The organism is Streptomyces sp. BA2, assembly GCF_009769735.1.
Taxonomy (GTDB): domain Bacteria; phylum Actinomycetota; class Actinomycetes; order Streptomycetales; family Streptomycetaceae; genus Streptomyces.
Genome location: NZ_WSRO01000002.1, coordinates 1,767,157 through 1,880,396, shown reverse-complemented (window position 1 = coordinate 1,880,396; position 113,240 = coordinate 1,767,157). Strand labels below are relative to the sequence as shown.

The 113,240-nt window shown below is 70.6% G+C and carries 107 protein-coding genes, 3 rRNA genes and 1 riboswitch (1 of these 111 running past the window's edge); of the genes, 65 read left to right on the top strand and 45 right to left on the bottom strand.

The window, feature by feature from the left end; all coding sequences use genetic code 11:
- The 13 genes from E5671_RS11060 to E5671_RS11000 form a co-directional block, all read left to right on the top strand.
- Window positions 1-629, top strand: a 16S ribosomal RNA gene (locus tag E5671_RS11060) (it extends 897 nt beyond the left edge of the window).
- A gap of 309 nt (window positions 630-938) precedes the next feature.
- Window positions 939-4,061, top strand: a 23S ribosomal RNA gene (locus E5671_RS11055).
- A 91-nt stretch (window positions 4,062-4,152) separates the two neighbouring features.
- A 5S ribosomal RNA gene (rrf, locus tag E5671_RS11050) occupies window positions 4,153-4,269 on the top strand.
- Together the 16S, 23S and 5S rRNA genes form the textbook arrangement of a ribosomal RNA operon.
- 161 nt (window positions 4,270-4,430) lie before the next feature.
- Window positions 4,431-5,039 carry a CDP-alcohol phosphatidyltransferase family protein gene (locus E5671_RS11045; protein ID WP_160503671.1) on the top strand — a complete coding sequence of 203 codons (609 nt, stop codon included), beginning with the start codon at window positions 4,431-4,433 and terminating at the stop codon, window positions 5,037-5,039.
- Window positions 5,040-5,152: 113 nt separating this feature from the next.
- On the top strand, window positions 5,153-7,648 hold the full coding sequence (locus E5671_RS11040) for a mannose-1-phosphate guanyltransferase (RefSeq protein WP_160510118.1): 2,496 nt from the start codon (window positions 5,153-5,155) through the stop codon (window positions 7,646-7,648).
- A gap of 89 nt (window positions 7,649-7,737) precedes the next feature.
- Window positions 7,738-8,637 carry a DUF881 domain-containing protein gene (locus E5671_RS11035; protein WP_160503670.1) on the top strand — a complete coding sequence of 300 codons (900 nt, stop codon included), beginning with the start codon at window positions 7,738-7,740 and terminating at the stop codon, window positions 8,635-8,637.
- Window positions 8,634-8,966: a small basic family protein gene (locus E5671_RS11030; protein ID WP_030794354.1), complete on the top strand. Its 333-nt coding sequence runs from the start codon at window positions 8,634-8,636 to the stop codon at window positions 8,964-8,966. The genes E5671_RS11035 and E5671_RS11030 overlap by 4 nt, the downstream gene beginning before the upstream one ends.
- A gap of 5 nt (window positions 8,967-8,971) precedes the next feature.
- Window positions 8,972-9,838, top strand: coding sequence for a DUF881 domain-containing protein (locus tag E5671_RS11025; RefSeq protein ID WP_160510117.1), 867 nt, complete (start codon window positions 8,972-8,974; stop codon window positions 9,836-9,838).
- 82 nt (window positions 9,839-9,920) lie between these two features.
- Complete coding sequence (locus tag E5671_RS11020) at window positions 9,921-10,889, top strand: FHA domain-containing protein (protein WP_160510116.1); 969 nt, start codon at window positions 9,921-9,923, stop codon at window positions 10,887-10,889.
- A 16-nt stretch (window positions 10,890-10,905) separates the two neighbouring features.
- Complete coding sequence (ftsR, locus tag E5671_RS11015) at window positions 10,906-11,649, top strand: transcriptional regulator FtsR (protein ID WP_160503669.1); 744 nt, start codon at window positions 10,906-10,908, stop codon at window positions 11,647-11,649.
- 53 nt (window positions 11,650-11,702) lie between these two features.
- Complete coding sequence (locus E5671_RS11010) at window positions 11,703-12,176, top strand: bifunctional nuclease family protein (RefSeq protein WP_006123076.1); 474 nt, start codon at window positions 11,703-11,705, stop codon at window positions 12,174-12,176.
- A 193-nt stretch (window positions 12,177-12,369) separates the two neighbouring features.
- On the top strand, window positions 12,370-13,005 hold the full coding sequence (locus E5671_RS11005; RefSeq protein WP_160503668.1) for a MerR family transcriptional regulator: 636 nt from the start codon (window positions 12,370-12,372) through the stop codon (window positions 13,003-13,005).
- Window positions 13,006-13,054: 49 nt separating this feature from the next.
- Window positions 13,055-14,464, top strand: a complete 1,410-nt coding sequence (locus E5671_RS11000; RefSeq protein WP_160503667.1) for a DNA polymerase IV — start codon at window positions 13,055-13,057, stop codon at window positions 14,462-14,464.
- A gap of 100 nt (window positions 14,465-14,564) precedes the next feature.
- Here the strand turns inward: E5671_RS11000 and E5671_RS10995 are convergent, their stop codons facing one another.
- Window positions 14,565-14,945, bottom strand: coding sequence for a PRC-barrel domain-containing protein (locus E5671_RS10995; RefSeq protein WP_160503666.1), 381 nt, complete (start codon window positions 14,943-14,945; stop codon window positions 14,565-14,567).
- A gap of 143 nt (window positions 14,946-15,088) precedes the next feature.
- Window positions 15,089-15,186: riboswitch (glycine riboswitch) on the top strand.
- A gap of 197 nt (window positions 15,187-15,383) precedes the next feature.
- Between E5671_RS10995 and gcvP the strand changes: the two genes are divergently transcribed.
- Window positions 15,384-18,269, top strand: coding sequence for an aminomethyl-transferring glycine dehydrogenase (gene gcvP, locus E5671_RS10990; protein WP_160503665.1), 2,886 nt, complete (start codon window positions 15,384-15,386; stop codon window positions 18,267-18,269).
- Between the two features lie 107 nt (window positions 18,270-18,376).
- On the opposite strand, the gene E5671_RS10985 is transcribed toward gcvP, so the two are convergent.
- A complete protein-coding gene (locus tag E5671_RS10985) occupies window positions 18,377-18,583 on the bottom strand; it encodes a DUF5999 family protein (protein ID WP_160510115.1) in 207 nt (68 codons plus the stop codon).
- A gap of 303 nt (window positions 18,584-18,886) precedes the next feature.
- A complete protein-coding gene (locus E5671_RS10980) occupies window positions 18,887-19,471 on the bottom strand; it encodes a hypothetical protein (protein WP_160503664.1) in 585 nt (194 codons plus the stop codon).
- 483 nt (window positions 19,472-19,954) lie between these two features.
- Between E5671_RS10980 and E5671_RS10975 the strand changes: the two genes are divergently transcribed.
- Window positions 19,955-21,472, top strand: a complete 1,518-nt coding sequence (locus E5671_RS10975) for a glutamate--cysteine ligase (RefSeq protein ID WP_160503663.1) — start codon at window positions 19,955-19,957, stop codon at window positions 21,470-21,472.
- A gap of 17 nt (window positions 21,473-21,489) precedes the next feature.
- Here E5671_RS10975 and E5671_RS10970 read toward each other — a convergent pair whose 3' ends face one another.
- Window positions 21,490-23,262 carry a substrate-binding and VWA domain-containing protein gene (locus tag E5671_RS10970; protein ID WP_160503662.1) on the bottom strand — a complete coding sequence of 591 codons (1,773 nt, stop codon included), beginning with the start codon at window positions 23,260-23,262 and terminating at the stop codon, window positions 21,490-21,492.
- A 166-nt stretch (window positions 23,263-23,428) separates the two neighbouring features.
- Between E5671_RS10970 and E5671_RS10965 the strand changes: the two genes are divergently transcribed.
- Window positions 23,429-24,229 (top strand): CPBP family glutamic-type intramembrane protease, encoded by an 801-nt coding sequence (locus E5671_RS10965; RefSeq protein ID WP_160503661.1) that lies wholly within the window; start codon window positions 23,429-23,431, stop codon window positions 24,227-24,229.
- Window positions 24,230-24,297: 68 nt separating this feature from the next.
- On the opposite strand, the gene E5671_RS10960 is transcribed toward E5671_RS10965, so the two are convergent.
- Window positions 24,298-25,119 carry a PhzF family phenazine biosynthesis protein gene (locus E5671_RS10960; RefSeq protein ID WP_160503660.1) on the bottom strand — a complete coding sequence of 274 codons (822 nt, stop codon included), beginning with the start codon at window positions 25,117-25,119 and terminating at the stop codon, window positions 24,298-24,300.
- A gap of 193 nt (window positions 25,120-25,312) precedes the next feature.
- Between E5671_RS10960 and E5671_RS10955 the strand changes: the two genes are divergently transcribed.
- Both E5671_RS10955 and E5671_RS10950 read left to right on the top strand, forming a co-directional pair.
- Window positions 25,313-25,678 carry a hypothetical protein gene (locus E5671_RS10955; protein WP_160503659.1) on the top strand — a complete coding sequence of 122 codons (366 nt, stop codon included), beginning with the start codon at window positions 25,313-25,315 and terminating at the stop codon, window positions 25,676-25,678.
- A 364-nt stretch (window positions 25,679-26,042) separates the two neighbouring features.
- The gene (locus tag E5671_RS10950) at window positions 26,043-26,663 is read left to right on the top strand and encodes a PadR family transcriptional regulator (RefSeq protein WP_160503658.1); all 621 of its coding nucleotides are present in this window, start codon (window positions 26,043-26,045) and stop codon (window positions 26,661-26,663) included.
- Between the two features lie 90 nt (window positions 26,664-26,753).
- Here the strand turns inward: E5671_RS10950 and E5671_RS10945 are convergent, their stop codons facing one another.
- Entirely contained in the window at window positions 26,754-27,182 is a 429-nt protein-coding gene (locus tag E5671_RS10945; RefSeq protein ID WP_160503657.1) for a type II toxin-antitoxin system Rv0910 family toxin, read from the bottom strand.
- Between the two features lie 306 nt (window positions 27,183-27,488).
- Between E5671_RS10945 and E5671_RS10940 the strand changes: the two genes are divergently transcribed.
- On the top strand, window positions 27,489-28,304 hold the full coding sequence (locus tag E5671_RS10940) for a putative protein N(5)-glutamine methyltransferase (protein ID WP_160503656.1): 816 nt from the start codon (window positions 27,489-27,491) through the stop codon (window positions 28,302-28,304).
- A 44-nt stretch (window positions 28,305-28,348) separates the two neighbouring features.
- On the opposite strand, the gene E5671_RS45360 is transcribed toward E5671_RS10940, so the two are convergent.
- Window positions 28,349-28,537: a hypothetical protein gene (locus E5671_RS45360; protein WP_202121078.1), complete on the bottom strand. Its 189-nt coding sequence runs from the start codon at window positions 28,535-28,537 to the stop codon at window positions 28,349-28,351.
- Between the two features lie 197 nt (window positions 28,538-28,734).
- Between E5671_RS45360 and E5671_RS10935 the strand changes: the two genes are divergently transcribed.
- From E5671_RS10935 to E5671_RS10925, 3 genes are all read left to right on the top strand, one after another.
- Window positions 28,735-29,400, top strand: coding sequence for a Clp protease N-terminal domain-containing protein (locus tag E5671_RS10935; protein ID WP_336605731.1), 666 nt, complete (start codon window positions 28,735-28,737; stop codon window positions 29,398-29,400).
- Between the two features lie 52 nt (window positions 29,401-29,452).
- Entirely contained in the window at window positions 29,453-30,469 is a 1,017-nt protein-coding gene (locus E5671_RS10930) for an EamA family transporter (protein WP_443032595.1), read from the top strand.
- 162 nt (window positions 30,470-30,631) lie between these two features.
- Window positions 30,632-31,582 (top strand): EamA family transporter, encoded by a 951-nt coding sequence (locus E5671_RS10925; RefSeq protein WP_160510114.1) that lies wholly within the window; start codon window positions 30,632-30,634, stop codon window positions 31,580-31,582.
- 336 nt (window positions 31,583-31,918) lie between these two features.
- Here E5671_RS10925 and E5671_RS10920 read toward each other — a convergent pair whose 3' ends face one another.
- Window positions 31,919-32,554, bottom strand: a complete 636-nt coding sequence (locus E5671_RS10920) for an FMN-binding negative transcriptional regulator (RefSeq protein ID WP_160503653.1) — start codon at window positions 32,552-32,554, stop codon at window positions 31,919-31,921.
- The gene (locus tag E5671_RS10915) at window positions 32,554-33,270 is read right to left on the bottom strand and encodes a pyridoxamine 5'-phosphate oxidase family protein (protein ID WP_160503652.1); all 717 of its coding nucleotides are present in this window, start codon (window positions 33,268-33,270) and stop codon (window positions 32,554-32,556) included. The genes E5671_RS10920 and E5671_RS10915 overlap by 1 nt, the downstream gene beginning before the upstream one ends.
- Window positions 33,271-33,305: 35 nt before the next feature.
- On the opposite strand from E5671_RS10915, the gene E5671_RS10910 reads away from it, so the two are divergent.
- Window positions 33,306-34,637 (top strand): aminotransferase class I/II-fold pyridoxal phosphate-dependent enzyme, encoded by a 1,332-nt coding sequence (locus E5671_RS10910; protein WP_160503651.1) that lies wholly within the window; start codon window positions 33,306-33,308, stop codon window positions 34,635-34,637.
- Here E5671_RS10910 and E5671_RS10905 read toward each other — a convergent pair.
- Entirely contained in the window at window positions 34,628-35,611 is a 984-nt protein-coding gene (locus tag E5671_RS10905) for a DMT family transporter (RefSeq protein ID WP_160503650.1), read from the bottom strand. The genes E5671_RS10910 and E5671_RS10905 overlap by 10 nt on opposite strands.
- A 74-nt stretch (window positions 35,612-35,685) precedes the next feature.
- On the opposite strand from E5671_RS10905, the gene E5671_RS10900 reads away from it, so the two are divergent.
- Window positions 35,686-36,588: a LysR family transcriptional regulator gene (locus E5671_RS10900; RefSeq protein ID WP_160503649.1), complete on the top strand. Its 903-nt coding sequence runs from the start codon at window positions 35,686-35,688 to the stop codon at window positions 36,586-36,588.
- A 44-nt stretch (window positions 36,589-36,632) separates the two neighbouring features.
- Here the strand turns inward: E5671_RS10900 and E5671_RS10895 are convergent, their stop codons facing one another.
- The gene (locus E5671_RS10895; RefSeq protein ID WP_160503648.1) at window positions 36,633-37,112 is read right to left on the bottom strand and encodes a pyridoxamine 5'-phosphate oxidase family protein; all 480 of its coding nucleotides are present in this window, start codon (window positions 37,110-37,112) and stop codon (window positions 36,633-36,635) included.
- 185 nt (window positions 37,113-37,297) lie between these two features.
- On the opposite strand from E5671_RS10895, the gene E5671_RS10890 reads away from it, so the two are divergent.
- Window positions 37,298-37,939, top strand: a complete 642-nt coding sequence (locus E5671_RS10890) for a cysteine hydrolase (RefSeq protein WP_160503647.1) — start codon at window positions 37,298-37,300, stop codon at window positions 37,937-37,939.
- 10 nt (window positions 37,940-37,949) lie between these two features.
- Here the strand turns inward: E5671_RS10890 and E5671_RS10885 are convergent, their stop codons facing one another.
- Entirely contained in the window at window positions 37,950-38,408 is a 459-nt protein-coding gene (locus tag E5671_RS10885) for a Rieske (2Fe-2S) protein (RefSeq protein WP_160503646.1), read from the bottom strand.
- Between the two features lie 90 nt (window positions 38,409-38,498).
- Between E5671_RS10885 and E5671_RS10880 the strand changes: the two genes are divergently transcribed.
- The 7 genes from E5671_RS10880 (at window position 38,499) to E5671_RS10850 (ending at window position 44,518) form a co-directional block, all read left to right on the top strand.
- Entirely contained in the window at window positions 38,499-39,302 is an 804-nt protein-coding gene (locus tag E5671_RS10880; RefSeq protein ID WP_160503645.1) for a HipA family kinase, read from the top strand.
- Window positions 39,299-39,700: a DUF3037 domain-containing protein gene (locus E5671_RS10875; protein ID WP_160503644.1), complete on the top strand. Its 402-nt coding sequence runs from the start codon at window positions 39,299-39,301 to the stop codon at window positions 39,698-39,700. The genes E5671_RS10880 and E5671_RS10875 overlap by 4 nt, the downstream gene beginning before the upstream one ends.
- Window positions 39,701-39,835: 135 nt before the next feature.
- The gene (gene fabG / locus E5671_RS10870; protein WP_160503643.1) at window positions 39,836-40,597 is read left to right on the top strand and encodes a 3-oxoacyl-ACP reductase FabG; all 762 of its coding nucleotides are present in this window, start codon (window positions 39,836-39,838) and stop codon (window positions 40,595-40,597) included.
- 22 nt (window positions 40,598-40,619) lie between these two features.
- Window positions 40,620-41,375: an SDR family oxidoreductase gene (locus tag E5671_RS10865; protein ID WP_160503642.1), complete on the top strand. Its 756-nt coding sequence runs from the start codon at window positions 40,620-40,622 to the stop codon at window positions 41,373-41,375.
- A gap of 164 nt (window positions 41,376-41,539) precedes the next feature.
- Window positions 41,540-43,150, top strand: a complete 1,611-nt coding sequence (locus E5671_RS10860; protein ID WP_443032784.1) for an ABC transporter substrate-binding protein — start codon at window positions 41,540-41,542, stop codon at window positions 43,148-43,150.
- A 93-nt stretch (window positions 43,151-43,243) separates the two neighbouring features.
- Window positions 43,244-43,927 carry a uracil-DNA glycosylase gene (gene ung, locus E5671_RS10855; protein WP_160503641.1) on the top strand — a complete coding sequence of 228 codons (684 nt, stop codon included), beginning with the start codon at window positions 43,244-43,246 and terminating at the stop codon, window positions 43,925-43,927.
- A gap of 102 nt (window positions 43,928-44,029) precedes the next feature.
- A complete protein-coding gene (locus tag E5671_RS10850; RefSeq protein ID WP_160503640.1) occupies window positions 44,030-44,518 on the top strand; it encodes a tetratricopeptide repeat protein in 489 nt (162 codons plus the stop codon).
- 31 nt (window positions 44,519-44,549) lie between these two features.
- Here the strand turns inward: E5671_RS10850 and E5671_RS10845 are convergent, their stop codons facing one another.
- Window positions 44,550-45,005: a hypothetical protein gene (locus E5671_RS10845; RefSeq protein ID WP_160503639.1), complete on the bottom strand. Its 456-nt coding sequence runs from the start codon at window positions 45,003-45,005 to the stop codon at window positions 44,550-44,552.
- Window positions 45,006-45,255: 250 nt separating this feature from the next.
- Between E5671_RS10845 and E5671_RS10840 the strand changes: the two genes are divergently transcribed.
- On the top strand, window positions 45,256-46,161 hold the full coding sequence (locus E5671_RS10840; RefSeq protein WP_160510112.1) for a Gfo/Idh/MocA family oxidoreductase: 906 nt from the start codon (window positions 45,256-45,258) through the stop codon (window positions 46,159-46,161).
- Here the strand turns inward: E5671_RS10840 and lnt are convergent.
- A complete protein-coding gene (gene lnt, locus E5671_RS10835; RefSeq protein WP_160503638.1) occupies window positions 46,085-47,797 on the bottom strand; it encodes an apolipoprotein N-acyltransferase in 1,713 nt (570 codons plus the stop codon). The two genes, E5671_RS10840 and lnt, sit on opposite strands and share 77 nt — an antisense overlap.
- Before the next feature lie 91 nt (window positions 47,798-47,888).
- Window positions 47,889-48,404, bottom strand: coding sequence for a nuclear transport factor 2 family protein (locus tag E5671_RS10830; RefSeq protein ID WP_160503637.1), 516 nt, complete (start codon window positions 48,402-48,404; stop codon window positions 47,889-47,891).
- Between the two features lie 156 nt (window positions 48,405-48,560).
- Here E5671_RS10830 and E5671_RS46180 point away from each other — a divergent pair, with 156 nt between their 5' ends.
- Both E5671_RS46180 and E5671_RS10825 read left to right on the top strand, forming a co-directional pair.
- Complete coding sequence (locus E5671_RS46180) at window positions 48,561-48,701, top strand: hypothetical protein (RefSeq protein ID WP_237330154.1); 141 nt, start codon at window positions 48,561-48,563, stop codon at window positions 48,699-48,701.
- Window positions 48,702-48,709: 8 nt separating this feature from the next.
- Complete coding sequence (locus E5671_RS10825; protein ID WP_160503636.1) at window positions 48,710-49,315, top strand: HAD-IA family hydrolase; 606 nt, start codon at window positions 48,710-48,712, stop codon at window positions 49,313-49,315.
- Here E5671_RS10825 and E5671_RS10820 read toward each other — a convergent pair.
- Window positions 49,312-49,443, bottom strand: a complete 132-nt coding sequence (locus E5671_RS10820; protein WP_443032593.1) for a hypothetical protein — start codon at window positions 49,441-49,443, stop codon at window positions 49,312-49,314. The two genes, E5671_RS10825 and E5671_RS10820, sit on opposite strands and share 4 nt — an antisense overlap.
- 297 nt (window positions 49,444-49,740) lie before the next feature.
- On the opposite strand from E5671_RS10820, the gene E5671_RS10815 reads away from it, so the two are divergent.
- The gene (locus E5671_RS10815) at window positions 49,741-50,583 is read left to right on the top strand and encodes a mechanosensitive ion channel family protein (RefSeq protein ID WP_160503634.1); all 843 of its coding nucleotides are present in this window, start codon (window positions 49,741-49,743) and stop codon (window positions 50,581-50,583) included.
- A gap of 38 nt (window positions 50,584-50,621) precedes the next feature.
- Here the strand turns inward: E5671_RS10815 and E5671_RS10810 are convergent, their stop codons facing one another.
- From E5671_RS10810 to E5671_RS10755, 12 genes are all read right to left on the bottom strand, one after another.
- A complete protein-coding gene (locus E5671_RS10810) occupies window positions 50,622-50,936 on the bottom strand; it encodes a DUF6401 family natural product biosynthesis protein (RefSeq protein WP_160503633.1) in 315 nt (104 codons plus the stop codon).
- Between the two features lie 90 nt (window positions 50,937-51,026).
- Complete coding sequence (locus E5671_RS10805) at window positions 51,027-51,902, bottom strand: undecaprenyl-diphosphate phosphatase (RefSeq protein WP_160503632.1); 876 nt, start codon at window positions 51,900-51,902, stop codon at window positions 51,027-51,029.
- Window positions 51,903-52,087: 185 nt separating this feature from the next.
- On the bottom strand, window positions 52,088-53,695 hold the full coding sequence (locus E5671_RS10800) for an ABC transporter substrate-binding protein (protein ID WP_160503631.1): 1,608 nt from the start codon (window positions 53,693-53,695) through the stop codon (window positions 52,088-52,090).
- 183 nt (window positions 53,696-53,878) lie between these two features.
- Window positions 53,879-55,306 (bottom strand): serine hydrolase domain-containing protein, encoded by a 1,428-nt coding sequence (locus E5671_RS10795; protein ID WP_160503630.1) that lies wholly within the window; start codon window positions 55,304-55,306, stop codon window positions 53,879-53,881.
- 165 nt (window positions 55,307-55,471) lie between these two features.
- Window positions 55,472-57,136 (bottom strand): PucR family transcriptional regulator, encoded by a 1,665-nt coding sequence (locus tag E5671_RS10790; protein ID WP_336605730.1) that lies wholly within the window; start codon window positions 57,134-57,136, stop codon window positions 55,472-55,474.
- 69 nt (window positions 57,137-57,205) lie between these two features.
- Window positions 57,206-58,051: a GNAT family N-acetyltransferase gene (locus E5671_RS10785; protein WP_160503628.1), complete on the bottom strand. Its 846-nt coding sequence runs from the start codon at window positions 58,049-58,051 to the stop codon at window positions 57,206-57,208.
- A 1-nt stretch (window position 58,052) separates the two neighbouring features.
- Window positions 58,053-61,499: a serine hydrolase gene (locus E5671_RS10780; RefSeq protein ID WP_160503627.1), complete on the bottom strand. Its 3,447-nt coding sequence runs from the start codon at window positions 61,497-61,499 to the stop codon at window positions 58,053-58,055.
- Window positions 61,500-61,541: 42 nt separating this feature from the next.
- Window positions 61,542-62,594 (bottom strand): dipeptidase, encoded by a 1,053-nt coding sequence (locus tag E5671_RS10775; RefSeq protein ID WP_160503626.1) that lies wholly within the window; start codon window positions 62,592-62,594, stop codon window positions 61,542-61,544.
- Window positions 62,591-63,607: an ATP-binding cassette domain-containing protein gene (locus tag E5671_RS10770; protein ID WP_160503625.1), complete on the bottom strand. Its 1,017-nt coding sequence runs from the start codon at window positions 63,605-63,607 to the stop codon at window positions 62,591-62,593. Before E5671_RS10770 ends, E5671_RS10775 begins: the two co-directional genes overlap by 4 nt.
- Window positions 63,604-65,589, bottom strand: coding sequence for a dipeptide/oligopeptide/nickel ABC transporter permease/ATP-binding protein (locus E5671_RS10765; protein ID WP_160503624.1), 1,986 nt, complete (start codon window positions 65,587-65,589; stop codon window positions 63,604-63,606). Before E5671_RS10765 ends, E5671_RS10770 begins: the two co-directional genes overlap by 4 nt.
- A gap of 3 nt (window positions 65,590-65,592) precedes the next feature.
- On the bottom strand, window positions 65,593-66,546 hold the full coding sequence (locus tag E5671_RS10760; RefSeq protein ID WP_336605729.1) for an ABC transporter permease: 954 nt from the start codon (window positions 66,544-66,546) through the stop codon (window positions 65,593-65,595).
- Window positions 66,547-66,780: 234 nt separating this feature from the next.
- A complete protein-coding gene (locus tag E5671_RS10755; protein WP_160503622.1) occupies window positions 66,781-67,242 on the bottom strand; it encodes a winged helix-turn-helix transcriptional regulator in 462 nt (153 codons plus the stop codon).
- Between the two features lie 159 nt (window positions 67,243-67,401).
- On the opposite strand from E5671_RS10755, the gene E5671_RS10750 reads away from it, so the two are divergent.
- Entirely contained in the window at window positions 67,402-68,571 is a 1,170-nt protein-coding gene (locus tag E5671_RS10750) for a thiolase family protein (protein ID WP_160503621.1), read from the top strand.
- Between the two features lie 7 nt (window positions 68,572-68,578).
- On the opposite strand, the gene E5671_RS10745 is transcribed toward E5671_RS10750, so the two are convergent.
- Complete coding sequence (locus tag E5671_RS10745) at window positions 68,579-69,283, bottom strand: TVP38/TMEM64 family protein (RefSeq protein ID WP_160503620.1); 705 nt, start codon at window positions 69,281-69,283, stop codon at window positions 68,579-68,581.
- Window positions 69,284-69,361: 78 nt separating this feature from the next.
- Between E5671_RS10745 and E5671_RS10740 the strand changes: the two genes are divergently transcribed.
- The 3 genes from E5671_RS10740 to E5671_RS10730 all read left to right on the top strand — a co-directional run bounded on the left by E5671_RS10740 (window position 69,362) and on the right by E5671_RS10730 (window position 72,473).
- The gene (locus E5671_RS10740; protein ID WP_160503619.1) at window positions 69,362-70,060 is read left to right on the top strand and encodes a DNA alkylation repair protein; all 699 of its coding nucleotides are present in this window, start codon (window positions 69,362-69,364) and stop codon (window positions 70,058-70,060) included.
- Between the two features lie 318 nt (window positions 70,061-70,378).
- The gene (gene tuf / locus E5671_RS10735; protein ID WP_160503618.1) at window positions 70,379-71,548 is read left to right on the top strand and encodes an elongation factor Tu; all 1,170 of its coding nucleotides are present in this window, start codon (window positions 70,379-70,381) and stop codon (window positions 71,546-71,548) included.
- 91 nt (window positions 71,549-71,639) lie between these two features.
- Window positions 71,640-72,473 (top strand): spermidine synthase, encoded by an 834-nt coding sequence (locus E5671_RS10730; protein ID WP_160510111.1) that lies wholly within the window; start codon window positions 71,640-71,642, stop codon window positions 72,471-72,473.
- Here the strand turns inward: E5671_RS10730 and E5671_RS10725 are convergent.
- The 4 genes from E5671_RS10725 to E5671_RS10710 all read right to left on the bottom strand — a co-directional run bounded on the left by E5671_RS10725 (window position 72,435) and on the right by E5671_RS10710 (window position 77,105).
- Window positions 72,435-73,766 (bottom strand): MFS transporter, encoded by a 1,332-nt coding sequence (locus tag E5671_RS10725; RefSeq protein ID WP_160510110.1) that lies wholly within the window; start codon window positions 73,764-73,766, stop codon window positions 72,435-72,437. The two genes, E5671_RS10730 and E5671_RS10725, sit on opposite strands and share 39 nt — an antisense overlap.
- A gap of 84 nt (window positions 73,767-73,850) precedes the next feature.
- Window positions 73,851-74,888, bottom strand: coding sequence for a hypothetical protein (locus E5671_RS10720; RefSeq protein WP_160503617.1), 1,038 nt, complete (start codon window positions 74,886-74,888; stop codon window positions 73,851-73,853).
- Between the two features lie 100 nt (window positions 74,889-74,988).
- Window positions 74,989-76,047 carry a hypothetical protein gene (locus E5671_RS10715; protein ID WP_160503616.1) on the bottom strand — a complete coding sequence of 353 codons (1,059 nt, stop codon included), beginning with the start codon at window positions 76,045-76,047 and terminating at the stop codon, window positions 74,989-74,991.
- An 80-nt stretch (window positions 76,048-76,127) separates the two neighbouring features.
- Window positions 76,128-77,105, bottom strand: a complete 978-nt coding sequence (locus tag E5671_RS10710; RefSeq protein WP_160503615.1) for a hypothetical protein — start codon at window positions 77,103-77,105, stop codon at window positions 76,128-76,130.
- A gap of 96 nt (window positions 77,106-77,201) precedes the next feature.
- On the opposite strand from E5671_RS10710, the gene E5671_RS10705 reads away from it, so the two are divergent.
- From E5671_RS10705 to E5671_RS10695, 3 genes are all read left to right on the top strand, one after another.
- Entirely contained in the window at window positions 77,202-77,639 is a 438-nt protein-coding gene (locus tag E5671_RS10705) for a DUF4442 domain-containing protein (RefSeq protein ID WP_160510109.1), read from the top strand.
- Window positions 77,640-77,845: 206 nt separating this feature from the next.
- Window positions 77,846-79,492, top strand: a complete 1,647-nt coding sequence (locus tag E5671_RS10700; RefSeq protein WP_237330153.1) for a carboxylesterase/lipase family protein — start codon at window positions 77,846-77,848, stop codon at window positions 79,490-79,492.
- Window positions 79,493-79,574: 82 nt separating this feature from the next.
- Complete coding sequence (locus tag E5671_RS10695) at window positions 79,575-80,246, top strand: DedA family protein (protein ID WP_160503614.1); 672 nt, start codon at window positions 79,575-79,577, stop codon at window positions 80,244-80,246.
- Window positions 80,247-80,248: 2 nt separating this feature from the next.
- Here the strand turns inward: E5671_RS10695 and E5671_RS10690 are convergent, their stop codons facing one another.
- Window positions 80,249-80,779 (bottom strand): gamma carbonic anhydrase family protein, encoded by a 531-nt coding sequence (locus tag E5671_RS10690; RefSeq protein ID WP_160503613.1) that lies wholly within the window; start codon window positions 80,777-80,779, stop codon window positions 80,249-80,251.
- A 133-nt stretch (window positions 80,780-80,912) separates the two neighbouring features.
- Here E5671_RS10690 and E5671_RS10685 point away from each other — a divergent pair, with 133 nt between their 5' ends.
- Window positions 80,913-81,650, top strand: a complete 738-nt coding sequence (locus E5671_RS10685; protein ID WP_160503612.1) for a DapH/DapD/GlmU-related protein — start codon at window positions 80,913-80,915, stop codon at window positions 81,648-81,650.
- Window positions 81,651-81,722: 72 nt separating this feature from the next.
- Here the strand turns inward: E5671_RS10685 and E5671_RS10680 are convergent, their stop codons facing one another.
- A complete protein-coding gene (locus E5671_RS10680) occupies window positions 81,723-82,586 on the bottom strand; it encodes a DMT family transporter (protein ID WP_160503611.1) in 864 nt (287 codons plus the stop codon).
- Window positions 82,587-82,680: 94 nt separating this feature from the next.
- Between E5671_RS10680 and E5671_RS10675 the strand changes: the two genes are divergently transcribed.
- Window positions 82,681-83,265, top strand: coding sequence for a cupin domain-containing protein (locus tag E5671_RS10675; RefSeq protein ID WP_160503610.1), 585 nt, complete (start codon window positions 82,681-82,683; stop codon window positions 83,263-83,265).
- Between the two features lie 28 nt (window positions 83,266-83,293).
- A complete protein-coding gene (locus E5671_RS10670) occupies window positions 83,294-83,854 on the top strand; it encodes a YbaK/EbsC family protein (RefSeq protein WP_160503609.1) in 561 nt (186 codons plus the stop codon).
- A gap of 35 nt (window positions 83,855-83,889) precedes the next feature.
- Here the strand turns inward: E5671_RS10670 and E5671_RS10665 are convergent, their stop codons facing one another.
- The 3 genes from E5671_RS10665 to E5671_RS10655 form a co-directional block, all read right to left on the bottom strand.
- Window positions 83,890-85,107 carry a CaiB/BaiF CoA transferase family protein gene (locus E5671_RS10665; RefSeq protein WP_160503608.1) on the bottom strand — a complete coding sequence of 406 codons (1,218 nt, stop codon included), beginning with the start codon at window positions 85,105-85,107 and terminating at the stop codon, window positions 83,890-83,892.
- Between the two features lie 57 nt (window positions 85,108-85,164).
- Entirely contained in the window at window positions 85,165-86,703 is a 1,539-nt protein-coding gene (locus tag E5671_RS10660; protein ID WP_160503607.1) for a sensor histidine kinase, read from the bottom strand.
- A 78-nt stretch (window positions 86,704-86,781) separates the two neighbouring features.
- Window positions 86,782-87,438, bottom strand: a complete 657-nt coding sequence (locus E5671_RS10655) for a response regulator (RefSeq protein WP_160503606.1) — start codon at window positions 87,436-87,438, stop codon at window positions 86,782-86,784.
- Between the two features lie 184 nt (window positions 87,439-87,622).
- On the opposite strand from E5671_RS10655, the gene E5671_RS10650 reads away from it, so the two are divergent.
- The 9 genes from E5671_RS10650 to E5671_RS10610 all read left to right on the top strand — a co-directional run bounded on the left by E5671_RS10650 (window position 87,623) and on the right by E5671_RS10610 (window position 95,133).
- Window positions 87,623-87,904, top strand: a complete 282-nt coding sequence (locus tag E5671_RS10650) for a hypothetical protein (RefSeq protein ID WP_160503605.1) — start codon at window positions 87,623-87,625, stop codon at window positions 87,902-87,904.
- Window positions 87,905-87,946: 42 nt separating this feature from the next.
- Window positions 87,947-88,711 carry a GNAT family N-acetyltransferase gene (locus E5671_RS10645; RefSeq protein ID WP_160503604.1) on the top strand — a complete coding sequence of 255 codons (765 nt, stop codon included), beginning with the start codon at window positions 87,947-87,949 and terminating at the stop codon, window positions 88,709-88,711.
- Window positions 88,708-89,499 carry a lysophospholipid acyltransferase family protein gene (locus E5671_RS10640; RefSeq protein ID WP_160503603.1) on the top strand — a complete coding sequence of 264 codons (792 nt, stop codon included), beginning with the start codon at window positions 88,708-88,710 and terminating at the stop codon, window positions 89,497-89,499. Before E5671_RS10645 ends, E5671_RS10640 begins: the two co-directional genes overlap by 4 nt.
- Window positions 89,500-89,623: 124 nt before the next feature.
- Window positions 89,624-89,839 carry a hypothetical protein gene (locus tag E5671_RS10635; protein ID WP_160503602.1) on the top strand — a complete coding sequence of 72 codons (216 nt, stop codon included), beginning with the start codon at window positions 89,624-89,626 and terminating at the stop codon, window positions 89,837-89,839.
- A complete protein-coding gene (locus tag E5671_RS10630) occupies window positions 89,836-92,139 on the top strand; it encodes a heavy metal translocating P-type ATPase (RefSeq protein WP_160503601.1) in 2,304 nt (767 codons plus the stop codon). Before E5671_RS10635 ends, E5671_RS10630 begins: the two co-directional genes overlap by 4 nt.
- Window positions 92,136-92,678, top strand: coding sequence for a copper chaperone PCu(A)C (locus tag E5671_RS10625; protein WP_160503600.1), 543 nt, complete (start codon window positions 92,136-92,138; stop codon window positions 92,676-92,678). Before E5671_RS10630 ends, E5671_RS10625 begins: the two co-directional genes overlap by 4 nt.
- A gap of 6 nt (window positions 92,679-92,684) precedes the next feature.
- The gene (locus tag E5671_RS10620; protein ID WP_160503599.1) at window positions 92,685-93,482 is read left to right on the top strand and encodes a DJ-1/PfpI family protein; all 798 of its coding nucleotides are present in this window, start codon (window positions 92,685-92,687) and stop codon (window positions 93,480-93,482) included.
- A gap of 150 nt (window positions 93,483-93,632) precedes the next feature.
- Window positions 93,633-94,331 (top strand): hypothetical protein, encoded by a 699-nt coding sequence (locus E5671_RS10615; RefSeq protein WP_160503598.1) that lies wholly within the window; start codon window positions 93,633-93,635, stop codon window positions 94,329-94,331.
- Between the two features lie 208 nt (window positions 94,332-94,539).
- Window positions 94,540-95,133, top strand: a complete 594-nt coding sequence (locus E5671_RS10610; RefSeq protein ID WP_160503597.1) for a sigma-70 family RNA polymerase sigma factor — start codon at window positions 94,540-94,542, stop codon at window positions 95,131-95,133.
- Window positions 95,134-95,244: 111 nt separating this feature from the next.
- On the opposite strand, the gene E5671_RS10605 is transcribed toward E5671_RS10610, so the two are convergent.
- A complete protein-coding gene (locus E5671_RS10605; protein WP_160503596.1) occupies window positions 95,245-96,108 on the bottom strand; it encodes a GbsR/MarR family transcriptional regulator in 864 nt (287 codons plus the stop codon).
- Window positions 96,109-96,342: 234 nt separating this feature from the next.
- Between E5671_RS10605 and E5671_RS10600 the strand changes: the two genes are divergently transcribed.
- Together E5671_RS10600 and E5671_RS10595 are read left to right on the top strand one after the other, a co-directional pair.
- Window positions 96,343-97,224 carry an ABC transporter ATP-binding protein gene (locus E5671_RS10600; RefSeq protein WP_160510107.1) on the top strand — a complete coding sequence of 294 codons (882 nt, stop codon included), beginning with the start codon at window positions 96,343-96,345 and terminating at the stop codon, window positions 97,222-97,224.
- The gene (locus E5671_RS10595; RefSeq protein ID WP_160503595.1) at window positions 97,221-98,069 is read left to right on the top strand and encodes an ABC transporter permease; all 849 of its coding nucleotides are present in this window, start codon (window positions 97,221-97,223) and stop codon (window positions 98,067-98,069) included. Before E5671_RS10600 ends, E5671_RS10595 begins: the two co-directional genes overlap by 4 nt.
- A 186-nt stretch (window positions 98,070-98,255) precedes the next feature.
- Here the strand turns inward: E5671_RS10595 and E5671_RS10590 are convergent, their stop codons facing one another.
- The 3 genes from E5671_RS10590 to E5671_RS10580 form a co-directional block, all read right to left on the bottom strand.
- Window positions 98,256-98,660, bottom strand: coding sequence for a CoA-binding protein (locus E5671_RS10590; protein WP_160503594.1), 405 nt, complete (start codon window positions 98,658-98,660; stop codon window positions 98,256-98,258).
- Window positions 98,661-98,739: 79 nt separating this feature from the next.
- Window positions 98,740-99,315, bottom strand: coding sequence for a TerD family protein (locus tag E5671_RS10585; RefSeq protein WP_160503593.1), 576 nt, complete (start codon window positions 99,313-99,315; stop codon window positions 98,740-98,742).
- A gap of 252 nt (window positions 99,316-99,567) precedes the next feature.
- Window positions 99,568-100,023 carry a tellurite resistance TerB family protein gene (locus E5671_RS10580; RefSeq protein WP_160503592.1) on the bottom strand — a complete coding sequence of 152 codons (456 nt, stop codon included), beginning with the start codon at window positions 100,021-100,023 and terminating at the stop codon, window positions 99,568-99,570.
- Between the two features lie 91 nt (window positions 100,024-100,114).
- Here E5671_RS10580 and E5671_RS10575 point away from each other — a divergent pair, with 91 nt between their 5' ends.
- Window positions 100,115-100,774, top strand: coding sequence for a transcriptional regulator (locus tag E5671_RS10575; RefSeq protein ID WP_160503591.1), 660 nt, complete (start codon window positions 100,115-100,117; stop codon window positions 100,772-100,774).
- A gap of 64 nt (window positions 100,775-100,838) precedes the next feature.
- Here E5671_RS10575 and E5671_RS10570 read toward each other — a convergent pair whose 3' ends face one another.
- The gene (locus tag E5671_RS10570; RefSeq protein ID WP_160503590.1) at window positions 100,839-101,483 is read right to left on the bottom strand and encodes a TetR/AcrR family transcriptional regulator; all 645 of its coding nucleotides are present in this window, start codon (window positions 101,481-101,483) and stop codon (window positions 100,839-100,841) included.
- A 125-nt stretch (window positions 101,484-101,608) separates the two neighbouring features.
- Here E5671_RS10570 and E5671_RS10565 point away from each other — a divergent pair, with 125 nt between their 5' ends.
- Window positions 101,609-103,057 carry an APC family permease gene (locus E5671_RS10565; RefSeq protein ID WP_336605728.1) on the top strand — a complete coding sequence of 483 codons (1,449 nt, stop codon included), beginning with the start codon at window positions 101,609-101,611 and terminating at the stop codon, window positions 103,055-103,057.
- Entirely contained in the window at window positions 103,054-104,721 is a 1,668-nt protein-coding gene (locus E5671_RS10560; protein ID WP_336605727.1) for an amidohydrolase, read from the top strand. The genes E5671_RS10565 and E5671_RS10560 overlap by 4 nt, the downstream gene beginning before the upstream one ends.
- Here E5671_RS10560 and E5671_RS10555 read toward each other — a convergent pair.
- Window positions 104,696-105,376, bottom strand: coding sequence for a 4'-phosphopantetheinyl transferase superfamily protein (locus tag E5671_RS10555; protein ID WP_160510104.1), 681 nt, complete (start codon window positions 105,374-105,376; stop codon window positions 104,696-104,698). The genes E5671_RS10560 and E5671_RS10555 overlap by 26 nt on opposite strands.
- 100 nt (window positions 105,377-105,476) lie before the next feature.
- On the opposite strand from E5671_RS10555, the gene E5671_RS10550 reads away from it, so the two are divergent.
- From E5671_RS10550 to E5671_RS10535, 4 genes are all read left to right on the top strand, one after another.
- Complete coding sequence (locus tag E5671_RS10550) at window positions 105,477-106,103, top strand: YigZ family protein (RefSeq protein ID WP_160503589.1); 627 nt, start codon at window positions 105,477-105,479, stop codon at window positions 106,101-106,103.
- 77 nt (window positions 106,104-106,180) lie between these two features.
- Window positions 106,181-108,538 (top strand): FHA domain-containing protein, encoded by a 2,358-nt coding sequence (locus E5671_RS10545; protein WP_160503588.1) that lies wholly within the window; start codon window positions 106,181-106,183, stop codon window positions 108,536-108,538.
- A gap of 35 nt (window positions 108,539-108,573) precedes the next feature.
- Window positions 108,574-109,488, top strand: a complete 915-nt coding sequence (locus tag E5671_RS47395; protein ID WP_336605726.1) for a hypothetical protein — start codon at window positions 108,574-108,576, stop codon at window positions 109,486-109,488.
- Window positions 109,488-110,510, top strand: a complete 1,023-nt coding sequence (locus tag E5671_RS10535; protein WP_160503587.1) for a serine/threonine-protein kinase — start codon at window positions 109,488-109,490, stop codon at window positions 110,508-110,510. Before E5671_RS47395 ends, E5671_RS10535 begins: the two co-directional genes overlap by 1 nt.
- On the opposite strand, the gene E5671_RS10530 is transcribed toward E5671_RS10535, so the two are convergent.
- A complete protein-coding gene (locus E5671_RS10530; RefSeq protein ID WP_160503586.1) occupies window positions 110,499-111,809 on the bottom strand; it encodes a streptophobe family protein in 1,311 nt (436 codons plus the stop codon). The two genes, E5671_RS10535 and E5671_RS10530, sit on opposite strands and share 12 nt — an antisense overlap.
- Window positions 111,810-111,989: 180 nt before the next feature.
- On the opposite strand from E5671_RS10530, the gene E5671_RS46175 reads away from it, so the two are divergent.
- Entirely contained in the window at window positions 111,990-113,177 is a 1,188-nt protein-coding gene (locus tag E5671_RS46175) for a DUF6777 domain-containing protein (protein WP_336605725.1), read from the top strand.
- The last annotated feature ends 63 nt before the right edge of the window (window positions 113,178-113,240 follow it).

Here is a 113,240-nt window from a genome sequence, read left to right as displayed (position 1 = left end):
CGGGGGCCCGCACAAGCAGCGGAGCATGTGGCTTAATTCGACGCAACGCGAAGAACCTTACCAAGGCTTGACATCGCCCGGAAAGCCGTAGAGATACGGCCCCCCTTGTGGTCGGGTGACAGGTGGTGCATGGCTGTCGTCAGCTCGTGTCGTGAGATGTTGGGTTAAGTCCCGCAACGAGCGCAACCCTTGTTCTGTGTTGCCAGCATGCCCTTCGGGGTGATGGGGACTCACAGGAGACTGCCGGGGTCAACTCGGAGGAAGGTGGGGACGACGTCAAGTCATCATGCCCCTTATGTCTTGGGCTGCACACGTGCTACAATGGCAGGTACAATGAGCTGCGAAGCCGCGAGGCGGAGCGAATCTCAAAAAGCCTGTCTCAGTTCGGATTGGGGTCTGCAACTCGACCCCATGAAGTCGGAGTTGCTAGTAATCGCAGATCAGCATTGCTGCGGTGAATACGTTCCCGGGCCTTGTACACACCGCCCGTCACGTCACGAAAGTCGGTAACACCCGAAGCCGGTGGCCCAACCCCTTGTGGGAGGGAGCTGTCGAAGGTGGGACTGGCGATTGGGACGAAGTCGTAACAAGGTAGCCGTACCGGAAGGTGCGGCTGGATCACCTCCTTTCTAAGGAGCACTTCTTACCAACTCCGGTTGGTCAGAGGCCAGTTCATCAGCGAACGTCTGATGCTGGTTGCTCATGGGTGGAACGTTGACTATTCGGCACAGTTGGCCAACTCGGGCCGCAAGTACTGTCCTTCGGGGCGTGGAACGCGGAATGGGTGGGATGACTGGGCCGGGCACGCTGTTGGGTATCTGAAGGTATGGCCGTATGGCTGCCTTCAAGTGCCGACCCCGGTGTACTCGCTGGTTTCCAGTGGGGTGGCGGGTGGTTGGTCGTTGTTTGAGAACTGCACAGTGGACGCGAGCATCTGTGGCCAAGTTTTTAAGGGCGCACGGTGGATGCCTTGGCACCAGGAACCGATGAAGGACGTGGGAGGCCACGATAGTCCCCGGGGAGTCGTCAACCAGGCTTTGATCCGGGGGTTTCCGAATGGGGAAACCCGGCAGTCGTCATGGGCTGTCACCCGCTGCTGAACACATAGGCAGTGTGGAGGGAACGCGGGGAAGTGAAACATCTCAGTACCTGCAGGAAGAGAAAACAACCGTGATTCCGGGAGTAGTGGCGAGCGAAACCGGATGAGGCCAAACCGTATACGTGTGAGACCCGGCAGGGGTTGCGTGTGCGGGGTTGTGGGATCTCTCTTTCACAGTCTGCCGGCTGTGAGACGAGTCAGAAACCGTTGATGTAGGCGAAGGACATGCGAAAGGTCCGGCGTAGAGGGTAAGACCCCCGTAGTCGAAACATCAACGGCTCGTTTGAGAGACACCCAAGTAGCACGGGGCCCGAGAAATCCCGTGTGAATCTGGCGGGACCACCCGTTAAGCCTAAATATTCCCTGGTGACCGATAGCGGATAGTACCGTGAGGGAATGGTGAAAAGTACCGCGGGAGCGGAGTGAAATAGTACCTGAAACCGTGTGCCTACAAGCCGTGGGAGCGTCGCGTGCAGCACTTGTGCTGTACGTCGTGACTGCGTGCCTTTTGAAGAATGAGCCTGCGAGTTTGCGGTGCGTTGCGAGGTTAACCCGTGTGGGGAAGCCGTAGCGAAAGCGAGTCCGAATAGGGCGATTCAGTAGCGCGCTCAAGACCCGAAGCGGAGTGATCTAGCCATGGGCAGGTTGAAGCGGCTGTAAGAGGTCGTGGAGGACCGAACCCACCAGGGTTGAAAACCTGGGGGATGACCTGTGGTTAGGGGTGAAAGGCCAATCAAACTCCGTGATAGCTGGTTCTCCCCGAAATGCATTTAGGTGCAGCGTCGTGTGTTTCTTGCCGGAGGTAGAGCACTGGATAGGCGATGGGCCCTACCGGGTTACTGACCTTAGCCAAACTCCGAATGCCGGTAAGTGAGAGCACGGCAGTGAGACTGTGGGGGATAAGCTCCATGGTCGAGAGGGAAACAGCCCAGAGCATCGACTAAGGCCCCTAAGCGTACGCTAAGTGGGAAAGGATGTGGAGTCGCAGAGACAACCAGGAGGTTGGCTTAGAAGCAGCCACCCTTGAAAGAGTGCGTAATAGCTCACTGGTCAAGTGATTCCGCGCCGACAATGTAGCGGGGCTCAAGCGTACCGCCGAAGTCGTGTCATTCCAGCATATAGGGCCAACGCCTGCTGGGATGGGTAGGGGAGCGTCGTGTGCCGGGTGAAGCTGCCGCGGAAGCGAGTGGTGGACGGTTCACGAGTGAGAATGCAGGCATGAGTAGCGATACATACGTGAGAAACGTGTGCGCCGATTGACTAAGGGTTCCTGGGTCAAGCTGATCTGCCCAGGGTAAGTCGGGACCTAAGGCGAGGCCGACAGGCGTAGTCGATGGATAACCGGTTGATATTCCGGTACCCGCTGTGAAGCGTCAAACATCGAGCCCATTAATGCTAAGGCCGTGAAGCCGTCCTGGAGCCTTCGGGCAAAGGGAAGTGGTGGAGCCGCCGACCCAAGATGGTAGTAGGTGAGTGATGGGGTGACGCAGGAAGGTAGTCCAGCCCGGGCGGTGGTTGTCCCGGGGTAAGGGTGTAGCCCGTCATCTAGGTAAATCCGGATGACATGTGGGTGAGACCTGATGCCGAGCCGATTGTGGTGAAGTGGATGATCCTATGCTGTCGAGAAAAGCCTCTAGCGAGTTTCATGGCGGCCCGTACCCTAAACCGACTCAGGTGGTCAGGTAGAGAATACCGAGGCGTTCGGGTGAACTATGGTTAAGGAACTCGGCAAAATGCCCCCGTAACTTCGGGAGAAGGGGGGCCATCACCGGTGATGAGTCTTGCACTCTGAGCTGGGGGTGGCCGCAGAGACCAGCGAGAAGCGACTGTTTACTAAAAACACAGGTCCGTGCGAAGCCGTAAGGCGATGTATACGGACTGACGCCTGCCCGGTGCTGGAACGTTAAGGGGACCGGTTAGTGCGCTTTCGGGCGTGCGAAGCTGAGAACTTAAGCGCCAGTAAACGGCGGTGGTAACTATAACCATCCTAAGGTAGCGAAATTCCTTGTCGGGTAAGTTCCGACCTGCACGAATGGCGTAACGACTTCTCGACTGTCTCAACCATAGGCCCGGTGAAATTGCACTACGAGTAAAGATGCTCGTTTCGCGCAGCAGGACGGAAAGACCCCGGGACCTTTACTACAGTTTGATATTGGTGTTCGGTTCGGCTTGTGTAGGATAGGTGGGAGACTTTGAAGCGGGCACGCCAGTGTTCGTGGAGTCAACGTTGAAATACCACTCTGGTCGTGCTGGATGTCTAACCTGGGTCCGTGATCCGGATCAGGGACAGTGTCTGATGGGTAGTTTAACTGGGGCGGTTGCCTCCCAAAGAGTAACGGAGGCGCCCAAAGGTTCCCTCAGCCTGGTTGGTAATCAGGTGTTGAGTGTAAGTGCACAAGGGAGCTTGACTGTGAGACCGACGGGTCGAGCAGGGACGAAAGTCGGGACTAGTGATCCGGCGGTGGCTTGTGGAAGCGCCGTCGCTCAACGGATAAAAGGTACCCGGGGATAACAGGCTGATCTTCCCCAAGAGTCCATATCGACGGGATGGTTTGGCACCTCGATGTCGGCTCGTCGCATCCTGGGGCTGGAGTCGGTCCCAAGGGTTGGGCTGTTCGCCCATTAAAGCGGTACGCGAGCTGGGTTTAGAACGTCGTGAGACAGTTCGGTCCCTATCCGCTGTGCGCGTAGGAATATTGAGAAGGGCTGTCCCTAGTACGAGAGGACCGGGACGGACGAACCTCTGGTGTGCCAGTTGTCCTGCCAAGGGCATGGCTGGTTGGCTACGTTCGGAAAGGATAACCGCTGAAAGCATCTAAGCGGGAAGCCTGCTTCGAGATGAGTATTCCCACCCCCTTTGAGGGGTTAAGGCTCCCAGTAGACGACTGGGTTGATAGGCCAGATCTGGAAGCCCGGTAACGGGTGGAGGTGACTGGTACTAATAGGCCGAGGGCTTGTCCTCAGTTGCTCGCGTCCACTGTGTTGGTTCTGAAACCACGAACAACCCCGTATGTCGGGCCACGACTACGGTGCGGTTGACAGTTTCATAGTGTTTCGGTGGTCATAGCGTGAGGGAAACGCCCGGTTACATTCCGAACCCGGAAGCTAAGCCTCACAGCGCCGATGGTACTGCAGGGGGGACCCTGTGGGAGAGTAGGACGCCGCCGAACTCAATTTATAGCCGTGGTCCCTGGACTTATTGTCCAGGGACCACGGCTTTTTGTGTTTCCAGGGCTTTTCTGGCCCTTGGCTACCCCTCTGCACCGCCGGCTGACAACTGACGGTAAGGTCAGGGGGCATCATCGGCTCGTTTCCCACAGGAGGCCCCCGGGTGGAGGTCCAGGAGACTCGCGTCCAGACGGACCGAGTCCTCACCATCCCGAACATCCTCAGCATGGCGCGCCTCGTTGGCGTACCCCTCTTCCTGTGGTTGATCCTCAGGCCCGAGTTCGGCGGGCCCAAGAGTGATCACTGGGCGCTCCTGGTGCTCATGCTGAGCGGGATCAGTGACTACCTCGACGGCAAGCTGGCCCGTCGCTGGAACCAGATCAGCAACCTTGGACGGTTGCTCGACCCGGCCGCTGACCGGCTCTATATTTTGTCGACATTGGTCGGGCTCACGTGGCGGGAGATTCTGCCGCTCTGGCTGACCGCGGCGCTGCTGCTGCGCGAGCTGATGCTGCTGGTGATGGTCGGGATCCTCAGGCGTCACGGCTATCCGCCGCCCCAGGTGAACTTCCTCGGCAAGGCAGCCACCTTCAACCTGATGTACGCCTTTCCACTACTGCTCCTCAGCGACGGAAGTGGCTGGATCAACACTCTCGCTGCTATTTTCGGATGGGCGTTCGCTGGATGGGGTACAACTCTGTACTGGTGGGCAGGGATCCTCTATGTGGTTCAGGTCCGCCGACTTGTCCGTGCGGACACCACGGCCGATTGAGCTCGCCGATTCGGCAGCTGTAGAGGCTTGCAGTCCCGTGAATGACATTCGCGGGCCTATATTGGCGGGCTAAGTCGGCTAGATCGTCGTCTATTGAGGAGGACGCTTCCGACATGAAGGCCGTCGTAATGGCCGGAGGCGAAGGCACGCGCCTTCGCCCTATGACCTCGAGCATGCCCAAGCCGCTCCTGCCTGTGGCCAATAGGCCCATCATGGAGCATGTGCTGCGGCTGCTGAAGAGGCATGGGCTCACCGAGACCGTAGTGACAGTCCAGTTCCTGGCCTCCCTGGTCAAGAATTACTTCGGCGATGGTGAAGAGCTCGGGATGGAGCTCACCTATGCCAATGAGGAGAAGCCACTCGGCACTGCCGGGAGCGTGAAGAACGCTGAGGAAGCATTGAAGGACGATGCGTTCCTCGTGATCTCCGGTGATGCGCTGACTGATTTCGATCTCACCGAGCTGATCAACTTCCATAAGGAGAAGGGAGCGCTCGTCACCGTCTGTCTGACGCGCGTGCCCAATCCGCTGGAATTCGGCATCACCATCGTGGACGAAGAAGGAAAGGTCGAACGCTTCCTGGAGAAGCCGACCTGGGGGCAAGTCTTCTCCGACACGGTGAACACGGGCATCTACGTCATGGAGCCCGAGGTCTTCGACTACGTCGACGCCGACGTGCCGGTGGACTGGTCCGGCGACGTCTTCCCTCAGCTCATGAAGGAAGGCAAGCCCATCTACGGCTACATCGCCGAGGGCTACTGGGAAGATGTCGGTACCCACGAGAGCTACGTCAAGGCTCAGGCCGACGTGCTGGAACGCAAGGTCGACGTCGAGCTCGACGGCTTCGAGATCTCGCCCGGTGTCTGGGTTGCCGAAGGCGCCGAGGTGCACCCCGACGCCACGCTGCGGGGGCCGCTCTACATCGGCGACTACGCCAAGGTCGAGGCGGGTGCCGAGATCCGTGAGCACACGGTCCTGGGATCGAACGTCGTGGTCAAGGCGGGCGCCTTTCTGCACAAGGCCGTCGTGCACGACAACGTCTACATCGGTCAGCACAGCAACCTGCGTGGCTGTGTCATCGGGAGGAACACCGACATCATGCGGGCCTCCCGCATCGAGGACGGTGCCGTCATCGGCGACGAGTGCCTCGTCGGTGAGGAATCGATTATCCAGGGCAACGTCCGGGTCTATCCGTTCAAGACGATCGAGGCCGGCGCGTTCGTCAACACCTCCGTCATCTGGGAGTCCCGGGGCCAGGCCCATCTCTTCGGTGCGCGTGGCGTCTCCGGGATTCTGAACGTGGAGATCACGCCGGAGCTCGCGGTGAGGCTCGCGGGGGCGTACGCCACGACCCTCAAGAAGGGCTCGACCGTCACCACCGCCCGTGATCACTCACGAGGCGCGAGGGCGCTGAAGCGAGCGGTGATCTCGGCTCTGCAGGCCAGCGCCATCGACGTACGGGACCTGGAGAACGTACCGCTGCCGGTGGCGCGGCAGCAGACGGCTCGGGGCAGTGCCGGCGGGATCATGATCCGGACGACGCCCGGGGTTCCGGACTCCGTCGACATCATGTTCTTCGACGCGCGAGGGGCCGACCTTTCGCAGGGGAGTCAGCGGAAGCTGGACCGGGTGTACGCGCGCCAGGAGTACCGGCGGGCCTTTCCCGGCGAGATCGGGGACCTGCACTTCCCGTCCAGTGTCTTCGACTCCTACACCGGCTCGCTGCTGCGCAACGTCGACACCACAGGTGTGGCCGAGTCGGATCTGAAGGTGGTCGTCGACGCCTCCAACGGAAGTGCGGGCCTTGTGCTTCCGAGCCTGCTCGGGCGGCTTGGCGTGGACGCGCTGACCGTCAACCCGGGTCTCGACGAGTCGCGTCCGACCGAGACCTACGAAGCGCGCAGGTCGGGTCTGGTGCGGCTGGGCGAGATCGTGGCGTCGTCGCGTGCTGACTTCGGTGTGCGGTTCGACCCTGTGGGCGAGCGGCTTTCGCTCGTCGACGAGAAGGGGCGGATCATCGAGGACGACCGCGCGCTGCTCGTCATGCTCGATCTGGTCGCGGCGGAACGCCGCAGTGGCCGGGTCGCGCTGCCGGTGACGACGACGCGTATCGGCGAGCAGGTGGCCGCGTACCACGGGACGCAGGTCGACTGGACGACGACATCGCCCGACGATCTGACGCGTGTGGGGCGTGACGAGTCGACCATCTTCGGTGGGGACGGCCGCGGTGGATTCATCATCCCGGAGTTCAGCAGCGTCTTCGACGGTACGGCCGCCTTTGTGCGGCTCATCGGTCTCGTCGCGCGCACGCAGCTCACGCTGAGCCAGATCGACGCGCGTATCCCGCGCGCCCATGTGCTGCAGCGTGACCTCGCGACGCCCTGGGCGGTCAAGGGGCTTGTGATGCGGACCGTGGTGGAGGCGGCGGGGGAGCGTTCGGTGGACACCACCGATGGCGTGCGGGTCGTGGAGTCGGACGGGCGCTGGGTGCTGGTACTGCCCGACCCCGCGGAGGCCGTCACTCATCTGTGGGCCGAGGGGCCCGACGACGCGTCCGCTCAGGCGTTGCTCGACGAGTGGTCCGCCGTGGTGGACAGCGCCGGTCGCTGACCGGTGGCACGGGCCGGACGGCACCCTTGAGAGGTGCCGTCCGGCACGCCGGTGGGGCCATTCGGAGGTAACGCCCGCGACGTGCGACGATGTGCGGCATGCCGCAGCAGCCCCCCGTTCGGAGCACCCCCTCGCGCCCCCGGCGCCCGGACGCCTCCATGTCGCTGCTGAACACGGTCATGGACCACAGCCTGGACGAGGGCTACGCCGAGGCGGCGGCACGCAAGAAGGCCAAGGGCGCGGGTGGAGTGCCGCGTCCGCTGCGGGCGAAGCTCGGTCTTGCCCTCGGCCTTGTGCTCGCGGCCCTTGTGGTGACGGTGGGTGCCGCGCAGGCGCGGATAGCCGCTCCGGTCGTCGCCAAGGAGCGCGCGGAGCTCATCGACCGGATCGAGACGGCGACCTCCGACGCCGACGAGCTCGAAGAGGACGTCGAGACGCTCCGTGACGACGTGGACGAACGGCAGCGCGAGGCACTGAAGAAACACGGGGGCAGCCAGGGCGAGTTGGTGTCCCTGCTCTCCGGTGCCACCAAGGTCCAGGGACCCGGCGTGAAGCTTGTGGTGGACGACGCCAAGGAAGCCGACCAGGGCGGGGGCGGGCCGCGCGAGAGCGCGGGATTCTCCGACACCGGGCGGGTGCGCGACCGCGACATGCAACGGGTCGTCAACGGCCTGTGGCAGTCCGGCGCGGAGGCGATCGCCATCAACGACCAGCGGCTGACGGCGCTGTCGGCGATCAGGGCCGCGGGTGACGCGATACTGGTCGACAACAAGCCGCTGGTGCCGCCGTATACGGTGCTTGCCGTAGGCGACGGGCAGCGCTTGAGCACGAGATTCCAGAACAGTCGCGACGGTCAGTATCTGCACGCTCTGCAGGAGAACTTCGGGGTCCGGACCAGCATTTCCGTCCAGGATGATGTCCGACTGCCGGCAGCACCGAGTGTGACCGTACGTACAGCAGAGCCGAAGGCAGGAAAGGGCACATCGTGATCGCCGTACTGGGCCTCGTCGTGGGAGTCGTGGCCGGATTGTTGGTCCGGCCCGAGGTTCCGGCGGTGGTCGAGCCGTACCTTCCGATCGCCGTGGTGGCGGCACTCGACGCGGTGTTCGGAGGCCTGCGCGCGATGCTCGACGGCATCTTCGACGACAAGGTCTTCGTGGTGTCATTCCTCTCGAACGTGGTCGTTGCCGCCCTTATCGTGTTCCTGGGCGACAAGTTGGGCGTAGGTGCTCAGCTCTCCACCGGTGTCGTGGTGGTGCTCGGCATCCGGATCTTCTCGAACGCCGCCGCCATCCGCCGACACATCTTCAGGGCGTGACGCGGATGGCTACGGAAGAGACCCCCGGGGGCGAGAACCGGAGCAGGGAGCTGCCCGCAGAGGTGCGGAGCGTGCCCGCCGAGCCCGGGGAGGGCGCGGCGCCGGAGCAGGCAGAGCAGCAGGAGAAGCAGCAGAGCGAGCAGGCATCGCTCAGCGGCCGTCAGCGGCTGATGGAGGGGCTGTGGCCGCCTCGCGTCACGCGCCCTCAACTCATCGTGGCCCTGCTGCTGTTCGTGCTGGGACTCGGTCTTGCCATCCAGGTGCGCTCCAACAACGACAGCAGCGCGCTCCGTGGCGCACGTCAGGAAGATCTCGTACGCATCCTCGATGAACTGGATGACCGTACACAGCGTCTGGAAGGTGAGAAGCAGCGTCTCGAGGACCAGCGCACCGGGCTTGAGAACAGCTCGGACCAGGCCGAGGAGGCCCGCAAGCAGACTGTCGAGAAGGAGCGTCAACTCGGCATCCTGGCGGGCACCGTGGCTGCGCAGGGTCCTGGAATCACGCTGACCATCGATGACAAGAAGGGGTCGGTCGAGGCGGACATGCTGCTCGACGCCATTCAGGAGTTGCGTGCCGCGGGTGCCGAGGCCATCCAGATCAATGACGTACGCGTAGTGGCCAACACCTATCTGTCGGATACGGACAGTGGTGGTGTCCGGGTGGACGGCCGCAAGGTCGGCAAGCCCTACCGGTTCAAGGTCATCGGCAAGCCGCAGGACCTCGAGCCGGCGCTGAACATCCCAGGTGGAGTGGTGCAGACTCTGGAGAAGGAGCAGGCCACCGTCACCGTGACGCGAGCGGAGAAGATCGTGGTGGACGCCTTGCGAGCGGCGAAGCGGCCTGACTACGCTCGGTCGTCGTCCCAGTGAGGCGGGGGTGCATGGGGGCCGCCGGTCGAGGGCATGAGGTTGCGGGGGGTCGGCGCACTGTAAGCGTGGTGCGTGGTGGAAACTGTTTGGCGGATACGGACGTTGTGAGGATGTCTGTGCTGCCGATGTACGCCGGTGTGTGCAATCAGGGTTCGTCCTGCCCCACGGGCGGGTCTGTTTCGGTCAAGGGGAATCGCCCGTGAAGTTGTTTGCGAAGTTGTTCGGCAAGAGCGCACGTGAGGACAGTGGCAATCCCGCCACCGCCCGGCACCGTGCCCCGCGCCATGGAGATGCCGAGGAGCAGGGCGCCGAGCGCCCGATGTTCCGTGACCAGGTCGGTGGGCCAGGCGGTGACATTTCGGGCGCGCAGGGCGCGTCGTCTGTTGACCCTGCCGGTCCGGGCCGCATAGGTTTCGGAGAACCGTCAACCTCAAGTACGGGTGGAGGGTTTACCCCCGATCCGTACGCATCGAATGCCCCCGCGGGGCAGCCGCGGCAGGAGGATCCGTCCATGGCCCTGGTGTGTACGAGGTGCGGGAACCGCAACGCCGAGGCGAGCCGGTTCTGCTCCAACTGCGGCGCGCCGCTGCGGGCCGGGGCCGCGCCGGAGCGTCCGTCGGAGACGACCTCGACGATCTCCATCTCGGGCCTTGAGGCCTACGACGCGGAGGTGACGGGGCAGACCGCCTCGCCCGCCCTCTCGCCGGAGGCCCAGGCCGCCGTTGACGCACTGCCGCTCGGCTCCGCGCTCCTCGTGGTGCGCCGTGGGCCGAACTCGGGCAGCCGCTTCCTTCTGGACGGCGAGCTGACCACGGCGGGGCGTCACCCGCAGAGCGACATCTTCCTGGACGACGTGACCGTCTCGCGCCGCCACGTGGAGTTCCGTCGCCTCGGGGACGGTTCCTTCACCGTCGCCGACGTGGGCAGCCTCAACGGCACGTACGTCAATCGGGAGCGCATCGACTCGGTCGCGCTGTCGAACGGCGACGAGGTGCAGATCGGCAAGTACCGGCTGGTCTTCTACGCGAGCCAGCGGGGCATCGGCATCTGATCTGTCAGGAAGGTCCATGCTTCAAACACCGAGGGGCGGTGCCGGCAACGGCACCGCCGCCGAGGACCGTCGGCTGATGAGCATCGGCGCCGTCCTGAACGCGCTGCGTGACGAGTTTCCCGAGGTCACGATCTCCAAGATCCGTTTCCTGGAGTCGGAAGGGCTCATCGAGCCGGAGCGCACGCCGTCCGGCTACCGGAAGTTCAGCCCGGAGGACGTGGAGCGGCTCGGTCACGTCCTGAGGATGCAGCGCGACCACTATCTGCCGCTCAAGGTCATCCGGGAACACCTCGACGCCCTGGAGCGCGGTGAGCGGGTCTCCACGCCCTCCCTGGGGCAGCCGCGCGAGCCCGGTGACGCCTGGGGCGTGAGTGACGCCGTGGAGCCCACTGCCGCCCGTGTGGGCCGTGCGGAGCTGCTCGCCGCCGCCGAGATCGACGCGGAGCAGCTCGCCGACTGGGAGACGTACGGGCTTGTCGTGCCGTTGCCGGACGGTGGCTACGACGCGGAGGCCGTGACGGTCGCCGCGCTCGTCGTGGAACTTGGGCGATTCGGTATCGAACCCAGGCATCTGCGCGCCATGAAGTCGGCGGCCGAACGTGAGGCCGGCCTGGTCGACCAGGTCGTGGCGCCGCTGCGCCGGCACCGCAATCCGCAGACCAGAGCCCATGCGGAAGCCCGTACGAAGGAACTCGCCGGGCTGACCGGAAAGCTGCACTCTGCACTGGTGCAGAGTGCGCTCGGGGTGCGGTTGCCCTGACTCGGGGGGTGCCCGACTACCCAAACCTGCCGGGCACGTCCTAGGGTTGCTGTGTGAACGAGCTCGACGTCGTAGGTGTCCGGGTGGAAATGCCCTCCAACCAACCGATCGTGCTCCTGCGTGAAGTGGGAGGCGATCGTTACCTCCCCATCTGGATCGGACCAGGTGAGGCGACCGCGATCGCCTTCGCACAGCAGGGGATGGCGCCCGCACGGCCGCTGACCCACGACCTGTTCAAGGACGTGCTGGAGGCGGTGGGTCAGGAGCTCACCGAAGTGCGCATCACGGACCTCCGAGAAGGGGTCTTCTACGCGGAACTGGTCTTCGCCAGTGGAGTCGAGGTGAGCGCCCGGCCGTCCGACGCCATAGCGCTCGCGCTGCGCACCGGAACGCCGATCTACGGCAGCGACGGTGTTCTCGACGACGCGGGCATCGCCATTCCGGACGAGCAGGAGGACGAGGTGGAGAAGTTCCGCGAGTTCCTCGACCAGATCTCGCCCGAGGACTTCGGTACCAACAGCCAGTAGGCCGTCACCAACAGCCGGTGGACCGTCGCTTCCTGAGGGTCCCGGCGGACCATTCGGCTAGCCTTTCCCGGCGGTGCGGTACAGCAAACCACTCTTAGGGTGATTATCACTCGGCGTGCCGAGTGTGGCGATCGTTGACGAGCCCCTGGCGACTGCCTACCGTCGTGAAGGCAGGTCAAGGACGGAGGTCGGCGTGAGAAGCAGCGGCGACGGTACGGCGATGGGCGGTCCGTATCCGCTTCACAGCAGCGCGGCCGGTCACTCTCCGAAGAGGCCGATGGCGGTTCAGGGGAGCGTTCAGGGGAGCGGGGACGCCACGTCCGGACAGTCCGAACAGGAACAGATCGGTTACCGGGGGCCGACCGCGTGCGCGGCCGCCGGCATCACGTATCGACAGCTCGACTACTGGGCCCGTACGGGCCTCGTCGAGCCCAGTGTGCGGTCCGCGGGCGGATCGGGGACCCAGCGGCTCTACAGCTTCAGGGACGTCGTCGTCCTCAAGATCGTGAAGCGGTTCCTCGACACCGGTGTGTCCCTGCAGAACATCCGGACCACGGTCCAGCACCTGCGTGACCGCGGTTTCCGGGACCTGGAGCGCATGACGCTCATGAGCGACGGCGCGACGGTCTACGAGTGCACGTCGCCCGATGAGGTCCACGACCTGCTCCAGGGCGGCCAAGGGGTCTTCGGGATCGCCGTGGGCGTCGTGTGGCGGGACGTGGAAGCGGCGCTTTCGCAGCTGCACGGGGAGCGGATCGACACCGGGGAGACGCTGGTGCGGCAGAATCCCGCCGACGAGCTCGCGAGGCGGCGCAACAGGGCCGTGTGAAGCGGCTTTGCCAGTGGCGTTGTCAGTGGCGTAGGGCAGCATCAGAGGTGTGAGAACCGCGCCCACGATTCTGCATCTCGACATGGATGCCTTCTACGCGTCTGCCGAGCAGGCCGCGAAGCCGAGTCTGCGCGGGAAAGCCGTGGTCGTGGGCGGGCTCGGGCCGCGGGGTGTGGTGGCCACGGCGTCGTACGAGGCGCGGAAGTTCGGTGTGCACTCGGCGATGCCCATGGGGCAGGCGCGGCGCCTGGCGCCCAATGCCGCTTATCTGGTGCCGCGCTTCGGGCTCTACCGCGAGATCAGCGAGCAGGTGATGGGGCTGCTGCGGGAGCTGTCGCCGCTGGTGGAGCCGCTCAGCCTGGACGAGGCCTTCGTCGATCTGGAGGCGGGGGGCGTGGCCGACGACCAGGCGTCGGCGCTCGCTGTGGGTGAGCGGTTGCGTGCGGACATCAAGGCGGTGACGGGGCTCGCGGGGTCGGTCGGGCTCGCCGCGTCCAAGATGCTGGCCAAGATCGCCTCGGAGGAGGCCAAGCCGGACGGCCTGCGGCTCATAGTGCCGGGGACCGAGCGTGACCTGCTCGGTCCGATGCCGGTCCGGACGCTGCCCGGTGTCGGTCCTGCCACCGGGGACCATCTGCGGCGGGGCGGGATCACGACCGTGGGGGAGATCGCGGAGGCGGGCGAGGACGAGCTCGTACGCCTCCTCGGGAAGTCGCACGGGAGCGCGCTGTACGCGATGGCGCTCGCGCGGGACGAGCGGCCCGTGGTGGCGGAGCGGGAATCCAAGTCGGTCAGCGTCGAGGACACGTACGACGTGGACATCCACGACCGGGTACGGGTCAGGGGCGAGGTCGCGCGGCTCGCCGACCGGTGTGTGGAGCGGCTGCGGGCGGCGGGGCACTCGGGGCGGACGATCGTCCTGAAGGTGCGGCGGTTCGACTTCTCGACGCTGACGCGCTCCGAGACGCTGCGTGGGCCGACGGACGACCCCGGGGTGGTGCGGGAGGCCGCGGCGCGGCTCCTCGAGGCCGTGGACACCACCGGAGGCGTGCGGCTGCTCGGGGTGGGGGTCACGGGGCTCGCCGACTACACGCAGGAGGACCTCTTCGCGCAGGCGCAGGCGCAGGCGCTGGCCGAGGGCCCTGAGCAGGGGGAGGGCGAGGGCGATACTGCGGGGGAGGAAGCGGCTGCGGATGGCGCGGAGGAGCCGCCAGCTGATGAGATGCCGCTTGCCGCGCGGCGGTGGGCTGCCGGGCACGACGTGCGGCATGAGCGGTTCGGGCACGGGTGGGTGCAGGGGAGCGGGCTCGGGCGTGTGACGGTGCGGTTCGAGACGCCGGGGTCCTTGCCGGGGCGGGTGCGGACCTTCCGGGTGGACGATGCCGAGCTTGTACCCGCGGAGCCGTTGCCGCTGGTGGGACCACCGGAGGTGGGTGCTGAGCAGTGCCCCTTGGGTTAGCGGTGCCCGGCGATGGGCGTTGTGCCCACCCGTTCCGCCCGTGCGGAACGCCTGCCCACAACGAGGGCGGACGAGGGCGGTCAGCTTGCGGTCTGCGGGCTCAGGGCTCTTCCTCGCCCGCTATGCGGCCGAAGTTCTTGTCCGGTGGCGGAGGTGACTCGGGAAGTGTGGTGTCCAGGCCGTAGTGGCGGTAGAGCTGCAGTTCCTGTTCGGGGGAGAGGTGGCGGCCGACGCCGAAGTCGGGGGCGTCCTTGATCAGGGAGCGCTCGAAGGGGATGCGCACTGTGCCGTCGCGTACGAGCTCGCTGGGCTCCAGGGGCACGAACGCGTCCCGGCTGAACAGGCCCGTGCGTATGGCCGCCCACTCCGGGGCGCCGGTGGCGTCGTCGAGATAGACCTCGTCGATCGTGCCGATCTTGGCCCCGTTCCGGTCGAACGCCTTCCGGCCGATCAGGTTGCGCGGATCGATATCGGTCTGCACGGGCCCTCCAACTGGTCGAGACGTGCCGAAGTGGGGCGTAACTCATCCTTGTTCGTTCGTAATCACTACGAAAGAGCACTTCGGGGCAGGCGGCCACTCGAGGGATCCTCAATCTCCTCGCTGGTAGGCTGGCGCTTGGCTGCTGACCCCGTGCGGGAGAGCTCTCCGGTGGAGACACCGGAGGCGCCGAAGGAGCAACTCCTCCCCGGAATCTCTCAGGCCCCTGTACCGCACGGACGAGGTCACTCTGGAAAGTAGGGCGGGCGTCGGGCGGGCACGTCCGGAACCCTTCCTCACCGACGGTGAAAGCCGGTGCGGCGCCTCTCGCGGGGCACGGACCGGTGAAGCTCTCAGGTTGAGATGACAGAGGGGGAGGCCGTCCGGGTACCCGTGCCGTGGTGCCCCTCGCAGGTCGCGTCAGACCAGGAGGCCTCCGCAATGACCGCCACTCCTCGCACCCCGCTCTCCCAGCTCGAACAGGGCATCCCCTTCGAGCAGCGGCACATCGGTCCCGATGTGGAAGCACGGGCCAAGATGCTCGCGCAGGTCGGATACGGCTCGCTCGACGAGCTGACCGCCGCCGCCGTGCCGGATGTGATCAAGAACGCCGAGGCGCTGAACCTCCCCGGGGCGCGCACCGAGGCCGAGGTCCTGGCCGAGTTGCGCTCCCTCGCGGACCGTAACCAGGTTCTTGATTCCATGATCGGGCTCGGTTACTACGGGACCTTCACGCCGCCCGTGATTCTGCGGAACGTCATGGAGAACCCTGCGTGGTACACCGCTTACACGCCGTACCAGCCCGAGATCTCCCAGGGGCGGCTCGAGGCGCTGCTCAACTTCCAGACCGTCGTCGCCGAGCTGACGGGGCTGCCCACGTCCGGTGCCTCGCTGCTGGACGAGGGGACCGCCGCCGCCGAGGCCATGGCGCTGTCGCGGCGCATGGGCAAGGTCAAGGACGGTGTCTTCCTCGTCGACGCCGACGCGCTGCCGCAGACCATCGCCGTCATCCAGACCCGCGCCGAGCCGACCGGTGTCGAGGTCGTGGTCGCCGATCTGAGCGAGGGCATCCCGGCCGAGGTCGCCGAGCGCGGTGTCGTCGGCGTACTGATCCAGTACCCCGGCGCCTCGGGTGCCGTGCGCGACATCAAGCCCCTCATCGAGCAGGCGCACGAGCTCGGTGCCATAGTCTCCGTCGCCGCCGACCTGCTGGCCCTCACGCTGCTCACCTCGCCCGGTGAGCTCGGCGCCGACATCGCGGTCGGGACCACGCAGCGCTTCGGCGTCCCGATGGGCTTCGGCGGCCCGCACGCCGGTTACATGGCGGTGCGCGAGAAGTTCGCGCGCAGCCTGCCCGGGCGGCTGGTCGGTGTCTCCGTGGACGCGGACGGCAACAAGGCCTACCGGCTCGCGCTGCAGACCCGTGAGCAGCACATCCGCCGCGAGAAGGCCACCAGCAACATCTGTACCGCTCAGGTGCTGCTCGCCGTGATGGCCGGAATGTACGCGGTCTACCACGGACCCGAGGGGCTCAAGGCCATCGCGCGGCGTACCCACCGCTACGCCATCGTGCTCGCCGCGGGGCTCGCCGCGGGCGGGGTCGAGGTCGTGCACGGTGCGTACTTCGACACCCTGACCGTGCGGGTGCCCGGCAGGGCCGACGAGCTCGTCGCCGCGGCCCGCGAGGGTGGCGTCAACATCCACCAGATCGACGCCGACCACGTCTCGCTGGCCTGCGACGAGACCACCACGCGCAAGCAACTGACCGCGATCTGGACCGCGTTCGGGGTCGAGGCCGACATCGAGGCGCTCGACGCGGAGACCGAGGACACGCTTCCCGGCGGCCTGCTGCGCTCCGACGAGTACCTGACGCACCCCGTCTTCCACCAGTACCGCTCCGAGACCGCGATGCTGCGCTACCTGCGCAAGCTGGCCGACCGTGACTACGCGCTCGACCGCGGCATGATCCCGCTGGGCTCCTGCACCATGAAGCTCAACGCGACCACGGAGATGGAGCCGGTCACCTGGCCCGAGTTCGGGCAGCTGCACCCCTTCGCCCCCGCCCAGCAGGCGCAGGGCTATCTGACGCTCATCCGTGAGCTGGAGGAGCGGCTCGCCGAGGTCACCGGGTACGACAAGGTCTCGCTGCAGCCCAACGCCGGTTCGCAGGGCGAGCTTGCCGGACTGCTCGCCGTGCGCGGCTACCACCGCGCCAACGGCGACGAGCAGCGCACCGTCTGCCTCATCCCGTCCTCCGCGCACGGCACCAACGCCGCGAGCGCCGTGATGGCCGGCATGAAGGTCGTCGTCGTGAAGACCAGCGACGACGGCGAGATCGACATCGAGGACCTGCGCGCCAAGATCGAGAAGCACCGCGACGAGCTGTCCGTGCTCATGATCACCTACCCGTCCACGCACGGTGTCTTCGAGGAGCACGTCGCCGACATCTGCGCCCAGGTGCACGAGGCGGGCGGCCAGGTCTACGTCGACGGGGCGAACCTCAACGCCCTGGTGGGCCTCGCCCAGCCCGGCAAGTTCGGCGGCGACGTCTCGCACCTGAACCTGCACAAGACGTTCTGCATCCCGCACGGCGGCGGTGGCCCCGGCGTCGGCCCGGTCGGTGTGCGCGAGCACCTCGCGCCGTACCTGCCCAACCACCCGCTGCAGCCCGCCGCGGGCCCCGAGACGGGCGTGGGTCCGATCTCCGCCGCGCCGTGGGGCTCGGCCGGAATCCTGCCGATCTCCTGGGCGTACGTACGCCTCATGGGCGGCGAGGGCCTCAAGCGGGCCACGCAGGTCGCCGTGCTCTCCGCGAACTACATCGCCAAGCGCCTGGAGCCGCACTACCCGGTGCTCTACACCGGTCCCGGCGGGCTCGTCGCGCACGAGTGCATCATCGATCTGCGGCCGATCAGCAAGGCGACCGGTGTCAGCGTCGACGACATCGCCAAGCGGCTCATCGACTACGGCTTCCACGCGCCGACCATGTCGTTCCCGGTCGCGGGCACCCTGATGATCGAGCCGACCGAGAGCGAGGACCTGGTCGAGATCGACCGGTTCTGCGAGGCGATGATCAGCATTCGCGCCGAGATCGAGAAGGTCGGCGGCGATTGGCCCGCCGATGACAACCCGCTGCGCAACGCCCCGCACACCGCCGCAGCGCTCGGCGGTGAGTGGGAGCACGCGTACAGCCGCGAGGATGCCGTCTTCCCGGCCGGTGTGGTGGCCGCGGACAAGTACTGGCCGCCGGTGCGCCGCATCGACCAGGCGTACGGCGACCGGAACCTGGTCTGCTCCTGCCCGCCGCTGGATGCGTACGAGGACTGATATCGGGGCCTGCACATGCATGGGGGCCGGTCCGGAGGTTTGTCTCTCCGGGTCGGCCCCTTTGTTGTCCGTGCTGTCCGTGCTGTCCGTGCCCTGCTGCCGTCGCGTCAGGCGGCGGTCATGATCGTGTCCGTGCCCAGCGGTCGATGCGGGGCGATGATCTGACCGTCCGGCAGCAGTTCACCGGTGTCCTCGAAGAGGAGGACGCCGTTGCACAGCAGGCTCCAGCCCTGCTCCGGGTGGCTCGCCGTGAGGAGCGCGGCTTCCCGGTCGGCGGAGTCGGCTGTCGGGCACGGTGGTTGGTGCTGGCACATGGAAGGGTTCTTTCGCTGCGATGTGATGGCTGTGACGTCTGCCTTGCGGCTCGATGCGGTGTTCATGGCCGCCCCCCGTTTAGTCGGTCGGTCCCAGTGTTGCCCTACGGGCGTCAATCCGCAGGGATTTAGCGGCAGCGCTCCTTACTGCTTAATGACGTATCACCCGCCCGGACGGTTCAGCCCAACTGCACTGTCTCTTCGGGTGGTTCGGGGTGGTCATACCGGGCTAGTCCGTATGGGCACATGACGCGCCGGCCCCGCGGTCGGGACGGCGGCGGGGCACGGGGACGTACGGCGAGGTCAGGCGGGTGAGCCGAGCAGCGGCGCCGGGGTCATGCGGTGCGTGAGGACCTTGAGGAGCTCCGCGGCGCGGTGTGGGCGGTGCGCCGCGATGCCGGGCGGCGCGGGCGCCAGGGGCACGAGGACATCGGAGGGCGCGAGATGGCCGCCCGCGCCGTCCGCGGTGCAGTCGCCGTGCAGCCAGAGTGTGAGCATGTAAAGCTCGGGTACGGACAACAGTCGTGGCTGGTACGGCATGGGCATCGCTTCGGCCTGACGGAGGGCGCGCTCGGTGGACGCAATGTACGGACCTTCGAAGAAGTGCGAGAAGGTCCACCCGTCAGGCGTCAGCATCGTGTCCGCAGCGGCGACGGCTCGCTCGCCTGAGCGGATCAGGAAGCGCCAACCCGCGAGCCGGGTGGGCGACGTATCCGAAGGGGTGATCCGGTCAAGTACGTGGACCGGCAACGGGAGTTCGGGGCTCGCGGGTCCTTGCGCCGCGCGCAGGGACGGGGTGCGGGCTTCGCGTACGGCAGTGGGTGAACCGAGTGCCGCGAGGACGCTGCGCAGGGCGGGCGCGGGAGCCGGGGGGACTTGCAGCGGCATGATGGGTCGCCTCTCTCATTCGACAGGCACGGTGGAACGAGGACAGGTGCGGACGTCGCTGTCTGCTCCGGGGTCAGAGGGGCGGGGGCAAGGGACCGCGAGCGCCAACTCTCTGCCTCGTTCGCGGAGTTTATACGACACGTGTTCAGGCAGTGTTTCGTCTAACCGCACCCGATATTGCCTGCAAGGCGTAATTCGGTCGCCATTTTGCGGCCTTTAACCCGATTCTGGAAGAGCCCGGACGTTTGACCTCGGACCCCTTCGTGGGAGCGGACGGCCGATTCTCATCGGTGTTTTTCACCAGGCGCCGGTGCGAGGATTCCCCGGCACACCTCATGCCTGGTGAATGTGCCGCTCGTACTTGGCGTTGAGCGTACTGGGCCGGGGGCATGTGCGGGGCGTTATCGATCACATTGCAGGGCATCATCCACCGAGACACAGCGGCCGGATCATTGGCTGCCCATCCGAGGAGGGGACGCTTCGATGGGGGAGAAGGTCGTAGCAGGAACGTTTGATCTGGCCGAGCGGAACCAGTATCGGACCAAGCTCAAGGAGTGTCTGGCGGGGTTGCGGAGGCTGCTGGACGAGGAGCGGTTCGACCGGCCCAAGAACCTGATGGGCGTGGAGATCGAGCTGAATCTCGCGGGGCCCGACGGCATGCCGAGAATGCTGAATGCGGAAGTACTCGAACGGATCGCGAGCCGGGACTTCCAGACGGAACTCGGAATGTTCAATCTTGAAGTCAATATCGCACCGCACCGATTGGGCGGACGTGTTCTCGACCGTCTCGCCGAGGAGTTGCGCACCGGCCTCGCCTATGCCCACCGGAAAGCGAACGAGGTGAACGCCGGCATCGTGATGATCGGCATTCTGCCGACCCTCGCGCACCACGACCTGGTCTCGGGAAACCTCTCCGACGTCGACCGCTACGCGCTGCTCAACGACCAGATCGTCGCCGCGCGCGGCGAGGAGTTCGTCCTGGACATCCAGGGCGTGGAGCGGCTCACCTGCACGTCCGCGTCGATCGCCCCCGAAGCGGCGTGCACATCCGTGCAGTTGCACCTCCAGGTCACGCCGGGCAGGTTCGCCGACGTGTGGAACGCGGCCCAGGCCGTCGCCGCCGCCCAGATCGCCGTCGGCGCCAACGCGCCTTTCCTGTTCGGGCGTGAGCTGTGGCGCGAGTCGCGGCCGCCGCTGTTCCTGCAGTCCACCGACACCCGCCCGCCCGAACTCCAGGCCCAGGGCGTGCGGCCGCGGACCTGGTTCGGCGAGCGCTGGATCAGCGACGCGTACGAGCTCTTCGAGGAGAACCTGCGCTACTTTCCCGCGCTGCTGCCCCTCATGGACGACGAGGAGCCGCTGGAGGTGCTCGACGACGGCCGCGTGCCGCAGCTCGGTGAACTCGTCCTGCACAACGGCACCGTGTACCGCTGGAACCGCCCCGTGTACGGCATCGCGGGCGGCGTCCCGCACCTGCGGGTGGAGAACCGCGTCCTGCCCGCCGGCCCCACCGTCACCGACGTCATCGCCAACGCCGCCTTCTACTACGGCGTCGTACGCGCCCTCGCCGAGGAGCCCAGGCCCGTGTGGAAGCGGCTGCCCTTCGAGGCCGCGGCCCGCAACTTCGACACCGCGTGCCGCGACGGCATCGAGGCCCGTCTGCGGTGGCCGCGGCGCGGCCGCTCGGGCGGGATCGTGGAGGTGCCCGCGGTCGCTCTCGTACGCGACGAGCTGTTGCCGCTGGCCGCGGCCGGGCTCGACGCGTGGGGCGTGGAGCCCGCCGACCGGGACTTCTACCTCGGCGTCATCGAGGAGCGGTGCAGGCGCCGGGTGAACGGAGCGTCCTGGCAGGCGGCGACGTACCACCACGCCTTGGAGACCGGGCTCGAACGCGAGGCCGCGCTCGCGGCGACCACCCGGCGCTACGCCGAGCTGATGCACGCGGGGGACCCGGTGCACACCTGGCCGGTGGGGCTGCCGGAGCCGGCCGTCCTGAGCTGAGGCGTACGGGGATGGGCTCAGCCGTGGCTGCCCGCCTCCATGATGGCCTTGAGGATGACCGCGTGGATCTGCGCCGGGTCGTCGACCTGGTGGCCTGACCCGCCGGTCGCCTCCGCGATCTGCACGACCTCCTCCTTGTCCGCGTTCGGGCCGACCGCGATGGCGATGAGCGGCACCGGGCGCTTGGGGTCGGAGAGGTTCTCCAGCTGGGAGATGAGGTTGCTGCGCGAGATGGAGCCGGGGTCCTGGTTCGCGCCGTCCGTGAGCACCACGAGGGCGTTGAACTTGCCGCCCGCGTGGGTGGACGTGGCTTCCTTGTACGCCGCGAGCGTGGTGTCGTACAGGCCGGTCGCGCCGCCCGGGATGGGCGTCAGGTCGCTGAAGGCCTCCGCGATCCTGTCCCGCTGGGTGCCGCCGCCCTTGCGGTCGCCGAGCCGCTCGGTCGGCACGAGCTTGCGGTAGTCGCGCTCGCCGTCCAGGAGGGTGGCGAACTCCCACAGGCCGATCTCGTCCTCGTCCGTGAACCCCGCGAGCGCTTGGAGGAGGGAGGACTTGGTGACCTCCATCCGGGACTGCTCGCGGCCCGGCACGAACTCGCCCATGGAGTCCGAGACGTCGACGACCGTGCTGAGCCGGGCACTCTGGACGGTGATCGTCCACATGCCGAGCGTCTCCTGGAGCTCCTTCTCGGAGGGCGGCTCGCTCGCGTCGTCGCCGTACGGCTGGGGCGTGCGCCCGCCGGCCGCGGTGACGAGCTTCTCCGACGGGTCCTCGGCGCCCGTCCTGAAGCCGTGTTTCTCCAGGATCGCGCGGCCCTCCTCGTCGCTGAACAGGGTCATGAAACGCAGGGCGGCCCGGCTCTGGTCCGTGGACAGCTCGTCCTCCTGGACCAGCGTGTACGGGTGGTCGAGGCGCGGTGAGCCGTCCTTCGGATAGAACATGTCGAGGCTGTTCTCCTCGCCCGCCGACGCGTTGTGCGCGAACGCGGCCTGCTCGGAGAGGATCAGCGCCTGGTTGCGGCGCGGGTTGCCCTGTTCGGTCCCGGAGGAGTCGCGGGCCAGGGTGTCCAGGAGCTGGCCGTCGCTGTCGGACGTACGTGCGGACAGCGCCTTGGCCATCCCGGCGGCCTGGGTGTCGCCGTCCTTGCCGCCCGACTTCTTCGCCGACGCGCTCAGCTGCGCCAGCGCAAGGAGGCCGGTCGCGCTGCGCGCGGGATCGGCGGCGCCGAGCCGCAGCTTGTCGCCCTTCATCGCCGCGCCGGTCAACTCCGGCCAGCTGTACGTCTTCTTGGGCCAGCCCAGGGTCTTGGAGGCGGAGGGGACCATGGCCATGCCGACCGGGGACGAGGCTATGTTCCCCGCGGGCGACACCTTGTTCTGCTTGCCGCCCAGGCCCACGCGCTGCAGCCACAGTTCGGAATCCGGCACCCACACGTCGTAGCCGGGATTGCCCTTGCCCGTGCGCAGTTCGTCGGCGACCTTGTACGAATCACGCGCCGAGACCCGTACGTCGATGCACGCCCCGTCGGACGTGACGTCGTTCTCACGCGCGTCGTCGGCCGCCGCGCTCAGGGCCGGGGCGATGGCGGGGGCGGCGACGACGTCCAGCTGCACCGTGTCGTCGTGGCACGAACCGCCGAAGGTCAGCAGGTCGCTGCGGACCGCGACCGCCGTGCCCGCCGCGACCGTCAGGACGAGTGCCGTCGCGATGGCCACGGTACGGCCGCGTGTACGTGGCCGAGGGTCGGGTGCGTCGGTCCCGTACTCATCGGGCAAGCTGTGACGTCCCATGGCGGTGGTGCCCCTCCTTGAGCGATGAAGCAAGGAAAGAGGGGGCGGCATGACCGCAATCGGCGTCCGTCCCCCTCGGCCTGTCGCGCACGGTCTTCGTAACTTCTTTCGAGACCCTAGCGGGGCGGGGATGGGGATGAGGCGGGATTACTCAACTGGAGGCGGAGTGCAAGCGGAGTCCGGGCCGTTGGCCGGTTCTTTTCGGGGCGAGGGGCCATCGCGACGGATCTTCCGGGACGAGACGCTGCTCGTCCTGGCGCTCTCGCTAGGCGCGAGCGGTGTCTCCGCGCTGATCAGCTTTGTCGGATCGGTCACCAAACCCGGCGGTCTGAAGGATCAGGCCGCGACCATGAACGCGTCGGCCGCTCCGGGGCGGCCGTGGCTTGATCTCGCGTGGCAATTGTTCGGAATCACGACGGCGTTGGTGCCGGTGGCGCTGGTCGCGCACTTCCTGATCCGGGAGGGCGCGGGGCTGCGCTCGATCGGCTTCGACCGGAGCCGGCCGTGGCCGGACCTGGGGCGCGGGGCGGCGATCGCCGCGGTGATCGGCAGCACCGGGATCGCGTTCTATCTGGCGGCGCGGGGGCTCGGGTTCAACCTGACGGTGGTGCCCGAGGATCTGCCCGACGTGTGGTGGAAGTATCCGGTGCTCGTGCTGGCCGCGGTGCAGAACGCGGTGCTCGAGGAAGTGATCGTCGTCGGCTATCTGCTGCGCAGGTTCGGGCAGTTGGGGTGGACGCCGATGGCCGCGCTGGTCGGGAGCTCGGTGCTGCGCGGCTCGTACCACCTCTATCAGGGCATCGGCGGGTTCATCGGGAACATGGCGATGGGGGTGGTCTTCGTGCTCCTGTACCGGCGGTGGGGGCGGGTCGGGCCACTGGTGGTGGCGCATTCGCTGCTGGATATCGGCGCGTTCGTGGGGTACGCGCTGCTTGCGGGGAAGGTGGGGTGGCTGCCGACGCCTTAGGCGGCGGGCGCTTCCGGAGGGCAGTTCTGTGGGGACGTACGACTGGGTCGTACGTCCCCACAGTCGTGTCAGGCGTACAGCTCGCCCTCGATGACGGTGACCGCGCGGCCCGTCAGGAGGGTGCGGTCGCCGCGAAGTTCCGTGCGGACCAGGCCGCTGCGGGCCGATGCCTGCAGGCCGGTGAGCTCCGTGCGGCCAAGGCGCTGGGACCAGAAGGGGGCAAGGGCCGTGTGGGCGCTGCCGGTCACCGGGTCCTCGTCGATGCCGACGCGCGGGAAGAAGCCCCGGGAGACGAAGTCGTAGCCGCGGGCGGGGTCTTCGGCGCGTGCGGTGGCGATGATGCCGCGCTCGGAGTGCTGGGCGAGGGCCTTGTGATCCGGGGCGAGGGCGCGCACCGTCTTCTCGTCGGCGAGCTCGACCAGCAGGTCGCCGAGGTGCGCCCCGGTGTCGTACGCCGCGAGCGGCTCGGCGCCGAGGGCTTCTGCCGCGCCGTCGGGGATCTCGGCCGGGGTGAGCGGGGCGGTCGGGAAGTCCATGGTGATGGTGCCGTCGGTGTGCGCGACCGTGGTCAGGACACCGCTGCGGGTGGCGAACCGTACGGGGCCTTCGGCTGAGCCGGTGGCCTTCAGGACGTGGGCGGTGGCGAGCGTGGCGTGGCCGCAGAGGTCCACTTCGGTGGCGGGCGTGAACCACCGGAGCGCCCAGTCGGCTTCGGCGTCCGCGGGGAGGCGGTGGGCGAAGGCGGTCTCGGCGTGGTTGACCTCCGCGGCCACGTTCTGTAGCCAGGCGTCCTCGGGGAAGGCGTCGAGGAGGAGGACGCCGGCGGGGTTGCCCGCGAAGGGGCGGTCGGTGAAGGCGTCGACGATGCGAATGCGGTGAGAAGTCGGCATGTCGATGACGCTAGCGGGCCAATGCGGGGGTGGGACAAGGCCAATTGGGGGTGAGTGGCCCGATTGGCCTGCTCGGCGATCTCGCCTCGCGTCCCGCACGGGGCGGGCACAGGCTGGAAGGGAGGGGAACTCTGGACCCCGCCACCGGGCCCGATGAGCCCGATGAGCCCGATGAGCCCCACGAGGAGGAGCCATGACGGCGACGACGCGGAACGACACTCCTGTCGCGATCGAAGGAGGCGGCGTGGAGCTGCGTATGCGGGATGTCGGGGGAGGCATGGCCGTCGCGTTCGTACAGCTTCCGGAGGGTGCGGACATGACGCCGGCCCTCACGGGGATGCCGGGCGGATTGTGCCAGTGCCCGCACTGGGGGTACCTGCTCAAGGGGCGGCTGAAGATGCGGACAGCGTCCGGTGCCGAGATCTACGAGGCCGGTGAGGCCTTCTACTGGGCGCCGGGCCATGCGCCGGAGGCGCTCGAGGACTGCGAGTACGTCGACTTCTCGCCGGCGAAGGAGCTGGGCGAGGTGGTCGACCACGTCAAGGCGCACATGGGCTGAACGCTCCCTCCGGCCGGCCTGGCGAGGTGGCGGCTGGGGGCCGGCGTCACGGGCTCGCGCGGCGACCGCGGCCTCCAGCAGGGTCCAGCCGTCGACCTCCACCGCCGGCTGCCCTCCCGGCTGCCACCCGCGGGCCGACGCGACGTCGAGCAGGGCCCGGACGGCGCCCGGTTCGTGCAGGTTCAGGGAGTCGCCCCCGGTGAAGCCCACGTCCCCGGAGCCCATGGGGAACCCGCCCGGGACGTACCGGCCCGGCCCATGAGAGGGGGGGGCTTGCCAGGCGAACGGTTCCGATATATCGTTGACGCATCGCGACTGATCAACGACTACACGGTTGATCACTGATACAAGAGGAGTGATGGCGATGCGTTCCCACGGTTATGAACACGAGCACGGACGTGGAAAGTGCGGCCCCGGCCATGAGGGCCGGGGTGGTTTCGAGGGGCGGCGCGCGGCGTTCGGTCCCTTCGGGCCTGGCTTCGGCGGCCCCGGTGGGCCCGGTGGTCCCTGGGGTGGCCGAGGCGGCAGGGGTGGTCCGCGAGGCAGGGCGCGGCGCGGTGACGTACGCGCGTCGATCCTGGCCCTCCTGAAGGACCGGCCGATGCACGGCTACGAGATGATCCAGGAGATCGCCGAACGCAGCGGCGGGGCATGGAAGCCCAGCCCCGGTTCGGTCTACCCCACCCTCCAGCTTCTGGAGGACGAGGGCCTGATCAGCAGCGCGAGCGAGGGCGGCAAGAAGCTCTTCTCGCTCACCGATGCCGGTCGCACCGCGGCCGACGAAGGTCCCGACGCGCCTTGGGAAGAGGCCGGGCGCGGGGTCGACTGGGAGGCGCTGAGCGAGATCCGGCAGGCCGGTTTCGGTCTGATGGAGGCGTTCGGCCAGGTCTGGAAGACCGGCAGCAAGGAACAGCGCGAGAAGGCTCTCACGGTCATCAACGACGCCCGTAAGAAGCTGTACCTGATCCTCGCCGATGAGGACTGAGACGGTGGGGGCCGATGAGCCCCATTGCCGTTGAGGCGCCCCGCACTTCATGTGTGGGGCGCCTCTTCGCGTCAGGGGTGGGGGTGATGCTCAGGTCACCAAGCCCGCCAGCTTCCGCAGCGACTCGTTCAGCGCGGCCGTCGCCGAGTCCTTCAGCTTGCCCGCCATCAAGGAGACCGCCGCGCCCGTGAACTCCCCGTCTATGCGTACGTTCGTCGTGTCCCCCTCGGGGGAGAGGGTGTAGCGGGTGCCGACCGTGACGCGCATCGGGCCCTTGCCCTTGATCGCAAGGGTGCGCTCGCTCTCCAGCTCCTCGATCGTCCAGTTGACCTCGGCGGGGAAGCCCATCAGCTTCATGTTCTCCGCGAACGTGCCGCCCGCTTCCAGCGTGGTGGGGGCGCCGTTCGGGAAACTCGTGTGCGTGGCGTTCCACTCGCCGTACGAGGAGAAGTCGGTGAGTTGGGCCCAGACCTTCTCGGCGGGCGCCTCGATCCGTGCTTCCGCGCTGACTTCGGCCATGCGACGACCCCATTCCTTTCGGGCGCTGCGGCGGGGCGCAGCTGCGGTGTCGCGGAACGTAGCCGCAGGGCCCGGAACATTCAATACTGATGAACCGTCAGATGTCGTGGACACTGCGGCGCTGCCGCCCGGAACCGGGTCGGGTACTGTTGCCCTCCCCCGTGACGGACGCGGGGAGACGGACTCAGGAGGTGAGACCCATTACCGCTGCAGCAGGTCGGGTGCTCCTCCTTCGCGACCGCGCGGTTCACCCGGCATAGGTGACCGAAGGGAGCCCCACAGGCGTCCCGAAAGGTTTCTCTTCACATGTCGGCTTCACCTTCCTCACCCGCGTCACCGTCCATAACGCCCCTCACTCCCGCCGCCATCGTCACCAGGCTGCGTACCGCCGGCTGTGTCTTCGCCGAGGACGAGGCGGAGTTGCTCGTCGGCACCGCGCGTGACCCCGCCGAACTCGCCGCCATGGTGGAGCGGCGCGTCACCGGTCAGCCGCTCGAACACGTCCTGGGCTGGGCGGAGTTCCGTGGTCTGCGGATCGCCGTGGACGTGGGGGTCTTCGTGCCCCGGCGGCGCACCGAGTTCCTCGTACAGCAGGCCGCGGCCCTTGCCCGGCCCGGTGCCGTCGTCGTCGACCTGTGCTGCGGCTCGGGGGCGCTCGGGGCCGCGCTCGGCGTGTCCGTCGACCGGGTCGAGCTGCATGCCGCGGACATCGACCCCGCCGCCGTGCGGTGCGCGCGGCGCAACGTCGCCGACGTGGGGGGACGGGTGTACGAGGGCGACCTCTACGAGCCGCTGCCCGACGCCCTCCGGGGCCGCGTCGACGTACTGCTGGCGAACGTCCCCTACGTACCCACCGAAGAGGTCGGTCTGCTGCCGCCGGAAGCCCGTGTCCATGAGGCGCGGGTGGCGCTCGACGGCGGAGCGGACGGTCTCGACGTCCTGCGGCGGGTGACCGCGGACGCGGCGCGCTGGCTGGCTCCCGGCGGCCGGCTGCTGTTCGAGACGAGCGAGCGCCAGGTGCCGTACGCGCTGGAAGCGGTCGCCGACGGCGGTCTCGTGGCGCGGTCGGTGAGCGACGAGGAGATGTACGCGACGGTCGTCGTCGGGACGCGGCCCTCCTAGGCGCCAGGTGGGGCCTGGCCGGGCAGGCGTCAGCCCGGCAGGCGTCAGCCCACCCTGCGTATCACCGCCGCGTCGAAGAGATCGCACGCCCTGGGGAAGGGGCCCTCGTCGTGGCAGTGCCAGGCTTCCCAGAAGAGGTCGGCGGGCAGCGCGTTTTCGGGTGCGTACACCCGGTACACGTACTGCCTGCCGTCGACCGCGGGCAGCGCGACCATCCAGCACCTGCACTCCATACCTGAAAGACGAGCGGCCGGTGCGCCGTGGTTGCGTGCCCGGCGCGAATCAAGACGGCGCGCGCCCCTCGGGGAAGAACAGCCAGATCTCATCCGTAAGGAGGAGAAGCCGCTCATGCGTACCCAACCTGTGTCGGACGCGAAGATGCTTCCCGCCGCCGATGACGCCGCCTCAGGGGACTGATGGGGTGAGAGATGTGCAAAGCCGTACTCCGCGGGGCGCCGAGCCCGGCCCGACCCGAGCAGAGACCGACTCCCGACTGAGCGCCGCGCTGACGTCGGTGGTGGCCGGCGCGCGCCGGCGTGCCGTACGGGACGGTGACCGGCAGATCGACACCGCGCATCTGCTGCATTCCCTCATGGAGACCGACCCAGGTGTACGGGCGGCCTTCGACGACGGGGCGCAGGTGGTGCGGCTCCTCGGCTATCTGGTCCAGCGCAGCATCGGCTACGGCCTGCAGTGGCAGGGGACGGTCGAGGACTCCGGAGCGGTGCCGATGGTGCGGGCGGACGACCCCGCCCCTGTGGCCCCCGTCAACCCCGTCAACCCCGTGAACCCCCGTGTGAAGGAGACGGGTTGGTCGCCGTCCGCGAGTGCCGCCATGGAGGCGGCCATCGAGCGGGCCGACCGCCGTGACGAACCGCGGGCTCTGGGCATCGATCTCCTGGCGGCGCTCCTCGCCGATCCGGACTGCCGCGCGGTCGAGGTCCTGAGGCGGGCCGGGGCCGACGCCCGGGAGGTCCTCCGGCGGATCGATGACGATCCGTTCACCGGGACCTCCGCCGATGCGCTCGTCGATCCCTACGCGGACCCTTGCGCGGACCCGTACGCGGATCCGTACGCCGGGACGTCCGCCGATTGAGACAGGGTCTATCGGGGGTGACGCTCATGACACGTCCTGTCATGATGTGCCGGTGCAAGCGTCTCAGGGGAATCACACAGGCTCGCGGCCGAGCCGGGGGAGAGGCGTCGGCCTGGGGCTCGCCCTTGGCTCGGCGGTCGCCTTCGGCGGCTCGGGCGTCGCGGCCAAGCCGCTGATCGAGGCGGGCCTCGACCCGCTCCACGTGGTGTGGCTGCGGGTGGCGGGCGCCGCCCTCGTCATGCTGCCGGTGGCCTGGCGCCACCGTGGGCTGCTGCTCCGCAGGCCCGCGCTCCTCCTCGGCTTCGGCCTGCTCGCCGTGGCCGGTGTCCAGGCCTGCTACTTCGCCGCGATCTCCCGCATCCCCGTCGGTGTCGCGCTCCTGGTCGAATACCTCGCGCCCGCGCTCGTCCTCGGCTGGGTGCGCTTCGTGCAGCGGAGGCCCGTGACGCGCGCGGCCGCGGTGGGCGTGGTGCTCGCTGTCGGCGGGCTCGCCTGTGTCGTCGAGGTGTGGGCCGGGCTGAGCTTCGACGCCGTGGGGCTGCTGCTCGCGCTGGGCGCCGCGTGCTGCCAGGTCGGCTACTTCGTCCTGTCCGACCAGGGCAGCGACGCGGGCGACGAGGCTCCCGACCCGCTCGGCGTCATCGCGTACGGACTGCTGATCGGTGCCGTGGTGCTGACCGTCGTGGCGCGTCCCTGGGGCATGGACTGGTCGGTGCTCGCCGGGAGCGCGGACATGGACGGCACGGCCGTGCCCGCGTGGCTGCTCATCGGCTGGATCGTGCTCCTCGCGACCGTCGTGGCGTACGTCACCGGGGTGCTCTCGGTGCGTCGGCTCTCGCCGCAGGTGGCGGGTGTCGTGGCCTGTCTCGAAGCGGTCATCGCCACCGTGCTCGCCTGGGTCATGCTGGGCGAACACCTGTCGGCACCGCAGATCATCGGGGGCGCCGTGGTGCTCGCCGGGGCGTTCATCGCGCAGTCGTCCACGCCCGCCAAGCCCCGGCAGGGGCCGACCGCGGGCGGGCTGCCGGAGCCGGAAGAGCGGTTGTCGTCAACCGGTACTGCCGTTTAGGGTGTTGATCATGCATTCACGCGCGCTCGTTCTTCCGCCCCCGGCCGCTTAGGCGCGGGCACCCTCCTGGATCACACCCGGCGGTCGCCGGGTGGAACGACGCTGCCCGCAGACGGAGCCAGGGACCTTCTTTCCTTTCTGCGGAGAACTCACGTGTCGAATGTGTCGACTGCTGCCTCCGGCCTGTCCGTCGGACGAGGCCTCTTCTATCTGATCATCGCCGGGACGGCCTGGGGCACCGCCGGTGCCGCCGCCGCGCTGGTCTTCAATGCCAGCGACATGGGACCGGTCAGCCTGTCCTTCTGGCGCTGTGCGGGCGGCTTCGTGCTGCTGTTCGCCGTCCGTCTGGTGCGCTCGCGCCGACGCTCCGCGGGCGCCGCCGTGGGTGCGCCGCTGCGGCGCAGGCTGCCGCGGATCGTGGCGACCGGCGTGGCCCTCGCCGTGTTCCAGACCGCCTACTTCGCGGCCGTCGAGTCGACCGGACTCGCGGTCGGCACGGTGGTCACGATGGGGGCGGGGCCCGTACTCATCGCGATCGGGGCGCGGTTGACCATGGGGGAGCGGCTCGGGCGCGGCGGTGTCGTCGCGGTGGGCGGGGCGCTTGCCGGGCTCGTGGTGCTCGTCCTGGGCGGCGGGGAGGCGAGCGTGCGTCCGCTGGGCGTCGGGTGGGGGTTGCTCTCGGCGGCCGCGTACGCCGCGATGACGCTGCTGACGCGGTGGTGGGGGCGGGACGGCGGCGCCGACTCGGCCGACACGACGGTCTGGTCGTTCGCCGTGGTGTCCGTCTGCCTGCTGCCGCTCGCCGCGGTGGAGGGGCTTGTCCCGCACGCCGCGGAACCGGCCCGGATGGGCCTTTACTTGCTATACATCGTCGTGATCCCGACGGCGGTCGCCTACGCCCTGTACTTCGCGGGCGCCGCCGTCATCCGGTCCGCGACCGTCTCCGTGATCACGCTCCTCGAGCCGCTGAGCGCGGCGGTCATCGCGGTCGTGCTGCTCGGCGAGGAACTCACCGTGTCGACGGTGCTCGGCACCCTGGTGATGCTGGCGGCGGTGACGGGCCTCGCGGTCGCGGAGACGGCCGCTGTGCGGCGGGAGACGGTGCTGGCCTGAGTGTGTTCGCGAGGCGCGGCCGGTCTGGCCGCGCCCCGCGAACGCTGTCTTGAGTCTGCGTGCCCCGGTGGGAGCAGGTGGACGTGTGGTGGTGGAGACGCGGGCCGGTGGGGGCTGGTCGCGCCCACGTGGCGGGGCCGTATGTGTCTCGGCCCCGCGCTCCTTGCGGGGTGCTCAGCGGTGGTGTGGTCGGTGTGTTGGCGCTGTCGCGGTCCGTGAGCGGTGTCTCTCGGGGTTCAGGTGGACGTGTGGTGGTGGAGACGCGCCGGGTGGGCGCTTGGTCGTGCCCACGTGGCGGGGCGGCATATGTGTCAGCCCCGCGCCCTTGCGGGGTGCTCAGCGGCGGCGTAGTTGGTGGGTGTGTGCTGCTGCGTCGCGGGGGCCGGCGCGGTTTGCCAGGCCCGTGGCTATTCGGTCCTGGACCTCCTGCGGCTTGTGGCTGGCGTACTTGAACTTTGCTCGTACGTCGGTCACTTCGAGGCACAGGGCGCGGATGCCGGAGAGCATGCGGCCGAAGGGGGCCTCGCCCACCGCTGCCGGGGCCGAGCCGCCCTCCGGCTGGAAGTGGGCGACCTGGCGGTTGAGGAGCTCGGCCTTCTCCTCCGGGGCGTCCACGATGCGGGCGGTGCAGCGGAGTTGGACGGCGGCGTAGAAGCTCGTCGGCACGCCGTGCTCGGGCGGGGTGTCCGGGGGCGCCTGCCAGGGGCCCGGCACGTATACGTAGTCGTCCACCACGCTGAGCAGCACTTCCGGATCGGCTTCGAGCGCGGGCCACAGCGGGTTGGGGCGCGCCAGGTGGGTGATCACCCTGCCGAGCGGGCCGTGGCCGGATTCGAAGGCGAAGTGGGCGGGCTGTACGTGCGGCGGCTCTCCGGGGAGGCCGTTCACCGCGAGCTGGCCGAAGTCGTGGTCCGCGAGCCAGTGCTGCCACTCGGCGTCGGAGCGTGGGGCGTCCCAGGGGTGGATCAGCATCACAGTTCGATCAGGTAGTCGGGTACGTCGATGCCGGAAGCGAGGTCGGCCGACGGGACGAGCGGGTCGTGGCCCTTGCGCAGCGGGACGACGCCGGCCCAGTGAGGGAGGCCGAGGTCCTCGGGGTCGTCGTTCGGGCCGCCGGTGCGCACCTTGGCGGAGACCGCGGCGAGGTCGAGGCTGAGCACGGCGGTCGCCGCGAGCTCCTTCGCGTTCGCGGGGCGGGAGTCGGCGGAGCGGCCCGGCACGACGTGGTCGACGAGCGCGTCGAGGGCGGCGCGCTTCTCCTCGGGGTCCGTGACCTGGTGGGCGGTGCCGTGGATCACCACGGAGCGGTAGTTGATCGAGTGGTGGAAGGCCGACCGGGCGAGGACCAGGCCGTCGACGTGGGTGACGGTCAGGCAGACCGACAGGCCCGGATCCTTCTGTGGGGCGCCGGCCGCCATCCGCAGTGGCCTGGATCCCGTCGAACCGTGCACGTACAGGCGCTCGCCCACCCGGCCGTACAGCGTCGGCAGCACGACGGGGGCGCCGTCGCGCACGAAACCGAGGTGGCAGACGTAGGCCTCGTCGAGTATCGCGTGCACCAACTCCTGGTCGTACGCGGCACGGTCCCGCCCGCGGGTGGGGACGGTGAGGTCGGTCGGCGCGTACGAGGCGGTGTCGGTGGCGGTCTCGACGCCGGTCTCGATGCCGGACTCGGATGCGACGCTCATTGCCTTCTCCATTGCACTAGTGCATAATCTTGTTTGTGCTAGGAGAGTATCGGATCGAAGGCCGGCGCGCAGCTGAGATCGCTGCCAGCGTGGAGCGTGCGGTGGGGGGCGGAGGCCTGGAGCCGGGTCAACTCCTGCCGCCGATGCGCGAGTTGGCGGAGCGACTCGGGGTGAATCCCAATACGGTGGCCGCCGCCTACCGCACGCTGCGCGAACGCGGCGTCATCGAGACGGCGGGGCGGCGCGGCAGCCGCGTACGCCCCAAGCCCGCGACGACGGTGCGTGAGCTGATCCGCGTGGACGTGCCGGACGGTGTGCGTGACGTGTCGAACGGCAATCCGGACACCGCGCTGCTTCCGCCGCTCGCCGAGGCGTTCGCGGCGGCCGCCGCCGAGGGCGACCGGCGTCCCGTGCTCTACGGGGAGGAGGCCGTGGACCCCGAAATGACCCGCCACGCGCGCGTGGCCCTCGACGAGGACGGGGTGCCGGACGGTCCTGTCGCCGTCACCTCCGGGTCCCTCGACGCCATCGAGCGCGTGCTGGCCGCCCACCTCAAGCCCGGCGACGCCGTCGCGGTCGAGGATCCCGGCTGGGGCAGCCTGCTCGATCTGATGCCGGTGCTCGGACTGCGCACGGTCCCGGTGGGCGTCGACGACCACGGGCCGCTGCCCGCAGAGGTGGAGGACGCGCTGCGCGGCGGCGTACGGGCGCTCATCGTCACCGACCGCGCCCAGAACCCGACGGGCGCCGCGATCAGTGCCCCACGCGCGCGTGCGCTGCGAAAAGTCCTCTCCGCGCACAAGGACGTGCTGCTCGTCGAGGACGACCACGGCCATGCCATCGTCGATCTGCCGCTGCACCCGCTGGCGGGCGTGACCCGCAGCTGGGCGTTCATCCGCTCCACGGCCAAGGCGTACGGCCCTGACCTGCGCCTCGCCCTGCTCACCGGGGACGCCGTCACCGTCGATCGCGTCCAGGGGCGGCAGCGGCTCGGCCCCGGGTGGGTGAGTCACGTCGCGCAGCGCGCCGTCGTGCGGCTGTGGACGGACGGGGCGGTGGACACGGGTGAGGTGGCCGCGTCCTACGGGAAGCGGCGTGATGCCCTGATCGCCGCGCTCGCCCAGCGGGGCGTCACGGCGCACGGGCGCAGCGGCATGAACGTATGGGTGCCCGTGCCGGACGAGACCGGGGCCGTCGCCAGGCTGCTGCACGCGGGGTGGGCCGTCGCTCCGGGGGCGCGCTTCCGGATGAGCGCGCGGCCCGGGGTGCGGATCACGGTGTCGACGCTCGGGGACGCGGACATCGAGGTGGTGGCGGACGCCGTAGCCTCCGCCACCGGGCCCGCCCCCGCGCGGCGCTATGAGTGATCGGGCCGGTTCCGGGCGCGATCACGGGGCCTGGACTGGGTGAGCGCCGCACCCGCCAGGATGATCACAGCGCCGACCGGCGTCGACCAGCTCAGGGACTCGCCGAGCACGGCGACGCCCGCCGCGGTGGCGATGACAGGGACGAAGTACGTGACCATCTGGGCCGTCGTCGGACCGACCTCGGAGACGAGGCCGTACTGGATCAGGAAGGCGAGCCCGGTGCCGACGGCACCCAGTGCCACGACGGCGAGGAGCGGCACGACGGGGAAGTGCGTGGGCAACGAGGTGAACAACGGCGTCACGACGGCCAGTTCGACGGTGGCGACCAGCAGCTGTGCGCCCGTCAGCGAGAGGTTCGAGTGACCGGATCCTGCCAGGGTGCGGCGCACGTAGATCCAGCCGACCGGATAGCTCAGCGAGGCGAGCAGCGCCAGCGACGTGCCACGGAGGTCGATGCCGCTGAAGCCCTGCCAGGCGCCGAGCACCGTGAGCACGCCGAGGAAGCCGATGCCGAGCCCCGCGACCCTGCGCCGCGTCGGCCGGTCCTCGGAGAGGGCGACCATGGAGAGCGCCATGCCCCACAGGGGCGAGGTCGCGTTGCAGATGCCGGCCAGCGTGGACGGGATCGTCAGCTCCGCGTACGCGAAGAGCGAGAACGGCAGGGCGTTGAGCAGCAGCGCGGAGACCGTGAGGTGCGCCCATGTCCGTACCCCGCGCGGCAGTCGCTCGCGCTTCATCACGAGGACGGCCGCGACGACCACGGTGCCGAACAACAGGCGGCCCAGGGTGACTTGGAAGGGGGCATAGCCCTCCGTGCCGACCTTGATCAGCAGGAAGCTGAAGCCCCAGATCAGCGAGAGGATGCCGAAACGCAGGCGCCAGCCGAGGGCGCGGCGGCGCTTCGGTTGAGCGGCTTCAAGGGTGGCGGGGGAGGCGGTGACGGAGGAGCCGGGAGGGGTGGTGGTGACGCGCATGTACGTCACATTGAAGCCTCCGACCTCGTAGAACAAGCGAAATTAGCTGCCCAGTACCGCGTAGCATCGCTTACATGTTGAACCTGGAGCGCCTGCGCACGCTCGACGCACTGGCCCGGCACGGCTCGGTCAGCGGCGCCGCGGCCGGGCTGCACGTCACGACGTCGGCCGTCTCCCAGCAGATGACCAAACTGGAACGCGAGGTGGGCCAGCAGCTCCTCGCCAAGAACGGCCGCGGAGTGCGCCTCACCGATGCCGGAAGGCTGCTCGCCGAGCACGCCGCGCGCATCCTCTCCCAGGTCGAGCTCGCCCAGTCCGACCTGGAGGAACAGCGCGGCAAGGCCGTCGGCGAGCTGCGGATCTCCGCGTTCCCCACGGCGATGCGCGGCCTGCTGCCCGCCACGCTCACCGCCCTGCGTGCCGGCCACCCCGGCCTGCGCGTCCGCTCCCAGGAGATGGAGCCGCAGCCCGGAGTGGCCGCCGTGGTGCGCGGCGACATCGACCTGGCGGTCGTCCTCGACTGGTACAACAAACCGCTGCCGATGCCCGGAGGCCTGGTCAAGGCGTCCCTCCTCGACGACCCCGCCGATGTCGCGATGCCCGCGGCGCACCCCCTCGCCGACCGCGCCGAAGTGGACCTGGAGGAGTTCGTGGACGACGAGTGGATCGCCTGGGCGGAGGGGGAGTTCTGCCACGAGTGGCTGATGTTCACGCTGCGCGCCAAGGGCATCGAGCCGCGGATCGCGCACCGCGCCGAGGAGCACCACACCCAGCTCGCGCTGGTGGCCGCGGGCCTCGGCGTGTGCGTGGCACCCCAGTTGGGGCGCGATCCGATGCCGGCCGGGGTCAGGACCGTTCCGGTGCGCCACCGGGTGCGCCGCCATGTGTACGTGGTGTGGCGCGCGGACGCTGACCGCCGCCCCTCGATCAGGGCGGCGGTGGAGGCGCTCCAGGTGGCGGGGGCCGGGCTGCGCTAGCGTCCACGGGGGCCGCTGGCGTCCACGGGGGCAGGCCGAGGGTGTCAGGGGCGGGCCTGTAGTCCCGCCAGTTTCCGGAAGTCCCAGGACGTGATCGCGTCGGGGGTGAGCCGGATCCACGCGTGCTTCCCGTCGTACGGCATCGAGTCCATCCCGAAGTACTTCTGGGCGAAGAGCCGCTCAGGGGCTTCGAGTTCGGGGCAGGGATCGCCCATCCGCGGTGACTCGGCGACGAAGACCGCCGTCCCGGAAAGCTCCACGCCCCGCAGCTCCCCGTACTCCACGCCCGAGTCGATCACCACGGCGATCCGCTGGTCGCCCCGCAGGTCGGCCCAGCGCTTGCTGCGGGTGATCGAGAAGAGCCACAAGGACGTGCCGTCCCAGGCGAACCAGAGGGCGCTGACGTGCGGGGCGCCGTCACCGGACACGGTCGCGACCCGGCAGGTGCGTTCCGTGGTGAGGTAGGCGTCGAGCTCGCCGGGCGACATCATGATCCTGCGGCCACGGCGCTGTGTGACGGCCATCGGTCCTCCCGCGACAAGTGGAAAAGGTGGGCGCACAACCGAAACTGACACTCCGTCAGGACGGTGCGTCTGGAAAGCATGCGGTCTCTTCCGTCGTGGCGCAATGGCGGCTAACCTCCGCGCATCCCGGGCGCCGGTCGCCCAGGCCGACCCGTTCGACCCGGACGCCCCGGACAGGAGGAGCGATGCCGTCGCACGAACAGCTCAGGGAACTCCTCGACCCCGCCACCACCGTGCTGCTGACCGTCGAGTGCCAGCAGGGCGTGGTGGGGACGGAGAGCGCACTGCCCGAACTCGCCGACGAGGCACGCTCGTCGGGCTGCCTCGCCAATGTCGCGCGGCTGGTATCCGCCGCCCACCAGGCCGGGGTCCAGGTCCTGCACGCCGTCGCCGAACGGCGTCCCGACGGGCGCGGCGCCAACCGCAACGCCCGCCTCTTCCGTGCCGCGGGGCGACTGCCCGTGCAGCAGCTCTCCGGGACCAGGGCCGTGCGGATCGCACCGCCCATCGAGGTGGCCGAGGAGGACTTCGTCGTACGGCGGCTGCACGGGCTCTCGCCCCTGGCGGGCACGGACGTCGACCCGCTGCTTCGCAACCTGGGCTGCCGCACCCTCCTGGTGACCGGTGTGTCGGCGAACGTGGCGATACCGAACGCCGTCTTCGACGCCGTGAACCTGGGCTACACCGCCGTCGTGCCCTCGGACGCCATCGCGGGAGTCCCCTCCGACTACGCACCCGCGATGATCCGCAACACGCTCGCCCTGGTGGCCACCATCGCCACCACCGAGGAGGTCCTCGGCAGCTGGAAGCGTCCCGGGCCGGTGTGATCAAGATGTCCTAGGCCAGGGTGATCGAGTCGCCGTCGACGCTGATCTCGGCGGCGGGCAGCGGTTTCGGCGCCGGGGAGGCCTTCACGCTCCCGTCGGTGATGGAGAACTTGCTGCCGTGGCAAGGGCAGTTGATGGTGCCGCCCTCCACGCTCGTCACCGGACACTGTTTATGAGTGCAACGGTTCGAGAAGGCCTTGAACTCGCCCTTCGTCGGCTGGGTCACCACCACCCCCTCCTCCTTGAAGATCTTGCCGCCGCCCACCGGGATCTCCGACGTCTTGGCGAGCGCGGCCCCCGCCGCGCCACCGGCGGCCTCGTCGGGCGTCTGCTCCCCGGCCGCGTCGGAGTCGTAACCGTCGTCGCTCTCACCGCAGGCGGCGAGGGCGGCGGCCAGGCTGACGACGCCCGCCGCGGCGACGGCCGAACGGCGGGAGAGCTGGGGAAGAGGTTCTTTCGAAAGGGTCATGTCTGGTGGTACGAGGCCACGCGCCGCTGTGTTCAAGCCCTCAAGCACTTCTTGCGCGAGCCGAGTTCGGACCGGCATTAACCTGGGGCAATGCTCACCGAAGTCACCGTGGTCCGCTACGCCACGCCCCTGCGGGAGGGCGGATCGCTCCCCGGCCTCGTCGAGGCCGCCGACGGCCGGGGAACGTACGCGCCGTACGTCATGAAGTTCACCGGGGCCGGACAGGGCCGCAAGACGCTCGTCGCCGAGGTGATCTGCGGGCAGCTGGCGCGCGGCCTCGGGCTGCGGGTGCCGGGCCTCGCGCAGGTCTGGCTCGACCCGGTGCTCGGCCTCGGCGAGCCCGATCAGCAGGTGCAGGAGCTGCTCAAGTCGAGCGGCGGACCGAACCTCGGGATGGAGTACCTCTCGGGTGCGCTCGGTTTCGACCCGCTCGCGTACGACGTCGACGCGGCCGAGGCGGGCCGCGTCGTGTGGTTCGACGCGCTCATCAACAACGTGGACCGCTCCTGGCGCAACCCGAACATGCTCCTGTGGCACGGCGACCTGTGGCTCATCGACCACGGCGCGAGCATGATCTGGCACCACAACTGGCGCACCGCCGAGACCGCCGCCGCCAAGCCGTACGACGCGTCCGACCACGCCCTCGCCCCCTTCGGGCCGGACATCGCCACGGCCGCCGCCGAGCTCGCCCCGCTCGTCACCGAGGAGCTGCTCGCCGCCGCCGTGGCCGACGTGCCCGACGCGTGGCTGGTGGACGAGCCGGGCTTCGACGACCCCGACGCCGTACGCCGTGCCTATGTGGCGGCACTGCTGCCGCGCGCCAAGACCATCCACGAACGGATCCAGCTGCCCGAGACCCTGTCCGGGCCGCAGCGGAAGGGTGCCGACCAGTGACCGAGCAGCCACCGCCGACCGCGCGGGACGTCTTCGAGTACGCCCTGGTGCGCGTCGTGCCGCGTGTGGAGCGCGGGGAGCAGTTCAACGCGGGCGTGGTGGTCTACTGCCGGGCCAAGTCCTTCGTGGCCGCCCGTACGCATCTCGACGAGGGCAAGCTGCGGGCCCTGGACCCGGAAGCCGATCTCGGGGGCATCAGGGCCGCGCTCGGCGCCGTGGAGCGGATCTGCGCGGGGGGCGAGGAGGCAGGCCAGGCCGAGCGGGACGACGCCGGACGGCGCTTTCGGTGGCTGATCGCGCCACGCTCGACCGTCGTACAGCCGGGTCCTGTGCACACGGGTCTCACGGCGGATCCTGCCGCAGAGGTGGACCGACTCCTGGACCTCCTGGTCAAGTAAGAATCACACGCACCCGGTGTGCCGTTGACACCGGGTGCCAGGGCTTCTAGCGTCTCGTTCAGCTGAAGGTACTAAGCGGTCGCTCACCAACGGGGCGTACCGTAGAGCCGCATCCCAAGGGCGAGGAGAACCAGCATGTCCACCACTGAGCAGCGCGTCGCGGTCGTGACCGGAGCAGCGCGAGGCATCGGCGCGGCGACCGCCGTGCGTCTGGCCGCCGAAGGCCGCGCCGTCGCGGTGATCGACCTCGACGAGGCCGCCTGCAAGGACACCGTCACGCACATCACCGCTGCCGGTGGCAAGGCGATCGCCGTCGGCTGCGACGTGTCCGACGAGGCTCAGGTCGAGGCGGCCATCGCCCGGATCGCCGACGAGCTCGGCGCGCCCACGATTCTCGTGAACAACGCCGGCGTGCTCCGCGACAACCTCCTCTTCAAGATGAGCGCGGACGACTGGGACATGGTCATGAACGTGCACCTGCGCGGTGCGTTCCTGATGTCCCGCGCGATCCAGAAGCACATGGTGGACGCCAAGTTCGGCCGCATCGTGAACCTCTCCTCGTCCTCCGCGCTCGGCAACCGCGGCCAGGTGAACTACGCCGCGGCCAAGGCGGGACTGCAGGGCTTCACCAAGACCCTCGCCAAGGAGCTCGGCAAGTTCGGCGTCACCGCGAACTCCGTGGCCCCCGGCTTCATCGTCACCGAGATGACCAAGGCCACCGCCGACCGCGTCGGCATGGGCTTCGAGGACTTCCAGGCGGCGGCCGCCACGCAGATCCCGGTACAGCGCGTCGGCCGCCCCGAGGACATCGCCAACGCCATCGCCTTCTTCACGGGCGACGAGGCGGGCTTCGTCTCGGGACAGGTCATGTACGTGGCCGGCGGCCCGCTCAACTAGTTCTTCCCGGAGGGATGCGGAGATGACTGTGCAGGACAGCGGAAAGGCCGCGCTCGTCACGGGCGCGAGCCGCGGCATCGGCTACGGCATCGCGGAGGCGCTCGTCGCCCGCGGTGACCGCGTGTGCATCACCGGACGCAACGAGGACGCGCTGAAGGAGGCCGTCGAGAAGCTCGGCGCCGACCGCGTCATCGGCGTCGCGGGCAAGGCCCACGACGAGGCCCACCAGGCGGTCGCCGTCGAGCGCGCCATGGAGGCCTTCGGACGGGTCGACTTCTTGATCAACAACGCCGGTACGAACCCCGTGTTCGGGCCGATCGCGGAGCTCGACCTCAATGTGGCGCGCAAGGTCTACGAGACCAACGTGATCTCGGCGCTCGGCTTCGCCCAGCAGACCTGGAAGGCCTGGCAGAGCGAGAACGGCGGCGCGATCGTGAACATCGCCTCCGTCGCGGGTGTCGCCCCCTCGCCGTTCATCGGCGCGTACGGCATGAGCAAGGCCGCCATGGTCAACCTCAGCCTGCAGCTCGCGCACGAGTTCGCGCCGAAGGTGCGGGTCAACTCGATCGCGCCCGCCGTGGTCAAGACCAAGTTCGCCCAGGCGCTGTACGAAGGCCGCGAGGAGGAGGCCGCCGCCGCGTACCCGCTGGGACGGCTCGGTGTGCCCGAGGACATCGGGGGCGCCGCCGCGTTCCTCACGTCAAGCCAGTCCGACTGGATCACGGGGCAGACACTCGTGGTCGATGGCGGCATCTTCCTCAATGCGGGCGTCAGCTGACGAAGGCAGAACAATCGCCAGGTACGCCATTCAAAAGGGACGTACACGCGCATCAAGTGCCCCGTCGGCGCCGCGAGTTGGCCCGGCGGGGCATTGCGATATTGTCTCCCGACCCATGGCATGGCCGATCGAGGAGCGTGCGCGTGTTCAGTGAAGTTCGCCTGGTGGCGGCGGCGGGTCTCCGTGGCCTGGCCGGGCTGCCCCGCCGGGGCCTGCGGCCGGCCGCGGCGCTGGTGTCCATATCCCTTCTCTCGGGATGCGGAATCTTCTCGTCGGACGAGTCCGACGAGGAGCGTCAGATCACCGTCGGCACGATGAGTGCTCCCAGTACCCTCGATCCGGCCGCCGCCTGGGACAGCTCCTGGGAGCTGTACCGCAATGTCTTCCAGACGCTCCTGAGCTTCCCCAGCGGGGCGGCCGAGCCCGAGCCGGACGCGGCCGAGTCCTGCAAGTTCACCGACGCGACGAACAAGGTCTTCACCTGCGAGCTGCGGGAGGACCTCAAGTTCTCCAACGGCCACGCGCTCGACGCGAAGGCGGTCAAGTACACCTTCGACCGCATGCGGCGCATCGATGTGGAGGGCGGGCCCGCGGGGCTGCTCGGGTCGCTCGACTCGGTCGAGACGAAGGGCGACCGGACGGTCACGTTCCGGCTCAAGAAGTCGGATGCCACCTTCCCGTTCGTGCTCTCCACGCCCGCCATGTCGATCGTCGACCCCAGCGAGTACCCCGCGGACAAGCTCCGCGAAGGCACCTCGATCGCGGGCTCGGGGCCGTACGACCTGGAGTCGTACAAGGCCGGTGAGCGGGCGGAGCTGGTCAAGAACGGCCACTACAAGGGCGCGGCCGACCGTAAGAACGACGCCGTCACGATCCGCTACTTCAAGAAGTCGGCCACCATGGTCGAGGCCCTGAAGAACAAGCAGATCGATGTCACCTTCCGCGGGCTCGCGGCGGAGGACATCGTCGAGATGCAGGCCAACAAGCACGCGCGCGAGGGCATCCAGCTCGTGGAGGGCTCGGGCACCGAGATCCGCTACCTGGTGTTCAACCCCGATGACCCCTGGGCCAGGAAGAAGCCGGTCCGCCAGGCCTTCGCCCAGGTCATCGACCGCCCGGCCATCGCCCACAAGATCTACCAGGACACCGTCGAGCCGCTGTACTCGATGGTCCCCCAGGGGCTCACCGGGCACGGCACGGGCTTCTTCGACGACTACGGAGACCCCAGCGACAGCAAGGCCGCGAACATCCTCAAGAGCGCGGGCATCAACGAACCCGTGCCGCTCACGCTCTGGTACACGACCGACCGCTACGGTTCGGCGACCGCGGGGGAGTTCAAGGAGATCAAGCGGCAGCTCGAGGACTCGGGCCTGTTCAAGATCACGCTGAAGAGCCGTCCCTGGACCGAGTTCGACGCGGGCACCAAGAAGCGCGAGTACCCGGTCTTCGGCCGTGGCTGGTTCCCCGACTTCCCCGACGCGGAGAACTTCATCGCGCCGTTCATCGGCACGAAGAACGTGCTCAACACGCCTTATCCGTCACGGGAGATCACCGACGAGGTGCTGCCGCGTTCGCGCCGTGAGGCCGACCGGGGCGCGGTGGCCGACGACTTCGAGCGGGCCCAGCAGCTCCTCGTCGACGACGCGCGGCTGCTGCCGCTGTGGCAGGGCAAGCAGTACATCATGGCGAGCGAGGAGATCGCGGGCGGCGAGCGCGCCCTGGACCCCTCGGCGATCATGATGATGTGGGAGTTGCAGCGGAAGACCAGCTGGTAGCGGGAGGCCGCGGGCAGCAGGCGACGGGTCGATTGTCAGTGGCCGCCGGTAGGTTCTGTGGTGAGAAGTGACCGCACACCGGAGGTTGTTGACGTGACCGACATCGCCATGCTGCCCGCGTCCTGGCGCGGAGTCCTCGGCGAGGAGCTGCAGAAGCCCTACTTCAAGGAGCTCACCGATTTCGTCGAGGAAGAGCGGGCGAAGGGGCCCGTCTACCCTCCGCGTGACGAAGTGTTCGCAGCGCTCGACGCGACGCCGTACGACCAGGTCAAGGTCCTTGTCCTCGGCCAGGATCCGTACCACGGCGAGGGGCAGGGGCACGGCCTCTGCTTCTCCGTGCGGCCCGGCGTGAAGACCCCGCCCTCGCTGCGGAACATCTACAAGGAGATGAAGGAGGAGCTCGGCCACCCCGTGCCGGACAACGGCTTTCTGATGCCGTGGGCCCAGCAGGGCGTCCTCCTCCTGAACGCGGTGCTCACGGTCCGCGCGGGAGAGGCCAACTCCCACAAGGGCAAGGGCTGGGAGAAGTTCACCGACGCGGTGATCCGCGCGGTGGCCGAACGCCCCGACCCCGCCGTCTTCGTCCTGTGGGGCAATTACGCCCAGAAGAAGCTCCCGCTCATCGACGAACAGCGGCACGTGGTCGTGAAGGGCGCGCACCCCTCGCCGCTCTCCGCGAAGAGGTTCTTCGGCTCGCGCCCCTTCACGCAGATCGACGAGGCGGTGGCGGCGCAGGGGCACGCGCCGATCGACTGGCGCATTCCGGACCTGGGCTGAGGTCGGCCGATCGACACTGGATCGCGCCTGTCCGTGATTCTCAGCGGGGGCGGATAGCGTCGAGAGCGGTTGCACGATGGGCGTACGAGTGTGGAGGACCCGGTGGCGGAGCAGCAGGAGCAGGCGGCGGAAGACGCCATGATGACCCGGATCGGGCAGGCGGTCATGCTGCACCACGGGGGCGACCGTGAGGAGGCGCAGGGCCGCTTCCTCGGTCTGTGGTCGGAGATCGGCGAGGAGGGCGACCCGCTGCACCGCTGCACGCTCGCGCACTACATGGCGGACACGCAGGAGGACCCTTCGGACGAACTGGCCTGGGATCTGCGGGCGTTGTCGGCGGCGGACGAGCTCACGGACGAGCGCCTGCACGAACACCACGACTCGATCGCGGTCCGCGGCTTCTACCCGTCCCTGCACCTGAACCTCGCCGCGGACTACGCGAAGCTGGGGCGCCCCGAGGCGGCGCGCAACCACATCCGGCGGGCGCGGGGCGCGGTCGGGGCACTGGGGGACGACGGGTACGGGGACGGGATCCGGGCGGCCATCGGGAGACTGGAGCTGCAGCTGGGGGAGGGGAGCGAGGTGGAGTGAGGTCGGGCCGGGGGGCGTGCGCGGTGCGGGTTCAATGACCGTAGGCGTCCTGGCAGATGACTGCCTCGGGGCTGCCCGGCTGCCAGCCGCCGTACTGCTTGCCGAGGGCGCAGAGGTCCGGGGACGTGGGCACGGCGCTGGGAAGGGCGGGCGGTTCGGCGGCCTCGGCTCGGTGGCCGTGGCGGCGCGGGGGTGGGTCCGAGCGCCGCTCGGGGCTCGCCGAGCGGGGTGGTGCGGCGGGGACGGCCGGGGCGGTGCCGGTGGCGCGGGGCGCCGGGTCGCGGGGCGGTCCGATGAGCTCCAGTGCCTCGCGGGCGGGGGCTTCCACGACCCGTGGGCGGGAGTCGCCGTCGGTGCGGGGCGCCGGGGGCGGGGCGCTCGCGGCGGACGGCCCCGGCGCGGGCTGCCGCTCGACGCTCACACAGCCGGACAGGGCGGTGACCGCCACGGAGGCCAGGAGTGTGGCGGTGGTCGTGGTTCGGTGCATTCGCGCAACTCTGAGGGGTGGGGGGTGCTTTCGGCGAGGGAACGGGGGGAAGTTGGCCCGCATGGGTGAGTGCGCCTCTGGCCGGCGGGGGGAGCGGAGGGGGACTGGGGGGGGCGGGGGTCTTGTCTGTGGGTTGCCTCTGCTTCGGCCCGCCGCTTCGCGGCGGATCCATCCCGCCCACCCACCCGATTGCCCGGCAGTATGCTGCTGGGCGGAACTCGTGCGGCGGTAGAGGAGACACAGGACAGTGGTGAAGGTCGGCTGTATCGGACTTGGTGACATCGCGCAGAAGGCGTATCTGCCCGTGCTCACCACCCTGCCGGGGGTCGAACTGCACCTGCAGACGCGCACGCCCGCGACCCTCGCCCGCGTCGCGGGCGTCCACCACATCCCCGACGAGCGCTGCCACACCGACCTGGACGCGCTGCTCGCCCAGGGCATCGACGCCGCCTTCGTGCACGCCTCGACCGCCGCCCACCCGGAGATCGTCACGCGGCTGCTCGAAGCGGGCGTGGCCACCTACGTCGACAAGCCCCTCGCGTACGAGCTCGCCGACTCGGAGCGGCTCGTGCGGCTGGCCGAGGAGCGGGCGGTCAGCCTCGCCGTCGGCTTCAACCGCCGCTTCGCGCCCGGCTACGCGCAGTGCGTCGAGCACCCGCGCGAACTGATCCTGATGCAGAAGAACCGCGTCGGTCTGCCCGAGGACGTGCGCACGCTCGTCCTCGACGACTTCATCCACGTCGTGGACACGCTGCGCTTCCTCGCGCCGGGACCGATCGACCACGTCAGCGTGCGCGCCCGCGTCCAGGACGGGCTCATGGAGCATGTCGTGCTGCAGCTGGCGGGGGACGGGTTCACCGCGCTCGGTGTGATGAACCGGCTCAGCGGTTCCACCGAGGAGATCCTCGAGGTGTCGGGCCAGGACACCAAGCGGCAGGTGCTCAACCTCGCCGAGGTCATCGACCACAAGGGCCAGCCCAGCGTGCGGCGGCGCGGCGACTGGGTGCCGGTGGCCAGGCAGCGCGGCATCGAGCAGGTGGTGCTCGCGTTCCTCGACGCCGTGCGCGCGGGCAAGGTGCTCAGCGCCCGGGATGCGCTGGCGACCCATGAGCTGTGCGAGCGTGTGGTCCGTGCGGCTCAGGAGCAGGCTGCCTGAGCCGCCCCTTCGCGGGCCCCCGCAGGGAACGCATGCCCTCGGCCGCGCACAGCACCGTGAGCACGCCGAGGGCCGCGTGCACGGGCCAGTCGCCCAGCCTGACGTACGGCGTGACGCCCTCGGCCAGCGGTATGTCGTACGTCGCCGTGGTGCTCGCCGAGGTGCCGAGCGGCGCTCCGACCCGCTCGCCGCCCGCGGCGTACACCGCGGAGACGCCGGTGAGCGTGGCGTGCACCATGGGGCGGCCGGTCTCGGCGGCCCGCACCGCCGCGAGCGAGGCGTGCTGCTCGGGCGCCCAGCTCGACTGGAACGTCGACGTGGACGACTGCGCGAGCAGCAACTGGGCGCCCTCGCGCGTCAGATGACGGCTCATGTCGGGGAACGCCGACTCGAAGCACACCAGCGGACCGACCTTCAGGCCGTCCCCGACCTTCATCACCACCGGACGCTCACCGCGCCTGCGGTCCTCGCCCGCCGCCTTGCCCACGGACGTCGCCCAGCCGAGGAGCGAGCGGGCGGGGACGTACTCGCCGAAGGGGACGAGCCGCATCTTGTCGTAGCGGTCGCCGGTCGGGCCCTCGGGGCCCACGAGGACGGAGCTCTTGAAGATGCCCGGCTGATCGGAGCGGCGGGCGTCCACGTTCACCAGGATGTCGGCGCTGACCTCCTGGGACAGCGCGGCTATCCGCCGGGCGACGTCCGGGCGTTCCGCGAGGTCGTAGCCGACGCTGCTCTCGCCCCAGACGACGAGGTCCAGGTCCCGCCCCGCAAGACCGCGGGTCAGTTCCTCCTCGCGCGCGAGCCGCTTGTCGGCGCTGCCGACCCCGTCGATGACACCCGGCTGGACGACGGCCACGCGCATCCGGCCCGCGGGCTCGGGGCGCGGCGCCCACGCCCAGGCGGACGTGGCCACGGCGGCCACGGCCACGAGCCCGGCGGTGGCGGGGAGCGCCCTGGCGGCGGCCGTACGTGACGTACCGGGCGGGCGTGCGACGGCGAGGGGCGCGACGGCGTGGGGCGCGACGAGCGCCGCGATCCCGGTGTTGACGGTGACGATCAGGGCGCTGACAAGCCACACCCCGCCCACCGACATCAGGCGCAGGGCGGGCTCGACCTGCCACTGACTGGAGCCGAGCAGCCCCCACGGGCCGCCGAGCCCCTCCCAGGACCTGACCAGTTCGACCATCAGCCAGCCGGACGGCAGGACGACCAGCGCGGCCGCGGTCCGCCCCGGTGAGAGCGCCCCGCCCAGGAGGCGCCGCACCAGCCAGCCCCACGGCGCCCACAACAGGCCGAGCAGCGCGGCGATGACGAGGGTGAACACATGCAGGCTCGGCAGCAGCCAGTGATGCACCGCCACCATGAACCCGATACCGCCGAGCCATCCGTCGAGCGCAGCCCTGCGCCCGCTCTCCGCCGAGCGGGCAAGGAGGATCCAGGGCACGAGCGCGACGTACGCGAACCACCACAGCGACGGGGCGGGGAAGGCGAGGGCGGGCAGCGCGCCGGCGACGACGGCGAGGACGCCGCGCCATCGGGCCGATGCGAGCAGCCCCGTCGCCGAGGTGGCCGTCCCGGCCGAGGTGGCTGAGGGGCGTGGCCACCGCCGGTCCCGGTCGTCGCTGAGCGGATCCATGCAGCGCCTCCCTCGGTCCCCGACGCCCCGGTCGTGCCTCCAGTGTGCGCGCCCCGGACGATCTAGGACAGTGCGCCTGCCGTGCGTCTTCTCAGCCCGGCGTGCGGGTCCGTGCTCGCTGCTGTGTCCGGCGCCACTTCTCCTGCACGGTCACCTGGCGCAGCTGCCAGCCCTCGTGCGTACGCAGCGCCGAGAAGGCGTAGCGGCCGCCGCAGATGAAGTCCGGGGCCGAGGACGCCGCGCCGCCCCCGTCGTCGCCCTCACCCCCGTCCCCGCGTGAGGTGAAGCGCATCGGGTTCACGTAGTCGGCCTGGACCTGCGCGGTGTCGCCGATGTCCTGGTCGAGTGTCCCGAACCGCAGCCTCCTGTTGACGATCAGATGCTGGCGCATCGGGAAGAGCTCCATCGTCCCGGCCAGCCACTCGGCCACCTCGGCGGCGCTCGCGTCGACACCGCCCGCCGAGCTGTAGTCGGCGCGTCCGTCCGGGGTGAAGAGCTGCCGGTAGGCGTCCCAGTCGCCGTCGTCGACGGTCACTGCGTACTCGGTGATGAGGGAGTCGATGGCCAACCGGTCCATCACGGCGGCGAGTTCCACGCGCTGCGTCATCGGGTCAGTGTTGGGCACAGGGGGTTCCCAGCCAAGAGGCGTGCAGGAACGTGCCGGAAAGGGTGCGGGAACGCGGCGCGTATCGATCGGTCGGTGGGGGGGCGGGGGCGGGGGCAACTGCCGTACGATGCCCGGCAGTTGGCGGTTCGTAGGAGCATGGACGCTCCGAGCTGGGAGGGAGGCCCGGTGAAGAACGAGCAGCGCATCGCGGCATACAAACGGCAGGGCAACCGCAAGGACCTGACGGGACGGCAGAAGCGCCGCATCGCGAGGAAGGCGCGTCAGGGCAAGGGGTGACGCGCCAGGTGAGCCCGCACACCCGCGGCGTACTGATCGACGTCGGCGGTGTGCTCGTCCGCGAGTACCTGCCCGGCGTCGCGGCTGCCTGGGGCAGGCGGCTGGGCCTTCCGGCCGCCGCCTTCATGGCCGCCCTGTACGAGGGCAACGACTCCGGGGTCCTCATCGGCCGCGTCAGCGAGAACGCGTGGTGGGAGACCGTCCGGGGGCGGCTCCGCGCGGGGCCGGAGGTGATCGCCGAGCTGCGCGGGGACCTGGCGTCCAGGGAGAGCTGGGACGAGGAGCTGGTGGCGTGCCTGCGCGGCCTGCGGAGGCGGGGTGTCCCGACGGCGGTGGTCAGCAACACCTGGCCCGGCCTGCGTGAACGGATGTCGGCCGGGGGTCTGCTGGACGTCGCCGACCACCTCGTCCTGTCCTGCGAGGCCGGATGCGCCAAACCGGACCGGCGGATCTACGAGATCGCACTGCGGCTGATCGCCGTGGAGCCCGCGCAGGCACTGTTCATCGACGACACTCCCGGCAATGTCGTGGCGGCGCGGGCGCTGGGGATGGCAGGGCACGTGCACACCGGCACGGCGGAAACCCTCGCCCGCATAGAGGAGTTCACGGCCTAGGCCGCTTTGACGACCTCTTCGCGCACGGCGGCAGCCCACTCCGTCACCAACTGTTCGTACTCACGGCGCTGTTCGGCCGAGAGACGTCCTCCGGCGCGCATCCACAGACCGCGGATTCGCTCGTTCAATTCCGCGGCGGACCGTGCGGAACCACGGGGCTGAGGGGTTAAGGGCATGCGTCAAGCCTAGGGGATAGCTACGACAATCGGAACTCTCAGCTACTGGGCAGATCCTCCAAGTGAGCGGATGTACAAGCGGCCGGGCCCGTCACACGCCGTCACCCGTACGGCGCAACACCGGGCGGTCCCCGGCCGTGGCCCCTGATATCCAGGGGAGAAGGGACGCGCCGGAAGCCGCGCGCCGTGGGGGATTCATCGCCCTGACGCCGTAGTGGCGGCCGGGGCCCACCGAGTGGAGGACCACTCATGTCCCAGTACATCAGTCTCTCCGTGGACTTCACCCAGGGGCTCAACGACGCCTGGTCGAAGGTCGCGCAATTCGTGCCGAAGCTGATCGGCTTCCTGGTCGTCCTGGCCATCGGCTGGTTCGTGTCGAAGATGATCGCCAAGGTCCTCGACCGGGTTCTGCGCAAGGTCGGATCCGAGCGGCTCGCCGAACGTGCGGGCGCGTCCCGGATGTTCGCGAACTCCAAGTACGACATGACGGGGATCGTCTGCAAGGTCGTGTACTTCGCCCTGCTCCTGGTCACCCTGCAGATCGCCTTCGGCGTCTTCGGGAGCAACCCGGTCTCCAACATGCTCGACGGCATCGTCGCCTGGATCCCGCGCGCCGTCGTCGCCATCGTCCTGATGGTCGTCGCCATGGCGGTGGCCAACGTCGTACGCGACATCGTCACCAGCGCCCTGTCCTCGATGTCGTACGGGAAGACCATCGGCACGATCGTCTGGGCCTGCATCGTCGCGCTCGGCGTGATCGCGGCCCTCGGTCAGGCGGGCATCGCCACGACGGTCACCCAGCCCGTCCTGTACGCCGCGCTCGCGGCCGGCGCGGGAATCCTGATCGTCGGCGTGGGTGGTGGCCTCATCGGCCCGATGCGGCAGCGCTGGGAGCGCTGGCTGAGCACGGCGGAGGTCGAGACGGCCAAGGCGCGCGGCAGCGTCAGCGCCTACCAGGCCGGCCGGCAGGACGCGATGGCCAACCAGCCCGTGCAGGAGCGCGAGCGCAGCGACATGCGCGGTGACATGCGGGGTGACATGCGCGGTGACACGGGCAGCCACCTGCGTGGCGACATGCGCGACGACATGTGACCAGGCCGACCGCCTCCGGGTCCTGACCGGCTTCCCGGTCAGGACCCGGAGGACTCCGGCACCAGGTCGTGCCGCCTCACAAGCCAGGAGATGGCGGTGAGGCGGCACACCGCGTAGTCATGACCCACCGGCTCGCGCCACCCGTTCTCGGCCAGCGCGTCGAGGAACCCCAGGGCGTAGTCCGAGAGGATCTCCGGGTCCGGCGCAGGCGGCACGAGCCCGGCCCCGCCCATCTCCAACCGGTCCCGCAGCTCCGCGACGTGCTGGTCCACGGCGGCCGTGAAACCGGGCTCGAAGGCGAACTCGGCGAAGCGCGGGGCGTACGAGGCGCTGATGCGGGCGAGGGGCGACATCCCATCACCGTAGGACGGCCAAACCCTCCTGAAGAGGGTCTTTCGGCATGCCATTGGTCACAACGCCCCCGGCCGGGGCCGGTTCGGAACTCAGCCCGCGGACTCTCCGGCGTGCGGGCTGAGCACGCCCGCGCCGACGAGGGCGAAGAGGACGATGCCGAGCAGGATCCGGTAGTACACGAACGGCATGAAGCTCTTGGTCGTAATGAACTTCATGAACCACGCAATTACGGCATATCCGACAATGAAGGCGATGATCGTCGCGAAGATCGTCGGCCCCCAGGACACATGCCCGCCCTCGCCCGCGTCCTTGAGCTCGAAGGCGCCGGAGGCGAGGACGGCCGGGATGGCGAGCAGGAACGAGTAGCGGGCCGCTGCCTCGCGGGTGTAGCCCATGAGCAGGCCGCCGCTGATGGTGGCGCCGGAGCGGGAGACGCCCGGGATCAGGGCCATCGCCTGGCAGATGCCGAAGATCAGGCCGTCGCGGACGCCCAGCTCCTTCAGGCTCTTGCGCTCCTTGACGGCGCGGTGCTTGGCGCCGGTCTCGTCGCGGGCCGCGAGGCGGTCGGCGATGCCGAGGACGATGCCCATCACGATCAGCGTCGTGGCGATGAGCCGCAGATCGCGGAACGGACCCTCGATCTGGTCCTTGAAGGTGACGCCGAGCACGCCGATCGGGATCGAGCCGACGATGACGAGCCAGCCCATCTGCGCGTCGTGGTCCGAGCGTGGCACCTTGCCGAAGAGGGAGCCGAACCACGCGGAGATGATCCGTGCGATGTCCTTGCGGAAGTAGATCAGCACGGCGGCCTCGGTGCCGATCTGGGTGATCGCGGTGAACGCGGCCCCCGGATCGTGCCAGCCCGCGAACGCCGCGGTCAGCCGCAGATGCGCGCTGGACGAGATCGGGAGGAACTCGGTCAGTCCCTGGACGAGCCCGAGGATGAAGGATTCAAGCCAAGACATGGAAACTGCGCCGTCCAAGTACGGATCATGGGCTGCGGGTGCGGTCATGTGATGGGAGATACGGGAAGTGTGAGAGCGAGGGGTGATCACTCCCTTGCCGTGGGGCAGCGTAGCGTCACTTGGTTACGAGACCGCCGGAGGGCCGCCGTCCGCGGGGCGGTGGCCCTCCGTGCCGCTGGTCCGCCTCAGTCCCCGTACATCCGGATCGACGACGGCATGATGCTGCCGTGGTTCACCTCGAAGCGTGCGCCCGCCCCGAACGTCGGAAGGACGGCGTCGACGAAGGGCACCACGTCCACCGACGAGATCAGTGCCGACTCGGCGCGGCTCCAGGTGGGGCAGCCCGTGGTGCCCGGCATGCGCGAGGCCTTGTCGGCGAGGGTCGCGTACGCCTTGTTGTCGATGTGGGCGAAGTTCGTGCCGTCAGGGGGCTTCGGCCCGGAGACGAAGGGCCTGAGCTGGGGCGGCAGCCCCAGGCCGAGCGGCAGGACGGCCGCGTCCCAGGACGCGTTGCCCGCGACCACCTGGTTGATGCCGGTGTTGTCGATCCCGCGGATCGTCACGTCGGCCCCCACCTCCTGCCATGCCTCCTGGATCAACTCGGCCGCGGACGCGGCCGGCTGCCCGATCAGGCTGGGATAGACGAGGGTCAGGGCGAGGCGCTTGCCGTCCTTCACGCGTACTCCGTCGGCGTTCTCCTTCCAGCCCGCCCTGTCCAGGAGGGACTTGGCCGCGCGCACGTCGTGGGCCGGCAGCTTCCCGGCCACCGTGTTGTCCTTGCAGGCCTTCGGGTCGATGGTGATGAGCCCTCGCGAGGGCTTGCCGGTCCCGGCGGTGAGCACCTTGCCGATGTCGCCCAGGTCGACGGCCTGGGCGAGGGCGCGCCGCACCGACTCGTCCCGTGTCGGGCGCCCCGGAGCGTGGTGGAACCACATCTCGCCCCGAGCGGAGGCCGAGTCGGCATGGAACTGGCCGCGGCCGAGGAGGCGCTGCTGGTCGGGTCCGCCGAGGCCGGCGGCGTTCAGTTCGCCGGACAGGAGCAGATTGGCCGCGGTGGTCTCGTTGGCGACGACGCGGATGTGGACCTTGTCCGGCAGGCCCTTCTCTGCCTTTGCCGGCTGCCGCGCGCCCGGGCCCCACACGTAGTCCTCGCGCCGGGTCAGCGTGTAGTGATCGCCCGGGACCGCCTCGGTGAGGGTGAACATGCCGGTGCCGTGCTGCCCCTTGGCGACCGCTCCACGGTCGTCCATGCCCTTGCCGCAGACCATCGGCACACTGCCGATGTTGCGCAGCAGGAAGGCGTCGGGGACCTTGCTGGTGACGGTGATCTCACGGGTTCCGGCATCGGCCTCCACCGTGGTGCCCGGGTTCACGTAAAGACCGGCCAGCGGTGACCTGTTCTTCGGGTCGGCCACGAACGCGATGTTCGCCGCCACGTCCCGGACGGTCAGCGGTGCACCGTCCGCGCAGGTGACGCCAGGGCGCAGGGTGAAGCGGGCGGTGGTGGTGTCCGCCTGCCACTTCTCGGCGAGGCCCGAGGTCACGCCGCCGTCCCTCGCCACGTGGATCAACGGGTCGTAGAGGAAGCGGTCGACCTGGATGGCGGCCGCCATGACGGTCATCGCCGGGTCGAGCGTGCCGGGATCGGACGGCATCGCCATGGTGAAGCTCCTGCCGTCGGCCGGGCTGCCGCCCGAGGCCGCCGGGCCGCCGGCGTTCGACGCCCCGCCGCAACCGGTGAGGACCAGAGCGGCGGCGCCGATGACCGCCGCGGCGATCCGCGCAGATCTCATCGCGGACCTGGACCTCGTCGCAGATCTCATCCGTGTCTCCCTGCGGGTCGGTGGTGTACGGGCGGCGGGCGCCGCCGCGGGGCGTGCTGCGTCCGTGTGCACCCGGCTCTCTTCCGGCTTCCGTTCGGGGCTTGGGGGCTCAGGCGGCGTACGCGCGCAGGTGCTCGAGCTCGCTCACGGCCCTCACGGCGACACCCTGCGGTCGGCCCGCCCGGTGTGCAGGAACTGCGCGTGGCCCTCGCCGTCGTCGCCGACGAAGGAGTGCAGCCGGTGCATGCCCTGCTCGGGTTCCGCGGCGATCAGCGTGCCCTCACCCGCGGCCACCAGCTCGATCCGCTCCGGCACGCCGCCGATCTCGGCGAAGATCCCCTTCGGGGTCCGCTCGGCCCAGACCCGGCCATCGGCGTCCTGGCTGATCACCGTGTCGGCGGCCGACGACGCGTACGTCCCGACGTACCGGGACGCGTCGACGCTCGGCGCCTCGGGGTCCGGCACCGGCAGTGCGGGCAGTTCGATGCCGGCGAGGTCGCGCAGGACGCGGCCGACGATCTCCGTATACAGCGCGACCGGGTCACCGCCGTTGGTCAGGACCGCCACCGCGATGTCGTGCTCCGGCACGGCGCGCAGGAACGCTGACTGGCCGATGGTGCCGCCGTCGTGGCCGACGACGGTGCCGCCGGGGAAGTCGAAGATCTCCCAGCCGAGGCCCCAGGAGTCGCCCATGAGCCCCAAGGGCGGCACGTCCACCTGCGGTTGGCGCATGGCTCGCGCGCTGCCGGCGCCGAGCACCCGCGAGCCGTCGGGGCCAAGGCCGTCGGCCAGGTGCATCCGGGCGAACGTCAGCAGGTCGCGGGGCCGCATGGCGAGCATCGCGCCCGCCGCGGCGTTCGAGCGGGCCAGTGCCCACACCGGCGCGGGCCGGGGATCCGCGTCCGGGGTGGCCCGGAGGTGGCCGACCGCGGCCCGGTGCAGGATCGCCTCGTACGGTCCGGTGGCCGCGTGGGTGAGTCCGAGCGGGGTGAAGAGGTGCTCGCGCAGACACGCGTCGTACGGCTTCTCGCGCAGCACTTCGACGATCCGGCCGAGCACGCAGTAGGCGGCGTTGTTGTACGAGAACCGCGCGCCCGGCGCGAACAGTTGAGGCGTGTCCCCGAGCGTGGCGACGAACTTCTCCAGGCAGTCGTCGCCCTGGCCGGTGTCGGTGAAGAAGTCGCCCTCGAATCCGGAGACATGGCACATCAGCTGCCGGACGGTGATGCGGACGGCTGCCTCGTCGTCGGCGATCTTGAAGTCCGGCAGGTGGTCGCGCACGGGGGCGTCGAGATCCAGCTTTCCCTCGTCGACGAGTTGCATCGCGAGAGTCGCCGTCCAGACCTTGGTGATGGATCCGATCTGGAACACGGAGTCCGGTGTCGCCGCGACCCCGGTGTCCTTGCTGAGCACGCCCGCGGCGGCGTCGATCACCACGTCACCGAGGCTCACGGCCACGGCGGCACCCGGTACCTGGTTCTCGTCGAGCAGCGCCGCCAGGCGCTCGGTCAACCAGGCCTGGAACGCGTCGAGTTGTGACCGTGGTTCGCCCTGAGACGGTGGTGATGGTGCCTTCGGCATGCGTCTCCCTCGTACCTCGTCCATGGGATGGGTCGGTCATGGGGTGGGATGGGTCGGTCGAACTGGCAGCGAGGCTAGGCCGCGGGCCCCGCGCGGCGATTCGTCCGCGCGCACCATGCGGGAGGCCTCGTTCATCGACGGGCACCAAACCGGTGGGGCGAGCTGCTAGGACCGTCGCGTGTGCGGCCACAGACGCAGTTGCAGCATGGCGGCGAAGCGCGCGTCGGTGTCCGTCAGATCGAGGCCGCCCACTTCCGCGAGCCGTCGCAGCCGGTAGCGGAAGGTGTTCGGGTGCACATGGACGGCGGCGGACGCCGTGGCGACGTCGCCGAACGCGTCGAGCCACGCCCGCAGCGTCTCGACGAGACAGGTGTGGTGCGCCGCGTCGTACGCGCCGAGCCGGGCCACGGGGCCGGACGGCGGGTCGCCGCGTTCGGCGATCACGTCCGTGAGTTCAAGGAGCAACGACTCGACGAGTACGTCGGTGATGCGGGCCACCGAGCGGTTCCCCTCGCCCGCCCGCAGCACCCGCAGCGCCCGGTCGGCGCCCGCCCGTGACGCGGGCAGCGCGGCGCTCTCCGGCGCCGGAGAGCCGACCCCGACGAGCAACTCCTGTCGCGCGCCCACGCGTTCCAGGAACTCCTCGGCGACCCGGGCGGCCCGCTCCTCGGCATCGGGCCGCCCGGCGGGGGCCGGGACGATGCCGTAGACGACGTCACCGACGAGCGCGGCGGCCGAGCGGGGGTGGACGGCGGTCAGATGCATCGCGAACGCGTCGGCGAGGCGCTGCCGTTCGGCCACGTACCGGGCGTGCCGCGCGGCTGACCTGTCGCCATCCGCGCGGTCGGCGAAGGCAAGGGCGAGCACCACGCCCGGCTGTTCGGCGAGCCCGAGGCGGGCGACGGCCTCGGCGGCGCCAGGGCCGCCCTCCAGGGCCGTGCCCACCAGGTCGGCGCGCAGCCTTCGTTCGACGTCGGCGCCCGCGCGCAGCCGCAGCAGATGCAGCGCGACCAGCTTGGCGGCGTCGCGCAGTGCCTGGTCGCGCTCGGCGCTCAGCGGTCCGTGGACCGCGGCCCAGATGGAGCCGAGTATCTCGTCGCCGGCGCGGACGGCGAGGGCCACGCGCGGCAGGCTGAGGGCGCCGCCCTCCACCTCCACGAGGGGCTCCACGTAGACGGGCCGGTCGCTGCGGTACATGGCCTGGAAGACACCGCGCTCCTCCAGGACGCGCGTGTAGCGTTCGGGCACCTGGCGGCCGAGGATGGTCTCGACGCGCGAGGGGTCGGCCTCGTCCTGCCGCCCGGAGAAGGCGAGCACCCGCCAGCTGCGGTCCTCGATGGTGACGGGCGCGTCAAGGAGCGCCCCGACGGCGTTGGCCAGCGCGAACAGGTCCCCGGACGACACCCCGCCCAGGGTCTCGTGTCCCCTCTCCCCGACATCCCCCTCCGCGATGAGCGCACGCAGCATCGCGGCGAGCTGCGCCCACGAGGCGCCGCGTGTCAGGCCGAGCAGCGCGACCCCGGTCCGCCGCACCGCCTCGGTGACCTTCTCGTCGGCGGCGACCGGCGCACGGACGACGAGCCCCGCGGCGCCCTGCGCGGCGATGGCGTCGAGCAACTGGACGATCTGCACCGGATCTTGTACGGCGACGCCGAGCACGAGCGCCTGCGGGGGCGGCACCGGTTCGTCGTGTGGGTCGTGGATGACGATGCCGCCGATGTCGTCGGCGCCGTCGGGGTCGCCGCACACGAGGTCCAGGAGGGTGGGGCCCAGATCCTCGAGGACGCGCCGGAGACTGGCTCGGGGGTGGGTGGTCACCGGGATGAGCACGCTTCCTCCCATGGATGGCGAGAACCGGCTTCGTTTTTTACGGCTTCTTATGCGTCGTATAGGTTCGGGTCAAGAGTTCTTCCTCTCGACGACGTACCGGCCCGCCCGGTCGAAGCCGGTGATCCGGGCTCCGTCCGTCAGCAGCCCGCCCAGGACGTCGCGCAGGGCGGAGCGCCAGGCGGCCGCCAGGGCCGGGTCGGTGGCGCGCAGCTTCTCGATGTCGCCGGGCACGGCGACGAGGACGGTGGGGCCGTCGAGGGTGCCGAGGACCGGGCCGTCGTGCGGGGAGACGTCGAGGCCGGTGACGGCGCCTTCAGTGAGCGGCGCGGGGTGCTGCCCCGCGCAGGCCAGGACGACCTCGGGGGCGGTGAGGCGCCAGGTGACCAGGAGGCGGTCGGTTTCGTCGGAGCCGTTGATGCCGTCGTTCATCCGGCCGTAGAAGTCGGGCAGGTACCCGGTGGGCGCCGCGGCCAGTTTTCCGATGTTGAAGTAGGCGTTGCGGCGCACCAGCGGGTCGAACGTCCAGGAGATCTCGGCCACTTGGTGCTGGAGCGCCCAGGCCCGCTGGTGCAGCTTCAGGGCGTAGCCGACGTTGCGGCCGCGCATCCCCGCGGCCACACCGGCGATGTGACTGTGCAGGGCCTTGTCGGCGGGCGGCGCGAAGAACCCGACGCAGGCGCCCACGAGTTCGCCGCCGTCGAAGGCGCCGCCCACATAGCTGCCCGCCTTGGTGAGCGCGCGCAGCAGCTCGGTCGTCACCGGCGGGGTCTTCCCGTCCGGCCGCCAGATGCCCTCGTAGAGATTCCGCACGGCCTTCAGGTGTGCCAGGTCGGCGAGTTGGCGCACGGATACGCCGGCCGTGCGCGCCGCGGACTCCGCCGCCGCGACGGCCGAGCCGGCCACGCGCCCCCGCATGTCAGCCCACCTTCGGGGTGGCGCGCGCGCCGTAGTGGACGTACGGCTCACCGGTCGGGAGCGTGTAGAAGGTGACCGGGACCCATGTCCGCGTGCCCGGCTGCCGGAAGGCGAAGAGGGCGTCGTCCCCCGGAACGAGCGGAACGAGCACGAACTCCTGGGTGGGCGTGGGCTCCAGCGCGGCGAGCGGCCCCGTCACGGTCTGCCGCAGCCTCAACCCGCCCTCCACGGTGAGGACTTCGACGTGCGCACCGGCCCGCTCGTAGACCCCGGCGTGCCGGGAGCCGTCGACGGCCGGCGGTCGCTCCGAGGGGGTGAGCGGGCTGGGCATCGTGACGCCCGCCAGTTCCTCGAAGATCTCCCGGAACAGGTCCCCGTACAGGTCGCGCGCGTTGCCGCCGTTCGTCAGCAGCGTCACCGCGAGGCCCTGGTCCGGCAGGACCCGCAGGAACGCGGACTGGCCGATGGTGTTGCCGTCGTGCCCGTACAGCCGCTGCCCGTCCCAGCCGAAGCGAATCCAGCCGAGGCCCCAGGAGTCGCCCAGGGTGTGCCGGTCCGGCAGGCCGGTCTGATGGGCGGCCATCCGGGCCGCGCTCTCCGCGCTCAGGACGCGGCCGCCGTCCGGGCCGAGGCCCCCGGTCAGATGCAGCCGCGCGAAGGCGAGCACATCGGCGGTGTCGGCGCAGACGAGCCCGGCGGGGCCGACCGAGCGCGGCAGCCCCCAGACCGGAGCGGGCACGGGATCCTCCTCGCCCTCGGCGACGTGCCCGACCGCGGCGCGGTGGAGCAGCGCCTCCTCCGGGAGCGTCAGCGTCCGCTCCAGGCCAAGTGGCGCGAAGAGCCGCTCTCGAAGGGCTCCGTCCCAGGTGAGCCCCGTCAGCTTCTCGATGACCCGCCCGGCCAGACTGAAGCCCGAGTTGCAGTACGAGAACGTCGCGCCGAGCGGATGGCTCTGCGGAGTCTCCTCCAGGAGTTCGGCATAGCGCTCCAGGCAGTCGTCGCCGCGGCCGGTGTCGGTGAAGACGTCGCCGTCGATGCCGCTGGTGTGGGTGAGCAGATGCCGCATCGTCACCTGCTTGGCGACACCGGGGTCCGCAAGGCGCAGTTCGGGCAGCACGTCGACGAGCGGGGCGTCCAGGTCCAGCCTGCCCTCGTCGACGAGCTGCATGACGACGGTCGCCGTCCAGACCTTGGTGATGGACCCGATCTGGAAGACCGATTCGTCGGTGACATCGACTCCGGTGGCCGTGCTCAGGACGCCGTGGTGGGCCCGGAGCATGTCGTCCCCCACGCCCCGCGCCCCGAGCCGCAGAATGCCGAGCGCCGCGCCGGGAACCCGGTGAACCGTGGCCAGTTCGGCGAGGCGTCGCTGCCAGTGGGCCGTGTCGAGCGGCACTCTGCGCGGCCGTCCGGGCTCACCGGCGTAGCACTCCACCCAGTCCACGACCCGCTGGTTGAAGTCGGCCCGGTGGGAGGGGCGCCCGTCGAGCGGGAACAGATGCGCGCCGCCCGGATACAGCACCAGTTCGGTGGGGACGCCCCGCCCGCGCAGCGCCGTGAACCACTGCTCGGCCTGGCCCACGGGGCAGCGTTCGTCCTCACCGCCCTGGATGACGAGGGTCGGGGTGCGCACCCGGTCGACGTGGGTCAGCGGCGACTGCCGCGCGTAGCGCTCGCGGTCCGTCCACGGCTGACCGCCAAGCTCGGCCACGCCGAGCAGATGCGCGGCGTCGGACGTACCGGCGATGCTCGTGAGATCGCTGACCACACCGCCGGCGACGGCCGCGGCGAAGCGGTCGTCACGGCTGGTCAGATAGCAGGTCATGAACCCGCCGTAGCTGTACCCGGTGACGGCGAGGCGCCGCGGGTCGGCGATGCCCTCGGCGACGAGCTGGTCGACGGGTTCGGTGAAGTCCGCGGCATCGCTCACTCCCCAGGCGCCGAGCGCCGCGGTGAAGAACTCCTCGCCGTAGCCGTCGCTGCCGCGCGGGTTGACGAGCAGCACCGTCCAGCCACGGGCGGCGAGCACCTGGTGGTAGAGGTGCCCGGAGTCGGCCGCGCCGTTCCACGCGTTGTGCGGGCCGCCGTGGATGTCAAGGAGCAGGGGAGCGGGGCCGTCGCGCGCCGGGTCGCGCACCAGCCAGCCGTGCACCACCGTGCCGTCGGACACGGTGAACTCCCGCTCCTCGCGCACGAACAGCTCGGGAGCGCCGGGGCCGCCGTGCCCGGTGCTGCCGTGCCCGGTGCGGGTGCTGACCATGCCGGTGGCGAGGTCGACGGTGGCTATCTCCCCGTAGGAGGTCGCGGTGGACAGGACGACCGCGACGGTGCCGCCCGCCGTGGACACCCCGCTGATCTGGCGCGCGTCACCGCCGACCACGCGGCGCGGGATGCCGCTCCCGTCGGTGTCGGCGACGTACAGCTGCGTGCAGCCGCGGTCGCGCAGGCAGACGAGTACGCGGCTTTTGTCGGCAGTGAGTTGGGGCAGCGCGCCGGGGTACGCGGGACCGCCGGTCATGACGTTGCGGTCCAGGGGGCCGGTGAGGTCGGCGAGGTCGGCGAGGCCGGTGAGCGGGGAATCTCCTCCCTCAGCGTCTCCCGCACTGCCTGCCGCACCGTCTCCCTCACCGCCCACCGGCACTCGCAGGAGCCGCGCGTGGCCGACGGCGGTGCCCGTCGCGCCGACGACGAGGAGTGCCGCGCCGTCCGCCGTCCACGTGACGGCAGCGGCCTGCCCCTCGGCCGGGCCGACGCGTACGGGCTCCGCATGGCGCGGGCCCACCTCGACGACGTACGCGGCGCTGCGGAACGTCAGGTCGGCGTCCGCGTCGCGTGCCGCGGGGAACGCGAGGCGGGTGCCGTCGGGGGACCAGGCGGGGGCACCGGCGTGCCAGTCGCCGCGGGTGATCTGCCGGACCTCGCGGCCGGCGACGCGGACCACGTGCAGGTGGGTGCGGATCGTACGAAGGAGGCCCGGGCCGTCGGCCTTGTAGCCCAGGCGCCGGACGACGACGGGCGCACTGCCCCGCCCCTCGCCCCCGTCGCCGTCGGCCGCGGCCGAATCGACCGGTGCGTCGAACGCCAGCTCGCCGCCGTCCGGACTCCACACCGGCGCACCGGCACCGAGCGGCAGCGTCGTGAGCTGCTCGGGCTCGCCGCCCGCCATGGGCAGCAGCCACACCTGCGCGGGCCCGTCGCCCGGCGCGCGCAGGAACGCGACGCGGGTTCCGTCGGGCGACCAGGCGGGCGCGGAGTCGGCGTGCCCGCGCGTCAGTTGACGGGGTTCGCCATCGGTGGCGCCCACCTGCCACAGCGTGCGTACGTCCCGGTCGGCGGCACGATCGGCGGTGCGCAGCACGTACACGATCTCGGCGCCGTCCGGCGAGACCGCGGGCTGCTCGGGCACCGCGAAGTCGTACAGGTCGTCGATGCGCAGGCGTGAGGTCACGGTGCGCCACCTCCTAAGAAGTCGGCAAGTCGGGGGCGGTGGTCAGGAGGCGGTCTTTCCCAGGCCGTCACGGAAGAGACGGAGCACGTTGCCGCCCAGGACCCGCGCGATGTCGCCGTCGGCCCAGCCCCGCCGCAGCAGTGCCTCGGTCACCAGCGGAAGTCCGGCCGGACCTTCGAGGCCGGGCAGGAACTGGTCGGTGCGCACGCCTTCGACGACCGGGTGGGCGCAGCAGGGCGGGGTCGTGTCATCCATGACCTCCTGGACGAAGTCCGGCCCGAGACCGACGTGTTCGAGGCCCGCCACGTCCGCGAGGTGCTCGATGTGGTCGACCAGCCGGTCGAGGGTGTAGTCGCTCTCGTGGAGGAACGGCGCGAAGAAGTTCACGCACACGACGCCGCCGTTCGCGGCGGTCGCCTTCACCTGGTCGTCGGTGAGATTGCGGTGGTGGTCGCGCAGCGCGCGTGCGGAGGAGTGCGTGGCGATGACAGGACGCGATGCCAGCTCCAGTACGTGGTCGACACCGGCGGCACCGAGATGGCTGATGTCGAACATCATGCCGATGCGCTCCATCTCGGCGAGCGCCGCCACCCCCGCCCGGGTCAGCCGGCTCCCGGCCGCGTCCTCGCCACTGCCGTCAGCGAGCGGCGTACGCCCGAAGTGCGCGAGCGAGGCGATCCGTACGCCCAACCGGTAGAGGGTCTCCAGGAGTTCGACGTCCTCGGCGATGCCCGGCGCGCTCTCCAGGGCGAGCACGAGCGCGATACTCCCGTCGTCCAGGGCGGCGTCCACCTCGGCACCGTCGCCGCAGAGCCGGACCGCGTCGGCGTTTGCGGCCGCGAGGCGGTGCGCGGCCTCGATCATGCGCAGCGTCTGCCGCAGCGCGCCCTCGGGCCGGTAGGTGTCGTCGATGAACACGGGGAGGACTTGTACGTCGACGCCGCCCGCCAGGAGTTGGGGCAGCCACTGCTCGCGGAAGAACCCAGGCCACTGGTCCACGGGCCTCGCGGTCACCGCGCAGAGCAGGTCGTTGTGGGTGTCGGCGACGATACTGCGCCGGTGCAGTTCGGCGGCGTGGCTCGGTGCCGTGGTCATGTTCGGGCTCCCTTCGGTTCTGCGGGTTCCCCCGCGAAATGGCATGCCGCCCGGTGCGGACGCCGCTCGGCTCCCTGTGCGGGGTCGGCGGTACGGCAGAGGTCGCGGCCGGCGTCGGCGAGGGGGCCGATCGCGCAGCGCGGGTGGTAGCGGCAGCCGGGCGGCGGGCTGTGCGGGTCGCTCGGCTCTACGTCGGCGGTCGCGGCGGCCCCGGCGGCCCCGGCGGCCCCGGCGCCACCGATGGCGATGGCACCGTTGTCGTCGAACAGCGGAGTGTTCCAGGACGGCGCCGCGCTCAACAGCTCGCGCGTATAGGGGTGTTGAGGGTCGGAGAGCACCTGATCGGCAGGGCCCGACTCGACGATCCGCCCGAGGTACATGACAGCGATGATGTCGCTGAGGTAGCGCACGACGGCGAGGTTGTGCGAGATGAACAGCATGGACAGACCCAGACGCCGCCGTACGTCGCGTACGAGGTTGAGCACGGCGCCCTGGACCGACACGTCGAGCGCGGAAGTGATCTCGTCGGCGATCACCACCTGCGGCTTCCCCGCCAACGCGCGGGCAAGCGCCACGCGTTGGCGCTGACCGCCGGAGAGCTGGGCGGGCAGCGCCGTGGCCCGGTCCGGGTCGAGGCTGACCAGTTCGAGGAGCCGCGCGACCTCGGCCCGTCTCTCCTTGGCCCGTTCACCGCGCGGCATCGCCTCGCCGATCGACGCGCCGACGCTCATGCGGGGGTCCAGCGAGGAGTACGGGTCCTGGAACACCATCTGCAGCGGACGGCGCCCCGCGAGGTGCCGTACGTCGGTGCCGTCGAGCAGGACCCGCCCCGCGCTGACCGGCGCGAGGCCGACGGCGCTGCGGGCGAGCGTCGACTTCCCGGACCCCGACTCGCCCACGAGGCCGACCACTTGACCGGACGGCACGGTCAGGCTGACGCCGGCCACGGCGGTGAGCCCGCCGCGCCGGCTCCCGTACCGCACGCTCACCTCTTCAAAGACAAGCTCGCTCACGCGCCGCCTCCGGTGGCATCGACATTGACGTCGGAACTCGTACGGGCGCCTGCGTTCCGGGGGTGCCAACAGGCCACGCGGTGCGTGCCGTTGATGGCACCCACGTCCACCGGCGCCGGATCCTCGGCAAGGCACCGCTCGTCGGCGAACGGGCAACGCGCGGCAAACGCGCAGCCCACGCTCACCTGTCCGGGCTCAGGTGGCCGGCCCGGGATGACCGCGAGCGGCGCGTCCCGGTCGGTGTCGAGCGCGGGGACGGCTGAGAGGAGCGCCCGCGTGTAGGGGTGGCGCGCGGCCGAACGCAGATCGGCGGTGGGCAGGTCCTCCACGATCCGCCCCGCGTACATGACCAGGACGCGTCGGCAGCTCTGCGCCACGACGGTGATGTCATGGCTGATCAGCAACAGCGCCGCCCGCTTGCCCTGTTGAGGGCCCCCGGCGGCCTCGTTCTCCCGCACCTGGGCGAGCAGTCGGAGCACCTGGCGCTGCACGGTGACGTCCAGCGCGGTGGTCGGCTCATCGGCGATGACCAGGCGCGGCTCGCCCATCAGGCCCATGGCGATCATCGCCCGCTGCCGCATGCCGCCGGAGAACTCGTGCGGGTACTGGTGTGCCCGGCGCTCGGCCGCGGGCACCCGCACCCCGCGCAGCCGCTCGACGGCCCGCGCGAACGCCTTGCTCCGCGAGAGACCCTGATGCTGCTCGGACACCTCGGCCAGCTGGCGTCCGATCCGCCAGGTCGGGTTGAAGGAGGTCATCGGATCCTGGAACACCAGCGCGAGCGACGTACCGAGAAGCCCGCGCACCTCGGCATCGGACGCCCCCAAGAGCGGCGTCCCGAGGAACTCCAGACGGGCCGCGGACACCACCCCCGGCGCCTCGATCAACCGGGAGACGCCGAGCGCGGTCAGACTCTTCCCGGAGCCGGACTCACCGACCACGCCGACGGATTCCCCGGCACCGACGGTGAAGCTGACACCCCGCACCGGTGTCACCGGCCCCGCGGCTCCGGGGAAGGCGACGCGCAGATCCTCCACGACCAGCACGGGGTCGCACTCGGCCGCCCCTGCCGCTCCCATCGGCTTCGGCGCAGGCCCAGCCGTCGGCGTCGGCTTCGGCTCCGGCGAGGAACGCACCAAGGACGGCAGGCCGGAACGCGCCCCCACCACCCCCGCCACGGTCTCCCCGAACAGATTGAACGCGAGCCCGGCCACCACCACCGCGACGCCCGGCGCGAGGGCCGCCGTGGGATTGACGTAGATCTGGTTGAGCCCCTCCCCGAGGAGCCGCCCCCAGTCGTAGTCCGGGGCCTGCACTCCGATGCCGAGGAACGAGAGCCCGGCGAAGGCGAGCAGCGCCATCCCCGCGCTGATCGTGGCGTTGACCACCAGCGGCTCGCCGATGTTGGGCAGCACGTGCCGTACGAGGAGCCGGATCCGCCCCACCCCGGCCACCCGCGCCGCCGCCACGAAGTCCCGCCCCGCGACCCCCGCGGCCAGCGTCTGCGTGAGGCGGGCGAACGCGGGCGCCATGGCGAGACCGATGGCGAGCACGGCCCCCTTGGCCCCGACCCCGAAGATCATGGCGAAGAACAGGGCGAGCAGCAGGCCGGGGAAGGCCACGGCGATGTTCACGGCCGAGGTCACGAGCCGCCCGGCCCACCGGGGGAGTACGGAAGGCGCCGTCCCCAGGAGCGTGCCGGTCACCACTCCGATCACCGTGGCCGTCACGGCGAGCACGAGCGAAAGCCGCGTGGCGACCAGGACGCGGGCGAGGATGTCCCGCCCCAGGCTGTCGGTGCCGAGCAAGTGCGCGCCGGTCGGCCCCTGTTGGAGGGCGTCCACGTCCACCGCCGACGCCCGGTCGCCCCAGAGGGCGGGCGCGAACAGGGCAAGCGCGATCAACAGCACCAGAAGCGCGGCGGAACAGGCCCCCACGGGCGTCCGGACGACAGCCAGGATCTTGATACCGGCGTTCCGCATGGCTCAGGCCTCCCGGATCGTCGAGCGTGGATCGAGCACGGTGAGCAACACGTCGACCAGCAGATTCACTGTCAGTACGCCGATCCCGTAGACGAGGACGATCCCCTGGACCACGGGGTAGTCCTTCTGCTGGATCGACTGCACGATCGTCGAGCCGAGGCCCGGCCACGCGAAGACGTTCTCCACCAGGACCGTCCCGGCCACCAGGCCGGTCAGGACGAGGCCGCCCATGGTCAGCGTCGCGGTGAGCGCGTTGGGCAGCGCGTGCCGTGCGTAGATCCGCCGTGCGGGCAGCCGTTTGGCGCGTGCCGTGCGGATGAAGTCGTCGCCGAGTACGGCCAGCATCTCGACCCGCACGATGCGCGCGAGGACGGCCGCGGGACCGACGGCCAGCGCGAGCACGGGAAGCACGTACGAACTCAGGTCTCCGCGCCCGGCCACGGGGAACCACCCCAGATGGACCGAGAACACGTAGACGAGCCCGACTGCCAGCAGGAACTCGGGGATCGCCGCGAGGAACACGCTGGTCGACGTGAACGCCAGCTCCCCGCCCCTGCGCCGGCCGCCCCGGGTCAGGACGGCCATGACCACGCCGACCGGTACCGCCACCACCATGGCGACGGCGAACGCCGCGAGGGCCAGTTGCGCCGTCGCGGGCAGGCGGTCACCGATCTGCTGCGACACCGGCAGGTTGCTCAGGACGGATGTGCCGAAGTCGCCGCCGCACACCGACCGCAGGTAGTGCAAGTACTGCGTGAGGAGACCGTCGTCGAGGCCGAGGGCCTGGCGCCGCGCGTTCACCGTCTCCACGGGCGCCGTCATGCCGAGCGCGGACCGCACCGGATCCCCGGGCATCAGGTGGATCATCACGAAGGCGGCGGTCACCACCACCCACAGCGACACCACGAACCGCCCTAGCCGCCGTCCGAAGAAGGACAGCCACGGGCTTCCAAGCACTCGCGCCGGCGCACCTGGTGGTGCGGGCCTGGCAACCACAGTGGACACCGGCATCGACCTCCGTCGGACTCCGTGTCGGAACCCAGCGAGTGTCGCGCCGGTCAGGGAGCGGGCGATTCGTTCCCGCGCACAAGAAGAAGCGGCCGGCTTGTGCCACAGGACAAGCCGGTCGGGCCGCTCCGTTGGTCTCGGCTGTGCAGCCGTTGGTCTCGGCTGTGCCGCCGTGGGACTCGTCTACGCCGCCGTGGGGCCCGTCGTCGTCCAGCCGGGGGCCTGCGGGTGCGCGGTGAGGTCGGCGTGGCGGACCTGATCGCCGCAGGCCGCGCAGGTCACGACCGGGAGCATCTCGTGGCCGCAGACGTGCTCGATGACCATCGGGCGGTCGTCGCCCTTGCGGAGGTGGCGGTCGCCCCAGGCCATCAGGGTCATCAGGACCGGCTCCAGTTCGAGGCCGGCCTGCGTGGGCCGGTACTGGAAGCGCTGCGGGCGTTCGCTGTAGGCGACCTTCTCCAGGACGCCGGCCTCCACCAGGCGGCGCAGACGCGTCGCGAGGATGTCGCGCGGGGCGCCGATGTTGCGCACCAGTTGGTCGAAGCGTCCGTTGCCGAGGCAGACCTCGCGCAGGACGAGCAGGGAGTACTTCTCGCCGACCAGGGCGAGAGCGTCGGCGATCGAGCAGGGGCGCGCATCCTTCATGCGGGCAGTCTAGGGGAGGGTTTGTTTTTCCAACTCACCGGGTTATGGTGAGTCCAGATTTCCTACTCACTGGTAATCGCCAGGGGGAGTCAGGGAGGAGGCGCCTCGTGCTGCCTTCTCCGGCGCTCCAGGCCCCTGGCCCTCTAGGAGGACCGCACCATGCGTGACGCCGTCATCGTCGAAGCCGTACGCACCCCGGTCGGCAAGGGGAAGCCGAACGGCTCCCTCGCCCACATCCACCCGGTCGAACTCCTCGCCCACACCCTGCGCACCCTCGTGGAGCGCACGGGCATCGACCCCGCGCAGGTCGACGACGTGATCGGCGGCTGCGTCGACCAGGTCGCCGAGCAGGCCATGAACACCACCCGTTACGCCGTCCTTTCCGCGGGCTTCCCGGAGTCGGTGCCCGCGACCACCGTGGACCGCCAGTGCGGTTCGTCCCAGCAGGCCGTGCACTTCGCCGCGCAGGGAGTCATCTCCGGGGCGTACGACATGGCCGTCGCCTGCGGTGTGGAGTCGATGAGCCGCGTCCCGATGTGGTCGAACGTCCCGGCGGGCGCCGACCCCTTCGGACCCGGCGTGGCCCGGCGCTTCCCCGAAGGGCTCGTCCCGCAGGGCATCAGCGCCGAACTCATCGCCGCCAAGTGGTCCATCAGCCGCGAGCGGATGGATGTCTTCGCGACGACCTCGCACCAGCGGGCGGCGCGGGCCTGGGACCAGGGCCTCTTCGACGCGGAGGTCGCCCCGATCGACGGCGTCACCCGCGACGAGTCCGTACGTCCCGCCACCACCCCCGAGATACTCGCGGGCTTGAAGCCCGCCTACGAGGACCCCGGCTTCGGCGAGCGCTTCCCGCAGATCGACTGGTCCGTCACGGCGGGCAACACCAGCCCCACCAACGACGGGGCGTCCGCCGTCCTCATCACCACCAGCGAGAACGCCGCACGGCTCGGCCTGCGCCCGCTCGCCCGGCTGCACAGCTTCGCCGTCACCGGATCCGACCCGCTCCTGATGCTCACCGGCATCCTGCCCGCCACCGAAAAGGTGCTGCGCAACGCTTCGTTGAGCCTCGACGACATCGACCTCTTCGAGGTCAACGAAGCCTTCGCCAGCGTCGTGCTCGCCTGGCTGCAGGAGACCGGAGCGGACCCCGAGAAGGTGAATGTGCACGGCGGGGCGATCTCGTTGGGGCATCCCCTGGGCGCCAGTGGCACGCGTCTCATGACCACCCTCGTCCACGCCATGCGGGCCCGCGGCGCGCGCTATGCGCTGCAGACCATGTGCGAGGCGGGGGGCCTCGCGAACGCCACCGTCCTCGAAGCGTTGTAGCGGAGCCCTACCGGCCCCGGAGCTGATTGCGCTTGAACCACGCCACCAGCGCCCCCGCAAGACCCGTCACCGCGATGAAGCCCATCGCGACGAGGAAAGCGGGGGACGTCGGCGTCGACGCGCGGGCGCCCGCGACGACGTACGCGGCGGTGTTCGGGATCGACCCCAGGCCGGTGGCGAGCAGGAACGGCAGCCACCCCATGCGGGACACCGCCGCGCAGTAGTTGGCGGCCGCGAAAGGGACCCCGGGAAACAGCCGTGCCGCCAGCATCGACCGGAAGCCGTGCCTGCTCAACTGCCCGTCGGCCGCCTTCAGCCAGCGCCCACGCAGCAGCGGGCGCAGCGCGTCCTGCCCCAGCATCCTGCCGAGCCCGAAGGCGATCCCGGAGCCGAGGACCGTGCCCGCGATCGCCGCGGTGAGGCCCGCTTGCGAACCGAACAGGGCGCCCGCCGCCAGATTGAGCAGCGGACGCGGCACGAACGCCGTGGTGCACAGGCCGTACGCGACGGCGAACACCGTCACGGCGGCGACACCGCCGAGTTGCCGGAGCCCTCCGTCGGACAGGAGCCGCTGTGGCTCGAAGAGCAGCACGCACGTCCCTGCCGCCGCGAGCAGCACCACCAGCAGAGACAGCCGCGACCAGGGCGAGAGCAGGGCCCTGGTGCAGCGCACGGCGAGGCCTTGCGGGCGGGCGGCGGCGGTGTCGAGCATCCGGGGAGACTAACCGACAAATGTGTGTGATCGCCGTATGGTGCGTCTCATGAGCGTCACAGTCGCAGGACGCGTCCCATGAGCGTCACCGCCCCGCACAGCCACTTGGCCGACACCGTCATGGAACGGCTCACCGCGACGTACGCGGCGGCGGCCGATCCGGTGCGGGCCGCGCAGGCACAGGCGTACATGAAGAACATCGCTCCCTTCCTCGGCCTGCCCGCGCCCCTGCGCCGCGAACTGACCCGCACGGTCCTCGCCGGGCTGCCGCGCCCCGACGAGGCGGACTGCACGGCGATCGCGCTGCGCTGCTGGGAACTGCCGGAGCGCGAGTACGCCTACTTCGCGGTGGACCATCTGCGCCGGCACGTGAAGCGCCTCTCGTCGGGCTTCCTGCCGGTCGCCCGCCACCTCGTGACGACGGTGTCCTGGTGGGACACGGTCGACGCGCTCGCCGCGCACGTCGTGGGCGGCCTGGTGGCCGCCGACCCGAAGCTCAAGGCCGAGATGGACGCCTGGATCGAGGACGAGGACCTGTGGGTGGCGCGCACCGCCCTCCTCCACCAGCTCCGTTACAAGGACACCACCGACGCCGGACGCCTCTTCGGTTACTGCCTGCGCAAGGCCGGACACCCCGACTTCTTCATCCGCAAGGCCATCGGCTGGTGTCTGCGCGAGTACGCCAAGACCGATCCGGAGGCCGTACGCGGCTTCGTCGAGCGGGAGCGCGGACGCCTCGCGCCGCTCTCGGTGCGCGAGGCCCTGAAGAACCTCTGACCGCGCCGGAGTTCACGAGTCACTCCCGCCGCCACCCGGCGAAAACCATTCGACGTACCCCCACCCGTCGGCAATGATCTGCGACATGTCCCGGTACGCCTTCCTCGCAGCTCCGACCGCAGTCGCGGTCGCTGCGAAGGCTGCCGTCCTCCTCTGCGCCGCACTTCCTGTCGACGGCGCCCGACGCTGACCCTCCCCGGACACTCCGGCGGACCCCATAGGGGGAGGGTCGGTCCGGCCCCGGGGTCCCCGTCCAGAGCGCGCACGCGACGCAGTGCGCCCAGGACTTCAGCTTCGAGTTCCGGAGAAGGAACCGCCATGTCCAAGACGGCATACGTCCGCACGAAACCGCACCTCAACATCGGCACGATGGGCCACGTCGACCACGGCAAGACCACCCTGACCGCCGCCATCACCAAGGTCCTCAGCGAGCGCGGCACCGGCACGTTCGTGCCCTTCGACCGCATCGACCGCGCCCCCGAGGAGGCGCAGCGCGGCATCACCATCAACATCGCGCACGTCGAGTACGAGACCGACACCCGGCACTACGCGCACGTGGACATGCCGGGCCACGCCGACTACGTCAAGAACATGGTCACCGGCGCCGCGCAGCTGGACGGGGCGATCCTCGTCGTCTCCGCGCTCGACGGGATCATGCCGCAGACCGCCGAGCACGTCCTGCTCGCCCGCCAGGTGGGCGTGGACCACATCGTGGTCGCGCTCAACAAGGCGGACGCGGGGGACGAGGAGCTGACCGACCTCGTCGAGCTGGAGGTGCGCGAGCTGCTCTCCGCGCACGGGTACGGGGGCGACTCCGTCCCGGTCGTACGGGTCTCGGGGCTGAGGGCGCTGGAGGGCGACCCGCGGTGGGCCGCGGCCATCGAGGCGCTGCTCGACGCGGTGGACACCTATGTGCCCATGCCCGAGCGGTACGTCGACGCGCCCTTTCTCCTTCCGGTGGAGAACGTGCTCACCATCTCCGGGCGCGGAACCGTCGTCACCGGAGCCGTCGAGCGCGGCACGGTGCGGATCGGTGACCGGGTGGAGGTGCTCGGCGCGGAGACGGAGACCGTCGTCACCGGTCTTGAGACCTTCGGCAAGCCCATGGAGTCCGCGCAGGCGGGCGACAACGTGGCGCTGCTCCTGCGCGGTGTGCCACGCGACGCCGTACGACGCGGGCACGTGGTCGCGGAGCCGGGCAGCGTCAGTCCACGTCGCCGCTTCATCGCGCAGGTGTACGTCCTGTCGACCAAGGAGGGCGGACGGTCGACGCCGATCGCGAGCGGCTACCGGCCGCAGTTCTACCTCCGCACCGCGGACGTGGTCGGCGACGTCGACCTCGGTGAGGCCGCGGTCGCACGGCCCGGCGACACCGTCACCATGACGGTCGAGCTCGGCCGCGACATGCCCCTGGAGACGGGCCTCGGCTTCGCGATCCGCGAGGGCGGGCGCACCGTCGGCGCGGGCACGGTGACCGAGGTCGGCTGACGTCCTGACGCCCGCCTCCCTCGGGGGATCCACCCCCGGGGGAGGCGGGCACAATGGACCGGTGACTGAGGACGAGAGCGCGGACGAGGCCATGGCCGTCATCAAGGACGTCGATCACGGCACCGCCAAGCTGATGCCGGACGTGGACCGGCCCCGCGCCTGGCTGCTCACGGTCGACGGAGCGCCCCAGTCGTACGTCGACCTGGACGAGCCCACTCACCTGGAGTTCGAGTACGCGCAGCGACTCGCGCACGTCCTGGACACGGCCGACGACCAGGACCGCCCCCTGGACGTGATCCACCTCGGCGGCGGCGCGCTCACCCTGCCCCGCTATGTCGCCGCGACCCGGCCGGGCTCGCGGCAGGACGTGGTGGAGGCGGACCGGGGACTGCTCGAACTGGTCACAGAGCGGCTGCCGTTGCCCGCGGAATCCGGGATCACGGTCCACGGCGCGGACGCCAGGCAGTGGCTGGAGGCAGCGGCGCCCGACAGCACCGACGTCCTCGTCGCCGATGTCTTCGGGGGCTCGCGGGTGCCCGCCCACCTGACATCGGTGGCCTACGCGCGCACCGCGGACCGGGTACTGCGCGCGGGCGGCCTCTATGCGGCGAACCTCGCCGACGGGGCGCCGTTCACCTTCCTCCGCTCCCAACTCGCCACCTTCGCCGAGGTGTTCGGGGAGGTCGCGCTCATCGCCGAGCCGAATGTGCTGCGAGGCCGCCGCTTCGGCAACGCGGTGCTCGTCGCCTCCCACGAGCCCATCGAGATCGAGGCACTGGCCAGGCGGGCGGCGGCCGACATCTTCCCCGCACGTGTCGAGTACGGGGCGGCGCTGCGTCTGTTCATCGGTGACGCGAAGCCGGTGCGGGACGAGGACGCGGTTGCGTCACCCGAGCCGCCCGACGGGGCCTTCAGCGTCGGCTGAGGCGACCGCGGGGTCGGCCGATGGGCCGCCGCTGGTGGGAGCGGGCACCTTGGCGATCTCCTTCGACGACGTGCGCCGCGTCAGATTGCGTACGTCCGGCACGAAAAGGACCAGCGCCGTCACCACTACCACCAGCGCCGCGCAGCCCCACAGCGACGCCGAACGCCCGAAGGCGAGCTCCGCCGGGCCAGCGAGCGCCGTGGCGAGCGGGACCATCGCGATCGAGCCGAACCAGTCGTACGCGGCGACACGCGACAGCTTGTCCTCGGGGATCTCCTGATGCATCGCCGTCATCCAGGAGACGCCGAACACCTCGATCGCGACGCCGCTGACGAACATCACCGCCGCGAGCCCCCACACCGGCAACGGCACCGCGAGCGCAGCCGAAGGCGCCGCCAGCGGGAAGACGCAGAGGGTGCCCGCCAGCAGCAGGCGCCGCGGCTTCCACCGCATCATCAGGAACGCGCCGCCGACCGTGCCCGCGCCGAAAGCGCCGAGCGCGAGCCCCCAGGGTCCGGCGCCCCCGAGTTCGTCCCGGGCGACCAGCGGACCGAAGACCGCCTCGGCCGCGCCGACCACCGCCACCACCACGGAGAACTGCGCGACGATCGCCCACAGCCACGGCCGGCCGGTGAACTCCCGCCAGCCCTCCCGTAGATCGGAGAGCAGCCCGCCCCCGGGTTCGCGCTTCGGTATGTGACTCACGTCGAGGAACGACCGCAGCGCTCCGGCCACCGCGAACGCCGCCGCGTCCACCGCGAGCACCCAGCCGGGCCCCATCGCGGCGACCATCAGACCGCCGAGCGCCGCGCCGCCGAGCCCGGCGCCCTGCATCGCCATGCGGTACAGGGCGAAGGCGCGGCTCGCCTGTTCGCCGCTGACGGTCGACATCAGCATGCCTTCGGCGGCCGGGCCGAAGAACGCCTGGCCGGTGCCGCCGAGCGCGGTGAGCAGCATCATCGACCAGAGCGGGGGAGTGCCGGAGATGACGAGCACCGCGAAGACCGCCTGCGAGAGGCAGTTGAGGGCGTTGGCCGCGACCATCACATGGTGGCGCGGAAGCCGGTCGGCGATCGCGCCGCCTATGAGCAGGAACAGCACGAGCGGCAGCGTGCGGGCCGCCGCCACCAGACCCACGTCACCGCCGTCACCACCCGAGTCGAGCACGGCGAACGCCGCCGCGATCAGGGCGCCGTGGCTGCCCAGATTGGTGACGATCGCGGCGGCGGTCAGCAGGCTGTAGTTGCGCCCGGCCCAGGAGGGGCGGCGCACGGCGGCGGGTTCGGTCACCAGGGGACTATCGCCGCCGGAACACCGACTTGCCAAACCGATTCCGCACGGGCCCGGAACCCCTCCGACGGCTGACGGCTCAGCGGATCAGGACTCCTCGGCGTCCCCGTTCAGGCGCACCGTGCTGAGGATCTTCTTCACCGTCGCGTCGGGGATCTCGTCCTTCACGCCCTTGGCGCCGTACAGCGACCAGGCGACGTACTCACCCTCGGAGTTCTTGAAGGCGAACGTCGTGGCCTTGCCGTCCGAGTCGCACTTGTCGTTCTTGGCGACGCCGGACGTCGTGGAGGTCGCGACGCTGCCCTTGATGCCCGACGTGGTCGTGAACGACTCCACCTTGCCGACCTTGATCTTCTTCTTGTCGGCCTTCTTCTGGTCCGTGTAGCCGCCGAAGACCCACCACGCGGAGTCGTTGCGCGCGACGTCCTTGGTGTTCTTCGCGCCGTTCTGGCCCTTGGTGCCGACGGCGCCGAGGGCGGTGTCGTCCTTCGTGCCGTCCTTGTCGTCGTCGGAGGAGCACCACTTGGACTTGTAGTACGCGGGCGCGGACATGCCGATGAGCGCGCTGCCGTCACCCTTCTCGCTGTCCTCGAAGCCGATGAAGGTGTCGGGGGTCTGCACCTCCCAGTCGGCCGGGACGTCGAAGGCGGTGCCCCACTTGGGGTTCACGACGACCTGCCAGCCCTTGATCGTCGGCTTCGGGCCGTTGCCCGTGCCGCGCTCGCTGCCGCCGTCGTCCGTCGGGCTCGGCTTCGGGGACGCGGACTTGGCGGGAGACTTCTTCTCCGGCTTCCCGTCCGCCTCGTCGTCCTTGTCACCACCGAGGACGAGGAAACCGGTCACTCCGGCGGCCACCAGGACGGCAAGCGCCGCGACGATCGCGGTGATCTTCGTCTTGTTTCCGTCCCCGCCCTGACCACCGCCCGGCTGGGGCGGCATCGGCGGCGGCGTGGGCGCCGCCCACTGCGGCTGCTCCGGCTGCGAGAAGGCGCCCGACTGCGGCTGCTGCTGGTATCCCGGCTGCTGATACGGGTTCGGCTGCTGGTACCCCGGCTGCTGGTACGGGTTGGGATTCTGGTCCTGCGGGTTCTGCTCGCCCCCGGGCGGCTGCTGTCCTGGCCACATGGGCAGTAACCATAGAGGGGCTCGTGGCCTGATGTCATCGCTGCCCCCGCAGGGGGGGGCGGCACATCGGGCCACAAGCCCCGGTGGAGTACGAAACGCCTCAGGACTCCGTGGGATCCCCGGACAGACGGACCGTGCTGAGGATCTTCATCACCGTCGCCTCCGGAATCTCGTCCTTGACGCCCTTGGCGCCGTACAGCGACCAGGCGACGTACTCACCCTCGGAGTTCTTGAAGCCGAAGGTGATCGCCTTGCCGTCCGAGTCGCACTTGCCGTTCTGCGGCGTGTTCGTCGAATGGGCGCGGGCGATGCTGCCCTTGATGCCGGCCTTCGTGGTGTACGGCTCCGCCTTCTCATTGAAGGTGAGGCTCTTCTTGTCCGGCTGCGTGTACCCGCCGAAGACCCACCACGGCACCTGGTTGATCGCGACCTCGTCGGTGCTCTTCGCGCCGTTCGCGCCCTTGGTGCCGACGGCGCCGAGGGCGGTGTCGTCCTTGGTGCCGTCCTTGTCGTCGTCGGAGGAGCACCACTTCGACTTGTAGTACGCGGGTGCGGACATGGTGATGAGCGGCTTCGCCTCGGCACCCTTCTTACCGTCCTCGAAGCCGATGAGAGTGTCGGGGGTCTGCACCTCCCAGTCGGCCGGGACGTCGAAGGCGGTGCCCCACTTGGGGTTCACGACGACCTGCCAGCCCTTGACCGTCGGCTTCGGGCCCTTGTTCGTGCCGCGCTCGTCCTCGCCGCCACCGGTCGCCGGGTCCGGCTTCTTGGAGGCGGACTTGGCGGGGGACTTGGACGGCTTCGCGTCCGCCTCGTCGTCCTTGTCGCCGCCGAGCACCAGGAAGCCGGTGACACCGGCGGCCACCACGACCGCCGTCGCCGCGACGATGGCGACCAGCTTGGTCTTGCCGCCGTCGCTGTTGCCACCGCCCCCGTCACCGCCGGCCTGGGGCGTCACGCCCATCGGTGCGGTCGGAGCGCTCCACTGCCCCTGCTGCTGTCCCGGCTGCCCCGGCCCCGGCTGCTGATAGGGGTTGGGCTGCTGGTATCCCGGCTGCTGGTACGGGTTCGGCTGCTGGTACCCCGGCTGCTGGTACGGGTTGGGATTCTGGTCCTGCGGGTTCTGCTCGCCCCCGGGCGGCTGCTGTCCTGGCCACATGGCGGGAAACGATACGGGGTGTTGGAGCGGACACGTCACGGACGCCCAGGGTGTGGCGCGGCCGTGACATGTCCGCCTGCTCAGGACGTCGGCTTCGCCCCGATCTCCCGCACCGTGCTGAGCATCTTCTCGACCGTCGCGTCCGGGACTTCGTCACTCACGCCCGATGCGCCGTGGAACGACCACGAGGCGAACGCGCCCTCGGAGTTCTTGAACGCGAACACCGTGGCCTTGCCGTCCGAGTCGCACTTGTCCTTCTTCTCCACGCCCGCGGACGAGGCGGTCGCCACACTGCCCTTGAGGCCCGACTTCGTGGTGTAGGGCTCGGCGGCCCCGGTCCTGATCTTCTCCTTGTCGGGCTGGGTGAAGGCGCCGTAGACCCACAGGCGCGCGTCCTTGCTCGCCACCTCGTCGGTGCTCTTGGCCCCCTTGTTGCCCCTGCTGCCCGCTGCCGCCAGGGACGTGTAGTCCTTGGTGCCGTCCCTGTCCTCGTCGGCCCCGCACCACTTCTCCTTGAGGTACGCCGGTGCGCCGAAGGCAGCGATGGGCTTGTCCTCGGGGTCGTCCGCCTCCGAGACCCAGCCGACCCAGTCCGTCGACTTCAGGTTCCACCCCGCGGGTACATCGAAGGCGATGCCGTGCTCGGGGTTCACGACGGTCTGCCAGCCCGGGACCGTCGGCTTCGGATCGCCGTCGTTGCGGCGGGAGTCGGAGCCGCCGGAGCCGGCCGGAGCCGGAGCCTCGGACGAGGACTTCGCGGGGTCCGGCTTCGCGCTGTCGTCCTTGTCGCCGCCGAGGACGAGAAAGCCCGTGACACCGGCGGCCACCACGACCGCGGCCGCGGCGACGACGGCGATGACCTTGGTCTTGTTGCCGCCGCCCCCTCCATTGTCTCCGCTGCCCTGCGGGGCCTGAGGTGTGCCGCCCGGAACGGTGGGCGCGTTCCACGGCGCCGGTTGCTGATAGCCCGGCTGCTGGTGCTGCTGGTACCCCGGCTGCTGGTACGGATTCGGCTGCTGGTTCGGCCCGCCCCCGGGCTGCCGCTCTCCTGGCCACATGCGCAGCAACGATAGGTGACCGTGATCTACGCGGAGCGGACTCCTGGCCAAAGAACGCTACCGATGGGTAACATCCCGGCCATGAGCGCTGACCAGATGTCGATAGGCGAGATGCTCGCCGCCACCGTGCCGATGGCCCGGACCCTGAACCTCGAGTTCCGCGAGACCACGCCCGAGAAGGCCGTGGTCGCCCTGCCCGACCAGGGTGACTACCACAACCACGTCGGCGGGCCGCACGCCGGAGCCATGTTCACGCTGGGGGAGTCGGCGAGCGGTGCGATCGTGCTCGCCGCGTTCGGCGAGCAGCTCTCGCGGGCCGTGCCCCTCGCCGTCCGCGCCGACATCGCGTACAAGAAGCTCGCCATGGGGCCGGTGACCGCCACCGCGACGCTCGGCCGCCCGGCCGCCGATGTCGTCGCCGAGCTGGACGCGGGGCAGCGCCCCGAGTTCCCGGTCGCGATCGCGATCCAGCGCGAGGACGGTGCCGTGACCGGCGAGATGACCGTCGTCTGGACGCTGCGCCCCAATAACTGAGTCGCGTACGGGCGTTCGCTTCCGTACGTTCGTTGAACACAGCGGCGTCGCACCGGCCGGGCCACGGGGGTCCCGACCGGCGCGGCGCCGTTCCTTCTGACACCATCCAGCCGTTTCGGGCGCCCTTTTGTTCAACTCATTGACACGAGTCAGCAGTGGTCATAGTTTCCGGCCGCCAGGGTTGACGTCTTCAAGGGAGTCGCCGGATGAGATACATGAGACGCACGGGACGTAAGCGAACTGCCCGAACCACCCTCACAGTCCTCGCCGCCGCCGCGGCCCTGATCACCCCGCACGCCGCACAGGCCGCACCGGACAGCGCGTCCAGGACGAGCGGCGGCGGCACGCTCGTCCGTACGGACGCGGGCTGGCTGCGCGGCGAATCCACCGCCGAGGGGCGGCAGTTCCTCGGCATCCCGTACGCACAGCAGCCCGTCGGCGACCTCCGCTGGAAGGAGCCACGTCCCGCCAAGCCCTGGCAGGGCGTGCGCGGCGCGACCTCCTTCGGCAACCGCTGCGTACAGAACGCCAGTTGGGACCCCGGCTACGAGAACCCCAGCCACACGGAGGACTGCCTCGACCTCAACGTCTACGCGCCCAAGGGGCAGTACAAGCCTCGGCCCGTCATGGTCTGGCTGCACGGTGGCGGGCTCACCGCGGGCGCGGGGGAGGACATCGTGCCCGACGCCTTCGCCCGGCGCACCGGCACGGTGGTCGTGACCGTCAACTACCGCCTCGGCGCCATGGGTTTCCTCGCGGGCAAGGGCCTCGACGGTGAGGCGTCCGACCGCGTTTCGGGCAACTACGGCATGCTCGACCAGCAGGCCGCGCTGCGCTGGGTGCGCGCCAACATCGGCTCGTTCGGCGGCGACCGGCAGCGCGTCACCATCGCGGGCGAGTCGGCGGGCGGCCGCTCCGTCTGCACCCAACTCGCTTCGCCCACCGCCAAGGGCCTCTACCGCGCGGGCATCGTGCAGAGCGGCGCCTACGGGGACTGCGCGGCCCGGGAGCGCGACGAGGCGCTCACGCAGGGCGCGGCCTTCGCGAAGAAGGCGGGCTGCGCCGACCCGGCGACCGCCCTCGCCTGTCTGCGGAAGAAGCCCGCCAAGGAGATCCTCGCGGCGCAGGCCGGGTTCGACTGGGGTCCGGTGGCCGGCGGTGACTTCCTGCCGGTCCAGCCGGAGGAGGCGTACGAGAACGGGAGCGCCGCCCGCGTGCCGGTCCTGAACGGCGCGAACAGCGACGAAGGGACGCTCTTCGCCTACGGGCAGTTCGACGGACAGGGCAAACCGCTGACCGAGGAGCAGTACCCGGGCGCGCTCACCCGGACGTACGGCGCCGAGCTGGGCGCCAAGGTCCTCAAACGCTATCCGCTCTCAGATCACGCCTCGCCGACGCACGCGTACGCGGCCGCCCAGGGCGATCAGATGTTCGCCTGCCCGGCGCTGCGCATGGACAGGTCGCTCGCCGGTCGCGGCCCCGTCTACGCCTACGAGTTCGCCGACCGCACCTCGCCGCCCTTCGCCTCGATCCGCGATGCGGGCAGGACGTTCGACTTCGGGGCGACCCACGTCAACGAAGTGCAGTACCTCTTCAGGCACTTCGGGCTCGCGTCGCCGCTCAACGCGGAGCAGAAGGTTCTGGCCCGGCAGATGGTCCAGTACTGGGGCTCCTTCATCCACGGCGGTGCGCCGCGTGCCGATGGCCAGCCCGCCGCGCCCGACCAGCGGACGCAGCCGGGCCAGGTGCTCTCGCTGCGGACCGCGTCCGCCGGAGGGAACGAGCTGAGCACTGCTGTGGCCCGTGAGCACCGGTGCGACCTGTGGGACTCCGCCCCGGCCGACGCCGGGTGAGCGGGTAGGCTGCCCGGCGTGCGCGATCTTGGGGGGAACGCGCACGCCGGGTACACGCACATCAGCACAGGAGGAACCGGCGTTGCACGTCCAGGAATGGCTGGAGACCGTACCGGCCGTCAGTATCTACGCGCTGGTGGGCGTGGTCATCGGTCTGGAGAGCCTGGGCATCCCGCTGCCGGGTGAGATCGTCCTCGTCTCCGCCGCGCTGCTCTCCTCGCAGCACGGCGAGCTCAACCCCGTCATCCTGGGGATCTGCGCCACCGCGGGCGCCATCATCGGCGACTCCATCGGGTACGCGATCGGACGCAAGGGCGGCCGGCCGCTCCTCGCCTGGCTCGAACGGAAGTTCCCCAAGCACTTCAGCGCCGCGAATGTCGGCAGCGCCGAGCAGTCGTTCCAGAAGTGGGGCATGTGGGCGGTCTTCTTCGGCCGCTTCGTCGCCCTGCTCCGGATCTTCGCGGGGCCCCTCGCGGGCGTCCTTCGCATGCCGTACTGGAAGTTCCTCATCGCCAATGTCCTGGGCGGCATCGTCTGGGCGGGCGGCACCACCGCCGTCATCTACTACATCGGTGTCGTCGCCGAGGACTGGCTCAAGCGGTTCTCGTACTTCGGCCTCGCCATCGCCGTGCTGATCGGCGTCGGCTCCATGCTGCTCGTCAAGCGCCGCGCCAAGAAGTCGGCTGCGGCGCGCGAAACCGAGAACGCCGTGGCGTCGGCGGCCGAGCCGGTCCCCGTTCCGGCCGCCGACTGACGTCACTTCGCGTGGGCGTCCTTGTGGGCCTTGGCCAGCTCGACGTACATCGTGCCGTTGAGGGTGATGCCCGCGCGCTCCTCGTCCGTGAGCGGCCTGCGCACCTTGGCGGGAACACCCGCGACCAGTGAGCCGGGCGGCACGATCATCCCCTGCGGCACAAGGGCCTGCGCCGCGACCAGCGAACCGGCGCCGATCACCGCGCCGTTGAGGACCGTAGCGCCCATGCCGATGAGGCAGTCGTCCTCGACGGTGCAGCCGTGCAGGACGGCGTTGTGGCCGACCGAGACCCGCTCGCCGATGGACATCGGGAAGCCCAGGTCGACGTGGAGGCTGCAGTTGTCCTGGATGTTGCTGTCGGCGCCGACGACGATCGGCCCGCCGTCCGCGCGGATGACCGCCCCGTACCAGGCGCTCGCACCGGCGTTCAGCGTCACCTCGCCGATGAGTACGGAGGTGGGCGCGGTGAAGGCGTCCTGATCGATCTTCGGGTCCTTGCCGCCGATCCCGGTGATGAGTGCCTCGTGGCTCATCGGATTTCTCCATTCGTACGTGTCTCGCGCCTGGCGGAACCGTACGGGACGGGGGCGGGCCCGCCGCCCTGTGGGGTGAAGATCACAGGGGTCCGGGCTCACCGGGGCGCGCGGGGCTGAGTAACGTGAGCGCGTGCCGAAGAACAGGAACACGTTCTCATCCGGGGTCGCCGACTGGCGGCGCCGCGCGACCCAGCGCGCCGTCCACGCGGGCTGGGCCTGGGTGCAGCGGACGGGAGCCGTCACCGCGCAGCGGCCGGGGAGGCTGCGGTTCGGCGCGATAGGACAGGGCACGAAGCTGTCCTTCCCGCAGGGGACCGTCTTCGGTGAGCCGTGGATCCGCATCGGCGACCACTGCATCATCGGCGAGCAGGTCACCCTCACCGCCGGGATGATGCCCGACCTGGACCTCGGGCCCGACCCGATCCTGCGCATCGGCAACGGCGTCGTGCTCGGCCGTGGCAGCCATGTCATCGCCGACACCACGGTGACGATCGGCGACGACTGCTACTTCGGACCAACGGTGTACGTGACGTCCACGAACCACTCGTACGACGATCCGCACACGCCCATCGGCAAGCAGTGGCCGCGGATGGAGCCCGTCGAGATCGGACCCGGCTGCTGGATCGGCACGAACGCGGTGATCCTGCCGGGGGCGAGGCTCGGCCGCAATGTCGTGGTCGCCGCGGGCGCGGTCGTGCGGGGCTCCGTGCCCGACCACTCCGTGGTGGCCGGAGCGCCTGCCCGCGTGGTGCGGACCTGGGACCCGGAGGCGGGGTGGCAGCCGCCTTTGCGGACGCCCGCGCCTGTGCCTATTCCTGACGGGGTCACGCCGGAACAACTTCTTGCCCTGGGGGAGTTGGAGGGGTAGGCGCCGTTTTCCCTCGGCTGCGGGTCTGTGGGGGCTTGTCGCGCAGTTCCCCGCGCCCCTGCGAGGCGTTGCTCAGCTGGCCAGCAGTACCGTGCCCACCAAGGCCAGGCCCGCCCCCGCCGCCTGCACCCCGCGCAGCCTTTCCTTCAGTACCGCCCGTGCCGCGAGCGCCGTGATCACCGGGTACGTCGAGGACAGCACCGCGGCCAGCGTGACCGGGCCGTTCTGGGCGGCGATCGAGTACGTGCCGTTGGCCGCGACATCGGCAAGGCCGACGAAGGCGAGCGCCGGGAGCGCCGCCCAGATCACCCTCATGCCCGTGCCCTCGGGGAGCGCGATGCCGCCCCGCTTCACGGAGACGAACAGCGCGGCCCCGCCGGCGGCCACGTTCGTCACGCGCTGCACGAACAGGGCGAGGAACAGCCCGGTCAGGTTGCTCGACGCCTCGGAGATCAGGGCGAGGACCGCGCCGAAGCCGAAGGCCGCGAGGAGAGTGAGCAGTACCGCCTGTCGCTGCACGGGGGCGCCGCGCAGCTCGGGGCCGCCCGCGAGCACGATCCCCACGATGGCGACGGTGAGCCCGGCGAACTGCGGGACCCCCGGCCGCTCGCCGAGGAAGAGCCCAACGCCCACCGGCACGACGACGCCCACGGAGGCGAGCGGGGAGACGACGCTCATCGGGCCGATCGCCAGGGCCTTGTAGAAGGCGAGCATCGCCACCGGGCCGAGCAGGCCGGCCGCCACCGCGAACCACAGCTGCGGCCCCCATTCCGTCCAGCCGCCCGTGGCGACCACGATCACGCCGAGGACGATCACGGCGATGGTCTGCGAGGCGACGACGACGGTGAGCGCGGGGATGCGTCGCGTCAGCAGTCCACCGCCGAAGTCGGCCAACCCGTACATCAGGCTGGTGGCCAGAGCGAACAGTGCTGTCATCGAAGATCCTCGCAGTACAGTGTGGTGAACCCTTAGGTGCACCACACCGTAGTTCAATATCCTGAACTCTGTCATCCAAAATATTGGACGGAATGTGTCGGACCTCGATCAGCTCACCCAGTCCCTCGCCCGCAACCTCAAGCGCTGGCGCTCGGAACGGGGCTTCACGCTCGACGCGCTCGCTGCCCGCGCGGGCGTCAGCCGCGGCATGATCATCCAGATCGAGCAGGCAAGGACCAACCCCAGCGTCGGCATAACGGTCAAGCTGGCCGACGCCCTCGGCGTCAGCATCACCACGCTCCTCGACTACGAACAGGGCTCCCACGTCCGGCTCGTACCGCCTGAGCAGGCGGTGCGGATGTGGTCCACGGAGGCGGGCAGCAGTACGACGCTTCTTGTCGGGACCGAGGCGCGCGGGCCCTTCGAGCTGTGGGCGTGGAAGCTGATGCCCGGCGAAGGAAGCGACTCGGACGCGCACCCGCCGGGGACCATGGAGTTGCTGCACGTGGCCGCGGGCGAACTGACGCTCCTCGTGGACGGCGTGGAGCATCTCGTGCCCGCCGGGTCGTCCGCTTCCTTCGAGGCGAACGTGCCTCACGGCTATCACAACAAGGGTGCCGTGCCGGTCGAGATGACCATGTCGGTGTCGGTGCCCCCGGCGCACGCCTCGTCGTACTGACTCCCGCCGCGCCTGTTAGCGTGCCGTCATGCGTGCACCCATGGGGAATTTCGACGACGTCCGTCCCGCGCCCGAGGCCCTCGATCTCCTGGTCGCGCCCGTCGCCGACGCCGTGCGCGGCTGGAGCGGGACCGTCCCCGCCGAGCAGATCCTCCACGTCGACACCGACCCGCGGTGGGCCGACACCGCCACCTTCGTGGAGCACTACGGCCAGGACATCCTGGAGCGTTCCGCGAACTGCGTCGTCGTCGCGGGCAAGCGCGGCGGCGAGACCTCGCTCGCCGCGTGCCTGGTCCTGTCCACGACCCGCGTCGACGTGAACGGCGTCGTGCGCCGCCAACTCGGCGCCCGCAAGGCATCGTTCGCGCCGATGGACACGGCGACCGGCGAGACCGGCATGGAGTACGGCGGCGTCACCCCGATCGGCCTGCCCGCCGGGTGGCCGCTGCTCGTGGACGCCGCCGTCGTCGACCTGCCGCACGTCCTGATCGGCAGCGGCAGCCGCCGGGGCAAGCTCATCGTGCCCGGCAAGGCGTTCGCCGAGCTGTCGAACGCGGTCGTACTCGAAGGGCTCGGCGTCGCCGCCTGACGCGGGCAGGGCTCACGCGCCGTTCACCGGCAGACTCACCCGCAGACGCCCGATTCACGCAGCCGGGCGATGGCCTGTCGGTCGCGCCCCAGCTCCCCGAGGATCCGCTCGGTGTGCTCGCCCGCGGCCGGCACCGGATCCATGCGCGGGGCGACGCCGCTCAGGTCCGCGGGCGGCACCAGCGCCTGAACGGGGTCCTGGCTGCCCGGAATTGCCACCTCCCGCCAGCGGTCGCGCTCGGTGAGCGCGGGGTGGTCGAGGAACTCGGTGACCGAATTGACGCCCGCGTTGGCGATGTTGGCGCGGTCGAGCAGCTCCATCGCCTCCTCGCTGCCGAGTTCGGCGAAGCGCGCGGAGATGATCGCGTCGAGTTCGTCGCGGTGCGCGACGCGGTCGGAGCCGGTGGCGAACCGCGGGTCGTCGGTCAACTCGGGCCGCCCGACGACCTGTTCGCACAGAGCGGCCCACTCACGCTCGTTCTGCACGGACAGCAGGACGTCCTTGCCGTCGGACGCGGTGAACGGGCCGTAGGGCGCGACCGTCGCGTGCCGTGCGCCGACGCGCGGCGGCTGCGTGCCGCCGTAGCGCGTGTAGTACGCGGGCTGGCTCATCCACTCGGCGAGCGCGTCGAAGAGGGAGACCTCGACCGCTGGGGCGCGCCCCTTGGTCGCCCGGGTGAAGAGCGCGGAGAGGATGCCGCTGTAGGCGTACATCCCGCCCGCGATGTCCGCGACCGAGATCCCCGCCCGCACCGCCTCGTCGGGCGTGCCGGTCAGCGAGAGCAGCCCGGTCTGGCACTGCACGAGCAGGTCGTACGCCTTCCGCTCGGACCAGGAGCCGCTGGTGCCGTACCCGCTGACGGTGCAGGGGATCAACGAGGGGTAGCGGGCCTGGAGTTCGCCCGCCCCGAGGCCGAGACGGTCGGCGGCACCGGGAGCCAGGTTCTGCACGAACACGTCGGCGCCCGCGAGGAGTTCGTGCAGGATCTCCTTGCCCTCATCTGACTTGAGATCCAGGGTGAGGGACTCCTTGGAGCGGTTGAGCCAGACGAAGTAGCTGGCCTGGCCGTGCACCGTGGTGTCGTAGCGGCGGGCGAAGTCGCCGCCGCCGGGGCGCTCGACCTTGATCACGCGGGCGCCGAGGTCGGCCAGCTGGCGGGTGGCGAAGGGAGCGGCGACGGCCTGCTCCAGGCTGACGACGGTGATGCCCTCCAGGGGGAGGTGCCCGGTTGGTTCGTGGTGCGTCGTCGCCATGACTGCCTTTCGTTCGCGGGTGCTGCCTGAGTCTGTACGGTCACACAGGACGCCTCCTCAGTCGTCCTCGCCCACGACCGACTTGGACACGAGCCGTCCGTCGGCGAAGCAGAGGCGGTAGCCGTCGCCGGACATGAAGCGGGTGCTGTAGTACGCGCAGTCCTGGCCGCGCGGCGTCGCGGGCGCGCCGTCCGGCGCGCCGTCCCTGGTGAACCTCGGCAGCCGGGACTCCACTTCGTCGCGCGGCTCCCCGGCCGTCAGGCCGTCGTACACCTCACGGTCGAGGACCGAGAAGACGGAGCTGATCAGGCTGAGGGGGATCATGAGGAACAGGATTCCGGCGAGGACCGCCGGCGGGGCGAGGACCGCCTGGATGAGCCGTCTTCTGATCTGCCGCCTGGCCAGGTCCAGTTCGCGTGCCGAGGCGGTCGGCCGGGGCGGTTCGACGGCGCGAGGGGCGGCTCCCGCCGCGGGCAGCTCGGCGGTCACATCGAAGCCGCCGTCGTCCGTGGGGCCCGCGCGCAGCGTGCCGCCGGCCAGGCGCACCCGCTCGTCGAGGCCGACGAGTCCGCTGCCGCCCGACGCCACCCCGGGCAGGCGTCCGGCCGGGGCAGGGCCGTTCACCACGGTCAGGCGCAGCGTGTCGCCGTCCCGCGCGACGCGGACCCGGACCGCGGCGCCGGGCGCGTGCTTGGCGGCGTTCGTCAGGGACTCCTGGACCACGCGGTGGACGGCGAGGGCGACCATCGGCGGCAAGTCATCCGTGGCCCCCGACCGTTCGAGGGTGACCTCGACCCCGGAGGCCCGCGCACGCTCGACCACGGTGTCCGCGCTCTCCTCCGACGGCGCTCTCGGCGGCACTTCGTCGTCGGCCCGCAGCACGCCGATGATCTCCCGCAGCCGTTCGGTCGCCGCCCCCGCCGCCTCCCGCAGTTCGCCGACGGCAGCCTGCTGGCGGGCGTCGAGGGTGGGGTCGACTTCGAGGGCGCCCGCCTGGACCGCGATGAGCGTCAGGTCGTGGCCGAGCGAGTCGTGCATGTCGCCCGCGATCCTGGCCCGTTCGCGGATACGGGTGCGGTCGGCGACGGCCTGCTGCTCGTGTTCCATGCGCTCGGCGAGCCGCCAGCCGGTGGCCATCAGGTCGGCGTACTGACGGCGGTAGCGGCCGAGCAGCCAGGGCAGCACCACGCCGATCAGGAGTGTCAGGAGCATCGTGGGCCAGTCCCACAGATCGCTCGCCACGATCGCGCACAGCACGAGCCCGGCCACGGCGACCGCCCCGAAGAACCACAGCGCGGGACGCACCGCGACCGTTCGGCTGCCGGCGAGATACCCGAAGACGGCCAGGGCCGCCCAGTAGGCGGGCGTGAGCATCTCCGGGTCCGTCATCAGACTCAGCGCGACCGGCACGGCGAGCGCGGCGAGCGGCCACCGCCTGCTGAACGCGACGGCGCCTCCGAGCAGCGGGACACCCACGGCCGCCACGACCGCGTCGCGTCCGTCGAGACCGAGGGCGGCCGAGACCGGTGGCGCGCACACCACGAGCCACAGCCCGATGTCGAAGAGCCGGGTGAGCCAGCCGTTTGCGCCGCGCATCCGCCAAGCATCGCCGATCACCCCCGGCCCGCGCCCCTGACGAAAGTAGGGGCTCGCCACTCCCGGCCCTGGGGGCGCTCACTCCCCGCCGACGAGCCCCGCCTCGTACGCGAGGATCGCGGCCTGTACCCGGTTCTTGAAGCCGAGGCGGGCCAGGACCTGGCTGACGTACGCCTTCACCGTGCCCTCGACGACGTGCAGCCGCCCGGCGATCTCCGCGTTCGACAGCCCGGCCCCGACCAGCGCGAGCACCTCGCGCTCGCGGGCCGTCAGCTCCTCGACGCGGGCCCGCGCGGTGGCCTGCTTGCCGAGCTGCCCCGCCCCGAGGTGGGAGATGACCCGCCGCGCGATCGACGGGGAGAGATACGCGCCGCCATCGGCGACGGCCTGGACCCCGGCGATCAGCTCGCGTGGATTGCCGGACTTGAGGAGGAAACCGGCGGCTCCCGAGCCGAGAGCGCTCGCGATGTACTCGTCCTCGGAGAACGTGGTGAGCATCGCCACGGCCGCATCGGGCGCGACCTTGCGCAGCTCGGCCGCCGCCTGGAGACCGTCGAGCCGGGGCATCCGGATGTCGAGGAGACAGACGTCCGGGCGGTGCCTGAGCGTGAGGTCGACCGCCTCGCGCCCGTCGGCGGCCTCGGCGACGACCTCGATGCCATCGGCCGTGCCGAGGATCGCCCGCACCCCGGCCCTGATCATCGCCTCGTCGTCGGCAAGCAGCACTCGGATCATGCGAGCACGCTACCCCGGCCGTTCGGGACCTTACGAAAGTGCAGGGCAGGTGCTGACCAAGGTCCCCTGCCCCAGGCCGCGCCGCTTCGTAGCGTCCCTGTCATCACCGCCCGCGCCACCGAAGGCGCGGGCACCGAGAGGGACTTGGGGGCGGGTGTTTGCGATCGCCGTTCACCTGATGCTCATGAGTGTCCTGACCGTCGGCCTCGCGGCCATCGTGCGCAGTTCAGCCGGGGCCATCACCGTGCTGTTCGTGCTGCTGCTCATCGTGCCGACGATCCTCCAATCGATTCCCCTCGACTTCCTCACGAACCTGGCGCAGATCCTGCCCCAGGCGGCGGGCACGCAGTTCCTCACCGGCCAGGCGGACCTCTGCGGTCCCGCCACCGGGCTGCTGCTCCTCGCGGCCTGGACGGCCGCGTCCCTGACCCTGGCCACGGCGATCCTCGGGCGCCGCGACGCCTGAGCCCTTCATCACCGAACTCCCCGAACGGAGACCGGATCTGTCATGCCCTCGACATCCGCCCCCTTGACGCCCTCCGCTCCCCCCGTCCCCAGCTCGTACGTCACCTCCATCGCCGACTCCGAGGAGCAGATCCGGGCCGCCCAGCGGCTGCGGTACCGCGTCTTCGGCGAGGAGATGGGCGCCGCTCTCCACACCTCCCTGCCCGGCCACGACGTGGACCCCTACGACGACCTCGTGGACCACCTGATCGTCACCGACACCGCCACCGGCGAGGTCGTCGGCACCTACCGCCTGCTGCCGCCGGGGCGGGCCGAGCGGTCCTACTCGGACAGCGAGTTCGATCTGCGCGCCCTTGACGGACTGCGGTCCTCCACGATCGAGGCGGGCCGCTCCTGCGTGCACCCCGACCACCGCTCGGGCGCGGTGATCAACCTGATGTGGTCGGCGCTCGCCCGCTACGTCCTGCTCTCCGGCCACCGCTATCTGGCGGGCTGCGCCTCGGTGCCGCTGGCCGACGGCGGCAAGGCGGCTTCCAGCGCCTGGCTGCTCGGCACGTCCAAGCACGCGTCCCCGCCCGAGCTGCGGGTGTATCCCCGGCGCCCCTGGGTGCCCACCGCGCCGACGGTGGAACAGCCGGTATACGCCGACCTGCCGCCGCTGCTGAGGGGGTACCTCCGCCTCGGTGCGTGGATCTGCGGGGCGCCCACGCACGACCCCGAGTTCGATGTCGCCGACTTCTTCGTCCTCCTCGACATGGACCGGCTCGGTGACCGCTACCGCCGCTACTTCCTGGGGGAGACGCCATGAGCCCCACGGGAGCCCCGGCGGCGCTGTGCACCCCGGCCTGCGTCACACCCTCGGCGCCGCAGGTTCCGCCGGCCGAACTGGCCCGCCGGTACGCGGCGTTGGCGTACGAGATCGGCATCGGCGTGGCTCAGGGCGAGCGGCTCGCCGGGCCGCGCGCGCTGCGGGCACGGGCCCGGGGGATCCTGGGCGCGCTCGGCATACGCCTCGAGGCGGGGCCCGGGCTGCTGACGGTGACCGGTTCCCGCCCCGGCACTCTGATCGTCGCCAATCACATCTCCTGGCTCGACGTCGTCAGCCTGCTCGCCGTCGAGCCGGTGACCGTCCTCGCCAAGCGCGAGGTGGGCCAGTGGCCGGTCATCGGCGCGCTCGCCCGGCGGGCCGGGTCCCAGTTCATCGACCGCGACGGACTGCGGCAACTGCCCCATGTGGTCGCGGAGCTGGCGTCGACCCTGAGCTCAGGCCGCTCAGTCCTCGTCTTCCCGCAGGCCACGACCTGGTGTTCCGTCGCGGGTGGCCGCTTCAGGCGGGCCACCTTCCAGGCGGCGGCCGACGCCGGCGCGCCCGTACGGCCGGTGACCATCCGCTACTACCAGCACGGCACGCGCAGCACCACCGCCGCCTTCCTCGGCGACGAGACCTTCGGGGCCTCGCTGCACCGCGTGGCCCGCGCCCGGGGACTGACCGTGCGGGTCACCGCGCACGCCTCGCTGCGCGGCTCCGACCGGCGAACGATGGCCGCGGAGGCCCAAGCGGCCATCGGGGCACATGAGTTGCCCGCTCATACCTGAAGCTTGATTGAGGTCAAGTGGGGCGTGCCTCACGGGAACTCGGGCCCCTCCGCGGCCGACTCCTGAACAGGCGCGGGCGCGACGGTTCCGCGCTGTCGCGTTCACGAGTGTCAGGAGAGCGGCGATGAGCGATCGCCCCCAACTGCCCCTGCTCTGCGGGTTCCTCGCGCTGCTCGCGGTGATCTTCGCGGTGTCGTACGCCGTGGGGGATGCCGTCGGGCCGGTCGCACCCGGGATGCAGCGGACCGAGACCGAGACGGACAAGGAGCCCGGCGATGGCGGCGGCGGGTCTCATGGGGGCGGAGGCATGGGGGACATGCACTCCGGCGGCGGCCGATGAGCGGATCCGTGGCGCCCGGAGCCGCGCCCGGTGCCGCCGCCGACGTGGTCACCGACCTGGCGGTCGGCGGGATGACCTGCGGCGCCTGCGTGGCACGCGTCGAGAAGCGGCTCGGCAGGCTGGACGGCGTGAACGCGGTGGTGAACCTGGCCACCGGGCGGGCCAGGGTGACCCATCCGACGGCCGTCTCCCTCGGTGAACTCGTCGCGGCGGTCGAGCGAGCGGGCTGCACGGCGGAACCCGTCCGGCAGCCGGAGCGGGCCCAGGAGCGCCCACCCGCATCGGATTCCGGGCCGGAGCGCGACGAGCACGTACGAGGTGAACGCGACCGCCTCCTGACCGTCGCCCTGCTGGCGGCCCCCGTGCTCCTCCTCTCGATGGTGCCCGCCCTGCAGTTCCGCAACTGGCAGTGGCTGTGCTTCGTGCTGACCGCGCCGGTCGCCGTCTGGGGCGCCTGGCCGTTCCACGCCCGCGCGCTGCGTGGCCTGCGGTACTCCGCGGCGACCATGGACACGCTCGTCTCCCTCGGCGTCGCCGCCTCGTTCGCCTGGTCCTCGTACGCCCTCTTCATCGGCGGTGCGGGCCACCCCGGCATGCGGATGCCGTTCAGCCTGCTGCCGACCGCGCCGGACGGGGCCGCGCACATCTATCTGGAAGCGGTGGTGGGCGTACCGCTGTTCGTCCTGACGGGCCGGTACCTGGAGGCGCGCGCCCGGCACGGGACGGGCGCGGCGCTGCGCTCCCTGGCGAGCCTGACCGTCAAGGACGTCGAGGTCCTCGACGACGACGCGGAACGGACCATCCCCCTCGCCCGGCTGCGCGTCGGCCAGAACTTCGTCGTGCGGCCGGGGGAGCGGGTCGCCACCGATGGCGTGGTACGAGAGGGCAGCTCGGCCCTGGACCTCTCCCTGGTCACGGGGGAGAGCGAGCCCGTCGAGGTCGGCCCCGACGCCCCGGTGACCGGTGGCGCCGTCAACGTCGGAGGGCTGCTCCTGGTGCGTGCCACGGCGGTCGGCGCCGATACGCGGCTCGCCCGCATCACCCGCCTGGTCACCGAGGCCCAGGCGGGCAAGGCGCGGGCGCAGCGGCTCGCGGACACGGTGGCGGGTGGGTTCGTGCCGGTGGTGCTCGCGCTTGCCGTCACGGTGCTCGGCTTCTGGCTCGGCGCTGGAGCCGCCCCGCAGTCCGCCGTGACGGCGTGCGTGGCGATCCTGGTCGTGGCCTGCCCCTGCGCGCTCGGCCTCGCGACCCCCACCGCCCTGCTCGCCGCCACCGGGCGTGGCGCCCAACTCGGCGTCCTGGTGCGCGGACCGCGGGCCCTGGAGACCTTGCGGCACGTCGATGCCGTGGTCCTGGACAAGACCGGCACGCTCACCTCCGGGCGGATGAGCGTCGCCCGGGTCACCGTGACGGCGGACGGTATCGGACGGGACGACGTACTGCGGCTCGCCGGTGCGGTGGAGCGGGGTGCGGAACATCCGCTGGGCCGGGCGGTCGTGGCGTACGCGGGGCGTGACCTGCCCCGGGTGACCGGGTTCCGTGCCACGCCTGGCAGCGGGGTGAGCGGCCGCGTCGAGGGCTTCGCCGTCGAAGTCGGAGCCCCCGAGGGTGAGTTGCCCGACGAGCTGGCCCAGGCGCTGACCGCTGCCGAAGCCGCCGCGCACACCGCGGTCGTGGTCCGCGTGGACGGCGCGGCCCAGGCCCTGATCGCGATCGGTGACGTCGTACGCCCGGGGAGCTACCGAGCCGTCGACCGGCTCCGCCGCCTCGGCGTGCGTCCGGTGCTCGCCACCGGGGACCGCGAGGCGACGGCCCGCGCGGTCGCCGCGGACCTCGGCATCACAGAGATCCACGCGCGCTGCACACCCGAAGGAAAGGCCGACCTCGTAAGGGAGTTGAGGGAGGCGGGCCACCGTGTCGCCGTCATCGGGGACGGTGTGAACGACGCGGCCGCCCTCGCGGGCGCGGACCTCGGCATCGCCATGGGCGGCGGCACCGACGCGGCCGCCGGAGCCGCCGACGTCACGCTCGTACGCGGCGACATCGAGACCGTCGCGGACGCGGTCCTCCTGGCCCGCCGCACCCTGCGCACGATCCGGACGAACCTCGTCTGGGCGTTCGGCTACAACGCGGTCACCGTGCCTTTGGCGGCGGTCGGCCTGCTCGACCCCATGGTCGCGGCCGCCGCGATGTCGGTCAGCTCGCTCCTGGTGGTGGGCAACAGCCTGCGGCTGCGCAGCTGGCGGCCGAGTCCGGTGCGGGGCGGTGCCGCACGGGCACGGAAGGGCGGAACGCGATGAGCGAGGCCTTCCGGTCGGCAGTCGGCCGCCTCCGCCGCCCCCTGCTCGCCGCACTCGCACCCGTCACGGCGTGCGCTGTCGCCCTCGGCGGACTGACCACGTGGGTGGGCTCGGGCGGCGCGGGCAGGCCCGCACGGATCGAGGTCGGGGCGGGACGGGTGTTCCTGCCGTTCGGGGACACGGAGGACACCTCGGCCTACTTCCGCATCACCAACAGGGGAGGCTCGGCCGACCGGTTGACCGGCGTCACGTCCGAATCCGCGGCCGCCGACGAGGCCATGCTGGGCCGCCACCGGACCACGGGCGGCCGGGCGGCGTACATGAGCGGCGCGGACTCGGTGGAGGTCCCGGCGCACGGGACCCTCGCGATGTCGCCGCTCGGTGTGGACGTGATGCTGCGGGCCCGCGGCCGGTGGCGGCTGGGCGACACGGTGCCGTTCACCCTGCACTTCCGGGACGGCGGCAGCATCCGGGCCGACGCGGTCGTGGTCCGGCCGTCCGCTGGAGGATTCAACAGCCTTTACAACACAGGGAGTTGAGAAGAGATGAGCGCTGAGGAACCCAGGATCGGTACGGGCCGTCGTCGGCTGCTGCGGGGCGCGGTGGCAGGGACGCTGGGTGCGGCCGGACTCGCCGCCGCGTCGGGCTGCCCCGCGCACGCGGCGGAGCGCGACGCCCCCGTGCAGGACGACGCGAGGGAGCTGAGTGTCGCCGTGCTGCTCTACGACGGCTTCACCGCCCTGGACGCCGTCGGTCCGTACGAAATGCTGTGCCGCGTACCGGGCGTCCGCGTGACGATGGTCGCCCGGCAGGCGGGCCCGGTCCGCACCGACACCGGCGAGCTGACGCTGGTGGCCGAGCGGGCCATGAGCGACGTCACCCGGGCCGATGTGCTGCTGGTGCCCGGCGGCGGCAACCGCGGGACCGTCGCGATGATGGAGGACGCCGACGCCCACCGGTGGATCCGCCGCATCCACCGCCGCTCCACGTGGACCACTTCGGTCTGCACCGGCTCCCTGATCCTCGGCTCGGCGGGCCTGCTCCGGGGACTCCCGGCCACCACCTACTGGGCGTCACGCCCCTACTTGAAGGAGGTCGGCGCCGTCTACACCCCCGGCCGCTTCGTCGAGACCGGGAAGATCATTACGGCGGCGGGCGTATCCGCCGGCATCGACATGGGCCTGCACCTCGCCTCCCGCCTCTCCGGCGAGAAGGTCGCCATGGCGATGCAGCTGGCCGTCGAGTACGACCCGGACCCGCCGTACGACACGGGCAGTCCCGAGAAGGCCGACGCGGAGACGGAGGCGCTGGCCCTGAAGCTCCTGGAGGACTCGGCGCGCTGACTCCCCCCCCCAGCAGTCGGGGCGGAGTGCCGTTCAGTTCCCGCGGGTTGGTGTGCCGTGGCTCACACGTGCGGGGCGAGTGAGCGGGCCGGGTTCATTTCGCGTACCCGTCCGTGAAAGGAGTGGCGCGAATGCAAAGATGTCCCCGCCATGACTGCTGGGTGGTGTTCTCGCGCGGTACGGGCTGCGGTGTTCGCGGCCGCCTGTGTGCTGCTCGCTGCCCTGGGGCACGTCATGATGTCGGGGACCTCGGTGCCCTGGTGGACGCTGGGTGCCGGAGCCGTCGGAGTCGGCGGCACCGCGTGGCTGCTGGCCGGGCGCGAGCGGGGGCTGCCCCTGGTCGTCTCCCTGGCGGTGGCTGCGCAGGCCGCGCTGCACTCGGGGTTCTCCCTGGCCCAGGCCGCGGCTCAGCCCTCGGGCGGAGAGCCGCTCGTGCGGCGGTGGGTGCAGCACATGCTCTGCGCCGCGCCGATGCCCGAAGCGGGCGCGACACCCATGCCGGCCATGCCCGCGTCTTCGATGGGCTCCTCCATGGAGCACATGGATCACATGGGCGGCGGCCACGACATGAGCGGCATGTCGCCGACCGGCATGCTCGCCGCCCACCTTCTCGCCGCGCTCTTCTGCGGCCTCTGGCTCGCGCACGGCGAACGCGCGGCCTTCCGTGTCGCCCGCGCCTTCGCCGGGTGGCTCGTCGCCCCGCTGCGGGTGCCTCTGGCGCTGCCCACGCCCGCACACCGGCCCCGCATCCGGCCCCATCGCCACCGTTCGGCGGGCCGGCCGCGGCAGTTGCTTCTGGTCCACGCCATCACTTCTCGGGGTCCGCCCGCGGGGACCGCTGTCGCCTGACAGCCGGCTCCCCGACGCCGTTCCCGCGCCACATCGCGCGGCCGGGCGGCTCGGGCATCGGTCGTACGCACTCGCGCGCGGCCGTACCCCCTCACCGGACCCGCCGGACGCACGTACGCGGGTACGCAGGTACGCACGTGCTCAGGTGCTCAGGTGCTCAGGTACGTACGGCGCGTCCCGGGTCCCGGACTCCCGAGAAGGACACCAGGTGATCATTCCTGCCCTGCCCAGCTCACCCGACGAGTCGATAACGGCCTGGGCGCTCGCCGCCCGCGCCGGAGACCCCGAAGCGGTCGAGCACTTCGTACGCGCCCTGCACCGGGACGTCCGCCGGTACGTGACGTACCTCGGCGGCGATCCGCAGGCCGCCGAGGACCTGACGCAGGACACGTTCCTGCGGGCCCTCGGCAGCCTGCACCGTTTCGAAGGGCGCTCGTCCGCCCGTACGTGGCTGCTGTCCATCGCCCGGCGCGCGGTGATCGACAGCCTGCGGCACGCCGCGGCCCGGCCCCGCCTCTGCGACACGGACGACTGGCAGTCGGCCGCGGAGCGGGCCCAGCCGAGGGGCCTGCCGGGCTTCGACGACGGCGTGGTCCTCGCCGACCTCCTGGCGACGCTGCCCGACGAACGGCGTGAGGCCTTCGTCCTCACCCAGCTCCTCGGGCTGCCCTACGCGGAAGCCGCGCTGCTCACCGGCTGTCCGGTGGGCACGGTGCGCTCGCGCGTGGCGCGGGCCCGCGTCTCGCTGATGGAGCGCCTGCGGGAAGCCGAGCGCCCCGCGCTGGCGGGCGCCGCGGCCTGACGCGCCCTACGGCCGCCCGGCCTTGATGCCGGGCGGCCGTCAGCCAGAGCGCTCGTGAGCCAGAGCCGCCATCAGCCAGGGCGGCCCGCTCCGCGCGCGCCGCCCGCACGTCTACGTGGCTGGGTGCTCCAAGGCCCTGAGCTGCGCCGGAGTAAGGCGGTCCGGTGCGGCACAGCGCAGGGCTTCGGTCACGCGGTCCAGGGGCCAGCCCAGCGCGTTGGCCAGCTGGCCCGCCGGGAGAGGGGCGCCCGCGTGCCGCAGCGCGGCCAGTACGGTCAGCGCGTCGTCGACGGCTCCGGAGCCGCCGCTCATGTCGTCGCTGAGGGTCGCGAAGAACTCGCTCATGTGGGAGAGCCGGGCCCCCGCGGGCGTCGCCGCGTCGAGGACGTCGACGCCCTGCTGCGCGGTCTCCGCCCACCTCGCGTGCGCCTGCGCGCTCGTCATCCAAGCCCGGAGCCAGACGCCGTCGTCGATGACGTACTGCTCGCGACGGTGACCCGGCCGCCGCTCGCGGCGGATCACTTCGAGGCCCTCCAGATATGCGACGGCCAGGGACACCGACGCGGGGCTGACCCGCAGCCGCTCGACGAGGTCCGCGGAGGTCAGACTGCCGGAGTCGTCGGTGATCAGACGGGCGAGCACCCGCGCGGCCATGCGGGGAACCCCGGTCCTGACCATGAGCGCCGCGAGCTGCTCGGTGAAGTCGCGTACGGCATCGGGGTCGCGTCCGTACGCGTCGAAGGGCGTGGCCGGATCGAGGCGCGGGATCCGTCCGCGCCGGCGGGCGCGTCGTTCCGTGGCGAGGTGGGCGTGGTCGACGCGGTACCTCTCCGGCCCGCCGTTGCGGGCCACCTCGCGGCTGACGGTCGATGTCGGCCTGTCGATGCGCCGGGCGATCTCGGCGTACCCGAGCCCCTCCGCGAGGCCCGCGCCGATGTGCCGGCGGTCCTGGTGGGTCAGCCTGCCTCCCGGCATGAGCGTCGACCTCCTCGCGTTCTCGCGTTCTCGCGTGCTTGCGTGCTTGCGTTCATCGGCAAGTCCATTGCAATGAACCCTCGTAATCCCCTACGAGGTCTGCATATTCGTCCAGTTATTCATTGAAGACGTATTGAACGCAACGTAGCTTCGCCGGTATCTGAACGGATACGGGGAGGAGTTGACGTGACGGCGACGAGCGAGGACGTCGTGCTCGATGTCGAGGGACTGCGCATGCGCTACGGCACGGCCGACGTGCTGCGCGATGTGACGTTCCGGGCGCGGCACGGTGAAGTACTCGCCCTGCTCGGGCCGAACGGGGCCGGCAAGACCACCACCATCGAGATCATGGAAGGTTTCCGCATGCGCTCGGCGGGCCGGGTCCAGGTGCTCGGAACGGACCCGGCGCTCGGCACCGAGGCATGGCGTGCGCGCATCGGGGTCGTCCTGCAGTCCTGGCGCGACCATGGCAAGTGGCGGGTGCGTGAGCTGCTCGCGCACCTCGGGACGTACTACGCGCCCTACTCCACCGGCGCGATCAGTCGGCCGTGGGACACCGATGAACTCATGGCGGCGGTAGGCCTGACCGCGCACGCGGGCAAGAAGATCAAGACGCTGTCCGGCGGGCAGCGGCGCAGGCTGGACGTCGCGATCGGCATCGTCGGCCGCCCCGAACTGCTGTTCCTGGACGAGCCCACCGCGGGCTTCGACCCGGAGGCCCGGCGGGAGTTCCACGCACTCGTCCGCCGCCTCGCCGACGATCATGCGACCACGATCCTGCTCACCACGCACGACCTGCACGAGGCGGCCAGACTCGCCGACCGCATGATGATCCTCGTCGGGGGGCGGATCATCGCGGACGGTTCGCCGGGCGAGCTGGCGCGGCGGATCGCGGGCGATGACGAGGTGCGCTGGACGCGCGGCGGACGGCGCTTCGTGAAGTCCACACCCGAATCGACCTCGTTCGTCCGCGAGTTGTTCCGTGAGTACGGGGACGCCGTGGGTGAACTGGAGGTCCGCAGGGCCTCTTTGGAGGACACCTACCTGGCGCTGGTACGGCGCCAGGGCAAGGCCGAGACGCGCGCGACCGCGAGCGCGAAGGCCGTGGCCCTGTGAACGCGACGAGCGTGGCGGTCCGGGCGGGCTTGGCCCGGGGCCTGATCGAACTGCGGCAGTCGTTCACCAACGGCGGCGACGTGGTCTCCCACCTGCTCTGGCCGGTGCTGATGCTGACCGTCCTGTTCTTCATGCGGGACACGGCGTTCGGCACGAGCGGACTGCTGCTCGGCACCCTCGCCCTGCCGAGCATTCTCGGCATGAACGCGGCGATGGGCATGGTCAGCATGAGCCAGGCGCTCACGGCCGAACGCGAGGACGGCACCCTACTGCGCGCCAAGGCCACGCCGAACGGGATGCCGGGCTACCTCATCGGCAAGGTCGTCTCCGTGGCCGGCGGCCTGCTCGCCGACCTCGCGATCCTGGTGATCCCCGGGGTCCTGATCGTCGAGGGCCTCGCGATCGGAGGCCCCGGCTCCTGGCTGACGCTGGCCTGGGTGCTGGTCCTCGGCATGGTCGCGACGCTTCCCATCGGCGCGATCCTCGGCTCGGTGTTCACCAGCGCGCGCAGCCAGGGCCTGATCCAGCTGCCGGTCATGGGCATGATCGCGATCTCCGGCATCTTCTACCCGATCACCGCCCTGCCGGACTGGCTGCAATGGGTCGCCCAGGCGTTCCCCGTCTACTGGCTCGGCCTGGGCATGCGCTCGGCCCTGCTGCCGGACAGCGCGGCCGGCATCGAGATCGCCGACTCCTGGCGGCACTGGGAGACGGCCGGGGCGCTGGGCGCCTGGGCAGCGCTCGGCCTGCTGGTGGCCCCCGCCGTACTGCGCCGGATGGCACGCAGGGAGTCGGGCTCCAACGTGGCGAAACGCCGGGAGAGGGCGCTGCGGCGGGTGGGGTGAGGGGCGCGCCCCGTAAGGGGCGCGGGGAACTGCGCGCCCGACCCCCACCGGACCCGCGGGTTCATGACGGCGCTCGCGGGTTCATGACTGGGCCCGCGGGTCATCACCGGAACCGCAGGTCATCAACACGGGGCCCGCGGGCCCAACACCGGGCCCGCGAATCAACACCGCCCCCCCAGCGGAGCGTTACAGCATGGGGAGTTCGATCGCCGGGCAACGGTCCATCACCATCTCAAGGCCCGCCGCCCGCGTCCGTTCGTACGCCGCTTCGTCTACGACGCCCAGCTGGAACCAGACCGCCTGTGCGCCGATCGCGACGGCTTCCTCGGCGGCCTGGCCCGCGAGGGCGCTGTTGAGGAAGACGTCGACGACGTCGATCTTGAACGGCACCGCGGAGAGGGACGGGTAGCCCTGCTCGCCGTGTACCGCCTCGGCCTTCGGGTGGATCGGGACGATGCGCTTGCCGTACCGCTGCAGGACGCCCGCGACCCCGTACGCCGCTCGCTCCTCGTTCGTGGACAGGCCCACGACCGCCCAGGTGTCTCCGAGCTCCGTCAGGATCTTGCGCACTGTTGCCGGATCGCCGTACACGTCCCGCTCCTTCTGCCGCCGTTGGTCGCTTAACCGCGCGATGAGACGTACGTCAGACGCCGTACGTCAGACGCGTACGTCAGACATTCACGCCGAAGTCCGACGCGATGCCGCGCAGCCCACTGGCATAACCCTGGCCGACCGCGCGGAATTTCCACTCCGTGCCGTGGCGGTAGAGCTCGCCGAAGACCATGGCGGTCTCGGTCGACGCGTCCTCGGTCAGGTCGTAGCGGGCGATCTCCACGTTGTCCGCCTGGTTGACCACGCGGATGAAGGCGCCTCGGACCTGGCCGAAGCTCTGGCCGCGGTTCTCGGCGTCGTGGATGGACACCGGGAAGACGATCTTCGTGATCTCGGCGGGCACCTGCGCGAGGTTCACCTTCACGGCCTCGTCGTCGCCCTCGCCCTCACCGGTGAGGTTGTCGCCGGTGTGCTCGACCGAACCGTCGGGGCTCTTGAGCTGGTTGTAGAAGATGAAGTGCTGGTCGGACACGACCTTCCCCGAGTCGTCGCAGAGCAGTGCGCTGGCGTCGAGGTCGTAGTCCGTGCCGGTGGTCGTGCGGACGTCCCAGCCCAGGCCGACCAGGACGGCGGTGAGGCCGGGGGCCTCCTTGCTGAGCGAGACATTGCCGCCCTTGGCCAGGGAAACTCCCACGATGTCCTCCTGAAATCCTGAGGTGAAGTGCGTACCGGCCGTGGTCAGGGCCGGAAGGTTAAATCTACAGCACTGTAGAAGTTTCGACATTGGGGGTGCCGCGTCCCCGATACCGCGTCCCGTTACGATGTGGCGCTTCCCGAGGGGGCGTCAAGAGAGCCGTCAGGAACGGTCGGAGCCGGTCGACCTGGTTGGTTCACCGGATCGACCGGCGGACCGACCGTCGGTGCGGCCGGAGTTGACCGGGGTCGATCAGAGGTCGAACTCGTGCGGCGGCAGGTCGAGGGCGAAGCACGCCTCCCGCACGACCGCCCGCTCCGTCGGGTCGAAGTCGCCGTCCGCGCCGCCGATGACGATGCCGATCTGCACCACGGCACGCGCTTCGGCGGGCTTCTTCTTCGCCTTGGCGACCTCCTGCAACACGCTGACCTTGCCGAACGCGAAGTCCGCGGTCAGCTTGTCGAGGTAGTCGTCGAAACGGCGCCGCAACTCGTCGGCGGGGAAGTTCTGCAGCACCTCGTTCGTGGCGATGAGCTGGGCCACGCGCTGCCGTTCGGACGGGTCGATGGAGCCGTCCGCGGCCGCCACGAGGGCGCACATCGCCATACTGGAGTCGCGGAAGGCGCCGCTCTTGAGGTCGTTCTTCTTCGCCATGAGCTGGGTCTGCATCGTCGATGCGGATTCCTTGACGCGGTCCCACAGGGCCATGAGAGCTCCGTACGTTGATAGCTAGTTTCTACAGCACTGTAGAAACTAACAGGAGTGCCGAGAAGTTCCACGGAAGGCAGGGAGACCGGCGATGACACGGACCCCACAGCATCTGCTCGACGACGTGGTGGCGCAGCTCGCGCCGGACCCGGCGGCCAATCCGCTCGTCCCGCGCCTCGCGGACGGCACCGCGAACCGTTCCGCGATCACCGCTCTCGCTCTGGAGCAGCGCTCCGTGATCCCCGCGGACCGCCTCTCCTTCCTGCACCTGGCCGAACGCTCGGCCGCCACCGGAGAAGAGGCGTGCGCGGCCTTCTTCCGCACCCTCGCCGAAGGCGAGACGCTCGCCTTCGACCGGCTCGGCGCCCTGATCGAGGCCTGCGGCGTGGACAAGACCGACGCCGACGCGTACGAACCGCGCGCGGGCTGCCAGGCCTATCCGGCGTACGTGGCCTGGCTCGCCCTGAACGGCGATCCCGTCGACGTGGTCCTCGCCCTGACCGCCAACTTCGCGTCCTGGGGCGCCTATTGCGCGACGCTCGCCCGTGCGCTGCCGACGCGCTACGGCTTCAGCGAGGAGGCCTGCGGCTTCTTCGTCTTCTTCGCCGAGCCCGCGCCCGACCTGGAGCGGCAGGCACTCGCCGCGGTGCGCGCGGGCATGGACCGGGGCCTCGACGCGAGCGGGTCCGCTCTGCGCTACGGGAAGCTCCTCCAGCGGTACGAGGCGATGTTCTGGGAGACGCTCGCCTAGCCGGCGCGCGGCCTCTGACCGCATCTGCCCCCCCCCGCCTCAGTCTCCGCCCCCCCGGCTCGCCCTACTCCCCGCGCAGCTCGGCAAGTTGGGCAACGAGCCCGCGGACCAGCGCGTCGAGCCCCGAAGCGAACGCGTCCTCGGCCCGCCCCGCCTTGTCACCGCCGACGGCGCTCTCCAGCGCCGCCGCCAGGACGGGCACCTGTGGCGCGTGCCCTGCCGGGTCGATCATCAGCGGCGGCGCCACGAGGTCGAGCGCCGAACCCAGGAGGAACGACTCGACGCTGGTCATGGCCGCGATCAGCCGCTCCCGCGGCCAGCCGCCACGGGCCAGCGCCGCCACGACCGCCTCGTACATGCTGAGTGTGGCCGGTGAGCTGATGGTCGTGGTGGCCAGCAGGTCGATGGAGTGCGGATGCCTGGCGAAGGCGTCGCGGTACGAACGGGCCCACGCGGCAAGGGCGTCGGGCCACGGCAGCGTGTCGAAGGCGGAGACGTCCATCTCCTCGACGATCAGACGCCGTACGCCCTCGATGACCTCGGCGCGGCCGTCCAGATGGTTGTAGAGCGATGCGGTCTTCACGCCGAGCCGCGCGGCCAGGCGGGGCAGGCTGAACGCGTCGGATCCCTCGGCGTCGATCAGCGCGAGGGCCTCCCGCGCTATCAGGTCCGCGCTGAGCACCGGTATGTGCGGTCTCCCTCTGCCCATGGCCTGGCAACTCCCCTCTTCGGACGAGGGCTTCACAGCCGCCCGTGTGCAGAGTACGGTCCTGCCGAGCCTGAACTAAAGGCTTTAGTTTTCGGACCTGCTGTCTGACCCCTTGGAGCGCCCGCGTGACCGCACCCACCTCCGGCTCCGCCAAGGGCCTGAGCGGCGGTGCCGTCGGCACCGGCGACCTCGTCTTCTTCGTCGTGGCCGCCGCCGCGCCGCTGACCGTGATGGCCGGAGTGGCCCCGCTGGCGATCGGCATGGCGGGTCGGGCGGCGCCCCTCGGCTACTTGATGTCAGGGCTGCTGCTCATCGTCTTCGCGGCCGGATTCACCGCGATGAGCCGCTTCGTCCGCAACGCCGGCGCCTTCTACGCCTACATCGGCCGCGGGCTCGGACGCCCCGCGGGAGCCGGGTCCGCGTACGTCGCGCTCTTCTCGTACAACGCCATCGAGGTCGGACTCCTTGTCGCCTTCGGCTGGTTCACCGAGTCAGGGTTCGAGGATCTGACCGGGGTCCGCGTGGCCTGGTGGATCTGGGCGCTCGCCGGGCTCGTCGCGATCGGTGTGCTCGGCTATCTGAAGGTCACGCTCAGCGCCAAGGTCCTCGGCGTCGCCCTGGTCCTCGAAGTCCTCGTGCTCCTATTCCTGGAGGCCGGAGTCCTCGCGCACGGCGGCGGGCCCCAGGGACTCGACCTCGGCACGCTCTCGCCGGAACACCTGGGCGGTTCGGGGGTGGGCGGCATGTTCGTGCTCGCCGTCGGCGCCTTCGTCGGGTTCGAGGCGACGGCCATCTACGCGGAGGAGGCGCGGGAGCCGGAGCGCACGGTGCCGCGGGCCACCTACATCGCCGTGGCGTTCCTCGCGCTCTTCTACACCTTCACGGTGTGGACGATCATCAACGCGTACGGATCAGACCGCGCCCAGGCCGTCGCCGACGGGGAGGGCGGCGCCGACATGGTCTTCACGGCGACCGAGCGGTTCGCGGGCGCCTGGGCCGCCGACTCCATGCACGTACTGATCATCACCAGCGCCTTCGCCGCGACCCTGGCCTTCCACAACGGCGCCGCCCGCTACTTCTACGCCCTGGGCCGCGAGGGGCTGTTACCGCGCCGTCTCGCCGCCGTGTCCCCGAAGACGCGGGCGCCCGCCACGGCGGTCGTGACGCAGTCGGCCCTCGCACTGGCCGTGGTCGCAGTGACCCTCGTGAGCGGCGCCGATCCGTACACCGTCACCTTCCTGTGGAGCAACGGCTCCGGCATCCTCGGCGTGATGCTGATGCAGGCGTTCGCCGCGCTCGCGGTGTACGGCTTCTTCCGGCGCGACCGCAGGGGCATGCCCGCCTGGCGGGTGGTAGCGGCACCGCTGATCGCCTGTGCGGGCCTCGCGGTGCTGATCGCGCTGGTGTGCGCCAACCTCGATCTCCTGACGGGGGCTTCGGGCAGCGTCAACGCCGCGCTCATCGCGCCGCTGCCCGTGCTGTTCGTGGCGGGAGTGGCCCTGGCCCTGAGGATCCGACAACGCGAACCGCGGGCGTACGAACGGCTGACGACAGTGGACGCGGAGAGCGTGTGACGGAGGAACGGAACACCATGGAGGGGCAGGCAAGCATGGCGGACGAGACGGTGACGCGGGTCTTCCTGGGGCGGGTGCGCACCGGAAGCGATGTCCACGCGGACAGCACGGCACTCGCCGTACGCGGCGGACGTGTCCTCGCGCTCGGGGACGAGGCCCGCGCGCTCGGGGAAGTCGCGGACGAGGTGGTCGAGTTGGGGGACGGGCTGCTCCTTTCCGCCTTCGGCGACGGCCACGCCCACCCCCTCTTCGGAGGGTTGGAGAGCTTCGGCCCGCAGATCAAGGACCTCACCTCGGTCGACGCGATCGTCGCGGAGGTCGGGCGGTGGGCCGAAGCACACCCGGACGCGGAGTGGATCGTCGGCGCGTCCTACGACCCCGCGCTCGCTCCCGACGGCGAGTTCGACGCCCGGTGGCTGGACGCCGCGGTCGCCGGGCGGCCCGTCGTGCTGCGGGCCTGCGACTACCACACGGTGTGGTGCAACTCGGAGGCGCTGCGCAGGGCCGGTGTGCGGGACTCGACGCCGGACCCGCGCCTCGGCTGGATCGTCCGGCGCCCCGACGGCTCCCCGATGGGCACCCTGCGCGAGTGGCACGCCTGCGACCTGGTGCTCGACCAGGTGCCCGCACGCGAGGAGGCCGAACTGGTCGAAGCCGTGCGTCGCGCGGGCCTGGCGTACGCGCGAGCGGGCATCACCTGGGTGCAGGACGCCTGGGTCGAGCCGGAGATGGTGGAGGCCTATCTCGCGGCGGCCAGGCAGGACGCGCTGAGTGTCCGCGTCGACCTGGCCCAGCGCGCCGACCCCGATCGCTGGCGCGAGCAGCGCAAGCAGTTCGACGCGGCACGTGCGCGCGTGACTGCCGAGGGCGGCCCGCTGCTGTCCGCGCGCACGGTGAAGTACTTCAGCGACGGCGTGATCGAGGGCGGTACGGCCGCCCTGCTCGACCCCTATCTGGACGCGCCGCACAGCTGCGGCATGCCCGTGTGGGAGCCGCGCGCGCTCGCCGAAGCGGTGTGCGCCTTCGACGCCGACGGCTTCCAGACGCACATCCACGCCATCGGCGACGCGGGCGTACGGGCCGCACTCGACGCGGTGGAGTCCGCGGTCCGCGCCAATCCGGCCTGGGACCGGCGGCCGGTGATCACCCATGTCCAGCTCGTCGCCCCCGCCGACCTGCCGCGGTTCGCCGCACTCGGCGTCATCGCCAACTTCGAGCCCCTGTGGGCACAGCCCGACCCGCTCCAGACCGACCTTTCGATGCCGCGGATCGGCGCGGAGCGGTCCGAACGGCAGTACCCGATGGGGGAGTTGGCGCGCGACGGGGCGCGACTCTCCTTCGGCAGCGACTGGCCCGTCAGCTCGTACGAGCCGCTTGAGGGCATCCAAGTCGCCGTCACCAGGCGCACGTTCGACGGTGATCCGGAGGGCGGCTGGACCCCGCACCAGCGGCTCACCGTGGAGCAGGCGCTCGCCGCGGCCACCAGCGGTGTCGCCCACCAGGCCGGCGCGGACGACCGCCTCGCGCTCGTGCCCGGCGCGCCCGCGGACCTGGTCAGGCTCTCCGCCGATCCGCGCACCGTGGACCCGATGGCCATCCGGCATGTGCGGGTGCTCGGCACGTGGCTCGGCGGGGACCCTACGTACCGGGCGGGGCAGGCGTGAGGGGCAGGACGATGGCGGTGACCGCTATGCCGTCACGTATCAGCCAGTCGCCCCGGAAACCTGTCAGCTCGCGCCCCGCCACCGTCGGCCCGGGGACGAGGAGCGCCGCGGTGAACGTGCCGTCCGGGGCCAGGTCCACCCGCGCCTCCTCGAAGCCGAGCCAGCGGCCCGTGAGCGGGAACCACGTCTTGTAGACGGCCTCCTTGGCGCTGAAGAGCAGCCGGTCCCAGGGGACGTGCGGATGCCGGCTGCCAAGGTCGGCGAGGGCCGCGCGCTCCGTCTCGTCCGAGACCAGCCTCAGGACGTCGGCGTCGCCGAGCGGAGCGGCCGGCTCCGCGTCGATGCCGACGGAGGCGACCGCCGAGGCGCGGGCCACGACGGCGGCGCGGTAGCCCGCGCAGTGCGTCATGCTGCCGACGATGCCCTCGGGCCAGCGCGGCGCGCCCTTCGGCCCCGGCAGGATCGGCCCGGCCGGCACGCCGAGCCCGGCCAGGGCGGTGCGGGCGCACTGCCGGACCGTGGCGAACTCGCTGCGCCGCTTGTCCACGGCCCGCGCCACGACCTCCGCCTCCTCGGGAAAGAGGAACAGCTCGGCCGGGTCCTCGCGGGTCTCCACGACGGTGACGGGCGCAGCGGCGAGCAGCGACTGCAACACGTCAGTACGGCTGGGGACTTGGCGCACGTGATTCGAAGGTGACGTCACAACGGATCACCGTACCGGGGCCTCGGTGTGAGCGGGGGCCTACCCTGGCGGGATGCACGACGAGTACCGCACAGTGGCCCGCGAGGCCGTGCACGAGACCGAGATCAACCGCTCGCGCTTCCTGTGCGCCCTCGCGCCCGCCGCCACCGAGGAGGAGGCGCAGGACTTCGTCGCGCGCATCCGCAAGGAACACCCGTCCGCCTCGCACAACTGCTTCGCGTACGTCATCGGGGCCGACGCGGGGGTGCAGAAGGCGAGCGACGACGGGGAGCCCGGCGGGACCGCCGGTGTGCCGATGCTCCAGATGCTGCTGCGCCGCGACATGCGGTACGTCGTGGCCGTCGTGACCCGCTACTACGGCGGGGTCAAGCTCGGCGCCGGCGGGCTGATCAGGGCCTACGGAGGAGCGGTCGGCGAGGCGCTCGACGCGGTCGGCACGCTGACCCGCAGACGCTTCAGGCTCGCCACCGTCACGGTCGACCACCAGCGCGCGGGCAAGATCCAGAACGATCTGCGCTCGGCGGGGCGCGAGGTGCGCGACGTGCGGTACGGGGACGCGGTGACCATCGAGATCGGCCTGCCCGACGCCGATGTCGAGGCCTTCACGGCCTGGCTCGCGGACGCGACCGCGGGCAGCGCGGTCTTCGAGCTCGGGGGAGAGGCGTACGGGGACCTCTGACCCCGGCGGAGCGCTCGCGACGCCGGGCGGGCGCCCGAGCCCAGGCGTGGATGCGTGCGAATGGGTAGAATTCGGGCATGGGAGAGCGGCCTGTGGCGCCGACTGCGCCCGAACTCGTCCTCGAGACCGACAACGGCTCCACGGTGATGAGTCCGAGCCGGGACTATCACGTCGGGCGCGACCCACTGAGCGACATCGTCATCGACGACGCGCGCGTCTCCTGGCACCACGCCGTCCTGCACGCCGACCTCGACCACTGGACGATCGAGGACGAGCACAGCACGAACGGCACGTACGCCGACGGGCAGCGCGTCCAGGAGTGGGGCGTCGGACCGGGCAGCGTCCTGCGCTTCGGCAGCGTCACGGACGGCCCGCGCGCGGTACTCGTCGGCCGTGAGCCGCCCCCGCCCGCCGCCCCCGAGCGCCCCTCCGCCGTCCGCACCCCCTCGGCCACCGGCACCTTCCGGCAGCCGACGAGCGTGCGCCCGCTGCCCGCCCGTACCGTCCGCATCGGCCGCGCCGCCGACAACGACCTGGTCATCGACGATCTGGTCGTCTCACGCCGCCACGCCGAGCTGCGGGTCCTCGACGACGGTACGTACGAGATCGTCGACCTCGGCAGCCACAACGGCACCTACCTCAACGGCCAGCCGGTCGGCCGCGCCCCCGTATCGCCCGGGGACATCGTCGGCGTCGGCCACCGTGCGTACTGCCTGGTCGGCGACGAGCTCCAGGAGTACGTCGACACCGGCGAGGTGTCGCTCGACGTCCAGGAGCTGACGGTCGCCGTCGACAAGGGCCGCAAGACGCTCCTCGACCGGATCTCCTTCCCCGTCGGCGAGAAGTGCCTGCTCGCCGTGGTCGGTCCCAGCGGCGCCGGAAAGTCCACCCTCCTGAACGCCCTCACCGGCCTGCGGCCCGCCGACGACGGCACGGTCCTCTACGACGGCCGCGACCTCTACCGCGACTACGCCGAGCTCCGTCAGCGCATCGGCCTCGTGCCGCAGGACGACATCCTGCACGCGCAGCTCACCGTGCGCCGGGCCCTCGGATACGCCGCCGAACTGCGCTTTCCCCAGGACACCGAGAAGGCCGAACGCCGGGCCAGGGTCGACGAGGTCATCCGCGAGCTCGGCCTCGAACAGCGCGTCGACCAGCCCATCCACAGCCTCTCCGGCGGCCAGCGCAAGCGCGTGAGCGTCGCCCTCGAACTCCTCACCAAGCCGTCCCTGCTCTTCCTCGACGAGCCGACGTCCGGGCTCGACCCCGGCATGGACCGCTCGGTGATGCACATGCTGCGCGGGCTCGCCGACGACGGCAGGACGGTCATCGTCGTCACGCACAGTGTGCTCAGCCTCGACGGCTGCGACCGGCTCCTCGTGCTCGCCGCGGGCGGCAGGATCGCCTACTACGGGCCGCCGCGGGACGCGCTCCCGTTCTTCGGCTTCGAGGAGTGGCCGGAGGCGTTCGAGGCCTTCGAGGGGGATCACGACCGGGACTGGGCGAGGGAGTACCGGCGCTCGCCCTTCCACCAGCAGTACATCGTGAACTCCTCCACGCAGGCTTATCTGCCGCAGGTGGACGCGGGCCCGGTCGCCGCGTTCGCGCCCCCGCCGAAGGCGCAGAGCTGGGGGTCCCAGCTGCGGACGCTGGTGCGGCGTTACGCGGCCGCGCTCGGCGCCGACCGGACCTTCCTGGCGATCATGATCGCGTTGCCCTTCGTGATGGGAGCCATGGCCCGCGCGCTGGCCGGGAGCAAGCTGACGCAGGAGACGGCGATGAACGCGCTGCTCATCCTCTGCGTGGGCGGCGTCCTGACCGGCGCGGCCAATGCCGTGCGGGAACTGGTCAAGGAGCGCGTCATCTACCGGCGCGAACGGGCCGTCGGGCTCTCCAGATCGGCGTATCTGATGTCCAAGGTCGTCGTACTGGGAACGATCACCATCCTTCAGGCCGTCGTGCTGACCCTGGTGGCGCTCCTGGGCGTGGACCTGAACGCGCCGGGCGGCAAGGGAGTGCTGCTCCCGCCGCTGGTCGAGATCACGCTGGCGGTGGCGATGCTGGCGTTCACGGCGATGATGCTGGGGCTCCTCGTATCCGCCATGGTGCGCAAGGAAGAGGTGACGATGCCGCTGCTCGTGCTGCTGGCCATCGTCCAGGTGGTGTTCTGCGGCGCGCTCCTGAAACTCCACGGGGTGCCCGGGGTGGAGCAGCTGGCGTGGCTGGTCCCTTCCCGGTGGGCGCTGGGCGCGATGGCGGGGACGATCGGCCTCGGCAGGATCGTGCCGGGAGAGCTGACCGCCGATCCGCTGTTCCGCCACTCCGCGGGGATCTGGCTGCTCAACATGGGCATGCTGCTGGCCCTTTCGGTCGTGTTCGGTTACGTGGTCGCCAGGCTGCTGAGACGGCACGAACCGGCGGTCATGCGGAAATAGCAAGCGGGGAGCACGGGAGATCAGGAGCGGACGAGATGACTACTGCGGCGGACTTCCGTCCCACCCATGTCGTCCCCCAGGACGGGCTGCTCGCCTGGGAGGCACCGGACGTGAACCGCCCGACGGCGCCACTGGACGCGCTGCTGCCGGTACAACTGGTCGACAGGCTAGGCGACTGGGCCCGCATCGTCTGCGCGAACGACTGGTCGGCCTGGGTGGACGGCCGCCTCCTGATCGCGGTACCGAGCGACCCGCCGGCCGCGGGCCACCCCCTGACCCGCACGGCGGACCCGGCCCCGCTCCTGACGCGAGCCGAGGAGGCACTGGGCCGCTACCGCCGGGCGACGGAGGAACTGGCGTCCGGCGGAACCGACGGCGAGACGTTCCGCAGCAGGACGCGCGGACTGCGGGTGGGCGTGGTCGTGGACGGCGAGTCGATGTGGCTCTACGACGCCGAACACGAGCGATGGGTGTACTGCGACGGAACCCGCCTCAGCACGTACGCGGCGGCAAAGGATCCGGGCGCCCACGATGACGGCGCGGGCGGGGCCCCGGTGAGCGGCGGTGAGACCGGGACTCCGGACCCGACGCAGGTGGTGGCCGAGGCGGACGCGGGCCGGGGGCATGCTCCGTACGGCGAGGACGGCACCCGTCGGGTGGCGCCGGTGAGCGGCGGCGGGACGGGTTCTGGAGGCGTGGGAGATCCGGAGCCGACTCAAGTGGTTGAGGCTGCCCGCGATCCGGGTCAGGGCGATGCTCCGTACGGCGAGGACGGCACCCGACGAGTGCCGCCCGTGGGCGGAGGCGCGGGGGGTCCGGAGCCGACGCAGGTCGTTGAAGCCGTGGCTGATCCGGGGGAGGGGCGTGCTCCGTACGGTGAAGGAGTCACCCGTCGTATCCCGCCCTTCACCGGCGATCCTGATCCGGCGGTTCGGTCCGGTGACGCCTGATGGGAACCGCGCCGCGCGACGACGTGTCGTCGAGCCCGAGTCTCCATTCCGGGCGGCCGTCCGAGCTGATCGGGAAGCAGATCGCGGGCTACCGCGTCGAGGGCGAGATCGGGCGCGGCGGGATGGCTGTCGTCTATCGCGCCAAGGACCTGAGGCTTGACCGGACCGTTGCCTTGAAGCTGCTCGCCCCCGAGCTCGCGCGCAACGACACCTTCCGGCAGCGCTTCACGCACGAGTCACGCGTGGCCGCCGCGATCGAGCATCCGCACATCGTGCCCGTCTTCGAGGCGGGCGAGACCGACGGCGTGCTCTACATCGCCATGCGGTACGTTCCCGGGCTCGACCTGCGGCATCTACTCGACGGATCGGGGCCGCTCCCCGTAGGGGCTGCCCTCCGCATCGCCGCCCAAGTCGCCTCCGCGCTCGACGCGGCCCACGATCACGGCCTGGTCCACCGTGACGTCAAACCGGGCAACATCCTCGTGGCCAAGGGCACGGACAGCGACCACCCGGAGCACGTCTACCTCACGGACTTCGGCCTGACGAAGAAGTCGCTGTCGCTGACCGGCTTCACGACCGTGGGCCAGTTCGTCGGAACCCTCGACTACGTGGCGCCCGAGCAGATCTCGGGCCGCCCCGTGGACGGCCGGTGCGACGTCTACAGCCTCGCCTGCGTCGTCCACGAGACCATGGCAGGCGGGCCGCCCTTCCAGCGCGACGACGACATGGCGCTGCTCTGGGCCCATCAGTACGACCAGCCGCCCCGGCTGACGGAGAAGCGCCCCGGGGTTCCCGCGGCCCTCGACGGCGTCCTCGCGAAGGCGCTGGCCAAGCGCCCCGAGGACCGGTACGGCTCCTGCCTCGAATTCGCGGCCGCCCTGCGCGCCGCGGCCACCGGAAGCGCGGAGGGGCACGCCCCCACGCAGGTGGATCTGGGGGTCGTGGAAGCCCCGGCTGACCCGGGAGGGCCTCCGGAGCCGCCGAGCTGGGCGCGGCCGGTCTTCCGGCGGCTAGGACGGTGAGGAACCGTCCTGCCCCACCTCACCGCGCCGGTGGACGGGACGCGCGAGCAGCCCGCCGATGAAACCGGTGACAAGACCCCACGCCACGGCGAGGATCAGCGCGGTCCCCAGGTTCGGGTGGAGTTTCACCAGGCCGGACAGGCCGCCGCCCAGATCCCCGATGCCCAGGAGCGACAGACCGTAATGGGCGGAGAGGCGGGCCAGCAGACAGACGGCGAGCACGGTGAGGGTCAGCGCCACCGCCATGTGCACGGCGTGCTGCCAGGCCCGCATCCGGGCAGGTGAGCGCGCCGCCATCAGGAACGCGGCCCCCATGACCAGGACCGCCGCGACGACAAGCAGCCACCACACCCGGCCGTCGTGGTCGGAGAGCGTCCGCAGACTGAGCGTGGAGTCCTCCGGGGTGCGCAGTACGTCGTCGAGGACCTTCGGCATGGGCAGTCCGAACGGCCCGTCCACGCGGCCCTCCCAGGACGCGCCGAGCCCGATGGTGAAGGCGAGCCAGACGAGGTTGGGAAGCCCGAGCAGCAGCACCGCGAGCGTCTCGGCGGCATGCCCCTTGGTCACCGCCACGACCACGCCGATGACCAGCCCCAGGGCGACGTACGAGAGCAGCAGGACCACCATGGCGTACGCCGCGGGACGCACCGACTCCTGGAAGCGCACGAGGCGGGCCGGGAGCGGGGCCCCGCGCGAGACCAGCAGCGCCACGGCGAGGACACCCGCCAGCCACAGCAGTCCGAAGAGGATGGTCAGGGGTACGTCGGTCTCGAAGCCGACCTTGGGCGTTGCCCCCAGCGCGTCACCGATGTCGGACGCGGTCCCCTCGCCGAGCGAGATCGTGAACCGGTGGCGGGCCAGCAGGCCGAGGCCGATGAGCAGCAGTACCCACAGCGCCGCGAACCGTCCCGCCCAGCCGGCCAGTTCCCTGGTGTCGGCGACGGCGCGGTGCCGCAGCGGCCTGAGGAACCCGGCGGCGATCACCAGAGCTCCGGCAAGGGTGACCGAGAGGGGCAGCACGGAGAGCCCGGCGTTCGTCTCGGCGATCGCCCCGGCGTCGCCGGAGAGCCCCACGGAGCCGCCGACCGCCATCACGACGACGGCCGCGACGACGCTGGGAAACGCGCCGCCCGGCAGGTCCGCCGCCCCTGCGGCCCACAGGCCGAGCGCGGCGACGACGGCCATGGCCACCAGCGCGGCGAGCACGGCGAGCAGGGCGTGGATCCAGCCGTGGGGTGCCCGCCGGTTCTGCGGCGCCCGCTGCGCGGCTGCCCGCCCGGGCGGTTTCTGGTCGCTCACGTTGTCACGCTAAGCAGCGCGGCGGCGGTCCGCCCCTCGGGAGGGCCGACCGCGCGGCCGACCACGGGGCCGACCGCGTCGGCTTGCGGGCTCCCGGGAAGCGGGACACACAATAGGCGCGTAACGGAAGAAACCGTACGTAGCGGTCTCCTACGTCCCCTACGCAGGGAAGAAGTGTTCGTGAGCGCCGAACCGCCGTCGTCAGGACGCCCCACAGGACCCCCGTCCGGCCCGCTCTCGGGCCCTTCGCAGCCTGGGGCGACCCAGGCCGGTTCGACGCCGCCGCCCGGCGGGGACCGGTCGTCGGGCCCGCCGAGTGGCCCACCCGGCCCACCCGACCGACCCGGTCCGCCGAGCGGTGCGAGCCCCGAGCCGGGCCCCGGCGGCGGTCCTGAGCCGGAGCGCCCCTGGTGGAAGTCGGCGCCGCGCGTGGCGGCGATTTCGCTCGTGCTCGTGGCCGCGGTGGTGCTGACCGTCGTCCTCACACGGCCCGACGGCACCTCGAAGTCCGGCGGCGACGTCGCCCTCCAGCCCGCCGGGAAGCAGGGCCCCGACCCCTTCACCGAGTCGACGGCCCGGGACGACGCCACGCCGCCGTCCCCCAGCGCCCTGCCGAGCTCGACCGCCTCGGCCAACGTCACACGTGGCGTCGACGGCGCCGCTCCCGGCCTCTACGGCGGGACGCGCAAGGTCGGAAGCTGCGACGTGGAGAAGCAGGTCAGCGCCCTGAAGGCGGACCCGGCGAAGAACAAGGCGTTCGCCTCGGTCCTCGACATCGAGGCCTCCGCCGTCCCCGCGTACCTGCGTGCGCTCACACCCGTACAGCTGCGCATGGACACCCGCGTCACCAACCACGGCTACCGCGACGGCGCCCCCACCGCCTATCAGGCCGTCCTCCAGGCCGGGACCGCCGTGCTCGTCGACGACCGGGGCGTGCCGCGCGTGCGCTGTGCCTGCGGCAATCCGCTGCTGCCGCCCGTCGCGCAGAAGAGCGCCCCGAAGCCGACGGGCGACGCGTGGCCCGGCTACAAGTCGTCGAACGTCGTGGTCGTGGCACCGGCCACCCAGGTCGTGAACGTCTTCGTCATGTACGACCCAGAGAGCGGCGACTGGTTCGAACGTGACAAGGGCGACACGGGCGCCGGTGACACGAAGACCGAGCCGCCGGTGAACCAGCCGTCCCCCTCGCCGTCCGAGGCCCCGTCCTCGGCGTCCCCGTCGTCACCTTCCGCCTCCCCGTCCTCAGGCGAGCCCTCCTCGCCGCCCGCCTCGTCGGCGCCGCAGACACCCTCATCGGAGCAGGAACAGCCGCCCTCCTCGCAGCCCGCGCAGCCGCCGTCCGCACCGGTGACAGATGGAGGTTCGTGATCGAGCAGGTGCCCACAGGCGCTAGCGTGGTGGGTGCTGTCGGCGAGGCCCGTGCTGGGGCGG

Bases quoted from the DNA above. Each gene is read 5' to 3' on its own strand.
- E5671_RS11040 (WP_160510118.1), top strand. From the start codon at position 5,153: ATGAAGGCCGTCGTAATGGCCGGAGGCGAAGGCACGCGCCTTCGCCCT.
- E5671_RS11035 (WP_160503670.1), top strand. From the start codon at position 7,738: ATGTGCGGCATGCCGCAGCAGCCCCCCGTTCGGAGCACCCCCTCGCGC.
- E5671_RS11025 (WP_160510117.1), top strand. From the start codon at position 8,972: ATGGCTACGGAAGAGACCCCCGGGGGCGAGAACCGGAGCAGGGAGCTG.
- ftsR (WP_160503669.1), top strand. From the start codon at position 10,906: ATGCTTCAAACACCGAGGGGCGGTGCCGGCAACGGCACCGCCGCCGAG.
- gcvP (WP_160503665.1), top strand. From the start codon at position 15,384: ATGACCGCCACTCCTCGCACCCCGCTCTCCCAGCTCGAACAGGGCATC.
- E5671_RS10985 (WP_160510115.1), bottom strand. From the start codon at position 18,583: ATGTGCCAGCACCAACCACCGTGCCCGACAGCCGACTCCGCCGACCGG.
- E5671_RS10980 (WP_160503664.1), bottom strand. From the start codon at position 19,471: ATGCCGCTGCAAGTCCCCCCGGCTCCCGCGCCCGCCCTGCGCAGCGTC.
- E5671_RS10975 (WP_160503663.1), top strand. From the start codon at position 19,955: ATGGGGGAGAAGGTCGTAGCAGGAACGTTTGATCTGGCCGAGCGGAAC.
- E5671_RS10970 (WP_160503662.1), bottom strand. From the start codon at position 23,262: ATGGGACGTCACAGCTTGCCCGATGAGTACGGGACCGACGCACCCGAC.
- E5671_RS10960 (WP_160503660.1), bottom strand. From the start codon at position 25,119: ATGCCGACTTCTCACCGCATTCGCATCGTCGACGCCTTCACCGACCGC.
- E5671_RS10955 (WP_160503659.1), top strand. From the start codon at position 25,313: ATGACGGCGACGACGCGGAACGACACTCCTGTCGCGATCGAAGGAGGC.
- E5671_RS10950 (WP_160503658.1), top strand. From the start codon at position 26,043: ATGCGTTCCCACGGTTATGAACACGAGCACGGACGTGGAAAGTGCGGC.
- E5671_RS10945 (WP_160503657.1), bottom strand. From the start codon at position 27,182: ATGGCCGAAGTCAGCGCGGAAGCACGGATCGAGGCGCCCGCCGAGAAG.
- E5671_RS10940 (WP_160503656.1), top strand. From the start codon at position 27,489: ATGTCGGCTTCACCTTCCTCACCCGCGTCACCGTCCATAACGCCCCTC.
- E5671_RS45360 (WP_202121078.1), bottom strand. From the start codon at position 28,537: ATGGAGTGCAGGTGCTGGATGGTCGCGCTGCCCGCGGTCGACGGCAGG.
- E5671_RS10920 (WP_160503653.1), bottom strand. From the start codon at position 32,554: ATGCTGATCCACCCCTGGGACGCCCCACGCTCCGACGCCGAGTGGCAG.
- E5671_RS10915 (WP_160503652.1), bottom strand. From the start codon at position 33,270: ATGAGCGTCGCATCCGAGTCCGGCATCGAGACCGGCGTCGAGACCGCC.
- E5671_RS10905 (WP_160503650.1), bottom strand. From the start codon at position 35,611: ATGCGCGTCACCACCACCCCTCCCGGCTCCTCCGTCACCGCCTCCCCC.
- E5671_RS10900 (WP_160503649.1), top strand. From the start codon at position 35,686: ATGTTGAACCTGGAGCGCCTGCGCACGCTCGACGCACTGGCCCGGCAC.
- E5671_RS10895 (WP_160503648.1), bottom strand. From the start codon at position 37,112: ATGGCCGTCACACAGCGCCGTGGCCGCAGGATCATGATGTCGCCCGGC.
- E5671_RS10890 (WP_160503647.1), top strand. From the start codon at position 37,298: ATGCCGTCGCACGAACAGCTCAGGGAACTCCTCGACCCCGCCACCACC.
- E5671_RS10885 (WP_160503646.1), bottom strand. From the start codon at position 38,408: ATGACCCTTTCGAAAGAACCTCTTCCCCAGCTCTCCCGCCGTTCGGCC.
- E5671_RS10880 (WP_160503645.1), top strand. From the start codon at position 38,499: ATGCTCACCGAAGTCACCGTGGTCCGCTACGCCACGCCCCTGCGGGAG.
- fabG (WP_160503643.1), top strand. From the start codon at position 39,836: ATGTCCACCACTGAGCAGCGCGTCGCGGTCGTGACCGGAGCAGCGCGA.
- E5671_RS10865 (WP_160503642.1), top strand. From the start codon at position 40,620: ATGACTGTGCAGGACAGCGGAAAGGCCGCGCTCGTCACGGGCGCGAGC.
- E5671_RS10845 (WP_160503639.1), bottom strand. From the start codon at position 45,005: ATGCACCGAACCACGACCACCGCCACACTCCTGGCCTCCGTGGCGGTC.
- lnt (WP_160503638.1), bottom strand. From the start codon at position 47,797: ATGGATCCGCTCAGCGACGACCGGGACCGGCGGTGGCCACGCCCCTCA.
- E5671_RS10830 (WP_160503637.1), bottom strand. From the start codon at position 48,404: ATGACGCAGCGCGTGGAACTCGCCGCCGTGATGGACCGGTTGGCCATC.
- E5671_RS46180 (WP_237330154.1), top strand. From the start codon at position 48,561: ATGGACGCTCCGAGCTGGGAGGGAGGCCCGGTGAAGAACGAGCAGCGC.
- E5671_RS10815 (WP_160503634.1), top strand. From the start codon at position 49,741: ATGTCCCAGTACATCAGTCTCTCCGTGGACTTCACCCAGGGGCTCAAC.
- E5671_RS10810 (WP_160503633.1), bottom strand. From the start codon at position 50,936: ATGTCGCCCCTCGCCCGCATCAGCGCCTCGTACGCCCCGCGCTTCGCC.
- E5671_RS10805 (WP_160503632.1), bottom strand. From the start codon at position 51,902: ATGTCTTGGCTTGAATCCTTCATCCTCGGGCTCGTCCAGGGACTGACC.
- E5671_RS10800 (WP_160503631.1), bottom strand. From the start codon at position 53,695: ATGAGATCTGCGCGGATCGCCGCGGCGGTCATCGGCGCCGCCGCTCTG.
- E5671_RS10795 (WP_160503630.1), bottom strand. From the start codon at position 55,306: ATGCCGAAGGCACCATCACCACCGTCTCAGGGCGAACCACGGTCACAA.
- E5671_RS10785 (WP_160503628.1), bottom strand. From the start codon at position 58,051: ATGCGGGGGCGCGTGGCCGGCTCGGCCGTCGCGGCGGCGGAGTCCGCG.
- E5671_RS10775 (WP_160503626.1), bottom strand. From the start codon at position 62,594: ATGACCACGGCACCGAGCCACGCCGCCGAACTGCACCGGCGCAGTATC.
- E5671_RS10765 (WP_160503624.1), bottom strand. From the start codon at position 65,589: ATGCGGAACGCCGGTATCAAGATCCTGGCTGTCGTCCGGACGCCCGTG.
- E5671_RS10755 (WP_160503622.1), bottom strand. From the start codon at position 67,242: ATGAAGGATGCGCGCCCCTGCTCGATCGCCGACGCTCTCGCCCTGGTC.
- E5671_RS10750 (WP_160503621.1), top strand. From the start codon at position 67,402: ATGCGTGACGCCGTCATCGTCGAAGCCGTACGCACCCCGGTCGGCAAG.
- E5671_RS10745 (WP_160503620.1), bottom strand. From the start codon at position 69,283: ATGCTCGACACCGCCGCCGCCCGCCCGCAAGGCCTCGCCGTGCGCTGC.
- E5671_RS10740 (WP_160503619.1), top strand. From the start codon at position 69,362: ATGAGCGTCACCGCCCCGCACAGCCACTTGGCCGACACCGTCATGGAA.
- tuf (WP_160503618.1), top strand. From the start codon at position 70,379: ATGTCCAAGACGGCATACGTCCGCACGAAACCGCACCTCAACATCGGC.
- E5671_RS10730 (WP_160510111.1), top strand. From the start codon at position 71,640: ATGGCCGTCATCAAGGACGTCGATCACGGCACCGCCAAGCTGATGCCG.
- E5671_RS10720 (WP_160503617.1), bottom strand. From the start codon at position 74,888: ATGTGGCCAGGACAGCAGCCGCCCGGGGGCGAGCAGAACCCGCAGGAC.
- E5671_RS10715 (WP_160503616.1), bottom strand. From the start codon at position 76,047: ATGTGGCCAGGACAGCAGCCGCCCGGGGGCGAGCAGAACCCGCAGGAC.
- E5671_RS10710 (WP_160503615.1), bottom strand. From the start codon at position 77,105: ATGTGGCCAGGAGAGCGGCAGCCCGGGGGCGGGCCGAACCAGCAGCCG.
- E5671_RS10705 (WP_160510109.1), top strand. From the start codon at position 77,202: ATGTCGATAGGCGAGATGCTCGCCGCCACCGTGCCGATGGCCCGGACC.
- E5671_RS10700 (WP_237330153.1), top strand. From the start codon at position 77,846: ATGAGATACATGAGACGCACGGGACGTAAGCGAACTGCCCGAACCACC.
- E5671_RS10690 (WP_160503613.1), bottom strand. From the start codon at position 80,779: ATGAGCCACGAGGCACTCATCACCGGGATCGGCGGCAAGGACCCGAAG.
- E5671_RS10680 (WP_160503611.1), bottom strand. From the start codon at position 82,586: ATGACAGCACTGTTCGCTCTGGCCACCAGCCTGATGTACGGGTTGGCC.
- E5671_RS10670 (WP_160503609.1), top strand. From the start codon at position 83,294: ATGCGTGCACCCATGGGGAATTTCGACGACGTCCGTCCCGCGCCCGAG.
- E5671_RS10665 (WP_160503608.1), bottom strand. From the start codon at position 85,107: ATGGCGACGACGCACCACGAACCAACCGGGCACCTCCCCCTGGAGGGC.
- E5671_RS10660 (WP_160503607.1), bottom strand. From the start codon at position 86,703: ATGCGCGGCGCAAACGGCTGGCTCACCCGGCTCTTCGACATCGGGCTG.
- E5671_RS10655 (WP_160503606.1), bottom strand. From the start codon at position 87,438: ATGATCCGAGTGCTGCTTGCCGACGACGAGGCGATGATCAGGGCCGGG.
- E5671_RS10650 (WP_160503605.1), top strand. From the start codon at position 87,623: ATGAGTGTCCTGACCGTCGGCCTCGCGGCCATCGTGCGCAGTTCAGCC.
- E5671_RS10645 (WP_160503604.1), top strand. From the start codon at position 87,947: ATGCCCTCGACATCCGCCCCCTTGACGCCCTCCGCTCCCCCCGTCCCC.
- E5671_RS10640 (WP_160503603.1), top strand. From the start codon at position 88,708: ATGAGCCCCACGGGAGCCCCGGCGGCGCTGTGCACCCCGGCCTGCGTC.
- E5671_RS10635 (WP_160503602.1), top strand. From the start codon at position 89,624: ATGAGCGATCGCCCCCAACTGCCCCTGCTCTGCGGGTTCCTCGCGCTG.
- E5671_RS10630 (WP_160503601.1), top strand. From the start codon at position 89,836: ATGAGCGGATCCGTGGCGCCCGGAGCCGCGCCCGGTGCCGCCGCCGAC.
- E5671_RS10625 (WP_160503600.1), top strand. From the start codon at position 92,136: ATGAGCGAGGCCTTCCGGTCGGCAGTCGGCCGCCTCCGCCGCCCCCTG.
- E5671_RS10620 (WP_160503599.1), top strand. From the start codon at position 92,685: ATGAGCGCTGAGGAACCCAGGATCGGTACGGGCCGTCGTCGGCTGCTG.
- E5671_RS10615 (WP_160503598.1), top strand. From the start codon at position 93,633: ATGACTGCTGGGTGGTGTTCTCGCGCGGTACGGGCTGCGGTGTTCGCG.
- E5671_RS10605 (WP_160503596.1), bottom strand. From the start codon at position 96,108: ATGCCGGGAGGCAGGCTGACCCACCAGGACCGCCGGCACATCGGCGCG.
- E5671_RS10600 (WP_160510107.1), top strand. From the start codon at position 96,343: ATGCGCTACGGCACGGCCGACGTGCTGCGCGATGTGACGTTCCGGGCG.
- E5671_RS10580 (WP_160503592.1), bottom strand. From the start codon at position 100,023: ATGGCCCTGTGGGACCGCGTCAAGGAATCCGCATCGACGATGCAGACC.
- E5671_RS10575 (WP_160503591.1), top strand. From the start codon at position 100,115: ATGACACGGACCCCACAGCATCTGCTCGACGACGTGGTGGCGCAGCTC.
- E5671_RS10570 (WP_160503590.1), bottom strand. From the start codon at position 101,483: ATGGGCAGAGGGAGACCGCACATACCGGTGCTCAGCGCGGACCTGATA.
- E5671_RS10550 (WP_160503589.1), top strand. From the start codon at position 105,477: ATGCACGACGAGTACCGCACAGTGGCCCGCGAGGCCGTGCACGAGACC.
- E5671_RS10545 (WP_160503588.1), top strand. From the start codon at position 106,181: ATGGGAGAGCGGCCTGTGGCGCCGACTGCGCCCGAACTCGTCCTCGAG.
- E5671_RS47395 (WP_336605726.1), top strand. From the start codon at position 108,574: ATGACTACTGCGGCGGACTTCCGTCCCACCCATGTCGTCCCCCAGGAC.
- E5671_RS10535 (WP_160503587.1), top strand. From the start codon at position 109,488: ATGGGAACCGCGCCGCGCGACGACGTGTCGTCGAGCCCGAGTCTCCAT.